Below are 115,343 nucleotides of genomic sequence, written 5' to 3'. Positions count from 1 at the left end.
TATCTTTTGTGTCTTAAAATATAAAGATTAGCGGAAATTCTGCTTTAGGAAGAATTGTCTGGTGCTAAATAAATTCGCCCCCCGTCTGCCACTGGTTTATCATCTGCTGATAAAAAATGAACATAACGTGCGCGAGCCGTGGCAGGTGGCGTTCTTCCCGGTTTCAGGCGGTGTTTCTTCAGGGCAGTTTTTGACTGTCTGGCAATGTACCCAGAGGTTTCTGTGCAGTTAACAAGTTTTACGGATTATGGTTTGCGGGCGCTGATTTATATGGCGTCATTGCCGGATGGCCGCATGACCAGCATCTCAGAAGTGACCGAGGTGTATGGCGTTTCGCGCAATCATATGGTGAAAATTATTAATCAGCTCAGCCGCGCCGGGCTGGTGATGGCCGTGCGCGGCAAAAACGGTGGCATCCGGCTGGGGCGTGACCCGGCGACGATCCGCATCGGTGATGTGGTGCGCGAGCTGGAACCGCTGTCGCTGGTTAACTGTAGCGAGGGATTTTGCCATATCACGCCCGCCTGCCGTCTCAAGCAGGTATTGCAACAAGCCGTGCAGAATTTTTTGCAGGAGCTTGATAAATATACGCTTGCCGACATGGTGAACGAAAACCCGCCGCTCTATAAATTACTTCTGGTTGAATAAGCCTGTTCAGCCGCTTGCTGATGACAACGGAGAAACCGCAATGTCACAAGATCCGTTTCTGGAACGTGAAGCAGAAAAATACGAATTCCCCATTCCCAGCCGTGAGTTTATTTTGGCACACCTTGCCAAACGGGATACCCCCATCAGCCGCGAGGAACTGGCCGCTTCTCTTGAACTGAGCGGAGAGGAACAACTGGAAGGGCTGCGCCGTCGGTTGCGCGCCATGGAACGCGACGGGCAACTGGTGTTTACCCGTCGTCAATGCTACGCCTTGCCGGAAAAACTTGATTTACTGCGCGGTACGGTACTGGGCCATCGTGACGGCTATGGTTTTTTGCGGGTCGAGGGGCGCAAAGACGACCTCTACCTCAGTGCCGAGCAGATGAAGACGGTGATTCATGGTGATGTGGTGCTGGCCCAGCCGCTCGGCGAAGACCGCAAAGGACGGCGCGAAGGGCGCATTGTGCGTATTCTGGAGCCGCGCACCAGCCAAATCGTCGGGCGTTATTTCACCGAAGCAGGCACCGGTTTTGTGGTGCCTGACGACAGTCGCCTGAGCTTTGATATCCTCATCCCGCCTGAGTTTATTGGCGGAGCCCGCATGGGGTCTGTGGTGGTCGTGGACTTGACCCAGCGAGGCACCCGTCGAACCAAGGCTATCGGTAAAATTGTTGAAATCCTGGGCGATAATATGGGTACCGGGCTTGCGGTTGATATCGCTTTGCGTACCCATGAGATTCCCCACAGCTGGCCGCCAAAAGTGGAAGAGCAGGTCAGTTCGCTCACCGATAAAGTGCCCGAAAGCGCCAAAGCAGGCCGCGTCGATCTGCGCACATTACCGCTGGTGACGATTGACGGTGAAGATGCGCGCGATTTTGACGATGCGGTTTACTGTGAGAAGAAACGCGGCGGCGGCTGGCGGCTGTGGGTGGCGATTGCCGATGTCAGTTACTATGTTCGCCCTGGTACGCCGCTGGATCACGAAGCGCGCGCGCGCGGCACCTCGGTGTATTTTCCGTCACAGGTTGTGCCGATGCTGCCGGAAGTGCTCTCCAATGGCCTGTGTTCACTCAACCCCCAGGTTGACCGTTTATGCATGGTCTGTGAGATGACGGTTTCCGCGCAGGGTAAACTGTCCAGCTATAAATTTTATGAAGCGGTGATGAGCTCACATGCCCGTCTGACCTACACCAAAGTGTGGAGCATTCTGCAAGGTGACTTGGAATTGCGCGAGCATTACGCCTCGCTGGTGGCACCACTGGAAGAACTGCACCGCATGTACAAGGTGCTGGAAAAAGCCCGCGAAGAGCGTGGTGGTATCGCTTTTGAAACAGAAGAAGCCAAGTTCATTTTTAACGCCGAGCGCCGTATCGAGCGAGTGGAAGCGGTGGTGCGCAACGATGCGCATAAACTGATTGAAGAGTGCATGATTCTGGCGAATATTTCAGCGGCGAAATTCGTTGAGAAGAGTGAAGAACCGGCACTGTTCCGTGTGCATGATCAACCGAGTGAAGATCACGTTCTGGCATTGCGCAGCGTGTTGGGTGAACTGGGGCTGTCGCTCGGCGGCGGCATGAAACCGCAGCCAAAAGATTATGCCGAGCTGATGGTGGCGATTGCTGACCGCCCGGATCGTGAGATGCTGCAAACCATGCTGTTGCGCTCCATGAAACAGGCCATCTATGACCCGGAAAACCGGGGGCATTTTGGTCTGGCGCTGACCTCGTATGCCCACTTTACGTCACCGATTCGCCGCTATCCTGATTTGTCGCTGCATCGCGCCATCAAATATATCCTGAGCGATCGTAAAGCGCGCTGGACGGCAACCGGTGGCTGGCATTGCGATTTCAATGAGATGCTGCAACTGGGTCAACACTGCTCAATGACCGAGCGCCGGGCAGATGAAGCCACCCGCGATGTGGCTGACTGGCTGAAGTGTGATTTTATGCAAGACCATGTCGGTGAAGCGTTTACCGGCATTATCGCCAGTGTCACCGGCTTTGGCTTTTTTGTGCGTCTCAACGATCTGTTCATCGATGGTTTGGTGCATGTTTCTACCCTGGATAATGACTACTACCGTTATGACAATGTTGGTCAGCGGCTGATTGGCGAGTCCCGCGGTCAGACGTATCGCCTCGGCGATGAAGTGCGTATTCGTGTTGAAGCGGTGCACATGGATGAGCGTAAAATCGATTTTGCGCTGGTTTCGTCATCACGTAAGGTGCGCGGTGAAGGTAAAACCGCGCGTGACCGGGCAAAGAAAAACGCCGGGGATGAGGCAAAAACACCGCGTCGTCGTCGCACCGGGCCACGGACTAATTTTGAGCCAGACAGCGCCTTTCGTGCGGACAGTGACGGCAAGCGTAAACCGGCTGCCAAAGCGAAAACTGACAAGTCAAAAACCGACAAGCCAAAAACCGACAAGGCAAAAACGGGCGTGAAGGCGTCGGCAAAGGCGAAAAAAAACGCGGAGAAAACGCGTAAAATTGCCGAGGCAACGCGGGCAAAACGGGCCAGTAAAAAGGCCAAACCGGCGCAGCCATAGCGGCTGCGTGTTATCACGGCCAGCTCAGGTGCGGCATGGTGCGTTTTTCGCACCATGCCGTTTTCATGCCAGAGCGCTGTGTGGCAGTGTTTTCGTTTTAGATATCATGGTATTAAAAGATTTTTACTAACGTGATTAATTATGGCAAGGGCCGTTTGCAGCGGCTCTGTAACCTGTTTGAAGAGCATTCATGAGTGAAATTATTTATGGCATCCATGCGGTGAAAGCCCTGCTGGAGCGCGATCCACAACGTTTTCTGGACGTGTTTACCCTCAAAGGGCGCGAAGATCGCCGCCTGATGCCGTTGATTGCGGAACTGGAAGCGAACGGTATCGCGGTACAGCTCGCCAATCGCCAATGGCTGGATGAAAAGGTAGAAGGGGCGGTACATCAGGGGATTGTCGCGCGTGTCAGAGAAGGGCGGCAATATCAGGAAAATGATTTACCGGGGCTTTTGGCATCGCTGGAGACGCCTTTTTTATTGGTGCTCGACGGAGTGACTGACCCGCATAATCTGGGGGCGTGCCTGCGCAATGCGGATGCCGCTGGTGTGCATGCGGTGATCGTGCCGCGCGACCGGTCAGCGCAACTGAATGCAACGGCGAAAAAAGTGGCGTGTGGTGCGGCGGAAACCGTACCGCTGATCCGTGTGACCAACCTGGCACGCACGTTGCGTTTGTTACAGGAACAGAATATTTGGGTGGTGGGCACCGCCGGGGAAGCCGATCACTCGGTATACCAAAGCAAGTTAACTGGCCCGCTGGCGCTGGTGATGGGCGCAGAAGGTGAAGGTATGCGACGTTTGACGCGTGAACACTGCGATGAGCTTATCCGTATTCCGATGGCGGGCAGCGTGTCGTCACTGAATGTTTCGGTGGCAACCGGCGTGTGCCTGTTTGAAGCGGTACGCCAGCGGCTGGCCTGAGAGAGAAGCCTGAACCCGCTCCGGGCTCAGGCTTTTTTTCGTTCGCGCTAATCAGGCGTTTTGCATGCTAAGGCGCGGCAGCGGGGCGGAGGCCGAACCGTTGCTGGCGTGGCGGCCTGCATTGGTGGTTAGACGGAAGACTGATACCGCATGAGAGAGCCGCTCTGCCTGCTGCTCCAGTGATACCGCGGCCGCAGAAGACTGCTCGACCAGCACCGCGTTCTGCTGTGTGGTCTGATCCATTTCTACAATCGCGGAACCGACCTGAGAAATCCCCCGGTGCTGCTCGTCGGAAGCAACAGCAATTTCCCCCATGATATCGTGCACTTGCGTGACGGCCTGCACAATGTCTGCCATGGTTTTACCTGCGTTTTCTACCAGCGATGCACCATTGTTAATTTGCGATACTGATGTGGCAATCAGGTTTTCAATTTCGGTGGCCGCCTGGGCGCTGCGCTGCGCGAGGTTGCGCACTTCACCGGCGACGACCGCAAAGCCGCGACCCTGCTCACCGGCACGAGCAGCTTCAACCGCGGCATTGAGCGCCAGAATGTTAGTCTGAAATGCAATGCTGTTGATAACCGACGTGATTTCCGCGATACGGCGGGAGCCCTGAGCGATGTCGCCCATGGTTTGCACGGCGCTACTGACCTGTTCTCCGCCCTGACGAGCCGTTGATGAGGCGCTCATCACCAGTGAATTGGCATGGTGGGCGTTGTCGGTGTTCTGTTTCACCGTCGAGGTTAATTGCTCCATGCTGGCTGCGGTCTGTTCAATGGCTGCGGCCTGTTCTTCGGTACGCGCGGATAAATCGGTATTCCCGGCAACAATCTCACTGGCTGCGTGGGAGATTTGGTCTGCACTGAAGCGGATATTGTCTATCATGCCGTGCAGGTTGTCGTTCATTTTGGCCATCGCGCTAATCAACTGGCCCAGCTCATCGCGGCGTTCGCTGCTGAGGCGCACCGTCAAGTCACCTTCGGAGATGGCGCGGGTTGCCTGTAATGCCAGCTGTAATGGACGTACTATCTGGCGGGAGATGACAATGGCTGCCGTCAGGCCAAGGATCACCGCCACCAGTGTAATAATGGCAAGCCGGATATCACTGCTGGTGACGTTGTGAGCCGCCCGGCTCTCCTCGGTAAAGTAAAGCTGGTTGATGCTGTCTTGCAGTGTTGCCATCTGGGTGTTGAGTGCGCTCAGTTCCTGCTGGCTGACATCACTTTTCATCACTTGCTGACGCTGGCGGATGTAATCGCCCAGTACGGAATGCACCTGCGTGATGGCATTTTCATCCTCCTGCGGCCAGTTTCCGCCTCGGATCTCTTCCAGCAGGCTGGTTAACTCCTGGCTGATGGTGTTGATGGCCGTATCGTGTTGTTCCAGGTATTGCGCTTTGCGCTCCAGTGCATAGCTGAAATTGCCTTCGCGTGCCACAACGGTCTTGTCATACAGGGCTCCGAGGCGGCTGATGCGTTTTAAAGATTGATCGCTGTTGTGTAAACCATCAAAACCTACCAAAGACAGCATGATGCCCATAAGAAGTAATAAACCAAATCCCAGCAACAGCTTGCGCGTAACGGGCAGGTTTTTAAGTGAGAGTCGCTGTAGCATAAATCGGCTTCCTTTTTCGTTTCTGTCGTTGTCCCAATGTCGTGTGATTACGGCATCGTGCGGCGATGGGTTGCTCGCAGAGCCGCTCCATATTGCTAACGGGCCTCTTTCCGGGGCATGAGGTCACGTGATGGCAGCAGACCATCGGCCACGTAACAGAAGCTCGGAAGGTGCAGGCGCGCATGCCTGGCGTCGGCATTTTATCGGCTTAAACAAAAGAACGTTTATATCTGTGTAAAAAAAACGTGGCAAAAAATGCGGATGAAGCGGGGAAGGGCAGGCTATTTACGGTTTATCTCCGCATCGCACAGAGCGATGCGGAGAACGTGGCCGAATTATTTTTTTATGCTGGCGATTTTTTGTTCAACGGTGGCGCACCACAACACCGAGTTGCGTGATGGCCAGGACGAGGCGGGTAAACGGCTTTCCACCGCCTGTTGCCAAATCGGTGAGCCAATCTCAAGATTACTGTATTGGTCACGGGTATTGACGAGGGATTCTATCCACAGGTTCCATTCCGGGCTGCGGCACGGATAGTTTGATGCAGCGGCGGTACCGCTCATACTGGCCGCCAGGGTGAGCAGCGCGACGGCAACATATTTTTTTCTCATCTTTGTCCTCTTTCTCGGGAACTGACAACGGCCGGGTGCGCTTGAGACGTGGGACGTGGCTGGTAAAAGATGGCGTAGCCATGCCAGGTATCACGTCGAAAACGTTCAGCTTGCATCAAACTGACAACGCGGTAGTAAGCAACGCCGCGCGCGTTCGCCTGACGGGCAATGTCCTCCAGCGCATCATCCAGCGTGCAGCAGATATCAACCGACAGGCTAGCCACTTTCTCCAGTAGATAGCTCTGCTCGGTGGTGATTTCAACGGCGTGTTTTCCCGGTGGTGGTGGCGCAACAGGTTTGCCGGCCAGCAGCGAGCACCCGGCGGATAACATCACTATCGCGGCACTCACGAGCGGTAAAAAACCTCTCAGCACAGCAGCCTCCGGCTCTGGTTTTATACAGGTGAAGTGTAACGCCTTGATGAGAAGAGAGATAGCCCTGGCATGTAACCGGGTATAACCTGTTGCTGCCTATGAAAAAAGGCAGCAACAGGGCCTGTTACACCGTGACGGCTTAAGGATGGATGCGGAACACGCTGACTACCTCGCTCAGGTGATGGCCTTTTTCACGCAGCCCCTGCGCGGTATCCTGCGAGTTTTGCACCAGCGAAGCATTTTGATGAATCGCTTGCCCTATCTGGTTTATCGCCACATTGACCTGATCGATGCCGAGGGATTGCTCACGCGAAGCGATATCGATGTCATTAACAATGGTGCTGACTTGCTCAATACGGTGCAACAAGTCATCCATTGCCTGCCGGGTTCTTTCCGAGCTGCGATAACCCGCTTCAATTTGACGCAACGATTCGCTAATCAGCGCTTCAATTTCTTTTACCGCAGACGAACTCCGCTGGGCTAAAGAGCGCACTTCTGCGGCCACGACCGCAAAGCCACGGCCATTTTCACCCGCGCGCGATGCCTCCACGGCGGCATTGAGGGCCAGAATATTGGTCTGGAAGGCGATAGACTCAATGGTGGTAGTGATATCGGCTATTTTTTGCGACGAGCGCTGGATATCGCTCATGGTTGCCACAGAGTCCAGCACCGTTTTGCTGCCATGCTGTGCGGCACCGGCGCTTTGTGAAGCCAGGTGTTTGGCGCTGGAGACGTTATCGGCGTTTTGTTTTACCGTCGCGGCCAATTGTTCCATGGTGGCAGAGGTTTGCTCCACGCTACTGGCCTGACGGGAAATCTGCTCGGTAATATTGCCGCTGTCTTCTGCCAGCGCATCCGTTCCCTCCGCAATTTCCCGGGCGGCATCGCGCACCTGAGCAACCAACTGCGTCAGGCCATTGCCCATGCCGTTGATGGTATCGACCAGACGCCCGACTTCGTCCTGACTGTCAGTAGTCAGCGAGGCATGCAGATTGCCTGCTGCGAACTGCTCTGCCACTTTTATCACCGCTTCCAGCGGACGGCTTAACCAGCGGCGAGTCAGGTAGACGAAAAACAGGGCGAACAGCGCCACCAGTACGATGCCGCCTGCGAGGAACAGGTTACGGATAGTGTTTACCTCCGCCAGCAAACTGGCCTTGCTGACGGTGCCTGCCACCACCCATTTCCATTGGGGGATGCTGCGATAGACCAGCACCTGGGTGCGTTCATCGCCATTCAGCGTGCTGTCTTGATACTCCAGGGTGCCGCTGTCATTGTTCATAACCTGTTGCAGGGTATCGGCAGACCAGTCTGGCTTTTTGCCTGCCAGCGTTGGATGCACCAGATAGTTGCCAGCTGTCGGGCCTGCTTTACTGAGCGCAATAAAGTGGCCATTTTCGCCCAGTCGTTTTTCCAGAATCCGTTTTTGCATCTGGGCAAATTCTTTACTGATATCAATACCGACGAACAAGATAGCAATGACGTTGCCACTGGCGTCTGTTACCGGTTTGTACTGGGTGATGTACTGCTTGCCAAACAGTACGGCCAGACCGCTAAAGACCTTATTGGCAGAGACGCTGGCGAAAGCCGGGCTGGTTCTGTCAAGCTTGGTGCCAATCGCGCGGGAACCATCTTCTTTCTTGAGTGAGGTGGTAATACGCACGAAATCATCACCATCACGCACGAAAATGGTGGAGATGGCCGCCGTTCGGCTGAGGAAGTCATCGGTAACGGCGGTGTTCATATTGAGCACCGTCTCCCCGGATTTCAGCGTGGGCGCGCTGGTTTCGCCAAGCGGTAAACGTGCCTGATTATCGATGGTAAACCGTGCGGGCAGGAAGCTGGCAAACAGCGTGGTATAACTGTCAACGCCTGCCTGCAAGCTGGCATCGTACATTGCTACCATGTCGGTAATCCCCGTAACCTGACTTTCCATGTCATGCAGGGTCAGGGCCTCCAGTTTATTCCCGGCCGATCGTGTCAGGCTTAGGCTGAAGGCGATAAACAGCACCGCCACGCTCAGGGAGGCAATCACTGAAAGTTTGACACCGAGGCTCCAGCGCCTAAAAGCAAGCTGCATGATAATTCTCTTTATGTATGGTGTGAGTTGTAATGAGTCGTTTGTGTTAAGCCGTTAACGGCAAAAAAGTGCGAAATTTTACATTTACGATTGGTTTTGTAAGTAAATTTGATGTGCGTCATTGCTGTAAGTTGCGCGATGTGCTTGACCATTTAATCACGGGCAGAGGCTGTACGATATAATTGTAGGTGGTCTATCGCGTTTTACCTGCCGCGTCATGATGAAAATAAACAAGGAGTGATAATGGTTGAGATGGGATCTGAGGTGATTTCTGGCGTTGAAGTGCTGCATGCTTTTCCTGCTGGTGACAGGGCGCGACCGCGCCCCACGGTGTTCTTTTTTCATGGCTACACCTCGTCAAAAGAGGTCTATTCCTACTTTGCGTATGCGCTGGCGAAGGTGGGGTTCCGGGTGATTGCGCCAGATGCCCTGATGCATGGCGCACGCTTTGATGGGGATGAGGCGCTACGCAGGCGCAGCTTTTGGGACATTTTGCTCAATAACGTCAAAGAATTACCCGTTTATCTGCAAGAGTGTCATCAGCAGGGGTGGATTGAGGGCGACCGCGTTGGCATTTGTGGCGCGTCAATGGGGGGGATGACGGCGCTGGCAGCCATGACGCAATATCCCTGGTTACGCGCTTCGGCCTGCTTTATGGGCTCAGGGTATTTCTCTTCATTGTCGCAAACCCTGTTCCCGCCCGTGAGGCCTGATGAAGCGGGCGCGTCTGCGCAGCTTCAATTGCTCGCTGAACGCGTGGCACCGTTTGATGTTTCACACCAGCTAGATACGCTGGCGAGCCGGCCGCTGTTGCTCTGGCATGGGCTGGCGGATGAACTGGTACCGGCCGAGGAGAGCGAGCGACTTTATCAGGCAATGCTTGGCCAGGGCGCGACCCGGCAATTAACCTACCTGACTGAGGCCGGTATCGGCCATAAAATCACCCCTTCAGCATTACAGGCCGCGGCGGACTTCTTTTTGCGCACGCTGTGATGCCGTTATTGCCAGGTGATTGTTCCCGAATTCCTCATCCCTGTGTGACGTAGGGCTTTTTCACGTCACACAAGAATATGGCTTGTGTTCATTTCTCATGGCCAGTATGATTACGCGTCATTTTTTTCAGCCGTACACACAATACGTTCCTTGCTTCCATGGGCCACGGCTGACCCTGACAGGAGGCTGAATAATCCGTAAGGAGCAATTCGATGCGTCATTACGAAATCGTTTTTATGGTTCATCCTGACCAGAGCGAACAGGTTCCGGGCATGATCGAGCGTTATACCGGTGCTATCACAGCAGCGGAAGGCAAGATCCACCGTCTGGAAGACTGGGGCCGCCGTCAGCTGGCTTACCCGATCAACAAACTGCACAAAGCTCACTACGTTCTGCTGAACGTCGAAGCCCCGCAGGAAGTGATCGATGAGCTGGAAACTAACTTCCGCTTCAACGACGCCGTTATCCGCAGCATGGTTATGCGCGTTAAGCACGCGGTAACTGAAGCATCTCCGATGGTGAAAGCGAAAGACGAACGCCGTGAGCGTCGTGACGAATACGCTGAAGCTGATGATGATGCTGAAGTTGGGGATTCTGAAGAGTAATTGTTGTGGTGGCGACCAATCGGCTGGAGCTGTCTGGCACCGTGTGCAAGACGCCGGTTCGAAAGGTGAGTCCGTCAGGTATTCCACACTGCCAGTTTGTGCTTGAGCACCGCTCAGTGCAGGAGGAAGCCGGACTACGCCGACAAGCCTGGTGCAGAATGCCCGTGATTGTCAGCGGACACTCGTCACAAGCAGTTACCCACAGTATAACGGTCGGTATGCAACTCAGGGTTCAGGGGTTCATCAGTTGCCACCAAGGGCGCAATGGCCTCAGTAAATTGGTGCTGCATGCCGAGCAGATTGAATTGATTGATTCTGGAGACTAGCCAAATGGCACGTTATTTCCGTCGTCGCAAGTTCTGCCGTTTCACCGCGGAAGGCGTTCAAGAGATTGACTATAAAGACATCGCAACGCTGAAAAACTACATCACTGAAAGTGGTAAAATTGTACCGAGCCGCATCACTGGCACCCGTGCAAAATACCAGCGTCAACTGGCCCGCGCTATCAAGCGTGCGCGCTACCTGTCTTTGTTGCCGTACACTGATCGTCATCAGTAATCGGCCACTGTCCATTAACGAGACTTTGAGAGGATAAGGTAATGCAAGTTATTCTGCTGGATAAAGTAGCAAATCTGGGCAGCCTGGGTGATCAGGTTAACGTTAAAGCGGGCTACGCTCGTAACTTCCTGGTTCCGCAGGGCAAAGCTGTGCCGGCAACCAAGAAAAACGTTGAGTTCTTCGAAGCCCGTCGCGCTGAACTGGAAGCTAAACTGGCTGACGTTCTGGTTGCTGCTGAAGCTCGCGCTGAGAAAATTAACGCGCTGGCTTCCGTGACCATCGCTTCTAAAGCGGGTGACGAAGGTAAACTGTTCGGTTCTATCGGTACTCGTGACATCGCTGATGCGGTGACTGCGGCCGGTGTTGAAGTAGCAAAAAGTGAAGTTCGCCTGCCGAACGGCGTTCTGCGCACGCTGGGTGAGCACGAAGTGAGCTTCCAGGTGCACAGCGATGTATTCGCTAAGCTGAATGTTGTTGTTGTTGCTGAGTAATTTTTACTTCGCTTCATGACAATACCTAAAACGCTGGCTTCGGCCAGCGTTTTGCATTTCACGGCAGCGACCGGACTGCACCCTGTTTTATGGCTTTATTTCTCTCAGAGAATACGCCAGCGTTATGTCCTGAAACTCATCCGATGCATGTGGTTGTGCAATGGCTGGTTTATGAGCCTACCGTTCCTTTTCCCCATTCCACTTTCCTTATGGTTTCATGCCAATTCCGCGTAATCAGCGTACTAACGTCGCCGGCTTGTGCCTGTGTGCGAAAAAATCATTGATGACAAAAAACGGGATATCTGAATTTTCAGCATAAACAATGGATTAGTGTACGCGAATAAAGGAGCCATCTTGCTGGCGGGCGAAGAGCACTGGCTTGCCATCCGGGGTGTCGGTTGCCAGTTGAGTGACTATTCCCTGCGCGTTGCGCTGGAGCCGGATGCTTTGCCCGGTGCGTAAATTACTGAGTGGTTTACCTTGCCCTTCGACCTGTGCCATGGCAAACACATCGTTGACCGGAAGATTGTTATCACGAAAGAGCTGTGCCAGCGTTTGCCCTGAGGCAATTTGATAGGTATGCCAGTTAGCCTCAGGTGCCGGGGGCGGCGGTTGAGTGGGGGTGTCCACAGGGGACACCAGTTGCGCTTGTATCGGCGCGTGTTGTGACAAAGGCACATCCACCAGACGGGGAATGGCCGGTGCGGGAGCCGGGCCTGGCCAGAGTAGCACCAGCAGCAACAAACCCAACACAATGAAAATACAACGGCGGTGGAAATAAGGCAGTGGATCCATCCAACTGAAATTATCTGGCATATGCCACAGTGTGTTCAGCCAGGATGGCAATGGGCGAACGCGGCGGCGTGGTGGCGGGGATGCTGTTGTCAGCGTATCTTGCGCACCGCTGATGCCATCATCGAGACTGTCATCCTCTGTATTGCCTTGCGATTCAACGGGAATCACGGTGTTTCCGCGCCATTGATGCCACCAGTTCTGGCACGATTGCCACAGCATGTGATGATTCCAGGTGGATTGCTTTCTCCTGGGCGCGATTCTGCCCATGGTGACCTCTCTTAGAACCGTATCAATGTAAAAACAGTCTGATTATATCGGCAATTGAGGACAGATAACCAGTTTGCCGCACAGCCATTGCTCTATACGAGGCCGCAAGCGCCTGTCTCTGGGGGAACAGGCGGTTCAACCTCACTGATAACAGAACGTTTTACCCTCAACCCGCTCGCTGTTATGCTGCCTGCTCGAATTCGACAGATTAAAGGATCACTCATGACAACCCCTTCTTATGACAGCATCGAAGCACAGGCAAGCTACGGCATTGGGCTGCAAATAGGCCAGCAATTGCAGGAATCCGGTTTACAGGGATTACTGCCTGATGCGCTGGTTGCCGGGCTGACGGATGCGCTCAGCGGCAGTGCACCTGCGGTGCCAGTTGATGTGGTGCACCGTGCACTGCGTGAAGTGCATGAGCGGGCGGATGCCGTGCGTCGTGAGCGCCAGCGTGAACAGGCGCAAGAGGGGCTGCGCTTTCTTGAAGCGAATGTGGGCAAAGAAGGCGTCAACAGCACTGAATCCGGTTTACAGTTCAAAGTGTTGACTCAGGGTGACGGGGCTATCCCGGCGCGTCAGGACCGGGTTCGTGTGCACTATACCGGCCGCCTGATTGACGGCAGCGTATTCGACAGCTCCGTCGAGCGTGGTCAGCCTGCGGAATTCCCGGTCAGCGGTGTTATTCCTGGCTGGATTGAAGCGCTGACGCTCATGCCGGTTGGTTCTAAGTGGGAGCTGTATATTCCGCACAATCTGGCTTACGGTGAGCGTGGCGCTGGTGCATCCATTCCACCGTTCAGTACCCTGATTTTTGAAGTGGAATTACTGGAAATTCTGTAATCATAGCGGTGCAGCGCCAGAGGATGCGACACGGTAGAAGCAGCGATTGCTGTGACCATATAATTGTCGTATCAGGGCGATGGCTACATGACAGGTGACTGCGCGTTGATAGCAGGCCGGGCAACCATGCCCGGCCTGTTTTTTTGCTACGATCTCTTTGCCTGTGATAGGACGTCGCGTAGCTGGAGCATCGTCAGCCAATGGCAATGGGCGTTACAAAATTTAGCCATTTTCTGATGGCAGATAAGATAGGCGCGCCGTATAAATGAGCCATCAGCCGCATCGCGGTTAAGTCGAGGTTAATACTATGATTAAGCCACTTTTATTGGGTGCCATTATGACGGGGATGTTGCTCTCAGCCATGCCTGCGGCACAGGCGAATAGCCTGAGTCTGGCCCTGCCGGGGGTGTATTTGCACATCGGCGATCGCGATGAGCGTGGCTATGTTTGGGATGGCAATCGCTGGTGTGACCCAGAGAGCTGGTACGGTCGTCGGCACCATGCCCGCCCGGTGTATTACTACTCACCGCCGCCGCCTCGCGTTGTGGTTGTTGAGCCACCACCGCCGGTATATATCGTGCCTGGTGGCCCTCGTGGCCCTCGTGGCCCAGGGCCTGGCTGGGGTCATCATCACGGTGGCCCGCGTTGGTAACGCATTCTGCTTGTATTCAATGAGAAAAACCGCACAGATGCTGTGCGGTTTTTTGCTTTCTTATCACCCGGATTGATTTCATCCGCGTTGCCCGCGCCCTTCGCCGGCGTAATAAGCCCGGGGGTGAACAGGTGTGCGCATCGGCAACACTACTCGCCCCGCAGCGCACGAGGAAACAGCTGGTTATTTTCCAGATGAATGTGCTCCATCAGATCATCAATGAATTCATTAATACCAGCATACAGTGCGCGCCAGGTGGTGCAGGCTTTCTCCGGTGGCGTGACGTTATTGGTCAGTTCTTTAACCCTTTCCAGTTGCTGGCCGGCATCATCATGCTCATGCTCCATCACCGAGATAGGCCCGCCTGCCTGAGCCCCCATGCCGGATTTGATCATCGGAAACAGGATGCGCTCTTCTTTCATCATATGCTGAGTCAGCTCATCATGGATAAGCATCAGCTGTGATGCCAGACCTCGCGGGCAACCGGGCTTATCATGATGAACCCGCTCGACTTTTTCGGCCATTTGGATAAGTTCCGGCAATTGTGTGCGGTGGCGGTCATGAAAGCGGCTGATGATATGCGAAATCATGTCGCTTAATGGAGACTGTTGCCAGTTCCGGGCGGTTGACGGCTCACCGGCGAGCTCTGCCAGGCGAGCTTCCAGCATCTCGATATCCAGTGACTGCTTGTTAGCGGCGTATTGCAGCGTCTGTTTGCCTGCGCAACAGAAATCAAGATTAAACTCACGGAACAGCGCGGTAGCGCGCGGAAGGGTAATAGCCAGTTCGCCTAGCGATTGGTCACGGTATTGCATGATGGGCGTCCTCTGAACGGTATCGTTTATAAAATGCATTTTAAATGCATCTTTAAAGATTAGCCATCCCCCGAAAGGATTAAAAGAGTGACGTCTGTTATGAAGAGAGGAGAAAAACCGCGCCGGTTAAGCGCGGTTTGGTGAACTTAGTGCTGCTGCAAATCCAGTCGGTAGACGGCAAAACCGATGTCGTCATTACCCACTAACGTGAGTGGGTATTGCGCTTTTTCTTTGATAAACGCAGCCGCTTTGAGCGATGGCGAGGTTTCTACCCGGATGTCCAGCGGGGTGTCGCTGGTGATAGCCGCGAGCCGCCAGTTGTTATCCGCAGACGGTTTAACCGCGCCGGTCTTTTTCGTCTCAGCACTGATGTAAGCCGCCAGTACAGAGCGGTTTTCATCCGGTGAGGCGAATGCTATGTGCTTTTCACCGGTGCCGGCAAATTTTTCGCCGTAGGCGCGGTAATTATTGGTGGCAATCAGGAATGTGGCGTTGGGGTCAATCGGTTTACCGTTAAACGTCAACGCCTTAATGCGGTGTGCATCACGGTTAATTAACTGGCATTCGCCGTCATAACGCGCTGGTTGCGTCACATCAATTTGGTAATTAACGCCATCAATCACGTCAAAGTTATAGGTACGAAAGCCGTCCCAGTTGATCAGGGATTGTGCTTCACGTTTGTGCGGGTCTATCTGGTTGAACTGCCCGGCAGAACATTCCAGCCACTCTTGCACCTGTTCGCCTTTCACCTTCACCACCACCAACGTATTCGGGTAGAGATAGAGGTCGGCGGCGTGACGAAACGTCAGTTGGCCTTTTTCGACTTCCACATAGCTGGCCGGGTCGTTTTTACGGCCACCGGCTTTAAACGGCGCGGCGGCTGAAAGCACCGGCAGGTTGGCCAAATCCGGGTCGCCCTGAATGAAATGTTCAACGTAGGCTTTCTGCGCGTTGTTGACGATTTGTACCGTCGGGTCATCCTGAATCAACGACAGGTAGCTGTACATGTTATCCGTTGCCTGGCCGATCGGTTTGCTGACAAACTCACGGGTTTTCTGATGCGCATCAGACAATACATGGGTTAATTGCGCGTCTTCTGCCGCCAGCGATGTTTTTTGTGCCTTGTCGTAGATAGGGCGGGCTTGCGCGCTGCCGTGCGTCACTTGCCACGAGCCGCTGGCGTTATCCACCACCAGATCGACCACGCCAAGGTGATCGCCCCATTGGCCGGGCATCACTGCCGCAATACCGTTAAGCGTCCCCTGAGCAATATCAGCGCCTTTGATGGCGGCGAAATCTTTGCTGGGGAAAACGGCGTGAGCATGGCCGAACATGATGGCGTCAATACCGGGAACCTGGCTTAAGTAATACACCGAGTTTTCTGCCATCGCTTTATAAGGCTCGGCAGAAAGCCCCGAGTGCGCGATGGCTATCACCACATCCGCGCCCTGTTTTCGCAGCTCAGGCACCCATTTTTTCGCCGTTTCAGTGATATCTGTGACGGTGACTTTACCGCTCAGGTTGGCTTTGTCCCACACCATGATTTGTGGCGGCACAAAGCCGATATAGCCAATGCGCAGCGTGTGAGACTTGCCATCCCGGTCTTTGACGGTTTTGTTTTCAATCAGATAGGGTTTGAATAGCGGTTTGCCGGTTTTTACATCCAGCACGTTGGCATTGATATACGGGAAGTGGGCTCCAGCCAGTGCGTTATGCAGATAATCCAGCCCATAGTTGAATTCATGGTTGCCGATATTGCCGACGGCATAATCCAGCGTGTTCATCGCCAGATAGACCGGGTGAATTTCCCCTTTCTGTAAACCCTTCGCGGCGACATAATCACCCAGTGGGCTGCCCTGAATAATGTCACCGTTATCGACCAGTACACTGTTAATCACCTGCTGGCGGGCGGCCTGAATCAGGCTGGCGGTGCGAACCAGTCCGAATTTGTCGGTTGGACTGTCTTTATAGTAGTCATAGTCCATCATGTTACTGTGCAGGTCAGTGGTTTCCAGCACCCGTAAATCAACGGTGGCTGCCTGAACGGCGCTAGCGGTGGCTATCGCCAGCAGGCTTAACGCCAGCTTGTGCTTCATAAAAGTCGCTCCTGTGACGAGGTATTCTGTAACGAAGTGTCGCTTCAACGTGCCGATGCCTCTCTGAGAGCGGTGGGACATGTCGGCAGCGTAATCTGAATGTGTATCGCAGATTTTGATGAATATGGTGTTAAATATCAGCAAAAAATGTGAGATACAGCATGAAATTCCATCAGTAAACACACGTATAGCCCGGTATAACAGCTGAAATCGGGCTTGCAGGTATAACCGAGGTGAAATGATGTTAGAACAGATCTGTCAGTTGGCGCGTGAAGCCGGTGACGCCATTATGCACGTTTATAACGGTCAGCAGCCGCTGGAGCTGGAGCATAAAAAAGATGCTTCGCCCGTGACTGCCGCTGACCTTGCTGCCCATCGGGTAATCGCACGCGGCCTGGCTGCGCATTTTCCTGATGTGCCGATGTTGTCAGAAGAAGATCCGCAAGACTGGGCTGAACGTCAGCACTGGCAGCGTTACTGGCTGGTTGACCCGCTGGATGGCACCAAGGAGTTTCTGAGCCGCAACGGTGAGTTCACTGTCAATATCGCGTTGATTGAGGATGGCAAGCCGGTACTCGGCGTGGTGTATGTGCCTGTGACCGGGGTGTTATATGCCGCCGCGCAAGGGCAGGCCTGGAAAGAAGATCGCGGCCAGCGCCAGCCGATTCGGGTACGGGATGCCAGGCCACCGCTGGTGGTAGTGAGCCGCTCGCATTCGGATAAGGAGCTGGAGGATTACCTGCGCCAGTTAGGTGAACATCAAACGGTGTCGGTGGGTTCGTCACTGAAATTTTGTCTGGTAGCGGAAGGTAACGCGCAGCTCTATCCGCGCTTTGGGCCGACCAATGTGTGGGATACCGCTGCGGGTCATGCCGTTGCGCTGGCTGCCGGAGCCCAGGTGCACGACTGGCAAGGCAATACGCTGTCTTATCTGCCGCGTGAGTCCTTCCTGAACCCCGGCTTTCGCGTGTCGTTATTCTGAGTCTTGCCCCGCATATCGGCTGGTGCCCAGCCGCCAGCCGATATGCGCTCCGCCATCCTGACCCTTTCTTTTGCTCTGCTTGCGAAGGCTTTCTTTGCGATGCTCCAGCCAGTCAGGCTGGGTTGTCGTTTTTTGGTCATATTTGCACGCTAGATTAGCCGCCGTTGAGAGAGAAGCCCGCAGCACCCTGTTCTCGGGGGGAATGCATGTCATTACAATAAGCTGGTTATTTATACTGATTTAATTTGTGTGGCATTAATCTATTCCGTAAAAATGTGTAAAAACCATAAAAAACTCTGCTGATGTGGGAACCTATTCCCGGCTTGGTGGACTAATCTGATAGTCGCTACACACCTGATAGAGGATTTTTCTTTCGGGTCTATGTGGTGAAAATAACGGGAGGAGAGAAAGAGGATGAGGATCTTCGAACGCTATAATCCCCTGAAGGTTGCCAAATACGTGAAGATTTTGTTTCGTGGCAGACTCTATATTAAAGGGGTTGGCGCTTTTGAGTTCGATCAGGGGCGAATCCTGCTGCCGAAGACGCAGGATAAACAGCATCTGGTGGTGATGTCCGAGATTAACCGTCAGGTGTTGAAATTACAGGCAGACTGGGGCTGAGGCGCTCAATCGGTTGCCTGTATCCCCATAACGGCCCGCTTGCGGGCCGTTATGATTTATGGCGGGTTAGGGAGTGTCGGGATGAGGCTCGTTGCTGGTCGCCGTTTTTTCTTCCAGCCGGGTGACCAGTAACTGGTCTATTTTATAGCTGTCGATATCCACCACTTCGAACTTATATCCGGCATAGCGCACAAAATCGGTACGTTTAGGAATTTTGCGCAGCGTATACATCATAAAGCCGCCGATGGTTTCGTAATTATCGGAATGCGGAAACGCATCGATACCCAGTGCGCGCATAACATCGTCGATTGGCGTGCCGCCTTCAATCAGCCACGAGCTTTCATCACGGGCCACAATTTGCTCTTCCAGCCCCTGGCCGACCAGGTCACCCATCAGCGTGGTCATCACATCATTTAGCGTGATTATCCCGACTATCAATGCATACTCGTTTAGGATGACCGCAAAGTCTTCACCTGCGGCTTTGAAGCTCTCCAGCGCTTCGGAAAGCGTCAGGGTATCAGGCACTATCAACGCCGGGCGAATTTGCACCCCGCTGGTTAACTCAAGGCTCTGGTTGCCCAATACCCGATTGAGCAAGTCTTTGGAATCGACATAACCGACAATCTGATCGATGGTACCATTGCAGACCAGAAATTTGGAATGCGGCTGGTGCGCGATTTTTTCCTTAATGCTGCTCTCACTCTCCTTGAGATCAAAGTAAACCACACTTTCACGCGATGTCATGGACGATGGCACGGTACGTGATTCGAGCTCAAACACGTTTTCAATCAATTCATGCTCCTGCTTACGCAAGACACCGGCCAGTGCTCCGGCTTCCACCACGGCGTAAATGTCATCTGAGGTGATGTCATCTTTACGTACCATTGGCAGCTTAAACAGGCGGAAAATCAGGTTTGCCATGCCATTGAACAGCCACACCAGCGGGCGAAACACCAGCAGGCAGAAGCGCATGGGGTTGATAATCCGAATGGCTATTGCTTCTGGAGCAATCATACCCATGCGCTTGGGCGTCAGGTCGCCAAACAGAATAAACAGGCTGGTCACGAGCACGAAAGAACTGACAAAACTGGCTCTGGCCAGCATATCTTCGGGCAGAAAACGGGAGAACATCACCTCGAAATACGGAGAAAAAGCTGCATCACCAATGATACCGGCCAAAATGGCCACCGCGTTGAGGCCAATCTGGATAACGGTGAAGAAAATGCCGGGGGTTTCCTGAAATTTCAACACCAGCGCAGCATTCAGGTCACCCTCATCGGCCATCAGCTTGAGTTTTATCTTGCGTGATGCGGCCAGCGAAATTTCAGATAAGGAGAAGAACGCACTGATGGCGATAAGGCATAAAATAATTAACAGACTGTTTAGCATAATTTTTTCGCACAGTCGTCACGGACCGCGAACCTCTGAAAGGAAATAACATTAGCGTGCATGATGCAGCGACGGGGCTTCCCCTGCGAGCAGCAGTGCTGCACACAAAAAAAGGGCCGTTATACGGCCCGTCGCGCACTCCAGTATAACAGGCATTAGATAATAGACACGGTAAACCCGCACGGTTAAATGCCCGTCAGAATTCCCCCTGTGGTGGCAGGCAAACACCAATTCCACCAAGACCACAGTAGCCATGTGGGTTCTTATGCAGGTATTGCTGGTGTTCATCTTCGGCGTAGTAAAACGGCCCGGCCGGGGCGATTTCGGTGGTAATGGCCCGTGCATCACCGGCTGCACGCATCGCTTGCTGAAAGCGCTGGTAACTCTCTTTGGCCGCGGCGTCTTGCTGCGCATCGACGACATAAATCGCTGAACGATATTGGGTGCCGATATCATTGCCCTGACGCATCCCCTGCGCCGGGTCATGGTGCTCCCAGAAGAGCTGTAACAGCTGTGAATAGCCGATAACCGCAGGGTCAAATACCACCCGCACGGCTTCGGCATGGCCGGTTTTACCGCTGCATACCTCTCGATAGGTGGGGTTTGGCGTATAACCTCCGCAGTATCCGCTGGCAGTGCTATAGATGCCGGGCTGTTGCCAGAACAAACGCTCCACCCCCCAAAAACAGCCCATGGCAAAGAAAGCAACGTCCATATGCTGGGGGACATGGGTCATTGAATGTTGACTGACCGCGTGTAGCCGTGCGACCGGCATCGGTGTGGTACGGCCGGGTAGGGCATCGGCCTGGCTTATCTGCTGTGTTTTATCGACATTGGTTATCACGTTTGGCTCCTGAATTTCACCCTGAACTGACGTTTTCAGAGCATAACCGAGTTAATGTGAACGGTCTTTGTGGTGCAATAGCACAGCAGCATGGTGCAATAACACGGCAACATAGTGCAAGAGCACGGCTATAGAGTGCAATAACACGGCAATATGACCGGTGTATGGCAGCGACGGCGTTGTCTGTATGAGGATGGCTATCTATAGTTAACAAAGTAACAGAGAGACTTGTCTGTTGTTGACACGAAATCACGTCAATTCTGCTGACACTACCAGGAAGTTAAGTGAGCGTTTTCATCAGAATAAAAAACCACGTCTTTGGCAACGTATCTCACGGCACGTATCACCTGATGCGAGAGTTACGGCATCACAAGGTGTACTGGCGAGCGTCGTTTGTACTGCTATGGCTGTTGTTGTCTCCCGCGGTGGGGGCGGCAACGGTACGTTTACAGCTCATGGGGCTTGAGGGCGAGCTGCAAAAAAATGTGCGGGCCCGGCTCTCAACCATCACACCGGATGAAGTTAACGCCGATAACCGCTTTCGCGCCCGCGTCGATGAGTCGATTCGTCAGGGGCTTCGCGCGCTGGGCTACTATGACCCGTCCATCGATTTTGAGTTTATTCCCGCAGAGGGGCGTGGTCGCCCGGTGCTGAAAGTCACGGTTAGCCCCGGCGAGCCGGTAAAAATAGCCGGTGCCCGCATCGCGTTACGTGGGCAGGCTCAGCAGGATGATGACTACCAGCGGCTGCTGAGAATGCATCGTCCGGTGGTGGGTGGCGTGTTGAACCACGGCAATTACGAGGATTTCAAAACCGAACTCAATACGCTGTCTATGCGTAAAGGGTATTTTGATGGCCGCTTCAATCAGCACCGTTTAACCGTCATGCAGTCCACCCGGCAGGCCTGGTGGGATATCGATTACGACAGCGGTGAGCGTTACCATTTCGGTAACGTGGTGTTTCAGGGTAGCCAAATTCGCCCCGACTATTTGCAAAATCTGGTGCCATTTAAGGAGGGCGACGCCTATTCTTCGGAGCGCCTGGGGGAGCTTAACCGGCGTTTGTCTGCCACTGGCTGGTTTAATTCGGTGGTGGTTGCGCCAGATTTGGCCGCCGGGCGTCAGAGCCATCGGCTGGCGTTGGATGCGGTGTTAACGCCGCGAACCCGTAACAGTGTCGAAACCGGTGTGGGGTACGCGACCGATGTCGGGCCTCGCCTGAAAACCACCTGGAACAAGCCTTGGGTGAACAGCTATGGCCACAGCCTGAGCAGCAGTCTGAGCCTGTCGGCACCGGAGCAACAGCTCGACTGGAGTTACAAGATCCCGCTGCTGAAAAACCCGCTGGAGCACTACTATCTGGTGCAGGGCGGATTCAAGCGTGAAGATCTCAACGACACCCAATCCGATTCCACCTCCTTAAATCTTGCCCGCTACTGGGAGCTTTCCAGTGGGTGGCAGCGGGCGCTGAAGCTGCGCTGGACGTTGGATCACTTTACTCAGGCCAATGTCACCCATACCACGATGCTGCTTTATCCCGGTGTGAGCCTCAACCGTACCCGCCAGCGTGGCGGGTTGATGCCGGAGTGGGGCGATACCCAGCGTTATTCGGTCGATGTATCGAATACGCTGTGGGGCTCGGATATCGATTTTGCGGTATTTCAGGCGCAACACGCCTGGGTGCGTACCGTGGCGGAAAAACACCGCGTTGTGGCGCGTGCCAATCTGGGCTGGATTGAAACCAGCCGTTTCTCCCGCGTGCCGCCGTCATTGCGCTTTTTTGCCGGGGGCGATCGCAGCATTCGCGGCTATAAATACAAATCCATCTCCCCGCGTGACAGTGACGGCAAACTGACCGGGGCGACGAAGCTTGCCACCGGATCGCTCGAATATCAGTACAACCTGAGCGGCAAATGGTGGGGCGCGGTCTTTGTTGACAGCGGTGAAGCCATTAATGATCTGACGCAAACCCATGTTAAAACAGGCGCGGGTATCGGCGTGCGCTGGGCCTCGCCGGTTGGCCCGGTAAAATTCGATATCGCCCGGCCTGTTGGCGATAGCGACAGACACGGCGTGCAATTTTATATCGGGCTGGGGCCGGAGCTATGAGCAAAATAAAACAAGCCGGTATTGGCCTGACGCTGTTATTACTGACGGTGTTGCTCTTGCTGGCGTGGCTGATAAGCACGGCGACGGGGCTGCATCTGCTGCTCACGACGGCCACACGCTGGGTGCCGGGGTTAACCATTGAACAGGTAGAGGGGGACTTAACTGCGCTGACGTTACAAGACATCCGTTATCAGACAACCGGCGTCAGCGTAGAGGTGCAGGCGCTGCATCTGGCAGTGCAACCGTCCTGTCTGTGGCACAGCCAGGTGTGTCTGGATGAGGTGTCATTACAACGCCTGCGTGTGCGGGTGGACAGCAGCCAACAGACGCCTGCGGCTGCCGAAGCCGCCTCCTCGCCAACCGAGAGTGACGGCCGTGCACCGGTTGCGATAGCACTGCGCCATCTTCGCCTGAGCGACAGCCAGATAGTGATTGATGGCACCGCAATCACCCTTGGCACGCTGCAAACCGGGGTGAACTGGCAGGGGAGAGCATTGACGTTACTGCCCACGCAATTGACCGGGCTTGAGCTCACTGTGCCGCCCGCATCGTCTGCGCCTGCGCGTCCCCCTGCTGAGGCGGCCGTTGCCTTGGGCGAGCGGTTACGCGCCCTGTTTGCCACTCCGTTGCTACCGGCCATGCCTGCGTTTTCACTGCCTTTGGATCTCACCATTGATGATTTTCGCGGTGAAGACTGGCGAATTCAGGGCGAACAACCGCTGCGGATATCGAACGTTCAGCTACAGGCTCAGACGCGAAAACAGGCGCTGGTATTACAGCAATTAAGGGTGGTGTTGCCACAAGGCACACTCTCTGCGCAGGGCGAGATGAGCTTTACCGATGACTGGCCGCTCACGTTAACGGCCAATGTCATCGTCAGTGATGAGGTACTCAGCGGTGAACGGATTCGGCTGACGGCCGCAGGCAGCCTGCGTCAGCAATTGCAGGTCATGATGAATTTATCCGGCCCGCAGTCAGCGCAACTGAGCATTGAAACCTCACTGGCCGAGGCCGGGTTGCCATTGGCTATCAACCTGAGTAGCCCACAGTTGCGCTGGCCGCTCACCGGTGAGGCGTTATATCAGTTCAAACAACTGCAACTCACGTTGGGTGGCCGGGCGACCGACTATGCGCTCTCGTTACGCACCGACATCGCCGGACAAGCATTGCCCCCGGCAACGCTGACGCTAGATGGCAACGGCAGCGAACAACAATTTACCTTCAGGCAACTGCAACTGGCGGCGCTGCAAGGCACGGCAAACATCAGCGGAGAACTGGCCTGGCCTGATGCGCTGCACTGGCGTACCGAATTGGCGCTTAGCGGTATTAACAGCGCGCAACAATGGCCGCAATGGCCAGTACGGCTGGACGGTTCATTGAGTACACGCGGTAGCCTGTCGGCCACCCACTGGCAACTGGATATCCCGCAGTTAAATCTGGATGGACAGGTGCGGCAGAACCGGGTGGCGGTGAAAGGGACTCTTAGCGGAGATGACAGTGGCCAGTGGTCGATACCGGGCGTTGTGGTGGCTCTAGGGCGCAATCAACTCTCGCTACAAGGCCGTGTGGGCGAACAGTGGCAGCTGGATGGGCAGCTCAATGCCCCGTCACTCAATGGCCTGCTGCCAGAGCTTGCCGGGAAGATAACCGGTAACGTGCGTATTTCAGGCTCGCGCGAGCAACCCCATTTGCAAACCAGCCTGGATGCCAGCGGTTTACGCTGGCAGCAACTGCGCATTGGGCAGCTAACGCTTACTGGCGATGTACAGACAGGCCAGCAGGTACGTGGTTCGCTGGCCTTGCAGGTGCAGCAACTGACGCAGGATGAATGGCGGCTGGCCTCTGTGAGCCTGCGGGCCACGGGAGATGAGAATCAGCATCAGCTACGGGTGATGATAAAAGGTGAGCCATTGAGCGGGCAGTGGTTATTGAACGGCCATGTTGACCGGGCCAGACAACGCTGGCAAGGCGAGCTCACCGATACCCGTTTTAATACGCCGGTTGGTGAGTGGCGGCTGGTGCCTTCTCTGGCACTGGCCTATCAGGCGACCACTCAGGTGTTGACGCTGGGGGCGCATTGCTGGCGTCATCCTGAGGCTGAACTGTGTGTGCCGCAGCCGATAGCAGCCGGAGCCAGCGGCAAGGCCACGTTGGCGCTTAACCGCTTTAACCTGTCGATACTCAAGCCGTTTATCAGCCCACAGACGGCGGTGAGCGGCAACATTACCGGCAACGCACAGGTGAGCTGGCAGCCCGGCGACGGCCTGCCGGATGCCCGGTTGAAGCTTAATGGCAGCGGCGTGAGTGTGCGTCAGGCGCTACAAGGTGGCGCAGCGCTGCCGGTAACATTCAACACCCTGACGCTGGATGCCGCGTTGCAACGTGGGCAGGCGCGGCTGGCATGGCTGGCGGGCATTGAAGGGAATGGCCGTATCCGGGGCGATATTCAGATAACCGACCCACAGCAACGGCGGGCGCTTGGCGGCACCCTGTCGATTAACGACGTGTCGCTGGCGTTGCTAAAACCGATGCTGCGCCAGAATGAAAATGCCAATGGCATGATGAATGCTGACCTGCGCTTTGGTGGCAGTGTGGCGCATCCGCAGGTATTTGGCCAACTGGCGCTGACGGGGCTGTCAGCGCAGAGCAATGTCATTCCGGTCGATTTAAACCAGGGACAACTGACGTTTATCTTCAACGGCATGTCCTCTTCACTGCAAGGTGTACTGGCGAGCGCACAGGGGCAAATCAATCTGGCGGGCAATGCCGACTGGTCGCAGCCGCAGGCGTGGCGGGCGCGTCTGGCGGTGAAGGGGGAGCGGATGCGCGTGACGGTGCCGCCGATGGCAAGACTGGATGTGTCTCCAGACATTGTGTTTGACGCCTCCCCACAGTTATTGGCGCTCAATGGAACCGTGACTATCCCCTGGGCACGCATCGTGGTGCATGAGATGCCGCAGAGCACCGTGGCGGTATCGGATGATGAGGTGATGCTGGATGCACAACATCGGCCTGCCACAACGGCGGGGGCATCAATCCCGATTGTCAGCAATCTGATTGTGCGGGTGGGAGAGGATGTCTGGCTGGATGCGTATGGCCTGCGGGCGCGGTTACGAGGCGACCTGAACGTCACGCAGGATACTCAGGGGCTTGGCCTGAATGGGCAAATTGTTATGCCTGAAGGACGTTTTAAAGCCTATGGGCAAGATTTACAGGTGCGCAAAGGCCAACTGCTGTTTGCCGGGCCACCCACTCAGCCGGTGCTCAATATTGAAGCCATCCGTAACCCGGATAACACCGCCGATAGTGTCACGGTTGGCGTCAGAATTACCGGCCCGGCGGCCACGCCGAAACTGGAGGTCTTCTCCGAGCCCACATTGTCGCAGCAAGAAGCGTTATCGTATCTGTTACGCGGGCAAGGGTTGAACAGCACGGGGACGGACAGTGCGATGATGACATCAGCGCTGATTGGTTTGGGGGTTGCACAAAGTGGTCAAGTTGTGGGTAAAATCGGCGAGGCCTTTGGCGTAAGCAATTTAGCTCTGGATACACAGGGTGTTGGCGATAAATCACAGGTTGTCGTCAGCGGCTACGTTCTACCGGGCCTACAGGTCAAATACGGGGTTGGCCTGTTTGATTCACTGGCAACGCTAACCTTACGTTACCGTTTAATGCCGAAACTATACCTGGAAGCGGTGTCTGGCGTGAGCCAGGCGCTCGATGTGCTCTATCAGTTCGAGTTTTAGCCATGCGAGTTATTGTCTACGGCAGTTTACGGCGCAAACAGGGAAACAGTCATTGGATGACCAATGCCCAGTGGTTAGGGGACCATCAGCTTGAAGGCTATGAGCTGTATGATTTGGGCCACTACCCTGCGGCAGTAGCAGGCGAAGGAGAGATTCACTGCGAGATCTATCGGATCAGTTCATCGATTCTGGCGGAATTGGATGAATTGAAGCGAGAAGGCAGTGTAGGGGCTTATAAGCGTGAGCTGATTGCAACACCTTATGGCAGTGCCTGGATTTACCTGTACCAACGCCCGGTCACTGGCCTGCGTCGCATTACCAGCGGAGACTGGTTAAAGCGTCACGAAGAGCCATAGCCTCACATTACGCCACACCCTAAATAATCCCGGTTGCTGATAGCAGTAACCGGGATTAATTTTTTAACTAAATAGTCACTGGCTGTTTTACTATTGCCTATTTCCATAGGTTTATTTCTTTATTATTCTTTTTCGTGTAAAGAAATGTTGTTGATATTTTTTAATTCTATCTTTTGTTCTTGAAGAAATTTTTTGTTGTTAATTTTTATGTGTGTTTTGTTTTTTATGATACTTGACAGTGTGGTAATTTTGATTCAATAATGAAAATTATTAACAGTCATGCTGTGTCTTTTTATTTTTTCATTCTGGCTTGGGTTTGTCTGCCAGTTTTTTGATAACACCATTTATGGTCAGGGAAGAATGCAGGCCTGTTACCTGGATTTATGCTTTTCTGCTTTTCATATTAAATACTTTTCCTTGTTGGCTGCCACTACTTATGGTAGCAGGAAATAAGTTTAATATTAAAATGCAATAAGTGTAAAAAGAAAGCATGATAGGCCATTTTATGCTCTGTTTGCACAAGGATGAAAATGAAAAAATTATTAATCAGGGATGTAGTCAATAATATGACGCCCGCCTTCAGTTTTTCCTCCCGCTCGGAGGAACGAGGGATGATTAACCTCCGCGATAACGAAAATCCCTTTGGCGGCCAGCAAAATCGTTACCCTCCGAATGTCTATCCATCGCTTGCGGGGTGTTATCTTAACGCCCTGAATGAGATAGAGGGCCATGATGATAGCCGGGAGTGGCATCAGGATATGGTGCTCATGACACGCGGAGCTTCAGATGGGCTGGATTTAATTTTTCGCGCCTTCTTTGAACCGGCTAAAGACAGTGTTATTGTCACGCCACCTAATTTTCGCTTATTTGATGAGCTCGCTACGGTTTATTCTGTTCGACTGGAGCCGATCCCTCTTTTAGGCAGTAATTTTAACCACCTGAATGTCGAAAAAATAAAGGCAAGCCAGGCAAAAGGCCTATTCCTCTGCGACCCGAATAACCCGATTGGCAGTAGCCTGAAGGTTGATGAGGTGATGGATATTCTGGAAAATTTCTCCGGGCTGGTCGTGGTGGATGAAGCCTATGTTGAATATGCCTCCCGGCGCTCATTTCGTCATCTTATTCATGATTATCCACAATTAATCGTCGTGCGTTCTTTGTCGAAAGGTATGGCGCTTGCGGGCTTGCGTCTAGGTGCCGTGCTGGCCCAGCCGGAGCTTATTCGCGCGATGATGAAGGTGAGGCTCCCGTTTGCGCTGCCACAGCCGGTTATCGAGCAGGCGCAAGCGGCGCTGTCAAATACCACACAATTAAAGCAACAGATTTCGCTCTTCATTCAGGAGCGTGAACGCGTAGCGCAACTGCTGCGACATATTCCCGAAATAGAAAAAGTGTTTTCCAATGCCGGGTTTATCACGATCAAAGCCCCTGAGTCTTTTGCCACCCGTTTACTCAATGCCGGATTTGATGTTTTGCCAAATCCAATGGGGCTTGTGGGATATATTCGTATTTCACTGGCAGCCGCTAATGTGATGGATGATCTCATCGGCGTGTTGCGTAATAAATAGGGTGTTAAAAATACGGAGATGAAATTATTATAGTGAGTGTGTCGATTCAAAATAATGTTTGAGCATCTTCGGAAAGCTTTTAGGTTTTCTTATAAAGTTATGCGAATGGTTTTTATGGGCCTGGTCGGCCTCGTCAATAGCGTTAAATATAATAGATGTGAATTACAAGGAGTCGTTGGAAATGAATAAGGAACAGCAAGCGGTTGTGAATGTGATTGCGCGTGAACAAATTCGTGCGATTACCCATGTCGAAGTGAATGGTGAAACCCATTTGCTGGGGCAGCATCGAGATTTTCGTCGGGATGAAAACCTGGCGCGTTTTATTCCAGAGAATGGTCGGCTGTCATTTGCCTGGGTGCGTTTAAGAGAGGGTGAAACACTGGATGTGCACCAGCATCCGACAAAGTCGATGATTATTGTTACGAGTGGTTCAGTACAATTAACCGGTGACAGCCCGCGTCAGTTATATGAAGGAGATATTGTCTGTGTCGAGCCATTTCAAAATCACGGTTTTACCACACGAGAAGGTGAAACCTTTCATGGCTTGTCCATTCAGTTTGAAGGTAAAGGATTATATGAAGATGAAACTCAGGCAAGAGTCACCTTCAGTGATGCATTAAATAGCCTGCATCAGGTGAATGAAACCCTGTTAGGGCGTCACCAGCAAAATGCACTGTTTAAATTATTCTCTTCCGGTCGGTTGCAAAAAGATGCGAAATTACGCCAGCGTTTTGTTTCTGCCTTATATGTATGGTCATGCTATTTCCAGAAAATGGTGTTAGCGCGTCAGGCGCTGTGTGTGACGCCGGCATTGCAGGAGGAGTATCAGCGTCATTTCATGGAAGAAGTGGGGCATGATGAGTTATTGCGGGTACGTTATCAGATTAACGAGACGGTGTACGATCCGATTCTGGAAGCGGCAGGCAACTGGTTTGTTTCTCAGATGTACCAGCAAGATGAAGCCGGAAAACTGGTGATTGTGCATCTGGTGGTGGAGTCGAGCGGTCATGTGTTTGGCCTGGCAACCTCAGAGATCTTCCACAAGCCAGAAGTCGAAGGTGACTATTTTGATGTTCACGCGGAGGCCGATGATGACCACCGTGCCATCGGCCAGGGGTATTTGCATAGCCTGCCGGCTGAAAAAATACAGTCTCTGCTGCCACTGTGCCGTCAGGCATGGGACATGATGGATCTGGTACATGAGCGTATTGCCGCCTGGACATTACAAGGTGCTTCATCATGACATCCTGTTGCCAGCCTGCGCTCGGTTCATTGCATCCGCTGACGCTGCTCAGGCAACACATCGCCGGGTTTTTTCAGGCGCGTGGCTATACCCCGATGGAAGGGCCAGAAATTGAAGCTGAATGGTTCAATTTTGATGTGCTGAATATGGCGGATGACCATTTTGCCCGTGCCCCGGACAATACTTTTTATCTGGCTCAGGTTGGCGCGAAACGGCCTGATTCGTTAACGCCGCCCGACTCGCCCGGGCCGCGCTCCGGGCTGGTGCTGCGGGCTCATACCTCACCGGTACAGGCGCGCACCTTGCTCACGCAAGCACCGCCGTTATACCGCTTTCATATCGGGCGAACCTATCGCCCTGATGCGCTGGATGCCACGCATAGCCCGGTTTTCAATCAACTGGAAGGGCTGGCGGTAGACCGCCATCTGACGATGGATAATCTCAAGCAACTGCTGGATGAACTGGCGCATGCGTTGTTTGGGCAAGATCTGGTGACGCGATTGCGGCCTTACGAGTTTGCTTATGCCCAGCCAGCGGCAGAGATCGACATTCAGTGTAACCAGTGCCACGGGCAATCAACAACGTGCCCGACCTGTCAGGGAGAAGGCTGGATTGAATGGGGCGGTTGCGGCATGGTTCACCCGAATGTACTTATCAACTGTGGGGTGAACCCGGATGAGTTTCGCGCCTTCTCATTTGGTATCGGTGTGGAGCGTACATTGATGCTGCGAGACGGCTTGCAGGATTTACAACCGATCGTAAATGGTGATGTGACTTATGCCCACAGCCACGCGGCGGCACTGAGTCATGCCGGGGTGGAAACCGCGTTTGCAAGCCGCGGTGATAGCCTGACGGAGTGGACATTGGCCTCGCAGGGGCTGGTGCAGGTTTCTACTTTTCCTTTTACATCCGTTCAGGAACTGGCTCCTCTGCTACCTGCGTCATCGCAAAGCAACGCACCAAATTACTGGCAGCTACGCAACCCGATAGCGGGCATGGCACCGGTGCTGCGTCCGTTGCTGTTGCCGGGGCTATTGAACCTCTGGCAGCAACAGAGCGCGGCCTTACCCGCTCACAGTAACGGTATTTTTGAACGTGCGCGGGTGTTCTTGCCGGGCCTGTTGTCTGCGGCACCGGCCATCGCCACGGGCTCTGCGCCGTCTGACGAACAACTGGCACAACTGTATTCGGCGATTCCCCGCCAGCCGTTTCATCTGGCAGCCTTGGGCCGGGACGGCGGGCAGTTGCTGACAGCGGTGCAGGCAGCACTGGCTGCACAAGGTGTGACGGTGCATTGCCGGGAAGATGAGCCGCTTCCCTGGGCCACATCAGGCGTCACTGCGCTGGTCACTGACGCGGGCGATATTATTGGCCACGCCGGGCAACTGGCCCCCCATGTTTTGTCTGCATGGCAGCTATCCGAGCCGCTGGCAGCCTGTGAAATTACAATGGATATCACGCTTCAGGAGGAAAAATAATGACACCGGATCAAATTGCTAAAACTTACCTTGAATCACTGGAGAAGAGCGATCTTCGCGCCATTCTCGATCTCTATACGCCCGATGGCGTGGTGTTCTCACCGCTGTATGGCCCGAGAAAAGCGGTTGATTTTTATACTGCGTTATTTAAAGACACCGGGCGCGCGAAAATTAACCTGAAAGGTGTGACTAAAGGTTCACAGGTTGATGGCCGACCGCTGATAACCATCTGGTTTAAATTCAAGTGGACGTTGCCGTCGGGTGAGCCTGCGCATTTTGAGTGTGTCGATGTGCTGGAAATGAATAGCGCCGGGTTGATTGAAAAATTGCACATCATTTACGACACGGTAACGGCACGACCGGCTTATGAAGCGGAGTTTGGTGTTGGCAGTTCGTGGCGACCTGCGTTTGAAGAGGAGTGAAACACGGGCAGGTTAGCCTAACATCCCTGAAAACAACAACACCGCCTGTGGCGGTGTTGTTGTTTGTATCGCGGCCACCGTCACAGTGAAGGCGATACGTCCGCTGTCGTGGCGGCTTTATTTTTTGGCGCGCTCGAAAGAGGCCAGAATTTCCGCTTTTGCGGCGTCGGCATCCGCCCAGCCTTCCACTTTTACCCACTTGCCTTTTTCCAGATCTTTGTAGTGCTCAAAGAAATGGCCTATCTGCGCTCGCAGCAGTTCCGGCAGATCGTTAACGTCTTTGATGTGGTCGTATTCTTTGCTCAGTTTGGTGTGCGGCACGGCAACCACTTTCGCATCTTCGCCAGACTCATCAGTCATTTTCAGCACGCCAACCGGACGGCAGCGGATCACAGAACCCGGCTGCAACGGATACGGCGTCGGCACCAGCACGTCAACCGGATCACCATCCAGTGACAAGGTGTTATTGATATAGCCGTAGTTGCACGGATAGAACATCGCGGTAGACATGAAACGGTCTACAAACAGCGCGCCGGTTTCTTTGTCCACTTCATATTTGATGGGATCAGAATTAGCCGGGATTTCGATAACTACATAAATGTCTTCCGGGAGGTCTTTGCCCGCCGGTACGGTATTCAAACTCATGTCGGTTTCCTTCTTCTTCAAACCAGAATGGAGTGGCGGTCATTATAGCCAACTGATGGCGAAAGTCGTGAGTTTTTAGGCTACTCGTGCCTCCCGGCAGGCAGAAGGGTGAAAAATGAACACCTTGCTAATTAGTAATATGTAAATAATTAATTAAGCTAAAGAAATGCTGCCAGCATTCCGATAATCTCTGATTCCGAATCGTCTCATCTGGCAAAATCCGGTTGTGGGGGAATGGCTTTAGCCGGATGAGTGGCACAGGAAATTATTTTTATTTTTTATGATTTTGTATCACAAAGGGAGAGTACGGATGCTAAAGCGTATTACGGTCAAGCAAGGGTTGTTGGCATTGCTTGCAATGATGCTGGTGTTGTTGGCAGTGGTGGCTGGAATAGGGACAAGTGCGATTAGTCAGGGAAATCGCTCATTACAGTCGGTAGACAAAATTCAGGGCAAGGAACTTAGTGCGCTGTCGGCGAGCTATACCGCCACGCTGCGGGCCAGAATAGCGGCGGCACAGGCGGTTCGCTTGCATGAGGTAGGCCTGATTGACAAGGCACGCGAGAGCACCGGGCAGGTCGCGCAATATACCGAGGCTTCTCGCCGCGAGATGACGCGGTTTTTGGCCTATGGCACGGTAACGCAACGCGGAGCAGAGCTGGCTGAACATATTAAGGTTGCCTACGAGGCTTACGATCGCCAGGGGGTACAGCCTCTGTTAACGGCATTACGCAATGATGATCTCGATGATTACTACACGTTAATGCAAGATACCCTGCCGGCGTTGACACTGGCGATGGATACCGCCATTAACGATTTTCGTGACTATGCGCTGCAAGTCGGGGAAAACCTGTTGCAACAGGCTGATACGCTGGCATCCAGCCGGTTATTGGGCATCGGAAGTGCGTTGTGTATCTCGATATTGCTGGCGGTATTAGCCTGGTGGGCGATTCGCCAGTGGGTATTACGGCCGCTGGATGGTGCAGTGCAGCATCTTGAAATCATTGCTCAGGGTGACTTGTCCGGCCAAATCGAGGAGGGACGTCACAATGAAATTGGTCGTCTGATTCAGGCCATGAGGCTGATGCAAGCATCATTATCGGTTGCGGTCGGGCGAGTGCGGGATGCCGGCGGGCAGATTGATGTGGGTACTCGTGAGCTGGCGTCTGGCAACAGCCATTTGGCCGAGCGTACTGAGGAGTCGGCAGCCTCGCTGGAGCAAACGGCGTCCAGCATGGAGCAACTGGCTTCGACGGTAAAATTAAATGCGGATAATGCCGATCAGGCTTATCTGCTGGCCAAACAGGTATCGGACATTGCCGATAAAGGCAGCGAGGCATCAAATCAGATGCTGGAAAAAATGCAGATGATCTCGGCTACGGCCGCGCGGGTCGCTGACATTCTGACCATGATTGACGGGATTGCTTTTCAGACCAATATTCTGGCACTCAATGCGGCAGTGGAAGCGGCTCGCGCCGGGGAGCAAGGGCGTGGTTTTGCCGTTGTCGCCGGAGAGGTGCGTAATCTGGCGCAGCGTAGCGCCGAGTCGGCTAAAGAGATCAAAGCGTTGATGCAAGACTCGCAAACACAGGTGAATGAAGGGGCGGAAATTGCCCGTGTGGCGGGAGAAACCATGAACGATGTCTCCTCGGCCGTGGCGCGGGTGACGACGCTGATGCGCGAAATCTCAGGGGCGACCCGTGAACAGAGTAACGGGATTGAGCAGGTGAATCAGGCGGTTTCGCAAATGGACGCCGTTGCTCAGCAAAATGCCTCACTGGTGGAACAATCCGCCGCTGCCACCCGCTCACTGGAGGAACAGGCTCATGAACTGGCGGCCAGCATGGCGCAATTCCGACTGTCCCCGCAGACGGCAAACTTCGCTCAGGCGCTATTAAAGTGATGATAATGCACTGGTATTAAAATGCAGTGGTATTAATACAAGGGTGATGGCGGTGGTCTGAACGTCACCCGGCTTTAGCGCCCGATGACGCGGCGCTAAAGCGACGCAACATCGCAGTGCTGGGCTCAGGATTCAGTGATTGTCCTGATGGGGCGCGTCATCCGGTGAGGAGGATGAGCGGCGTAATTTCTTCCACACCTTGCTTTCCTGACCGCGCCAGAGGCGCTGGATATTATCGTGGTGGCGCATCAGAATCAGGCACGAGAGCATGGCGACGGGAAAGGTGAACTGGGGTTTGAACCACCAGACATAAAATGGCGCAATCAGTGCGCTGATAATGGCCCCGAGCGACGAATAACCGCTAAGCAGCACGGTTAACAACCAGGTGCCGGTCATCAGCCCGGTCAAGTCCCAGCCGATAGGTGCGATGGCTCCAAATGCTGTTGCCACCCCTTTACCACCGCGGAACTGGAAAAATACCGGATAAATGTGCCCAAGACAGGCGGCAATCGCCGTCAGCCCCAAATAGAGCGGTGAACTGCCCAGTGCGTATGCCCCCCAGACCGGCAACATGCCTTTGAGGACATCAAAAACAAGCACCGCCGCTGCCGCGATTTTACCACCAACGCGTAAGACATTCGTGGCCCCCGGATTTCCCGAGCCTTGAGTACGAGGATCGGGCAGGCCGGCAATACGGCAGATCAGAATCGCACTGGAGATGGAGCCACACAGATACGCGACGATAATCATTCCGGGCGCGATAACACTCATAAACGGCTTCCGTCCAATAAGGGTCGTTTTAGGTTCAGCATCTGTGGATAATACGCACTTTCTGCCGGAAGTGGTATCCGGCGGCGGTAAAAACAGGGGATGACGTGATGGATATCGTGTTTATTGAAGAGCTGAGTGTCATTACCACTATCGGTGTTTATGACTGGGAACAGAGCATCAGGCAAAAGCTGGTGTTCGATATCGAAATGGCCTGGGATAATCAGGCCGCCGCAGCCAGCGATGATGTTGCCCACTGCCTGAGCTATGCCGATGTCAGTGACGCGGTTATCGCGCTGGTCGAGGGCGGGCGTTTTGCACTGGTAGAGCGAGTAGCGCACGAGGTTGCCTCGATGCTGATGCAGCGCTTTGCGATAGCGTGGCTGCGGATAAAAGTCAGTAAACCCGGTGCGGTGGCGCAGGCACGTAGCGTTGGGGTGATTATTGAGCGTGGCGTGCGCAAACCGGCCTGAGTCGGTAGTCGTATGACGCTAACTCAGCGTTTATTTAGGTAGGGAAAACGTCAGGTCATCAAAAGATAACCGGTTTATTTTAACGTCAGGAAAGCCTGCTTGCGTGTAGAACGCAGGCGTAGCGCCAGTGAACGCCGGTGAAATAACCGGTGATAGCCGGGAAACCGGCATCGAAGGGCGAATATGTTGCGGCTTGCCATTGGCAAGGCCGCTTTTTTATGTGGCAGGAAGGGAGTGTACGGGTGATGGCGGATCTGCATTCGTTGTGGGTAGCGTTGATATTGGGTGTGGTGGAAGGGCTGACGGAGTTTCTGCCGGTTTCTTCCACCGGGCACATGATTATTGTGGCGCACTGGCTGGGGTTTGAGGGGATAACCGCAAAAACCTTTGAGGTGATTATTCAGTTAGGGTCGATTTTGGCGGTCGTGGTGGTGTTCTGGCGGCGGATGTTCGGCCTTGTCGGCCTGCATTTTGGTCGGCCGCCGCAGCGTAATCTGTTCAGTCGTGGCCGATTGACGCTGCTGCACATTGTGCTGGCGATGCTGCCTGCGGTGGTGCTGGGGCTGGTGCTGCATGATGCCATCAAAGCGCTGTTTAACCCGGTGACGGTAAGCTACGCGCTGGTAGCCGGCGGGGTGTTACTGCTGCTGGCAGAGTGGCTGAAACCCAAAAGGCCAAAAGCGCGCGAGCTTGATGATATCAGCTACACACAGGCGTTTCTTATCGGCTGCTTCCAGTGTCTGGCGCTGTGGCCGGGTTTTTCCCGCGCCGGGGCGACGATTTCGGGGGGGATGCTGCTAGGGGTTGATCGTTATGCCGCGTCGGAGTTTTCGTTCATTCTGGCAGTGCCCATCATGCTTGGGGCCAGCGTGCTGGATCTCTACAAAAGCTGGCATTTCCTGTCGCTGGCGGATTTACCCATGTTCGCCACCGGGTTTGTTACCGCGTTTGTTGTCGCGATGATAGCGATTCAAACCTTTCTTCAGGTTATCAAGCGCGTCTCGTTCATACCGTTTGCGCTTTACCGCTTTGTTGTCGCCGCCATCGTCTGGAGCGTGCTGGCGTAATCGGATGCAGGCCGCCGCATGATGGGCGACTATGGCGGCCTGCCCGTTTTGATATGCGTTATTTACCGTCATGCGGCTGACGGGCTTTCCACTCTTCCAGTCTCTGAAGCCGACGGCGTTGCAGCTCGTCTTTAATCGCGCCATGCTGAAAGCCCGCGGCCACCACCTCGGCACTGCTGACCTCGCTGACGGCCGCGAAGGCATCGCGCAGGTAGTCGCCTTGCGGATAGGGCTGATGTTCAAGCCCGGCTCGCCCGCGCGCGTCCGCCTCGCTTGCGGTAATCAACTGCTCAAGGCGCTGAGGCTTGCGCCAGACATCAAGAGCATCGAATAATTTGAGTAACGTGTGCGGGCGAATTATCTGTACCGTATGGATAAGGTCATGGTATTCGGCCACCAGACAAGCCAGATCGCGCAGGCCGTTCGGTACGCGTAATCGCTGGCACAATGCCTGCACCAGCGGTACACCCGCCGCGCCGTGACCGTGGTGGCGGGGCCAGAGTTCTGCTGGTGTCAGGCCTTTGCCGAGATCATGACACAGGGTGGCGAAACGCACGTCGATAGCATCGGTCAGTCTGGCAGCCATCGCCAGGCTCATCATCGCATGGATGCCGGTGTCAATTTCCGGGTGCCATTGGGCCGGAGCCGGCACGCCATATAGCCTGTCAATTTCGGGAAACAACACGGCCAGCGCACCGCAGTCGCGCAGTACCTGAAAATAGACCTGAGGGTTCTCACTGCCGAGTGTTTTTTCCGTCTCTTTCCAGACCCGTTCAGGTGTCAGAAAATCCAGCTCACCGGCCTGCGTCATGGCCTGCATCAGTTGCAGCGTCTCTTCGGCAATCTGAAAGCCGAGGTGGGCGTAACGGGCGGCAAAGCGCGCCACCCGCAGCACCCGCAGCGGGTCTTCACTAAATGCCTCACTGACGTGGCGCAACAGGCGGTTTTGTAAATCCCGCTGGCCGTTATACGGGTCAAATAACTGGCCGTGCTCATCTTGTGCGATAGCGTTAATTGTCAAATCACGCCGCAGCAGGTCTTCTTCCAGCGTGATGTCCGGGGTAGCCTGACAATGAAAGCCGGTATAACCGTTGCCAGATTTGCGTTCAGTACGTGCCAGCGCATACTCTTCTTTGGTTTCAGGGTGTAAGAACACCGGGAAATCCCGACCTACCTGCTGAAAACCTTGTTGCAGCAGTAGCTCCGGGGTTGCACCTACGACCACCCAGTCGCGCTCTGTGACTGCCCTGCCAAGCAGGTTGTCACGTACAGCTCCTCCCACAAGGTAAATCTTCAAACCCGGCTCCTGTCTCGCTAACAAATAGGTTGCTGTTGTTGATGAGGATACCTGTTATCACCATCAGTTGCCGATAAAAATGGTTACTTATCAGTAGGGAACTGTTGCATAACCGGTATGCGAGCGCGCGCGAGCCGGGCGTTCTAGCCCATCCAGCGGTCACTTTTTTTGCGTCGCGGCAGCCAATACGGTAACAACAGACCCAATAGCAGGCCGCCACCCGCGACACCGCCACCATACATAAACCATTGGATGATAAGCGTGCGTTGCTTCTCATCCAGTTGCACGTTCGCAATATCCAGTTTCTTCTGTGCGACCTCAAGCTGGGTTTTTAGCGCCTGGTTTTCATGTTGCAAAGCCGCCAGCGTGGCATCGTTGCTGGCGACTTTTTCTTGCAGGCTTGCCGTGCGCTGGTTCCACTGCCGATCGAGATTATTCAGCTTCTCCGTTAACGTACTGACCTGATGTTCCAGTTCCGGTACGCAGGTTTTCAGGCTGGGTGTCTGGCTTAACTGCTGTTGTGCCAGCCAACTGGTGCGCCCTTTTTCATCACGAATTTGTGCGTACCCGGCTTCCTTGTTCACGCTCAGTACCGTGACGGCTTCCCCGGCGTTCAGGGTGCCGACAATACGGTATTGCTCCCCCGGGCCGCTGCGGGTGTAAGTGAGCAGGTCATCGGAGATATAACGTGTCTCTTGCGCATGCAGGCTAAACGCTGAAGTCAGCCCCAGCAGAACGCTCAGGAAAATCGATATTTTATTCATCATATTCAATTAATTACATTCATCACTATTCGGGTGTCAGCGCGTTCAGTCTGACGAGGTGGCCTGGAAACCTGAATGGGAACACTCCTACTCTGGCTAATGCCTGGCATGGCAACCCGGCGTTGTGAGAGCGCTCGCAACGCCGTGAGTGGTGGTACTGGAAAAGTGGCAAGCAACGAAAAAATGTTATTTACTGGCGGCATTTCTGTCGTAGTCGGTAATGCAAGAACATGAGTGAAGAGATTGAACTGAAATTTATTGTCCACCCCAATGCAGTGGACGATGTCATGCAAAGCCTGAAAGCCTGGAAAAACGATGCCGGGCATAGCAATGCGTTGCATAACCGGCAACTTGCCAACATCTACTATGAAACGCCTGACGGTTATTTGCGCCAGCATGAGATTGGGTTGCGTATTCGTGGGGAAAACGGCCAGTACGAAATGACGGTAAAAACCGCCGGTAAAGTGGTCGGGGGGTTGCATCAGCACCCGGAATATAACGTAGCGCTTGCCTCACCCCAGCTAGACATTCGGCAACTGCCTGCTGAAATCTGGCCGGAGGGCTGTGATTTGGATGCACTGGCCGGGGCATTACAGCCGTTGTTCAGCACCGATTTTCAGCGTGAAGCCTGGGTGATTTCCTGGCACCAGAGCCTGATTGAAATTGCCTTTGACAACGGAGAGATTCGTGCCGGTGAATGCGCTGAACCGCTGTGCGAGCTGGAGCTGGAGCTGAAGAATGGCCGTACTGAAGACCTGCTGGCATTTGCCCGTGAGCTGGCCGATATCGGTGGGTTGCGCCAGGGGAACCTGAGCAAAGCGGCCCGCGGTTACCATTTGGCAAAAGGGAATCCGCCACGCCAGTGCCGTGAACTTGGCTTTCTGCGGATCGAGCCGAAAATAACGCTGGATCAAGGTATTGCGACGGCACTTGAGTATGCGCTGGGGCATTGGCAATACCATGAAGAGTTGTGGGCCCGCGGCGAGCTGGCTGCGCGCACCCAATTGCTTGAGGCCAGTACCATGATGCGTGAACTGCTGTTATTGGTGGGCGGCATCGTGCCACGAAAAGTGACCGCTGAGTTCCGCGCAGCCTTGACGCATCTTGAAGCGCGCATTGAGCGAACACAACAGGCTGATGCATTGTGCTACGAAGCGGAATTCCTGAAAGGAAAGTTGACGCTGACCTCCTGGCTGGTCGGGCATGGCTGGCGCAGTTATCTGGATAACCGCGAACTGATGCGCCTGCAAAGTGGCTGGAAACGCTTTGCCGATATCATGATGAGCCGCTGTCAGGCAGAGTTGCGGGCGGTATTTAGCCATTCGCTCGATGCGTTGCACTATCTGCAACAGCAGCCGCGTTTGCAGCGCGGTATTTATGCCTTCTTGCTGCTGGGGGCGCTTACCCCCAGCCAGGAGTCCTGTAATTATCTGCAACCCTGGCGCAATTTAATGCAACAGATAGCGTCGCTGTCGGCCGGGCAGTCGGTGCCACAGCAACTGGAGCTATGCCGAAAACACGCGGTGGCGCTCTCGCCATTCTGGTTACACAGTGGCCAGTAAATTGACGTCGTATTGAGGGTTACGCGCGGGCACATGCTGTGCGGGTGGGCATCTGTGCCTGGTGTTAACCCGCCGTTGGCCCCCACTATTGTTCATAAGACTGCCTGGCGGCAGCGTTGCAAGGATATCGCCATGACGAGTCCCCTGTTTCCGTTCTCTGAACCGCTTATCGGCCACTATCATCAAGAGGTGGCGCGTTTGTCGGCTGCCGGTGCATCGATGGCGGAGTTTGATGCGTCTGTGTTGGCTCCTGCGATAGCGGTGCCAACATGCAGTGATTTTGTCAGTGATGCACTGGTACGCCACCCGGACTGGTATCAGGAGATGTGCCAGCATCCGCCTCAGGCCGATGAATGGCAGCAATACGGCGGCTGGCTGGCACAGGCGCTGGCGAATGTGCACGATGAACTCTCGTTGATGCAGGCATTACGCCTGTTTCGCCGTCGCTTGCTGGTGCGTATTGCCTGGGGGCAATGGTTAAACCTCAGTACAACAGAGCAGACGTTGCAGCAACTGAGCATTCTGGCTGAGTCCCTGATTGTGGCCGCTCGCCAGTGGCTTTACGACCAGTGCTGTCGTGAGTGGGGAACGCCTTGCAATGCGGCAGGAGAGCCACAGCCGTTGCTTATTCTTGGCATGGGGAAATTGGGCGGCGGAGAGTTAAATTTTTCCTCCGATATCGACCTGATTTTTGCCTACCCCGAAAATGGTCACACCCACGGCGGGCGGCGTGAGCTGGATAATGCCCAGTTTTTTACCCGCCTGGGTCAACGGCTGATTAAAGTGTTGGATCAGCCCACGGTAGACGGCTTTGTGTATCGGGTGGATATGCGTCTGCGGCCATTTGGTGATAGTGGCCCGCTGGTGATGAGCTTTGCGGCGCTGGAAGACTATTACCAGGAGCAGGGGCGTGACTGGGAACGCTACGCGATGGTCAAAGCGCGGCTGATGGGCGGTGATGATGACCCTTACAGCCAGGAACTGATTCGTATGCTGCGGCCCTTTGTGTTTCGCCGTTATATCGATTTCAGTGTTATTCAGTCGCTGCGCAATATGAAAAGCATGATAGCCCGTGAAGTGCGGCGTCGGGATTTGCGCAATAACATCAAGCTGGGAGCGGGTGGGATTCGTGAAGTGGAATTCATCACCCAGGTATTCCAGTTGATTCGCGGTGGCCGCGAGCCTTTATTGCAGGGACGGGCGCTGTTACCGACGCTGACCCAGGTTGGCGTGCTGGGGCTACTCTCGTCGGCTCAGGTTGAGGCGCTGCGCGAGGCGTATCTGTTTTTGCGGCGGCTGGAAAACCTGCTGCAATCCATCGCGGATGAACAGACGCAAACCCTGCCTGATGATGCGCTCAATCAGGCCCGGCTCGCTTGGGGAATGCGGTGTGATAACGGGTTGCAACTCAGTGATGTCTTACATCATCACATGCAGGCGGTGCGCGATGTGTTCCATGAACTGATTGGCGATGACGCTCCCGATGGCAGTGAAACTCCGGAGCACAGCCATTACAGCAGCCTGTGGCAGGATGGGCTGGAAGAAGCGGATTTGAGTGTGCTTGCGCCACAGCTGGGGGCTGAGGTTGGTGAGCGTTTACTGACTAAAGTGGCTGATTTTCGTGCCGATTTGTCGCGGCGCACCATCGGGCCGCGCGGGCGCGACGTGCTTGATCAACTCATGCCAACGCTACTGGCGCAAGCCTGTAGCCATCCTAATGCCGATGTGATTGTTGCCCGTCTGACACCGCTGTTACTGGGGATTGTGACTCGCACCACCTATCTGGAACTGTTGCTGGAATCCCGCTCGGCGCTGACACAACTCATTCGGCTGTGTGCCGTCTCGCCGATGATAGCCAGCCAACTGGCGCGCTATCCGCTCTTGCTGGATGAATTGCTTGACCCCGCGACGCTCTATCAACCGACGGCGCTGGAGGCGTATCGTGACGAGCTGCGCCAATATCTGATGCGTGTGCCGGAAGATGATGAAGAGCAGCAACTGGAGGCGCTGCGCCAGTTCAAACAGGCCCAGCATCTGCGCATTGCGGCGGCGGATATTGTCGGCGCGCTGCCGGTCATGAAAGTGAGTGACCACTTAACGTATCTGGCTGAGGCGATTATTGCGGCCGTGGTGCAGCAGGCATGGAATCAAATGGTGGTGCGCTATGGTCAGCCGACGCATCTGCATGCAGCGTCGGGGCGCGGTTTTGCCGTGGTGGGGTATGGCAAACTGGGGGGATGGGAGCTTGGGTACAGCTCCGATCTGGACCTGGTCTTTCTGATTGATTGCCCCGATAACGTGATGACTGACGGTGAGCGCAGCATTGATGGCCGACAGTTTTATTTGCGCCTCGCCCAGCGAGTCATGCATCTGTTTAGTACCCGTACCTCATCCGGCATTTTGTACGAGGTCGATGCACGGTTACGCCCCTCGGGCGCGGCCGGTATGTTGGTCAGCACGGTGACGGCTTTTGAGGATTATCAGAGTCACGAAGCCTGGACCTGGGAACATCAGGCGCTGGTGCGAGCCCGTGTGGTGTATGGTGAGCCCGCTATCCAGCAACAGTTCGAGCAGATCCGTGAGCGCATTTTATGCCGTGAACGGCAGGGTGAAACGTTACGTGCCGAAGTGCGTGAAATGCGGGAGAAAATGCGCCAGCACCATGCGGGGAAAGATCTTGCGCTCTTTGATATTAAAGCCGATGCCGGGGGCATTACCGATATTGAATTTATCACGCAATATCTGGTACTGCGTGATGCGGCAAAACAGCCAGGGCTGACGCGCTGGTCAGACAATGTGCGTATTCTGGAGCTGCTTGCCCGCCACGGCGTGATGGAGGAAGACGAGGCGGATGCGCTGCGGCTGGCTTATATCACCCTGCGAGATGAAATTCATCATCTGGCCCTTCAGGAACTGCCCGGCCGGGTCAGCCAGGAGACGTTTGTTGCCGAACGTCGGCAGGTGCAACAAAGCTGGCAGAAATGGCTGGGAATAGAGAACTGAGCTAATGGCCTGGGTGTAAGTGTGGCCGCGGTGAGTGTGATACCATACGCGCGTTAAAAATGAACCTGTTTTTTGGAGCCAGGGAATGAAAGTAACGCTACCTGATTTTCGCCACGCCGACGTGTTGGTTGTGGGCGACGTAATGCTGGACCGCTACTGGTACGGCCCGACCAGCCGAATTTCGCCGGAAGCACCGGTGCCGGTGGTCAAGGTGGATACTATCGAAGAGCGGCCCGGCGGTGCGGCTAACGTCGCCATGAATATTGCGGCGCTGGGCGCAGGCTCGCGTTTAGTGGGGTTAACGGGCATTGATGATGCGGCGCGGGCATTGAGCGCCAAACTCGATGAAGTGAACGTCAAGTGTGATTTCGTCTCTGTGCCAACGCACCCGACCATCACCAAATTGCGGGTGTTGTCGCGCAATCAACAACTGATTCGCCTGGATTTCGAAGAGGGTTTTGACAACATTGACCCGCAACCGATGATTGATCGCATCCAGCAGGCATTGCCGACGACGGGGGCATTGGTACTGTCCGACTATGCCAAAGGCGCACTGGCGCATGTGCAGGCGATGATACAGACCGCCCGCGCTTGCGGTGTGCCGGTGCTGATTGACCCGAAAGGCACCGATTTCTCGCGTTATCGTGGCGCAACCCTTCTGACGCCAAACCTGTCTGAGTTCGAGGCCGTGGTCGGGCGCTGCAAAGATGAAACTGACCTGGTTACGCGTGGTATGACACTGCTGGCTGAGCTGGATTTATCCGCGCTGCTGGTCACGCGTTCAGAGCAGGGTATGACATTGCTGCAACCGGGTAAGGCTCCGGTGCACCTGCCAACACAAGCGCAAGAAGTGTATGACGTAACCGGTGCGGGTGACACGGTGATTGGGGTGCTGGCGGCCGCGCTGGCGGCCGGGAAATCACTCGAAGAAGCCTGCTTTTTAGCTAATGCCGCAGCCGGTGTGGTAGTCGGTAAACTCGGCACGTCAACGGTAACGCCTGTCGAGCTGGAAAATGCGATTCGCGGCCGTGCGGATACCGGTTTTGGTGTAATGAGTGAAGCGCAGCTCAAACAGGCGGTTGCACTGGCGCGCCAGCGTGGCGAAACAGTGGTGATGACCAACGGGTGTTTCGATATTTTGCATGCCGGGCATGTTTCGTATCTGGCGAATGCGCGCCGCCTTGGCGACCGGCTGATTGTTGCAGTGAACAGCGATGATTCAACCCGCCGCCTGAAAGGGCCGAGCCGCCCGGTTAACCCACTGACACAACGCATGATAGTTCTCGGCGCGCTGGAAGCGGTGGACTGGGTGGTTGCCTTTGAAGAGGACACACCACAGCGCCTTATCAGCGAAGTGCTGCCGGATATTCTGGTTAAAGGCGGTGATTACAAACCGGAAGATATCGCAGGTAGTAAGGAAGTCTGGGCCAATGGCGGTGAAGTGAAGGTGCTGAATTTTGAAGATGGTTGCTCGACAACCAATATCATCAACACTATCAAGGCCAGAGACTGACGGAAACACCTATGTCACAACAACAGTCAAAGCCTGCTAACGACATCGAGAATGTGTCGGCACAAACCGTGCCGGCACAGGTGCTGGCGACAATCGCGGCACTGCGCACCCAACTGCGCTATCACGAATATAAATATCACGTCGAAGATGCGCCGGAGATCCCCGACGCAGAATACGACCATCTCATGAATACCCTCAAAGCGCTCGAGCAGGCGCACCCTGAACTGGTGACGCCGGATTCGCCGACGCAACGCGTGGGTGCGACACCGCTGGAGGCATTTGAGCCGGTATTGCATGACGTCCCGATGTTATCGCTGGATAACGCCTTTGATGAAGCCAGCTTTCTGGCCTTTGACAAACGCCTTCATGACCGGCTCAAGAGCGAACACGATTTGGCGTTTTGCTGTGAGCTGAAACTTGACGGGCTGGCGGTGAGTTTGCTGTATGAGGACGGGCAACTGGTTCGTGCGGCAACCCGTGGTGACGGTACGACGGGCGAAAATATCACTGCCAATATTCGCACTATCGGTGCCATTCCCTTGCGTTTACACGGTGATAACCTGCCAGCACGGCTTGAAGTGCGGGGCGAGGTGTTTATGAAGCACAAAGGGTTTGATGCGCTCAATGATGAGGCGCGGCGTACCGGTGGTAAGGTGTTTGCGAACCCGCGTAATGCGGCCGCAGGCTCGCTGCGCCAGCTTGATCCGCGTATTACCGCCAAACGTCCGCTGACGTTTTTGTGTTATGGCCTTGGTGTGGTGGAAGGCGGCACCCTGCCGGATACCCACTGGCAGCGCCTGATGCAACTGCGTGACTGGGGGTTGCCTGTCAGTGAGCGGATACGGCTGTGTACCGGTAGTGATGCCGTGCTCGATTTTTACCGTCAGGTGGAGCGCGAGCGGGAAGCGTTGGGTTTTGATATCGACGGTGTGGTTATCAAAGTCAATGAACTGGCGTTACAGGCGCGTTTAGGTTTTGTGGCGCGCGCCCCGCGCTGGGCGATTGCATTCAAGTTTCCGGCTCAAGAGCAATTAACCTGGTTGCGCGATGTCGAGTTCCAGGTCGGGCGTACCGGGGCCATTACCCCGGTTGCCAGGCTGGAGCCGGTCGCGGTGGCAGGCGTGGTGGTCAGTAATGCGACATTGCATAACGCAGACGAGATAACCCGGCTGGGTATTAAAATCGGCGATCGGGTTGCCGTGCGTCGGGCGGGGGATGTGATCCCGCAAATCGTCAGCGTGGTTTTGTCTGAGCGCCCGTCAGATGCCCGTGAGATAGATTTTCCGACCCGCTGCCCGGAGTGTGACTCCGAGATTGAACGGGTTGAGGGTGAGGCAGTGGCGCGCTGTACCGGCGGGCTGTACTGCCGGGCTCAGCGCAAAGAGGCGCTGAAGCATTTCGTTTCCCGTCGGGCGCTCGATGTAGAAGGCATGGGTGACAAAATCATCGATCAACTGGTGGAAAAAGAGTACGTCAAGACGCCAGCCGATCTGTTTCGACTCACTGCCGTCATCCTTACCGGGTTAGAGCGCATGGGGCCGAAGTCGGCGCAGAATCTGGTCAATGCCCTGCTGAAAGCGAAATCCACTACTTTTGCCCGCTTTCTCTATGCACTCGGTATTCGGGATGTGGGAGAAGCGACGGCGGCAAGTTTGGCCGCGCATTTTGGCTCGCTACAGGCATTGATGAGTGCCGATCTGGATACATTGCAGCAGGTGCCGGATGTCGGCATTGTGGTGGCAACGCATCTGCGCCACTTTCTTGATGAAGTGCATAACCAGCAGGTGATTGAGGAACTGCTCAGTGCTGATATCGGTATTCACTGGCCTGATCCGGTGGTGGTTGATGTGGCTGCATCTGACAGCCCATTTGCCGGAAAAACCGTAGTGCTGACCGGCTCACTCAGCGTGCTGTCGCGTGATGAGGCAAAAGACCGTCTGGTCGCGCTGGGGGCAAAAGTCAGCGGTAGTGTGTCAAAGAAAACCGATTGGGTGATAGCCGGTGAAGCGGCAGGCTCCAAACTTGCCAAGGCCCAGGAACTGGGGATTGCGGTTATTGATGAGGCCGAAATGCTGCGTTTGCTGGGCGATGTATAGAATGGCATACATGCATTGTGGGTCACGGGTATAACGCGCATAACGGGAACAGGCGGATGGAAAAAGCGGATTTGCTGGCAATCGCCAATACCCCCATGCCGTTTGGCAAATATAAAGGCCGGATGTTGATAGAGTTGCCTGAAGAGTATCTGCTGTGGTTTGCCCGTAAAGAGGCATTTCCAGCCGGAAGGCTGGGCGTGTTGATGCAGATGACGCTGGCGATTAAAATAGAGGGGCTGCAAGGTCTGATTCATCCGCTGCGCCGCCCCTCTGGCGACTGACGGGTAATACAGGCATGGAGGAAGTAGTGCTCCCATGCCTTTCCACCCTTTCTACCCAGATATCCGTTATACGAACACATCCACACCTGCGCTTCCCGAGGCGCTGTTACCGGTGTTGGCCTCAATCGTCGGTTTAATGGCATCGAGTTGCTGGGCCAAATCATTGCTTGCGCCCGAGGGCTGCCCGCTTTCCCCTTGCGCCGTCTGCTCACGCATTTGTCGCAATTGCTGAAGCTGTGCCTGCACCTGCTTTATCTGCATTGTCAGCATATTGAGTTGCTGCTGTAATTTTTCTTGTTCAGATGAGTCAGCGGTTTCTTTTATCTGATCTTGCAATGTACTGCTTTGTTTAAACAGACTTTGTAGCTGAGTATTTAGCATTTTTATCTGTTCATCAATCATTCGCACCGCGCTGTTGCCTGATGGGCTACTGCTGTTAAAACTGACGCTGATGCCACCAATGCTGCCTGCCATAAATATTACCTGCCATAGTTTGACGATTATCCAGAGGTGACAACGCAGGGATCGCCTCTCCCGAGGCGTTGCCATAATGAGAAAACAGCTTATTTCTGGTTATCGGCAGCGTAGGGGGAGAGTTGAGTGTGTTGATAAACCGACAGGGAAAGGACGAGTCAACGCGCTGGCGCGCAAGAAAAAGCACAGCCATGATGGTTCCCGGCAGTGCTTTGGATGTTGGTGCAGTGTGGTTATCTATAAATTATCGGTGTGAACGATTAGATATAGATATTTTAGATATAGATATTAATGCTGTTTTCATTCGTGGGCGCATTAACACCTTCCTGCGGTTTAACAGACTGAGCCTGAGAGGTTTCAGCCTGCTGCGCCTGCTGGCTTTGTGCTTTTTGCTGCTGTAACTGCTGAATTTGCGCCTGTAACTGTTGAATTTGCGCCTGAATCATTTTTTGCTGCTGCTCAAGCAACTGGCGTTCTTCATCGGTTTTGGCTTCAGTCATTTGCTGAGTCAGCTTGGTGGCTTGCTTGGTCAGCGTTTGAATCTGCTTGTTTAGCTGTGCGATTTGCTGATCAACGCTGGCACTGCTGCTGGCGGATGATGTGGAGACGGCCGATGTTGCTGAGCCGATAGAGCTTGCCATAAATTCCTCCTTGTAATAACGAATAGTGGCGATACCGTTATCGGCGATACTCTGCTGTGGTTTTACGGTTTTTTCGCTTTCCTGACAAAGAAAAGCCCACAACAGTGATGGGCTTTAAACTGAGGCTGTTAATTTTGCGGGTAAGTCTCAGATATAGATATCAATTGCGTGCTCAGCAGAGGGACGATTGACCCCCTCTACGGGTTTTACCAGCGGTTTGCTTTCTTGCGTTGGCGGCACCTGCTGATTTTGCATCTGTGCTATCTGGCCCTGCATAACAACAATCTGTGCCTGCATAGACTGTTGCTGACCATTAACCGTGGTTTCCTGCTGCTTTTTGGTACTTTCGCCTGATGTTTCAGCGGCTTTCAGGTTTTGCAAATTACGTTCTGAAACCTTTTGCTCCGTGTTGGTTTCGACACTGGTGGATGCTGGCACTGGCATCACCGCAAAGCTGGAGGTGGCAATTGGACTCAGCATACATCCTCCTGATTATGTCGTTAGCGCAGGGAGCACCCCTGCTATCTCTGTTATCGGCATACTGTGTCGTATCATGAGTAATTATTAACCAAAAAGGGCGTTCTATCTATCTCTTGTCCGTATTGAGATGTAAAGAATCGTGTTTTGTGGCTGACAATCACTTTCCATAGACATTGATGGCGTCGGTTAAACGCACAGCCTGCCTGCCGAGATCGGCTGCGAACTCCGAAGATTGCTCTACCATATCGGTGTTACCCGAAGTCATGGTTTCAATCTGTGCAATAGAGTCATTAATCAAGGAGAGTGCGGCTGTCTGTTCGCGGGTGGCGTTGCTGATTTCACTTATCATCGTTGCGACCTGCTGCACTTCATTGACGATGTCCTGAATATGCTGGCCAGCCTTGTCTACCAGAGCGCTGCCGTTCTCCACACTGCTCATGTTCGCGTCAATCAACGCTTTGATTTCCTGCGCAGCCGATGCCGAATGCTGTGCCAGGCTTCGCACTTCGGCGGCGACGACGGCGAAACCACGCCCCTGAGTACCGGCTCTGGCAGCTTCAACCGCCGCATTCAGGGCCAGTATGTTGGTTTGAAAGGCGATACTGTCGATAACGCCGATAATATCGACCATTTTCCGGCTGGCCTGCGAGATAGCCTCCATCATGCCAACGGCATCTGCCATGATGTTTCCACCCTGCGTCGCCGAGTTGCTGGCGCTTTGTGCCATCTGCGTTGCCTGGGTGGCTGTTTCTGCACTTTGCTGCACCGCAACGGTGATTTGTTCAATCGCAGCGGCCGTTTGTTGCAGGTTGGCGGAGGTTTCTTCCGTGCGAGCGCTCAGGTCGTTGTTGCTATCGGCCAGTTGCTGGCTGACCTGATTAATTCCGGCAACCTGGGCTCCGACGTCATCAACCAGCGAGTGAAGGTTAAGGCCAAACTGGTTAATCACCCGAAGTAACAGCCCGATTTCATCAACCCGGTTGAGGCGATGATTATCGACACGACGACCAGAGACGACCTGCTGAGCCTGACGCAGCGTGAATCGCAGCGGACGGGCAATCTGCTGCTGTAAGTAGGTATCCAATACCACCATCAACAACAGCGAGGCCATCGTGGCGGTTATCAGATTGGCTCCCAGCAGGCTTAATACCAGCGGAATAAGGCCACCTGCGAGGACAGCCAGTCTTAAGCGCCAGCGCACGGACATTTTTTGAAATACAGATAAAATGGCAAACGCGCCGGTACGTACCACCAGGCCTTTATAAAACCGCAGATGGCGAGCCTGCTTGCTCTGAACGGCTTCATACAAGGGTTCTGCGGCTTTGATTTCTTCAGCACCTGGGGTATTGCGTACAGAAATATAACCGGTGAGTTGATTATGGTGATAAACCGGCGTCACGTTAGCCCGCACCCAATAATGATCGCCATTTTTGCGCCGGTTTTTTACCAGCCCGGTCCAGCTGTCGCCTTGTTGTAGTGTGTACCACATGTCGGCAAACGCTTCGACGGGCATATCCGGGTGGCGAACAATATTATGCGGCGTGCCGACCAGCTCATGTTCATCAAAACCACTAACACGAATAAATGCCGAGTTGGCGTAGGTAATGTGACTGTGAATGTCGGTGGTAGACATTAATATAGTATTGCTATCTAGCCGATGTTCTTGCTGTGTAATAGGTGTATTCACCCTCATAGGGAACCCCAAATGTTGTGTGTCAGCGATACCTGTTATCTTGCAGGTTGCAGAAATGTTGGTGTTATTTACCGTCATGTTGACAGGTTTTATCCGCAAGCTGCGCTCAATCTGGCTTATGCCAGGGTGTTATCAGCGCTTCGCTTGAGTGTTTCTGCACCCCGAATGATTTAGGTTATTGTTGTAGTTTCGTTTTTTATTTTTCAGGCGGGCATTCATGCTGAATACAACCCTTGCCAATTGTCAGATATGCAAAACAGGATGCTCTATTTTTAAAGCATCCATGAATAAGTTCACCCTTTTTTTTGTTACCGGGAATTTATGCTTTGCCTCTTTACGTTGTCAACAGAATCATTTTCATGGCTTGCATTTTCGCTTTGTTTTATTACTTCATTAAATATTGATCGAATTTTTATTAATTGGTGCATCACAATAAAAACGTTTTATTAACAGTAATGGCGAAAGTGATGTTTTTATGACAATCGGCTGGGGGAAAGGAAACCTGATAAATAATGGTATTAATCGATAGCGGTGTAAATGCTATAAGCACAGAGATAAGCAGCAAAATGTACAGTGTGATCGGCATGATGATAGATAATAAGATAATTATGCCGGGTTTTTCAGACGAAATGAGGGGCCATAAAAAGACAGACGACAGCCCTTCAGTGCAGGGCTGCCGTGTGGGTTAAGGTGCGTGCGTGGCGCAATCTATTCAGGTCACGGGAGCCGGGTTGAAGACCGACAGCGCATTATGCAAGCCCCATTGATCTGACCAGGTGGTCTTTCTGCCGCTGGCGATGTCGAGAATAAACTCGAACAACTGCCAGCCAACGGCTTCAATGGTGGCATCACCGGTTGCAATGGTGCCTGCGTTTATGTCCATCAGGTCGTGCCAGCGTTGTGCCAGATCGGTACGGGTGGCCATTTTGATGACAGGCACCGCTTTAAGCCCGTAAGGGGTGCCTCGACCGGTTGTAAACACCTGAACGGTGATGCCGGAGGCCAGTTGCTGGGTACCGCAAACAAAATCGCTGGCCGGGGTTGCGGCATAAATCAAACCGCGTTTGGTCGGGCGCTGACCGGGTGACAGCACTTCGACAATGGCGCTGGTGCCTGATTTGGCAATGGAGCCCAACGCTTTTTCCACCACATTCGCCAGCCCGCCTTTCTTGTTGCCGGGAGAGGGGTTTGCGCTGCGATCAGTCTTGCCGCTATCCAGATAGTCATCATACCAGGCCATCTCTTCGAGCAGCCGTTTGCCCACCTCTTCGGTGATGGCGCGCGGGGTGAGCAGATGAATGGCATCGCGGACTTCGGTGACTTCCGAAAACATGACGGTGGCACCACAGCGCACCAGCAGATCAGACGCGAACCCGACCGCCGGGTTGGCGGTTACGCCGGAGAAAGCATCGCTGCCGCCACACTGCATCCCCACCACCAGTTCGCTGGCAGGAACGGTTTCCCGCTGGCGCGCATTCAGCCGTTGCAGGTGTTTATCCGCCATCGCCAGAATGTCATCCACCATTGATCTAAAGCCAACGTGATGTTCATCTTGCAAACGCACAATGCTGGTGTCATCCAGTGAGATAGCCTGTACATCCGGTGTGCCTTGTAGCAGGCGTTCGGGCTGAAGTTTTTCACACCCGAGGCCGACGACCAGCACTTCACCACCAAAATTCGGGTTAAGCGCCAGGTTGTGAATGGTACGAATCGGGACAACGGCGGCCGGTGCGTTGATAGCGACCCCGCAGCCATAGAGATGATTGAGAGCAACCACGCCATCGACGTTCGGATAACGCGGCAGTAAATCCCGCTCGATAAGGTTCACCACGTAATCGACGACACCCGCCACACAATGCACGCTGGTGGTAATGCCCAGCAGGTTTTTCGTACCGACGCTGCCATCTGGATTACGGTAGCCTGCAAAGGTGTAGCCCTCAAGCGGCGGCAGAGCGGCGGGCACTTTGGTTGCCAGGGGCAGGCTCTCCAGCGCGGGTGCCTCAGGCAGCGCCACCAGCGATTCATCTATCCAGCAGCCACGCCCAATATCGCGCAATGCGTAACCGATAACCTCACCATAGCGAATGATGGGCGCGGCATTGGCAATATCCACCAGAGCAACTTTATGCCCCTGTGGCACATGTTCTTGCAATTCCAGCCCACAGGGAAATCGTGTACCGGCTTTCAGTCCATGATTGTTCACGACAATAGCGACATTGTCAGAGTCATGAACCTTAATATAAAGCGGCCGTTCGTTAGCCACTTCATGTGATGAATGTGCTGACATGGTACTGACCTTCATGAATGAGATAACAATGATGGGACGGATAACCTGCGGTTTATTTTCACTGTTGCTGTAACCGTGACATTGCTCGGGATCAGTATAGGTGAGCTGCCCCCCGGCTGACATTATGCAATTGACCGACATCTTCGGATATGGCGTGTCATTTCTGTGGCGAAGAAACAAGGTGCAGTGAATCCTGTCACATTATTGCGTGGCGATGATTGCGTGGCGATGCCCTCGCAGCAATCCATGGTGCGCCGGGGCAGGTAGCGCGGTATTTCGTGGTTATCCGTTGTTGCTGACCGGCCTGTTTATACCCTGCCTGCGGTGTTGGTTTGGTTTGGGGGGATGACACGTTGAGGCTAAAACCCCGGTTTTCGTGAAATGACGCGCAGTGATTTGGGCGATTGCCATAATTTTATTCTTTAATGGTGTTTATTGTTGGGAGCTTGTCCAGTGAGCCGCCCGGTGACGCCCCGTATAATCCTTCCCAGAAGTCGAAGAGGTGTTGTGGTTTCTTTTCGCTGTTCTGTTCGTGACCTTGCTCGGTCTTACACGTTTTGAACCATTACCGACTCTTGATTTCATTCTGATAACCCAACCCTACACTGTTTTGTTATTCGGAATGAATGAGCTAACTGTTATCCAGGCTCTCCTGCGCTGTTTGGCGGGAAACGCTTAAAATAGGAGTTCATCATATGAATACTGTCAGCACGGCGGCAGGCGTATTACAAAAGAAAACCAACGCCCGTTACTGGATTGTCGTGATGCTGTTTATTGTCACGTCATTCAATTATGGCGATCGTGCCACCATCTCTATTGCCGGCTCGGCGATGTCCAAAGAAATCGGACTCGATGCGGTCGGCATGGGGTATATCTTCTCCGCATTCTCCTGGGCCTATGTTATCGGCCAAATTCCCGGCGGCTGGCTGCTTGACCGCTTTGGTTCTAAACGCGTTTATTTCTGGAGCATTTTTAGCTGGTCGCTGTTTACCCTGTTGCAAGGGTTTGTGGATCTTTTCCACGGTTCAGCGATTGTCGTTTCCTTGTTTATGCTGCGTTTTATGGTGGGGCTGTGCGAATCCCCGTCATTCCCTGGCAACAGTCGCATTGTGGCGGCCTGGTTCCCGGCTCAGGAGCGTGGAACCGCAGTGGCTATCTTCAATTCCGCACAATATTTTGCGACGGTTATCTTCGCGCCCATCATGGGCTGGCTGACGCACGAAGTGGGCTGGGCGCATGTGTTCTGGTTCATGGGCGGCCTTGGCATCATCATCAGCTTCTTGTGGCTTAAGATGATTCACGACCCGAAAGACCATCCTGGCGTCAATAAAGCCGAGCTGGAGTACATCGAAGCGGGTGGTGCGCTGGTCAACATGGATGCTGGTGCGGCCAAGAAAGAGGTCGCTCGCGGTGAAAAATGGCATCAAATTAAGCAATTACTGACCTCCCGCATGATGGTTGGGGTCTATCTCGGCCAATACTGCATCAATGCGCTGACCTACTTCTTCATTACCTGGTTCCCGGTGTATCTGGTGCAGGCACGCGGCATGTCGATTCTCAAAGCCGGTTTCGTGGCTTCCATTCCGGCGATTTGCGGATTTGTCGGCGGGGTGCTCGGTGGGGTGATTTCCGATTATCTGATGCGTCGCACCCAGTCACTCACACTGGCCCGCAAAACGCCGATTGTGCTGGGTATGTTGCTCTCGATGTCGATGGTGATTTGTAACTACGTCTCAACCGAGTGGGTCGTCATTGCGGTGATGGCTGCCGCCTTCTTCGGCAAAGGCATTGGCGCGCTGGGCTGGGCGGTGATGGCAGATACAGCACCGAAAGAAATCAGCGGCTTGAGCGGTGGCCTGTTCAACATGTTCGGCAATATTTCCGGCATCGTCACACCGATTGCGATTGGCTATATCGTTGGCGCAACCGGCTCTTTCAACGGTGGCCTGGTGTATGTCGGCATCCATGCATTTGTCGCGATTCTGAGCTTCCTGTTTATCGTTCAAGATATCAAGCGTATCGAACTGCAACCGTATAAGCCCCAGTGATCCGGGTGAGGATGAAAAAATGAATACTCAAGACACGCCAATTATTACCGAGATGCAGGTTATTCCGGTCGCCGGGTATGACAGCATGTTGCTCAATATTGGTGGTGCACATAATGCGTTTTTTACCCGCAATATCGTGATTCTGAAAGATAACGCCGGGCATACCGGCGTTGGTGAAGCCCCAGGCGGCGAAGTTATCTACCAAACCCTGACGGCGGCTATCCCGCAGGTTATTGGCGCACAGGTGGCGCGCATGAACCATCTGGTGCATCAGATCCACAAAGGCAACCAGTCATCCGATTTTGACTCCTTCGGTAAAGGGGCCTGGACGTTTGAGCTGCGCGTCAATGCTGTGGCGGCGCTGGAAGCGGCGCTGCTGGACTTGCTCGGCCAGCATCTGAACGTGCCGGTCGCCGAATTACTGGGGCCGGGCAAACAGCGCGATGAAGTCACGGTGCTGGGGTATCTGTTCTACATCGGCGATCGCACCAGAACGGAGTTGCCATATCAGGCCGGTGAGACGGGCAAACATGAGTGGTATCACTTACGTCACCAGAAGGCGATGAGCAGTGACGCGGTGGTGAACCTGGCGCAGGCCGCCGCCGATCGTTACGGGTTTAAAGACTTCAAACTCAAAGGTGGCGTGCTGCCGGGAGAGATGGAAATCGACACCGCTAAAGCACTGAAAGCACGTTTCCCAGACGCGCGTATCACGGTGGACCCGAATGGAGCCTGGCTGCTTGATGAAGCCATCCGGTTATGCAAGGGCCTCAATGGCGTGCTGACCTACGCGGAAGACCCGTGCGGTGCTGAACAGGGGTTCTCCGGGCGAGAAGTGATGGCGGAATTCCGCCGCGCCACCGGGCTGCCGGTCGCCACCAACATGATTGCCACCAACTGGCGTGAGCTGAATCACTCGGTGATGCTGCAATCGGTGGATATCCCGCTGGCAGACCCGCATTTCTGGACGATGCATGGCGCGGTACGCGTGGCGCAGTTGTGCGATGAGTGGGGCCTGACCTGGGGTTGTCACTCCAATAACCATTTTGATATTTCACTGGCGATGTTCACCCACGTCGGCGCAGCCGTGCCGGGCAACCCGACCGCCATTGATACTCACTGGATCTGGCAGGAAGGTCAGCACCTGACGCGCGATCCGCTGCAAATTGTCAACGGCAAAATCAAAGTGCCAGAAAAACCGGGACTGGGCGTCGAGCTGGACATGGAGCAAGTGATGAAAGCCCATGCGCTCTACAAAGCATTGCCTGCTGGTGCGCGCAATGACGCAACGGCAATGCAGTACCTGATCCCCGGCTGGACATTTGATCGTAAGCGCCCGGTATTCGGACGTGAATTACCCAGGCATTCAACGTTTTAATAGAAGGAAATCCTCATGACGTCGCAAAGTTCCACTCCGGTTATTACTCAGATGCAGGTTATTCCTGTCGCCGGGCACGACAGCATGTTGCTCAACCTCAGCGGGGCGCACGCGCCTTATTTCACCCGTAATATCGTTATCCTCAAAGATAATGCCGGGCACACCGGCGTGGGCGAAATTCCCGGTGGTGAAGCGATTCGCCAGACACTGGAAGATGCGGCGCAACTGGTGGTTGGCAAGACGCTCGGCGAATACAAAAATGTCATGAATCAGGTTCGCAACCAGTTTGCCGAGCGTGATGCCGCAGGCCGTGGCCTGCAAACCTTCGATTTGCGCACCACTATTCATGTGGTTACCGGTATTGAAGCCGCGATGCTCGATTTGCTCGGGCAGTTCCTGAACGTGCCGGTTGCCGCCTTGCTGGGCGATGGTCAGCAGCGCGATGCGGTAGAAATGCTGGGGTATCTGTTCTATATCGGCGATCGCAACAAAACCGACCTGCCGTACCAGAGCCAGCCAAATGACAAATGCGACTGGTATCGCCTGCGTCACGAAGAAGCGCTGACGCCGGAAACGGTGGTGCGTCTGGCGGAAGCCGCGTACGAGAAATACGGCTTCAACGATTTCAAACTCAAAGGCGGCGTGTTGGCGGGCAGCGAAGAAGCCGAAGCGGTAACGGCGCTGGCAAAACGCTTCTCGCAGGCGCGCATTACGCTTGACCCGAACGGTGCCTGGTCACTGGAGGAGGCGATTCGCCTCGGTAAACAACTGCGCGGAGTGCTGGCCTACGCGGAAGACCCGTGCGGTGCCGAGCAGGGCTTCTCCGGGCGTGAAGTGATGGCGGAATTCCGCCGCGCCACCGGGCTGCCTACCGCCACCAACATGATTGCCACTGACTGGCGGCAGATGGGCCACACCCTTTCCCTGCAATCTGTCGATATCCCATTGGCTGACCCGCATTTCTGGACGATGCAAGGTTCCGTGCGCGTCGCTCAGATGTGCCACGAATGGGGTCTGACCTGGGGTTCACACTCTAACAACCATTTTGATATTTCACTGGCGATGTTCACCCATGTGGCCGCTGCTGCGCCAGGGCAGATAACCGCCATTGACACCCACTGGATCTGGCAAGAAGGCAATCAGCGCCTGACCAAAGAGCCGCTGCAAATTGTGGGCGGTAAAGTCGACGTACCGAAGCGCCCGGGGCTTGGCATCGAGCTGGATATGGAGCAGGTGATGCAGGCGCACGAGCGCTATAAAAACATGGGGTTAGGTGCACGTAACGATGCCGTTGGTATGCAATACCTGATCCCCGGCTGGGCGTTTGATAACAAGCGCCCGTGTCTGGTTCGTTAATCAACCCGGTTCATTCATGACAGCGCCGCTTATCTGAGCGGCGCAGTAAGCGAGTAAGGACAAAAAATGAAAACGCCACTGTTACCAAATCTGTTTCGCCAGGACTTGCGTCAGGGAAAAACCCTGATTGGCTGCTGGTGTGCGCTGGCTAATCCGATTTCCACCGAGGTATTGGGGCTGGCAGGGTTTGACTGGCTGGTACTGGATGGCGAACACGCGCCCAATGACATCACCACCTTCATTCCACAATTGATGGCGTTAAAAGGCAGCCATAGTGCGCCAGTGGTGCGCCCGCCGTGTAATGAGCCGGTGGTGATTAAGCGCCTGCTGGATATCGGTTTCTACAATCTGCTGATTCCGTTTGTGGAAACCGAGGAAGAGGCGGTGCGTGCGGTCGCCTCGACCCGCTATCCGCCGGCGGGTATCCGTGGTGTTTCCGTCGGGCATCGCAGCAACGCCTACGGCACGGAACCGAACTATTTTGCCACCATCAACGACAACATTACGGTGCTGGTGCAAATCGAAACCCAGGAAGGCGTGGACAACCTGGATGCGATTGCGGCGGTGGACGGTGTGGACGGCATTTTTGTCGGCCCCGGCGATTTGTCTGCGGCACTGGGGTATTTGGGCCAGCCCAATCACCCGGAAGTGCAAAAAGTGATCCGCCATATTTTCGAGCGTGCGGCGGCGCACGGTAAGCCGAGCGGCATTCTGGCACCGGCTGAAGCCGATGCGCGCCGCTATCTCGAGTGGGGTGCGCGTTTTGTTGCTGTGGGCAGTGACCTGGGCGTATTTCGCGCCGCGACACAGGCGCTGTGCGACAAATTTAAATCGTGATGAGTCTGTCAGGGCCGCAGCGGCCGACGGCTTACGTTGAATAGACAATGAGGTTATCGCAATGAAAATTGGTTTTATTGGGCTGGGTATTATGGGTAAACCAATGAGTAAAAACCTGATTAAAGCAGGTTACTCATTGGTGGTGCTGGACAGAAATAGCGAAGCCGTGGCTGAGGTCGTTGCCGCCGGGGCTACGTCGGCCACAACGCCGAAAGCTGTTGCTGAACAGAGTGATATCGTTATCACCATGCTGCCAAATTCACCGCACGTAAAAGAGGTGGTACTGGGTGAGAACGGCGTGATTGACGGTGCGCGTAAAGGCACGGTCGTGATTGACATGAGTTCTATTGCGCCGCTGGCCAGCCGGGAAATTGCGACGGCACTGGCCGAAAAAGGCGTTGAGATGCTCGATGCGCCGGTCAGTGGCGGTGAGCCGAAAGCCATCGACGGTACGCTGTCGGTGATGGTGGGCGGTGACAAAGCGGTGTTCGAGCGCAGTTATGACGTGCTGAAAGCGATGGCCGGTTCCGTGGTACATACCGGTGATATCGGCGCGGGTAACGTCACCAAGCTGGCGAATCAGGTGATTGTGGCGCTGAATATTGCGGCGATGTCTGAAGCATTGGTGCTGGCGACGAAGGCGGGCGTGAATCCTGATCTGGTGTACCAGGCGATTCGCGGCGGTTTGGCCGGCAGTACCGTACTGGATGCCAAAGCACCGATGGTGATGGATCGCAACTTTAAGCCGGGTTTCCGTATCGATCTGCATATTAAAGATCTGGCAAATGCGCTGGATACCTCGCACGGCGTCGGTGCGCAACTGCCGCTGACCGCGGCGGTGATGGAAATGATGCAGGCGCTCAAGGCTGATGACCTGGGCGGCGCAGACCATAGCGCGCTGGCTCGTTACTACGAGAAACTGGCGAAAGTGGAAGTGACCCGCTAAGCGGGCGTTAGCCGGTCAACCCAGGTTAACCGGCCAATGAATGAACGTCACCCGGCAAGTGAACGCCACCCGGTCGTTGACAGGGCGGCGTGGCCGCCCGATTGACACCATATTTTGACCCGTGCCGGTTTCAGGCGGTGTCACGGCCTGTGCACGGGGAGTTGATGACGCGAGTCGTTTATGAAAATAGTGATCGCACCGGATTCTTACAAAGAGAGCCTATCCGCTCAGGAAGTTGCCACACAGATTGAAGCTGGTTTTCGGGAAGTATTTCCTGATGCTTGCTATGTAAAGCTGCCTGTCGCCGATGGCGGAGAAGGAACTGTGGAAGCCATGGTCGCGGCCACCCACGGTAAAATCGTTAAGGTTAATGTCACCGGCCCGCTGGGGGAGAACGTCGAGGCGTTTTTCGGGCTGTCGGGGGATGAAAAAACCGCTTTTATCGAAATGGCGGCGGCCAGCGGGCTGGAGCGTGTGCCCTCACACCAGCGTAATCCGCTGTTGACCACCAGTTATGGCACCGGTGAGTTGATTCGCTGTGCCCTGGATCATGGCGTGCGCCACTGTATTATCGGCATTGGCGGTAGCGCCACCAATGATGGTGGCGCGGGCATGATGCAGGCGCTGGGTGTGCGGCTGCTGGACGCACAGCAGCAGCCACTGGCGTTTGGCGGCGCGGAGCTGTCGAGACTGGAACATATCGATATCCAGTCGCTTGACCCGCGTATTCACCAGTGTCGTTTTGAGGTGGCCTGTGATGTCACCAACCCACTGACCGGGCCGCAGGGCGCATCAGCCGTATTCGGGCCGCAGAAGGGGGCGACGGGGCCGATGGTTGAACAACTGGATCAGGCACTGCAACACTATGCCGCAGTGATCCGCCAGTGTCTGGATATTGATGTAGAGCAGGTATCCGGTGCCGGGGCCGCCGGAGGGATGGGCGCGGCGTTGCTGGCATTTTGCGGGGCCGAGTTGCGTCGGGGCATTGAGATAGTCACCGAAGCGCTCGGGCTTGATGCGCTGGTGCGCGATGCCTCGCTGGTGATTACCGGCGAAGGGCGTATCGATAGCCAGACCATTCATGGCAAAGTCCCGATTGGGGTGGCCCGTATCGCCAAGCGTTATCAAAAACCGGTGATAGGCATTGCCGGTAGCCTGACTTCGGATGTTGGCGTGGTGCACGACCACGGCCTGGATGCGGTATTCAGCGTGCTTTACACGATTTGTTCGCTGGAAGACGCGCTGGATAATGCCGCTGACAATGTGCGCATGACGGCGCGTAATATTGCCGCGACCCTCAAACTGGCCCGCACCCTCACCTGGTGATGCCGTTTCCGGTGGCAGGACAGATTCGCGTGGCTGCGATGCGGCTGTAACGGCAACGAATCGTTTGGCAGGCGTTGCACAGACTGGCGCGCCTGCCCGTGGCGCGCGTAACTTAGCCTGATACCGCCAGACGTTTTCGGGCGGCCTTCTCTACATTGCTCATTTCATCCATCAGTTCCAGCCACTCCGGTTCGAGGTCGTGAATGCCGACACCTTTACGCAGCGCCTGTTCCAGGCAATAACAAATCTGTTTTAAGCGCGGTACGCCGCTGTAGCTGCAACTGCCGTGTAATTTATGAATGATATCCAGCAGATTTTCGGGTGGTGAGCCGGTCAGCACCGCTTCTACCTGTACCCGGATATCGGGCAGCGAGTCGAGCAACATTCCCAGCAAATCGCGCGCCAGATCCGGCTTACTGGCCGCCTGACGCAGCGCCAAATCCCAATCCAGCGACAGTGGTGAAGGTGAAACCGGTGGCGGCGCGGGTAGCGTGACCGCACCACGCTGCGGATAATGGGCATGGCGCAATAACGTCTGGCGCAGCATCTGTTCATCAATCGGTTTAGACAGATAATCATCCATGCCGGCTTGCAACAGCAGTTCGCGCTCACCGCTCATGGTGTGCGCCGTGACCGCCACGATGGGGGTTTGGGCATGATGTGGCAAACGGCGAATACGCTCGCTGGTTTGTAACCCATCCATGCCCGGCATCTGAATGTCCATCAGGATAATATCCAGCGCCTGATGCTGTGCCTGAGCAATCGCATCCGCACCATTTTCACACAGGGTGATGCGCTCGACCTGTTCTTCCAGCAGTGCACCGATAAGCTTCAGATTAGCCGGGTTGTCATCCACCGCCATAACACTCAGCGGCAGGCGGTTTGGCATCATCAGCGGTGTAACAGCAGAGGCGGTGCGGTTGTCCTGGCTGAATAGCGGGTTGTCTTGCAGCAAGGGAAGCAGGCGAGGCGCACTAACCGGTTTACTCAGGCAGGCATGAACACCAAACGATTTTAACTGTTCGGCCTCCATTTCAGCCATGCTGGGCAGCGCCAGAATCACACAAGGCGACAGGCGGCAAAAGTCCCGAATTGAGGGGGTAAAATCCAGCAAGGTATTGCGATAGTGGATAGGCACACCAATGAGCAGAATATCAAAGGTGCGCTCCGGCAGTTGCTCCAGCGTCGGGCTATAGCTGACGGTCAGCGGGGTGTGCACCAGAATATCTAACGTTGCCTGTGCCGCTGCCGGATTGGACTCCACATACGCCAGATGCTTGCCTTGCAAGTTGTCAAAATGGTAGCCGGAGCCTGGCATGTGCGGATTTAATTGCAGGGTGATGGTGCACCAGAACGTGGTGCCGTGGTTGAGTTTACTGTGAAAACTGATGTCTCCGCCCATTTCCCGCACCAGCCGCTGCGTAATCACCAGCCCCAACCCGGTGCCGCCATGCTGGCGGGAAATACTGGTATCCGCCTGACGGAAGGCCTGAAACAGCTGCGCCTGTTGTGCTTCGGCAATGCCAATGCCGGTATCTTTAATTTGCACTTCCAGCAGCACTTGCTGATTTTCCTGACGGCGCTTTTCGATGCGGATGTCGATATTGCCCTGTTCGGTAAATTTAATCGCATTGCCCAGCAGGTTGGTAATGATCTGCTGTAAACGCAGCGGGTCGCCGACGAACTGCTCGGGCACGTCATGCTGAATATTCAGCGTCAGCTCCAGCCCTTTCTCGTGTGCCGTATGGGCCAGCAGAATAATCACCTCATCAAGGGTGTTATGCAGCGAGAAGGGAATATTCTCCAGCACCAGTTTACCGGCCTCCAGTTTCGAGAAGTCCAGCACATCATTGATGATATTCAGCAGGTTGTTAGCCGAGCGCTCAATGGTTTGCAGATAATCTTTCTGCGTGGCGGTGAGCTGGGTTTTCAGTGTCTGGCGGGTAAAGCCGATAACGCCATTAAGCGGCGTGCGTAATTCATGCGACATGTTGGCGAGAAATTCGGATTTAATGCGCGCCGCTTCCTGAGCCCGTTTTTTCGCCAGATCCAGTTCCACGTTCTGGATCTCCATTTGTTCGAGCGTTTCACGCAGATCATAGGTTGCCTGATCGATATTCTGCTGCATCTCTTCGTGGTAAGCAGTGAGCGACATAGCCATTGAGTTGATGCCGTTTTTCAGCATATCCAGCTCGCCCAGCATGTGCCCTTCCACCCGGCTGTCCAACTGGCCACGGCGAATACGATCGACGGTTTCAACCATATTGCGGATAGGGATAGTCACATCGCGCATCAGGCGATACGCCAGCAGCATGGCAATACCCATGCAAAACAGCAGCAGCATCGAGGCCATGAACATCTCGCGATATTGCTGGAGCCGAATGGAATTCAGATCCAGCTCCACCGCTATATACCCCATCGGAGCCTGACGACTGACCGGCGTATTGCTGGCGACACTGTTGTCACTCTCTACCGGCATTTGCAGGATAAGGCAGCCTTCTTCATTCTGCATCCGCATGCTGGTGGGTAAGGGATTACCCGCAGGCACCTGCAACCAACTGCTGTGCGGATTACTGGGGTTACTGGCAACGATTAACTGGTTACGCGCATCGAATACGCTAATCGCCCGCACCATATCCGAGTGATGGCGGTGCAATATGTTGACCAGTTCACGCAGCGATTCCGGCTGACGCTGGGTTAATGCATACGCACTGTTAACGGCCAGCGGCTTGATGATGCTGGCTCCGGCGTCGGCCAGTTGATCCTGTAACTGGTTATAACGATGAATAACAAAAAAGCTACTGAGCAACAGCCCGATGAGCATCGTCGGTGCCAGTATCAGGATCATCATGCGTGCGCGAAGACTGTATTTGGTCATGGGGTTCCAATGTGGGACAATTAAAGGCGACTATTCCATTCAATCGACAATTTCATTACATCACTGACAGCACACTTATGGCGCAATTCTACTCTCCAAACCGGCGCGTGACGACCCGGCAAACTCTTACCGTGACGGTGAACGATCTGGACTCTTTCGGACAGGGGGTAGCTCGCCATCAGGGAAAAACCCTCTTTATCCCGGGCGTCTTACCGGGCGAGCAGGCAGAAATCCAGTTAACGCAAGATAAGCGTCACTATGCCCATGCCCGGTTGTGCCGGTTGCTGACAACCAGTGACGAGCGTGTTGCGCCGCGCTGCACTCACGCGGCGGTTTGCGGCGGATGCCAGCAGCAACATGCCAGCCCGGCGTTACAGCAGCGCAGTAAAGCGGCGGCGCTGCACCATCTGATGGTGCGCGAAACGGCAGGGGACGTGCCTGAGCCGGAAATCATCGCCGCCGCGCCTTACGCTTACCGCCGTCGCGCACGCCTTGCGATACACTATCACGCCAAAAGCCAGCGGCTGTTGTTGGGCTATCGGCAGGCGGGATCGCATGAGTTGGTGGATATTGCCGCCTGTCCGATACTGCGCCCGGAACTGGACGCACTGCTGGCTCCGTTGCGTGATTGCCTGTCGCAATTAAAGGCAGTACGCCGGTTGGGGCATGTGGAACTGGTGCTGGCAGAGCAGGGGCCGTTGGTGATTTTGCGCCACCTTGACCCGTTATGCGAAGCGGATAGGCTGGCGCTGACGGCATTTGCCCGGCAACACCGGGCGGGGATGTTCAGCGCCGCCGAAGCCGATACACTGGTTTGTCTGCACGGTGAGCTACCCTCTTACCGTATCGGTGAGTTGTCGCTGGCATTTAGCCCGCGTGATTTTATTCAGGTTAACGATGAGATTAATCAGCGCATGGTTGAGCAGGCGCTGGCCTGGCTTGACCCTCAGGCCCAGGATCAGGTGCTGGATCTGTTCTGTGGAATGGGTAACTTTACCCTGCCACTGGCACAGCGTGCAGGCCGGGTGGTCGGTGTTGAAGGCGTTGCCGCGCTGGTGGAAAAAGGGCGTGAGAATGCCTGTCGTAACGGGCTTTCGCCACACACCACGTTTTATTTGCATAATCTGGAAGAGGATGTGACGCGTCAACCCTGGGCATCGATGGGATTTGATAAAATATTGCTTGACCCTGCCCGGGCGGGCGCGCCAGCGGTGATGCCGCAGATTGTGAAACTCGCGCCACGCCGGGTAGTGTATATATCCTGTAACCCCACCACGCTCGCGCGGGACAGCAAGGTGCTCATGGCCGCAGGTTATCGTCTGGCCCGACTGGCCATGTTGGATATGTTTCCACATACCGGGCATCTTGAGTCTATGGCATTGTTTTTGCTTGGCTCCGATGGCTCGGTAAAGTAGGGAGAAATTATGGTTGCGGTAAGAAGTGCGCATTTAAATACCGAAGGCAAGTTCGTACCGGACGCGTGGATTGCCTCGCTGGGCATCGCCAGTAAGCTGGCGTGTGAGCGTCTGGCGGAAACCTGGCGCTATTGTGAAGAAAAAACAGAAAGCCACCCGGATGCCATGCTGCTGCTGTGGCGCGGTATTGAGATGGTGGAAATCCTCTCAACGCTGAGTATGGATAACGACAGCATGCGTGCTGCGATGCTGTTTCCGCTGGCGGATGCCAATGTGGTGGATGAAGAGACACTGCGGGAAACCTTTGGCAAGAATATTGTCAATCTGGTGCACGGCGTGCGCGATATGGATGCGATCCGCCAGCTCAAAGCCACCCAGCATGACTCAATGGCCTCCGAACAGGTGGATAACATTCGCCGCATGTTGCTGGCGATGGTGGAAGATTTCCGCTGCGTAGTGATAAAACTGGCCGAGCGGATTGCCCACCTGCGCGAAGTGAAGGATGCGCCGGAAGAAGAGCGCGTGCTGGCGGCCAAAGAGTGTACCAATATTTACGCCCCGCTGGCGAACCGGCTGGGTATTGGCCAGCTCAAATGGGAGCTGGAAGATTTCTGTTTCCGCTATCTGCACCCGGATGAATACAAGCGCATCGCCAAACTGCTGCATGAACGGCGTATCGACCGTGAGCAATATATTGATGATTTCGTCAAAAATCTGCGTACGTCGATGGTGCAGGAAGGGGTGAAGGCAGACATCTATGGCCGTCCCAAACACATCTACAGCATTTGGCGCAAAATGCAGAAAAAAGCGCTGTCGTTTGATGAGTTATTCGATGTACGTGCGGTACGTATTGTGGTGGAACGTCTGCAAGACTGCTACGCCGCGCTGGGGATTGTGCACACCCACTATCGCCATCTGCCCGATGAGTTTGATGATTATGTCGCCAACCCCAAACCGAACGGCTACCAGTCGATTCATACCGTGGTGTTAGGGCCGGGCGGCAAAACGCTGGAAATTCAAATCCGCACCCGGCAGATGCACGAAGATGCCGAACTCGGTGTCGCGGCGCACTGGAAGTACAAAGAAGGCACCGCTACTGGCGTGCGTTCCGGTTATGAAGAGCGCATTGCCTGGCTGCGTAAACTGCTGGCCTGGCAGGAAGAGATGGCGGATTCCGACGAAATGCTCGACGAAGTGCGCAGCCAGGTGTTTGATGACCGCGTCTACGTGTTTACGCCCAAAGGCGATGTGGTGGACTTGCCGACCGGCTCTACCCCGCTCGATTTTGCCTACCACATTCACAGTGACATCGGCCATCGCTGCATTGGTGCCAAAGTCGGCGGGCGTATCGTGCCGTTTACTTACCAGTTGCAGATGGGCGACCAGATTGAAGTTATCACGCAAAAACAGCCTAACCCGAGCCGTGACTGGCTGAACCCGAATCTTGGCTATATCACCACCAGTCGCGGGCGCTCCAAAATCCATAACTGGTTCCGCAAGCAAGACCGGGACAAAAACATTCTGGCGGGCAAACAGATTCTGGACGATGAGCTCGAACATCTGGGTATCAGCCTGAAAATGGCAGAAAAACTGCTATTGCCACGCTATAACATGAACTCGATGGATGAGTTGCTGGCGGGCATCGGCGGTGGGGATATTCGCCTGAATCAGATGGTGAATTTCCTGCAATCGAAGGTAAACCAACCGAGTGCCGAGGAACAAGATCGTGAAGCGCTGCGCCAGCTAACCCAGAAATCCCAGCAACCGGCGGCGCGTGCCAGTGCCAAAGACAATGGCCGGGTGGTGGTGGAAGGGGTGGGGAATCTGATGCACCACATTGCCCGTTGCTGCCAGCCGATTCCCGGCGATGACATCATCGGCTTTATTACCCGCGGGCGGGGGATTTCCATCCACCGTGCCGACTGCGAACAGCTTGACGACCTGCGCGGTCATGCGCCAGAGCGCATTGTCGAGGCGGTATGGGGAGAGAGCTACTCCAGCGGGTATTCGCTGGTGGTACGCGTGACCGCCAACGATCGCAGCGGCCTGCTGCGTGATATCACCACTATTTTGGCCAACGAGAAGGTCAACGTGCTGGGCGTATCGAGCCGTAGCGATGTGAAACAGCAACTGGCAACCATTGATATGGATATCGAGATTTACAATTTGCAGGTGCTGGGCCGGGTGCTGGCCAAGCTCAATCAACTGCCGGATGTTATCGACGCCCGGCGGTTGCAGGGCAGCTAACGGCTTCGGTTAATCCGCGGCATACCACGCTAAATGATCGCAAGGCGGGCCAGTCCCGCCTTTGTTTTGACTGAATGGAGCTAGCATGAATTCATCGGCTATTACGCGTTTAATCGAGATAATGCAGCGCTTGCGCGACCCGGAAAACGGTTGCCCGTGGGATTGCGAGCAAACCTTTGACACCATCGCGCCCTACACGCTGGAAGAAACCTATGAGGTGCTCGATGCCATTAGCCGCAAGGATTTCGACGACCTGCGCAGCGAACTGGGCGACCTGCTGTTTCAGGTGGTGTTCTATGCGCGCATGGCGCAGGAGCAGGGGTTATTTGATTTTTCTGATGTGTGTAACGCTATCAGCGACAAACTGGAGCGGCGTCATCCGCACATTTTTGGCGATGCTGAACTGGCAGACAGCGCCGCCGTGCTGGCTAACTGGGAGCAAACCAAAGCGCAAGAGCGGGCGGAAAAGTCACGTCATTCGCAGCTTGATGATATTCCGCAAGCGCTGCCCGCGCTGATGCAGGCGCACAAAATTCAGCAGCGTTGTGCGGCGATCGGTTTTGACTGGGACACGCTCGGGCCGGTTGTCGATAAGCTGTATGAAGAAATCGACGAAGTGATGTTTGAGGCGAAACAGGCGGTCATCGACCAGGAAAAACTGGCCGAAGAACTCGGCGATATGCTGTTTGCTGCGGTGAATCTCTCGCGTCATCTTGGGCATAAGGCAGAAAGTGTGTTGCAACAGGCAAATCGTAAATTCACACGCCGTTTTCAGGAAGTGGAACAACGCATTAGCGCCAAAGGGAAAAATCTGTCTGAGGCGACGCTTGACGAAATGGAGGCGGCCTGGCAGCAGGTAAAAGCCACAGAAAAAAAAGCTTAACGCTATTTCTTGTGTAAAGGCCGGGTTTTATATTGTTTTCGATACTATCCGGCTGATTATAAACGTACTGCTACTCATTCCTTTTCACAGTTAACACCGCATCCGCCGGAGCCTGTCAAGGCCACAGCACTGAAAACGATCATTTGTGACGCCTCACAGGTTCGGGTATACTACTTTCCCGTCTTGGTCTTTCCATCGTCCTTAAACCTAAACACTCAGGTTCAGCATGACAACTAATTATATTTTTGTGACCGGCGGGGTCGTATCCTCTCTGGGTAAAGGCATTGCCGCAGCCTCCCTCGCGGCTATTCTTGAAGCCCGTGGCCTCAACGTGACCATCATGAAACTGGACCCGTATATCAATGTGGATCCGGGCACGATGAGCCCGACGCAACACGGTGAAGTGTTTGTCACCGAAGACGGTGCCGAAACCGATCTTGACCTGGGTCACTATGAGCGTTTTATTCGCACAAAGATGACGCGCCGCAATAACTTCACCACCGGACGCATTTATTCTGACGTCCTGCGTAAAGAGCGCCGTGGTGACTATCTGGGCGCGACCATTCAGGTCATCCCGCATATCACCAACGCGATTAAAGAACGCATCATCGAAGGCGGTGAAGGCCACGATGTCGTCCTGGTGGAAATCGGCGGCACGGTGGGCGATATTGAATCTCTGCCGTTCCTTGAAGCGATTCGCCAGATGGCAGTTGAAGTTGGCCGTGAACACACGTTGTTTATGCACCTGACGCTGGTGCCGTACATGGCGGCGGCGGGTGAAGTGAAAACCAAGCCGACTCAGCATTCGGTAAAAGAATTGCTGTCGATTGGTATTCAGCCTGATGTGTTGATCTGCCGTTCCGATCGCACCGTACCGGCTAATGAACGCGCAAAAATTGCGCTGTTCTGTAATGTGCCGGAGAAAGCGGTCATCTCGCTGAAGGATATTGATTCTATTTATAAAATTCCAGCGCTATTGAAATCTCAGGGCCTGGACGATTATATTTGTAAACGATTCAGCTTGAACTGTGCACCGGCCGATCTGTCAGAATGGGAACAGGTCGTTTATGCAGAGGCCAATCCGGGTGGCGAAGTGACCATCGGCATGGTCGGTAAGTATATTGAATTGCCGGATGCCTATAAGTCGGTTATTGAGGCACTTAAGCACGGCGGGCTGAAAAACCGTTTGACGGTGAACATCAAGCTGATTGATTCGCAGGATGTCGAAACCCGTGGTGTGGATGTGCTCAAAGGTCTGGATGCGATTCTGGTACCTGGCGGTTTTGGCTACCGCGGGGTTGAAGGTAAAATCATGGCCGTCCGTTATGCCCGTGAGAACAAGATCCCCTATCTGGGTATCTGTCTGGGTATGCAGGTGGCGCTGATGGAGTTCGCCCGTAATGTCGCGGGTATGGAAGGCGCGAATTCCACCGAGTTTATGCCGGAGTGTAAATACCCGGTGGTGGCGCTGATTACCGAATGGCGCGATGCCGATGGCAACATCGAAGTGCGCAGCGAAGAGAGCGATCTCGGCGGCACCATGCGTGTCGGTGGGCAAGAGTGCCACCTGACCGAAGGCAGCCTGGTGCGCCAGATGTACGGCGAGCAGACGATTATTGAACGCCATCGCCATCGCTATGAAGTCAACAACATGTTGTTGAAACAGATTGAGGCGGCGGGGCTGCGTGTTGCGGGTGTTTCCGCTGACCGTAAACTGGTAGAAATTATTGAGCTCCCTGAGCATCCGTGGTTTGTGGCTTGTCAGTTCCACCCGGAATTCACCTCCACACCGCGTGACGGGCACCCGCTGTTTGCCGGCTTTGTGAAAGCCGCTGGCGCGTACCAGAAGAGTCAGGTGAAGTAAGGTTTTGCCGGTACAGGAGTTTTGCAGCAGCGCGGTCTTTTGGGTGTGCGTTGCTGTCTGAGGTTTTAGTTAAACTTGTGACTAGAGGAAAATCTGATGTCCAAAATCGTTAAAGTCATTGGCCGTGAAATCATCGACTCTCGCGGAAACCCGACTGTTGAAGCGGAAGTGCATTTGGAAGGGGGTTTCGTTGGTCTGGCTGCGGCACCGTCAGGCGCATCTACCGGTTCTCGTGAAGCGCTGGAACTGCGTGACGGCGATAAATCCCGTTTCCTGGGCAAAGGCGTTACCAAAGCGGTTGGCGCAGTAAATGGCCCGATTGCTCAGGCTATTCTGGGTAAAGATGCGAAAGATCAGGCGGCTATCGACAAGATCATGATCGATCTGGACGGTACTGAGAACAAGTCCAACTTCGGTGCTAACGCCATTCTGGCTGTTTCTCTGGCGAACGCCAAAGCGGCTGCGGCTTCCAAAGGCCAGCCGCTGTACGAGCACATCTCTGAGCTGAACGGCACCCCGGGTAAATACTCTATGCCGCTGCCGATGATGAACATCATCAACGGTGGTGAGCACGCTGACAACAACGTTGATATCCAGGAATTCATGATTCAGCCTGTTGGTGCGAAAACCGTGAAAGAAGCCATCCGTATGGGTTCTGAAGTGTTCCACAACCTGGCGAAAGTGCTGAAATCCAAAGGTATGAACACGGCTGTGGGTGACGAAGGTGGCTACGCGCCGAACCTGGGTTCCAACGCTGAAGCACTGGCTGTTATCGCAGAAGCGGTAAAAGCGGCAGGTTATGAGCTTGGCAAAGACATCACGCTGGCGATGGACTGTGCAGCCTCTGAATTCTACAAAGACGGCAAATACGTGCTGGCTGGTGAAGGCAACAAGGCGTTCACTTCTGAAGAGTTCACTCACTTCCTGGAAGAGCTGACCAAACAGTACCCGATCGTCTCTATCGAAGACGGTCTGGACGAGTCTGACTGGGATGGTTTTGCTTACCAGACCAAAGTGCTGGGCGACAAAATCCAGCTGGTCGGTGACGACCTGTTCGTGACTAACACCAAGATCCTGAAAGAAGGTATCGAGAAAGGCATCGCCAACTCTATCCTTATCAAGTTCAACCAGATCGGTTCTCTGACCGAAACGCTGGCGGCTATCAAAATGGCGAAAGATGCGGGCTACACGGCCGTTATCTCTCACCGTTCTGGTGAAACCGAAGACGCCACTATCGCTGACCTGGCGGTAGGGACTGCGGCAGGCCAGATCAAAACCGGTTCTATGAGCCGTTCTGACCGCGTTGCTAAGTACAACCAGCTGATTCGTATCGAAGAAGCGCTGGGCAGCCGTGCACCGTTCAACGGTCTGAAAGAAGTGAAAGGCCAGGCGTGATCGCCAGCCCTGGCCGGTAAATATATTTACCGGCCTTCACGATGTTTATCTGGAAGCTTTCGGGCTTCCAGATTTTTTTTGTCGATTTGCCGACAAATAATGCGCCTGCTCCCAAATCTTTCTCTTCCCGCATGCACTCTGCTTTTTCAGTCGTTACAGTAACTTCGGACTACGGGTTCTGCTGATTTAAAATGGCGTTTTGACCGTAAAAATGACTTTCGGGCAGAAATTTGAAGCCGATCGGTTGGTTCTTCCCGCAGATGCCAGTAGCGACGATGGGGTGGCAAACGCACAAAGGTTTTTACCTTGCTGCCCCGTTACCTTAACGCTACGGCGGCAGCGATTTTTTTGTCCGCCGCAACACCTTCATAAATACAATCACGAGGAAGGATGGCGATGAAAACACGTAAGATTGGGCTGGCTAACTATCTGGCCTACGGTTCTGGCGATTTTCTTGGCGCGGGGACCACGGCGCTCACCGCTGGCTGGTTGCTGTATTTTTACACCACGTTTTGCGGTCTGACGCCTATCGAGGCGACCTTTATTTTTGCTATGGCCAGGGTGCTGGATGCGGTGGTTAGCCCATTGATGGGCTTCCTGACGGACAATTTTGGTTCAACCTGGCTTGGAAAACGCTTTGGACGTCGTAAGTTCTTTATTCTGCTCGGTATTCCCTGCGTCTTTAGCTATAGCCTGATGTGGGTCGGCCACATGAGTTACTGGTATTACCTGGTGACTTACCTGATTTTTGATGTCATCTATACCATGGTGCTGGTGCCGTATGAAACGCTGGTGCCGGAAATGACCGATGACTTTAAACAGAAAACCAAATTCTCTGGTGCCCGTATTGCGCTGGCGCAGTTATCCGCGATTCTGGCAGCCTTTTTACCCGGTATCTTGCTGGGGCATTTCGGCAAAGATAATGCGGTATCTTTCTTCTATGCGAGCCTGGTGTTTTCGGTGATTTGTGCCTGTGTGTTAACACTGGTGTACCTCTTCACCTGGGAGCGCCCGCGTGACCAGATGTCTGAAGCCTCATTGAGGGCTGAAAAAGAACGTCAGTCACTGACGCTGGGACAGAGCCTCAAACGCCTGAATGTGGAACTGCTCTCTACGTTGCGTATCCGTATTTTCCGCCAACACCTGGGAATGTATCTGGGCGGTTATATCGCACAGGATGTGTTTAACGCAGTATTTACTTATTACGTCGTCTTTGTGTTGATGCAAAGCCCGACGGTGGCCTCCAACCTGATGGGCACCATGGCCATCCTTCAGTTTATTGCTGTGATTGCGATGATCCCGCTGTGTATCAAGTTTGGCCCGGCTCCTTCTTACCGTATGGTGGTCAGCCTGTTTGCTATCAGTGCGCTTTCTTATGGCTTCCTGTATTACAGCGGCATGCATTCTGTGTTCTCCCTGTTGTTGCTGGTGTCCGGTCTGGCGGGGTTAGGCCGTGGTGGTATCAACTATGTGCCCTGGAATATCTATACCTACATTGCGGATGTGGATGAGGTGATTACCGCCCAGCGCCGCGAAGGGATTTTCGCCGGCATCATGACGCTGACGCGAAAAGCATCGCAGGCCGGTGCCGTCATGCTGGTGGGTGTGGTGTTGCAACTGTCTGGCTTTGTTTCTGGTCAGAGTGTGCAGGCCCCTGGGGTGAGTCATACCATTCTTACCGTGTTGTGTTTCGGTACGGTTGGCGTGCTGGTGCTGGGTTTCCTGGTGTCTCTGCGCTTTAAACTGAACCTGCAAACCCATGAGGTGCTGCGTGAGGAAACGGCGAAAATGCGTGAAGCAGGCCGTATCGTGCCGGAAAAAATCACGCCGCAAGCGCGTGCCACGGTGGAGATGCTGGCGGGTATGCCTTATGAGTCCCTGTGGGGGAACAACAATATCGGCTACCTCAATCGCCACAAAGCACCGCCTAAAGCGGTACACGGTACTACGCCTCACCACGGCGTGCATTAAACCTTACTGGCTGGTTGTCATGGCGTTTGCGATGCCACTGATTGATGTGTAATAAAACTGAAACCGGATATCTGTTATGACCATTTTTCCTGTAAAACATAGCGCGCTGCTGCGTCAGCCCGAATACTTCATCTCCCGCGATGAACTGAAAGCGTTGATCTGCCGGGTGACTGATAATCTTGTCAACATTGAGGATAAAACCGGTGAGTTCCTGCTGCGGCTGGATGATGGCAGGGTCATCGATACCAAAGGCTGGGCTGGCTGGGAATGGACGCACGGTATCGGCCTTTACGGTATCTACCAGTACTATCGCCAGACCGGTGATGAGCAAATGCGCGCCATTATCGACGACTGGTTTACCGCTCGCCTCGCCGAAGGCACGCCGACGAAAAACGTCAACACGGTGTGTCCGTTCCTGACGCTGGCCTACCGTTACGAGGAAACCGGCGACAGCCGCTGGGTGCCGTATCTGGAGCGCTGGGCCGAATGGGTGATGTACGACATGCCGCGTACCCATAAAAACGGGTTGCAGCACATCGTTTACAACAGCGAAAACACCGATCAACTGTGGGATGACACACTGATGATGAGTGTGTTACCGCTGGCGAAAATTGGCAAACTGCTCAATCGTCCTGAATTTGTTGAGGAAGCGACATATCAGTTCCTGCTGCATGTGCAGTATCTGATGGATCGCCAAAGCGGGCTGTGGTTTCACGGCTGGACGTTTGACGGCAACCATAGCTTTGCCGAGGCGCGCTGGGCGCGTGGCAACAGCTGGCTGACGATAGTGATCCCTGAGTTTATCGAACTGCTGGACTTGCCTGAACAGAACGCCACCCGCCGTTTCCTGATTCAGGTGCTGGAAAGCCAGGTGGAAGCGCTGGCGAAATATCAGGATGACAGCGGCTTATGGCATACGCTGCTGGATGACCCGAACTCTTATCTGGAAAGTTCAGCCACCGCCGGTTTTGCTTACGGTATTTTGAAAGCCGTTCGTAAACGTTATATTGACCGCCGTTATGCCGAGGTGGCGGAAAAAGCGATGCGCGGTGTCATCGCTAACATCAATGAGCAAGGGGAATTGCTGAATGTTTCCTTTGGTACGGCGATGGGCAAAGATCTGGATTATTATCGCCAGATCCCGCTGACCTCGATGCCATATGGTCAGGCGATGGCGATTCTGTGTTTGTCTGAATACTTGCGCGTTTATCTGTAATACCCCCACTCCTGTGTCAGAGTGGTAAATCGGGCCTTTGCGGGCCCGATTTGCTATGTAACGGGACCCCCGCTTCGCGTTTTTTCACCCTCTCTCCTTGTGTTGAAGGCTTCTCATCAGGCCATACGTCTCGTGCGAAAGAGAAAACCGGATGACCGTTTGGCACGGCATGGGCTATCGGCGATAATGGCGGTTTAGTCCGAAGGGATCCGTAAACACGATGCTTTACCCGATAAACGAAATGTTCCAGACCTTGCAAGGCGAAGGTTTTTTCACCGGCGTGCCCGCAGTGTTTATCCGTCTGCAAGGCTGCCCGGTGGGATGTAGCTGGTGCGATACCAAACATACCTGGGAGAAACTCCCGGCGCGGCAGATCTCGCTGGATGAGGTGCTGGCAAAACGCGGGGAGAGTGATGCCTGGTGCGCCTCTGATGTGGACACGCTATTGCAGCAGATAGCGCAACAAGGTTATCGGGCCAGGCATGTGGTGATAACGGGCGGTGAACCCTGCTTGTATGATTTGACGCCGCTGACGCAGGCGCTGGCCGAACAGGGATTCAGCACCCAAATTGAAACCAGCGGCACACATGAAGTGCGTTGCTCGCCGGATTGCTGGGTGACGGTTTCCCCTAAGGTGAACATGCGCGGTGGCCTGACGGTACTCGATCAAGCCCTACAGCGTGCCGATGAAATTAAACATCCGGTGGCACGCGAGCGCGATATCGACGCGCTGGACACTTTACTGGCGCGGCTGACGGATGATAAAGCCCGCGTGGTGGCACTACAGCCGGTGAGCCAGAAAGACGAGGCGACCCGGCTCTGTATCGAAACCTGTATTGCCCGTAACTGGCGCTTGTCAATGCAGACACATAAGTACCTTAACATTGCCTAGCTGCGTCAGTGCCGGATGGATATCTGGCCCTGTCAGCCTGACGTGCGAATGGAGAAAGGGCGATTACGCCTCTTCTCCACGGTAGACACAACCGGCCGTACAGGTTTCCTTGACGGTCACGGCGCTTAACAGCGGCAGCGTGGGCTTTAGCTGTTGCCAGATCCAGCGGGCAAGCACTTCACTGGTCGGGTTTTCCAGTCCGGGGATGTCATTGAGGTAGTGGTGATCCAGCCGCTCCCAGGTCGGTTTGAACGCGGCTTTCAGTTCGGCGAAATCCATCACCCAGCCGGTATAGGGACTGACCTCACCGGTGATCTCCAGACGCACCATAAAAGAGTGACCGTGCAGGCGGCCGCACTTATGACCGGCTGGCACATGTGGCAGCCGGTGTGCGGCTTCGAACTGGAAATCTTTAAACAGTGTGGTTGGCATGGCGACGCTCTCGTATGATTCAAAAACCGTCGCATACTACCGGAAAGTGCCTTATGACGCACGTTTCCTGACAGCCTCCAGCCTGCCTTCTCTGGGATGCGCGGGTGATAGCTGTCAGTCTTGCCGGACAATCGCCTCAGGGTTCCAGCCTGCCGGTAGCGGTGCCGGGCGTTGTATGGCGATATCACGCAGCGTCAGCTCACGGACCCCTTGGGCAAACAACGCCGGTAAGCCACCGGGGTAGGCCTCTACGCCATAAGCGCGCCCGGTAACGGGGTTCATCAAATAGGCGTTATCCAGTCCCATGCCTGTCGGCCGCTGTGGGTTACAAGGCGGGCGGATGTCATACACACCTTGTTCGGGTGAATCACTTTGGCGCTGTTTCAGCGTGAGCTGGTCAACATCAACACGGCGGATATATCCAGGCGGTGTGCTGTGCAAATTAACCGCCCCTTCACTCACGCCGGACAGACGGATGAACTGCACATCTTCAATCACGCCGGGGAGAATATCCGGGTTGCGGTAGCGTACCGAAACAAAAACCGGATCGGCTTTCCCCCAGTGGCAGGGCGGGGCGGCGACACACTCAAACGTGATATCGCTAAAACGAAGACGCCGAAACGCGCCACCATCGCGTGAAATCAGCCCGATTGCGCGGTTAGAGTCATAAATAGCGCAGTGGCTGACCTGCACATCTTCCACATCGGCAAAGGTTTCCGTGCCAATTTTCAGCGCACAACTGCGCGAACGTAATGTGCAGTGGCTGATGGTGATACGTTGCACCGGGTATTGTATTGCAGCGGGTTTTGCCGTGGTTTTAATGCAAAGGGCGTCATCGGCGGCACTCAGATGGCAGTCAGAAACCCTGACATCCTGACAGCTGTCGAGATTCAGGCCATCGGTGTTGGCCATCGTCATGTCATTGTCTACCGTCAGACGTTCAACGCAAACCTGCCGGCAACTGACCAGATGAACCGTCCACATCGGTGCCTGTTCAATGGTGATGTCTTGCAGGCAGATTTGTTCACAGTCCTCCAGTACCACAATACGCGGTCGATGCTGTGCAGGCAGGCGATATCCCTGTTCGTCGGGTTTTGCACAAAAATAGGCATCGGCGTTGCCGGTAATTTTCCCTTTGCCACACAGTGTGATGTTGCGCTGCCCGCGCGCGTACAGAAATGCTCTGTCAGACAGTTCCGCCTGGCTGAGGGTGGTGGCCTGCGCGAAATCGTTATAGCGCGGGCTGGCAATCAGTTCGGCTCCGGCGTCCAGTTGCAGGCAGAAATGGGAAGGCAGCATTAAGCCGCCCAGCAGATAACGCCCGGCCTGTACAACCAGCGTGCCGCCGCCTTGCGCAGCGATATCATCAATCGCCTGCTGAAACACGGTGGTATCGGGCGTGATGCCATCTGCGGCAGGGCCGTAAGAGTGAATAGCGCATTGCATGATGTGTTCCCGTCAGTTCGGTATGGCGCTATTCCAGCACGCTTTTTTGCCGCAGGCAGCCATGATGCCTGGAAAAACGCGCAGGGTTTAGAGCCTCTTCACAGCCTGAGTGTCGGGCCGGAATGCAATGTGACTTATCTCTCATCCGTTTTATAAGGGAAATTTTCAACTGTGATGACCGTCATGTTTATTGGCGTGATGGCAGTTTCCTGATGCGGGTTAGCCCTGTGGTAGCGGTTTTCTGGCGATTAAATGTGATTAAAGTCACTGGATGGGCTTTTTGCCGACGGCGGGTTGTGAGACAAGCGCAGAAGAAGGGCTGCCATGGTGCCCACACCGCGACAAAACCGGGCATCCCCGCTCAGCGAACCGCTATTTTTCCAGCCTGCACCGCATAATGCGCAACCTGCGGTACTGCCACTCTGGTGAAGCGAAATGTAATCAGTCTATTTTGTCATGGCGGAGAGTGTGATTTATCTGAATATATTCGTACCTGCCTTAACCGCTTTCCGCTGGAAATAAACCTGAAATAACAACATTAAGAGGATCGGGGAATGATGAAAGGACTGGTTGGAGGCGTGTTGTTGGCAGCGACACTTGTCGGTCAGGCTCAGGCCGCAGAACAGGTGACTTTGCGGATGTCCTGGTGGGGTGGCAATAGCCGTCATCAGGCGACACTTGCAGCAATTGATGCATTTCAGAAAAAATACCCAGAGGTGACAGTTAAAGCGGAATATACCGGTTGGGAAGGGTATCTTTCGCGCCTGACGACCCAGATGGCCAGTGGCGAAGAGCCGGATGTCATGCAGCTAAACTGGAACTGGATCCCGATTTTCTCCCGCGAGGGGACAGGCTTCTATGATCTGAACAATCAAAAAGAGGTACTGAAATTACAGGATTTCCCGATAGATGCACTGACAACCGTCAATGGCAAAGTGAATGCGATTTCAGCCTCGCTCAATGGTCTGGTGATGTACTACAACGCCGATACCTGGAAAAAAGCCGGGGTGGCGTACCCCAAAACCTGGGATGAACTGTTCCTGGCAGGCAAGGTGTTTAAAGAGAAACTCGGTGACAATTATTTCCCTCTCGCCTCACCGGCTCAGGATAACGGCGAAGGGGTGCTGGAGCTTATCAATACGTACATGACCCAGAAATTTAAAGTGGGCATGATTAACGAGCAGACCAAGAGCTTTAATTACACCGATGAGCAATGGCTGGAGGCGTTCCGGTTCTACAAACGGTTAGTGGATGAGCATGTCATGCCATCAGCCAGGTATTACAACGCGTTTGGCAAATCCGGGGTATTTGAAACCCGCCCGTGGATAACCGGCGAGTATGGTGGGGCGATGCTGTGGGCATCCATTGTGAAAAAATACGCCGACCCGCTGGCTCCGCCTGCCAAACTGGAGCTGGGGCCTTATATCATGACGCCCGGTTCAGACAACCCAGGGCAGTTTTTCAAACCGTCAATGCTGATTGCCGTCAGCAAAAACAGCAAACACCCGAAAGAAGCGGCGATGTTACTCAACTTCCTGATGAATGACCCGCAAGGCAGCGTGCTGATGGGAACGGAGCGAGGTGTGCCGCTGAGTCGCGTGGCGCGTCAGGCATTGCAGGATAATCAGAAACTTGATGAGAAAGACCTGTCGGTAAAAGGCCTGATGCTGGCGCTGCAATATCCGATGCAAACACCGGTGTCTACCTATATTGAAGACCCGCAGCTCGCCAGCCTGATGCTGCAAACCATAGAACAACTGGACTACGGCAACAAGACGGTGGAAATGTCAGCAAAAGGCTTTAGTGATATGGGAAACCGTATCCTGAAACGGGTAATTCGCTAATCCCCTCTGCCTTCGCGCTACACATCGTCTGCTCACTGTGCAGATACTCAATATAAAGCACCGGTTATGCCGGTGCTTTATCGCGTAAATCCTGGTGGTGGCGGGCACCGCTAGGCGGTGTGCTGGCTTAACAGGTTTAGCTGTTGTTGCAGGCTGGTGGCAAATACACTCGGGCGTTCGGCATCAAACATGGTATGCATACTGACCGGGTAATCACGGTGTTGCAGGCAAAAATCATCCATTTCACGAGCCATCCCCTGTAGTGCCTGAATATTGGTTTTGGCAATCTCCCGCAGCGTCCAGTTATTTTCTACCTGCTGGCAATAATGCAGGGTGAAAAAGGCTTTTTGGGCATGAACAAATGTCCGGCAATAGAGCGTTAACCCACGCCATTCCTGTTGCCAGCGTTGACGCAAAGGCTCGGGCAGTGAGTGGTCGCGCACAAACTGGCTGGCTGCCTGTTGGCTCTGCTCGGCCAGTTGCCAGGCGGCGTCTTTTTCCCGCACCAGTTGGTAAAGGTTCTGGGAGGAAAGCGCGGTGTTATCGCGTGAAAACGTGATATCACGCCCGGAGCCGGGTAGCCAATGGTTACGATTAAGCTGTCCGTAGAGGCTCCAGACGGCCTGCGCATAGCTTGCCGGTAGCAGGCTGTGGCGGTGAAAAACATGCTGGCGTGCATACAGCGACAGCGAAAGCGCCTGCTGTGCCTGCTCCAGCAACGTGCGCATCTGCGTGCAAACCGACTCATCCGGTTGCCACTGCCAGCGTTCGGCAAGCCATTGACGAAATAACGCATTTTCAGTGGCGGCGGGGGCGCGGGTGTTTAACAGTTGTCCACAGGCGAACAGGGTAAACTCACTCAGTGACCCCAAAACCGTGTGATTGTCGAGGCCGTCCCAGCTTAGCCGGCAAATCGTATGCACGATGCGTGGGTTCTTCTCCCGGCACCACAGTAGCCGCCCTTGTACTTCGGTATAGCGCAGGAAAGGCAAATTCCCCCAGCCGACTTCTTCACCGGCTAAATCCAGCTCTACCCAGATATCCCGGTCGAGAAGCTCCAGTAGCGCCGGATTATTGGGAAACTCGGGCCAGAAACGCTCTGGCGTGATTTTTATGGCGGCGGCAACCGTGCCAGGCAGCGAACGGATGGCATCGAGGACGTGTGCGATATCATGCTGGTTTGCGGGAAAGACACGCAGCACCAACTGGCGCTGATGAGCCTGCATGACGTGCGCGATAGCCGCAAACAGCTGGCGATACATCGGTGTGCTATCGGGGGTTTTGCTCAAATCTTTACCGAAATGCTCTTCGCCGGGCGATGGGGCAAAACGCACCAGGCTGTCACTGTTGGATATCGCCAGCATTAAGCCGCCAAGACGGGGAATTTGTTGTAACAGCCGTTCAACTTTGGCGGCCAGATAATCACGCCAGAAGGCGATATCAATGTGGCACTGGCGGGCATCTTCCAGCAACTGCGGGTGCGCAAGCAGTAACTCGGTGGGAAAGGAGAGCACCTTGCATTGCAGATACAGCGTGAGGCCGCGCTCACGACAATAGCTGGCAACTTGGTTGATATACATACAGCGAGAGCGTTTCTGATTACTGATGAGGTCATCAAAATGTGTCGTCTGGTAGGCCGGTGGCGTCACCAGGCTATCCAGAAGGTCAGCCTGCCCCAGTACCAGCGAATCAAAACCGTGACGACGGGCATAGTCCACCAGTACGGTAATTTGCGGCCAGTGCCAGATATCTTGTGTGTTTAGCTCCAGAGCGCGATGTTGCCACATACTGATGAACTCTCCCGAGAATAGGAATGGCGAGTATACCGTCAGCATGAAAGTGGCATGGCATCATTAAAGTCATCCGGTCGGTGAAGTGTGATCAATAACACTTAAAGCAATAGGTATTATCAAAAAAACCATTTAGTCGTTTTGGTTATTAAATATTTCCATCATGTCTTTAATTGTTAAGATGAGGATGAGTACCTTATGTCTCATCTGACTTTTTATTTCATAAATTTGGCTATTGCATGCAACCGGCATTAGCGCCCGCGACCAGAACAAGGATACAGACACCATAATGACAACTTCGGTTTCTCCGACTCCGCTGCTTCCGTTGAGCGCGGAGCAACTTTCGCGTCTTCAGGCCGCGACCGGTGATCTTTCACCGACGCAACTTGCCTGGTTGTCCGGCTATTTTTGGGGCGTGATTCAGCAGCAACCTGCTGGTGTCGCATCGCCCGTTGCAGCAGACCTGTCGCCCGCCGCTGAGGTGATACCACCGGCATCGATTACCCTGATTAGCGCTTCGCAGACGGGCAATGCCCGCCGCGTGGCAGAACAGGCCCGTGACGATTTGCTGGCGGCTGGCCTGCCGGTCACGCTGATTAATGCCGGTGATTACAAATTCAAACAGATAGCTCAAGAAAAGCTGTTGCTGATTGTCACCTCGACGCAGGGCGAAGGTGAGCCGCCGGAAGAGGCGGTAGCGCTGCACAAATTCCTGTTTTCGAAGAAAGCGCCAGCGCTTAACGACACGGCGTTTGCGGTGTTTGGTCTTGGCGACACCTCGTATGAGTTCTTTAGCAAGGCAGGCAAAGATTTTGACAGCCGCCTGGCTGCACTGGGCGCACAACGCCTGCTTGAGCGTGTGGATGCCGATGTCAACTTCCAGCCGCTGGCCGAACAGTGGCGTAGCGAGGTGGTGGCGGCCTTGACAGCGCGTGTGACCAGCCAGCGCACCGCGGCACTGCCTTCTGCGGCGGGAGCCCAGGCGAGTACCACGGTCGCATCGCCATACCATAAAGATACGCCCTACAGTGCGGCGCTGTCGGTTAATCAAAAAATCACTGGTCGTGATTCAGAAAAAGATGTGCGCCATATCGAAATCGATTTGGGGGACTCCGGTTTGCAGTATCAGCCGGGGGATGCACTCGGCGTGTGGTATGAGAACGATCCGGCGCTGGTGCAGGAGTTGCTGTCATTACTGTGGCTGAAAGGCGATGAACCGGTGACAGTTGTCGGAAAACCCCTCCTGCTGGCGGATGCGCTGCAACGCCATTTTGAACTGACACAGAACACGGCACCGATTGTTGAACACTATGCCGGGGTGTCGCGCCACGAGTCGTTACTGGCGCTGTTGTCCGACAAGCCTGCGTTGCAGCAGTATGCCCAGCGTACCCCGCTGGTGGACATGGTGCGTGAAGCGCCGGTGGAGTTAACGCCAGAACAGTTACTTGGCTTGTTGCGCCCGCTCACGCCGCGCCTGTACTCCATTGCCTCTTCACAAGAGGAGGTGGGCCCGGAAGTGCACATTACAGTCGGCGTGGTGCGTTATGACTACGATGGCCGTGCCCGCAGCGGTGGGGCATCGGGCTATCTGGCCGACAGGCTGCAAGAAGAGGGCGCAGTGCGGGTGTTCATCGAACATAATGAGAATTTCCGCCTGCCCGCCAACCCGCAGACGCCGGTCATCATGATTGGCCCCGGCACCGGCATTGCGCCGTTCCGTGCGTTCATGCAACAGCGTGAAGCGCAGAGTGCGGAAGGGAAAAACTGGCTGTTTTTCGGCAACCCGCATTTTACCGAAGATTTCCTCTATCAGGTGGAATGGCAGCGTTATGTCAAAGACGGGGTGCTGACCCGGATAGATCTCGCCTGGTCGCGCGATCAGGCGCACAAAGTCTATGTGCAAGACAAAATCCGTGAAAACGGCGCAGAGGTATGGCGCTGGATTCAGGAAGGTGCACACATTTATGTCTGTGGTGATGCCAACCGTATGGCGAAGGATGTTGAGAAAGCCTTGATTGAGGTTGTGGCGCAGTACGGCGGCATGGATGGCGAGCAGGCTGATGAGTTTTTAAGCGAGCTGCGTCTTGAGCGGCGTTATCAGAGAGATGTGTACTAATGAGCGAAAGATATTCTGGCCCGCTGGTGGTTGAAGGCAAGCTTGCCGATGCTGAACGCCTGAAGCTTGAGAGCAACTACCTGCGCGGTACGATTACGGAAGATTTGAGCGACGGCCTGACCGGCGGATTTAACGGTGACAACTTTCTGCTGATCCGCTTTCACGGCATGTACCAGCAGGATGATCGCGATATTCGCGCCGAACGCGCGGAACAAAAGCTGGAGCCGCGCCATGCCATGATGTTGCGCTGCCGCCTGCCCGGTGGGGTGATGACGCCACAGCAATGGCTGGCTATCGATAAGTTTGCTGAGGAGAAAACGCTTTATGGCAGCATTCGTATCACCAACCGGCAGACGTTCCAGTTTCACGGTATTTTGAAGTCGGATTTGAAATCGGCCCATCAGTTACTGCATGAGGTGGGGCTGGATGCGCTGGCGACCGCCAACGACGTTAACCGTAACGTGTTGTGTACCTCAAACCCGGTGGAGTCGGTGTTACATCAGCAGGCATATGAGTGGGCGAAGAAAATCTCCGAACACTTGCTGCCGCGTACCCGTGCTTACGCCGAGGTATGGCTGGATAAAGAGAAGGTGGCGACCACGGACGAAGAGCCGATCCTTGGGCCGACGTATCTGCCGCGTAAATTCAAGACGACGGTGGTGATTCCACCGCAAAATGATGTTGATTTGCACGCCAACGATCTGAATTTTGTCGCCATCGCCGAAGACGGCCAACTGGTCGGCTTTAACGTGCTGGTCGGCGGCGGGCTGTCTATCGCCCACGGTGATAAGACGACCTATCCACGTACCGCCAGCGAGCTGGGTTTTGTTCCGCTGTCACATACGCTGGCGGTGGCCGAGGCGGTTGTCACCACACAGCGCGACTGGGGCAACCGTACCAACCGTAAAAACGCCAAAACCAAATATACGCTGGAGCGGGTTGGCGTTGAGCGCTTTAAGCAGGAAGTGGAAAACCGTGCCGGTATCGCCTTTGAGGCGGTGCGCCCATACGCCTTTACCAGCCGGGGCGATCGTATCGGCTGGGTGAAAGGGGTGGACAACAAATGGCACCTGACGCTGTTTATTGAAAATGGCCGCCTGCTGGATTATCCGGGGAAACCGTTAAAAACCGGCATGGCGGAAATTGCCAAAATCCACAAAGGTGACTTCCGGCTGACCGCGAATCAAAACCTGATTGTGGCCGGTGTCTCAAGCCGGGACAAAGCCAAAATTGAAGCGCTGGCACGCCAGCATGGCCTGATAGATGACAGCGTGACCGAGCAGCGCCATAACTCCATGGCGTGCGTGTCGCTGCCGACCTGCCCGCTGGCGATGGCGGAAGCCGAGCGTTTTCTGCCGGCGTTTGTCACTCAGGTCGAAGGCGTGATGCAAAAGCATGGCGTCGGGCAAGAGCACATTGTGTTGCGCGTCACCGGTTGTCCCAATGGTTGCGGTCGCGCCATGCTGGCGGAAATCGGGCTGGTTGGTAAAGCGATTGGGCGTTACAACCTGCACCTGGGCGGTAATCGTGAGGGAACGCGCATTCCGCGTATGTACCGGGAAAATATTACCGAAAAAGAGATTCTCGCCGAGATAGATAATCTGGTGGCGCGCTGGGCCACAGAACGCCAGCAGGGTGAAGGCTTTGGTGATTTCACCGTTCGTGCCGGTATTATCAAACCGGTTCTGGACCCGGCGATTGATTTTTATGACTAACAGGAGAGCCTGATGTCTACGCTGAATCTGGAGGCGCTGCGCGCCTTATCGAAACCGGAGCAGAGCGCTGCGCTGGCCGAGGTGAATGTTCATCTGGAAGGGCTGAGTGCGCAGGCGCGCGTTGCCTGGGCGCTGGAAAACCTGCCGGGTGAATTTGTGTTGTCCTCCAGTTTCGGTATTCAGGCCGCCGTCTGTCTGCACCTGGTGACGCAACAGTGCCCGGCCATCCCGGTAGTGCTCACGGATACCGGGTACCTGTTTGCGCAAACCTATCAATTCATCGACCAGTTAACCGAACAGCTGTCGCTTAATTTGCAGGTATACCGCAGCGCGCTGTCGCCTGCCTGGCAGGAAGCGCGTTACGGTAAGCTGTGGGAGCAAGGGATTGAGGGGATTGAGCAGTACAATCAGCTCAATAAAGTCGAGCCGATGAACCGGGCGCTGGACGAGCTTGGTGCAGGCACCTGGTTTGCCGGCCTGCGCCGCGAACAATCTGACAGCCGGGAGCATTTACCGGTGCTGGCGATTCAGCGTGGTGTGTTTAAATTTTTGCCGATTATCGACTGGGATAACCGCACCGTATACCAGTACCTGAAAGCCCACGGCCTGAGCTATCACCCGTTATGGGAACAGGGTTATTTATCTGTCGGCGATACCCACACGACCCGTAAGTGGGAGCCGGGCATGAGTGAAGAAGAAACCCGTTTCTTTGGCCTAAAGCGTGAATGCGGATTGCATGAAGAGTAAGCCCGCAGGCTGGCATCCTTGATGTCTGCCTCGTATCATGGGCCGCCTCCTGTTGCAGGACGGGAGGTGGCCTTTTTTATCCACCCCAGCGTGTGCGACTGTGCCTTTATGATGCCGTGCACCATGAGGCCACACGATGAACGTTGAGGTGATTTCCGTCGTTCAATGAGGTTAACGTGAGGCAGCGGGCGCGAGATGCGTTACTGAAAAAGATAAAGACGCTTATTAAACGTTTTTATTCTTTAACGAAGAGTTTGTTATTCCATTACGGAACTAATCATACTAATTCGGCATTTCATAACCTTTCTGTTCACGTTTTATAGTCGCTTATCCATTTATTCGCTTAGTAAAGGCATCCGTGAACTATCTCCCTATATTTGCCGATCTCCGGCAGCGCACGGTGTTGGTGGTCGGTGGCGGTGAGGTGGCAAGCCGCAAGATTGCGCTATTGCAACGGGCCGGTGCCAGCGTGCGCGTGGCCGCGCACACGCTGAGTGATGTGCTGGCAATCCAGTATCAGGCGAAAGCGCTTGAGTGGGTGGCGCATGAATTTACCCCGGAACTGCTTGATGACGTTTTTTTGGTGATTGCCGCGACGGATGATGCTGCGTTAAATACGCAGGTTTTTACCGAGGCAAACCGCCGCCAGCGGCTGGTGAATGTGGTGGATGACCAGCCGCTGTGCTCTTTTATTTTCCCTTCGCTTATCGATCGCTCTCCGCTGGTTGTGGCGGTGTCGTCCGGTGGGCAGGCTCCGGTATTAGCCCGCCTGTTACGCGAAAAACTGGAAGCCTTGTTACCGGCTCGGTTGGGCATGATGGCCGAAATAGCCGGACAGTGGCGTGCTCGTATCAAACAGCGGTTGACGTCGGTCACGGAACGCCGTCGCTTCTGGGAGCGTGCTTTTGGCGGGCGTTTCGCCAGTCTGGTTGCCGCAGGCCAACTGACGCAAGCCGAACAGGCGCTGGCCGCGCAATTGGCGCAGCCTGATACCGCACAAGGGGAAGTCGCGCTGGTTGGTGCCGGGCCGGGTGATGCGGGCCTGCTGACGTTGCGCGGTTTACAGGTTATCCAGCAGGCGGATGTGGTGCTGTATGACCATCTGGTCAGCGCTGAGGTGCTGGAGCTGGTGCGCCGTGATGCCGAGCGTATCTGCGTGGGTAAACGCGCCAGCGCGCATCTTTTGCCGCAAGACGAAATCAACGCGTTGCTGGTGAAGCTGGCGCAGGAAGGAAAAAAAGTGGTGCGCCTTAAAGGTGGCGACCCGTTTATGTTTGGCCGTGGCGGCGAGGAGTTACAACAACTGGCGCAGGCTGGTATTCCGTTTCAGGTGGTGCCGGGGATTACCGCCGCCGCCGGGGCGACCGCTTATGCCGGTATCCCGCTGACTCACCGTGACTATGCCCAGAGTGTGACGTTTATTACCGGGCACTGTCGGGCACAAGGCGATGAGCTGGAGTGGTCAACGCTGGCGCGTGGCCGGCAGACGCTGGCGATTTACATGGGGTCTGTCAAAGCCGCACAGATAAGCCAGCAGTTAATTGCGCATGGGCGTGCGCCCGAAACGCCGGTCGCGGTGATAGGCCGAGGAACGCGTCAGGATCAATCTGTGCTGACCGGGACGCTGGCCGAGCTCGAACAACTGGCACAACACGCGCCTTCACCAGCCCTGCTGGTCATTGGCGAAGTGGTGAATTTACACCAGCATCTTGCCTGGTTTGGCGAACAAGCGCGGATGACGCCGACTGACGGGCGTCCGGCCGTGGTAAATCTGGCTTAAGGTTAAAGGTATGGACGAGAAAAGACTCACGCATTTAAAACAGCTTGAAGCGGAAAGTATTCATATCATTCGTGAGGTGGCAGCTGAATTTGGCAACCCGGTGATGCTGTACTCGATTGGTAAAGACTCTTCGGTGATGCTGCATTTGGCTCGTAAAGCGTTCTTTCCCGGCACGCTGCCGTTTCCGTTATTGCATGTGGATACCGGCTGGAAATTCCGTGAAATGTACGAATTTCGTGACCACACGGCTCAGGCTTACGGTTGTGAACTGCTGGTGCACCGCAACCCGGAAGGCGTGGCGATGGGCATTAACCCCTTCGTGCATGGCAGCGCCAAGCATACTGACATCATGAAAACCGAAGGGCTCAAGCAAGCGCTGGATAAATACGGTTTTGATGCTGCGTTTGGTGGCGCGCGTCGTGATGAAGAAAAATCGCGTGCGAAAGAGCGTATCTACTCGTTTCGGGATCGCGCCCATCGCTGGGACCCGAAAAATCAGCGTCCTGAATTGTGGAATAACTACAACGGCCAGATTAACAAAGGCGAAAGTATCCGCGTGTTCCCGCTCTCTAACTGGACTGAGCTGGATATCTGGCAATACATCTATCTGGAAAATATCGATATCGTGCCGCTCTATCTGGCGGCTGAACGTCCGGTGTTAGAGCGTGATGGCATGCTGCTGATGGTGGATGACGATCGTATTGATTTGCAGCCCGGCGAAGTTATCACCCAGCGGATGGTGCGTTTTCGTACCCTTGGCTGCTGGCCGCTGACCGGTGCGGTCGAGTCTCAGGCCAGGACCTTGCCAGAAATCATCGAAGAGATGTTGGTTTCGACAACCAGCGAGCGTCAGGGACGGGTGATTGACCGCGATCAGGCCGGCTCCATGGAGCTGAAAAAGCGTCAAGGGTATTTCTGAGGAATCGTCAAATGAATCATAGCATTGCAAAACAGATTGCCGATCAGGGCGGGGTTGAAGCGTATCTCCATGCACAGCAGGATAAAAGCCTGCTGCGTTTTCTCACCTGCGGCAGCGTTGACGACGGGAAAAGCACTCTGATTGGCCGCTTGCTGCACGATACCCGCCAGATTTACGAAGATCAGCTCTCAACACTGCACAATGACAGTAAACGTCTTGGCACTCAGGGTGAGAAACTGGATTTGGCGTTGCTGGTCGATGGCTTGCAGGCTGAACGTGAGCAAGGCATCACCATTGATGTGGCCTACCGCTATTTTTCTACCGAAAAGCGCAAGTTTATTATTGCTGATACGCCGGGGCATGAGCAGTACACCCGCAACATGGCCACCGGCGCATCGACCTGCGAACTGGCTATTTTGTTGATCGATGCGCGTAAAGGCGTGCTTGACCAGACCCGCCGTCACAGTTTTATTACGACGCTGCTTGGCATTCGCCATCTGGTCGTGGCGGTGAATAAAATGGACTTGGTGGAGTACAAGCAGTCGGTATTCGAGCAGTTTAAGCAGGATTACCTGGATTTTGCCCGCCAGTTACCGGCGGATCTCAATATTACTTTTGTACCTATCTCTGCACTTGATGGCGATAACGTCGTGGCTGCTGGTGGCAATATGCCCTGGTATCAGGGGCCTTCGCTTCTGGCGGTGCTTGAGAGCGTGAATGTGGCCTCCCATAACCTCAGGCAACCGATGCGTTTCCCGGTGCAGTACGTCAACCGCCCGAATCTTGATTTTCGCGGCTATGCAGGCACGCTGGCATCCGGTGTGGTGCAGGTTGGCCAGCGGGTGAAAGTGTTACCTTCTGGTGTCACCTCAAGCGTAAGTCGCATAGTCACCTTTGATGGCGATTTGACGCAGGCGCAGGCAGGCGAAGCAGTCACGCTGGTGCTATCAAGTGAAATTGATATCAGCCGGGGCGACTTGCTGGTGGATGGTGATGAAACCCTGACGGCGGTGCGCAGCGCGAAGGTGGATGTGGTCTGGATGGCAGAGCAGCCTTTGCTGGCCGGGCAGAGCTACGACATCAAGGTGGCGGGCAAGAAAACCCGTGCCCGTATAGAGCGCATCCACTATCAGGTGGATGTCAACACGCTGGCGCACCATGAGGCGCAGAGCTTGCCGCTCAATGGCATTGGCCTGGTGGAACTGACATTTGATGAGCCGCTGGTGCTGGAGGCCTACGCACACAATCATGTCACCGGTGGCATGATTTTCATCGATCGCCTGAGTAACGTGACGGTGGGAGCCGGATTGGTAAAAGAGACGCTCGGTTTGTCTGACGCACAACATGCCGCATCCTACAGCGCGTTTGAGCTGGAATTGAATGCCTTGATTCGCCGCCACTTTCCGCACTGGGGTGCGCGAGATTTACTGGGGGGAAATAAGGTGACAGTGCATCAGGCTCACGTAACCGCGCCTGCGGATGAGAATGTGGTATGGCACGACCACGCCATCACGCGTGACGATCGCGAGCGCCAGCATGGGCATCGCGGCGCAGTTATCTGGTTTACCGGTCTGTCCGGCTCCGGCAAGTCAACGCTTGCTGGCGCGCTGGAGCAGGCCCTGGCTGCGCGTGGTATCAGTACCTACCTGCTCGATGGGGATAACGTCCGTCACGGCCTGTGCCGTGACCTTGGGTTTAGCGATGACGACCGGCGTGAGAACATTCGGCGGGTAGGTGAAGTGGCCCGTCTGATGGTAGATGCCGGGCTGGTGGTATTAACGGCTTTTATTTCTCCTCACCGGGCCGAGCGTCAAATGGTGCGCGAGCGTCTTGATAATGGGCAATTTATCGAGGTGTTTGTCGATACGCCTCTGGCGACGTGTGAAGCGCGCGACCCGAAAGGGCTGTATAAAAAAGCGCGTGCAGGACAACTGCCGAACTTCACCGGTATTGATGCGGTTTATGAGGTGCCGGAACAGCCGGAACTGCACCTTGATGGCCAACAATTGGTAACAAATTTAGTCACTGAATTATTAGATATGCTGCATGGTCGCGCTATCATCTAACCCTTAGCCCGTCCCTGATAATGGGGTAAAGCAGGAACCATGATGCAACGTGCGACGTCCTTGCCTGACAGTGAATCATCATGTTCTGATGACGAGGAACCTGCCTCCTCGTCATCAGGGGCACTGAGTGGGGCGCTGGTTGGTTTTTGCTGTTACTGGCTGGCTTTTTCCCTGCCATTCACCTTTTTTGGCTTCAATTCCACGCTGTTGCTGATGTTATACACCTGGCCCTTCTTTTTAGCGCTGATGCCGCTATCGGTGTTAATCGGCATGCTATTTCGCGTTTTCTGCCAGCACAACATCGCCTTGATGATGCTGTGTTGCGCTATCACTATCCCCGGCGTGTTCTGGCTGGTGTTCTTGCTGATTCGTGGTTGGTAAGGCGCAGAGGTGCCCGCCTGTTGCGCTGTTGCGTGAATTCTCGTTGTGCGGTGAAGAGATCGGCCCTGCCGCAGGCGTACTGTTTTTCATCAGCATGAACACAGGCCGCTGGCGAAGGTGGAGTCCTGACAAAAGTTATGGGATGATTAGGCGGCTTTTCAGGGGGCTGGATGGGAAAACTTTCGCTGTTATTGTTGATTCTGCTCGGTTGGCTGCAATATTCGCTCTGGCTGGGTAAAAACGGTATTCATGATTATGTGCGGGTGAAGGATGACGTAGCGGTGCAACAGGCCAATAACGTCAAGCTGAAATCCCGTAACGAACAGCTGTTCGCTGAAATTGACGATCTTAATGGTGGTCAGGAAGCCATTGAAGAGCGGGCGCGTAACGAACTCGGCATGACCAAACCCGGTGAGAGTTTTTATCGTCTGGTGGTGGATCAGTCACAGAACCGCAGTGGCGGGCCGTCATCGGCCAAATCCGGGTCTTCCGCTTTATCATCAACCTCATCCATGTCTCGCTAGGTTATGTCTATCCAACACGCTTCTCTGAGTGATGTGGTCGCTATTTTGCCTGCCGCCGGTAGCGGCAGCCGCATGCAGAGCGACCGCCCTAAGCAGTATCTTTCCATTGGTAATAAAACCATTCTTGAACATACCGCTGCCGGGCTGCTGCGCCATCCGCGTATTCAGCGTCTGGTTATCGCCATCAGCGCGGATGACCCTTACTTTTCAACGCTGCCTTTGGCAAATGATCCGCGCATTGACGTGGTGACTGGCGGCGCACAACGTGCCGATTCTGTGCTGGCCGGGTTGCGCCATATCAAACAGGAGAGCTGGGTGCTGGTGCATGACGCCGCTCGCCCTTGTCTGCACCCGGATGATTTGTCTCGTTTACTGGCGCTGACCGGTGAGAGTGACGTAGGGGGCATTCTGGCGACCCCGGTGCGTGACACCATGAAGCGCGGGCGTGAAGGGCGGATTGACCACACGGTAGAGCGCGAGGCGCTATGGCATGCCTTAACACCGCAACTGTTTCCGCTATCACTGTTACGTGCGAGTCTGGAACGCGCGCTGAGAGAGGGTGCCATCATCACCGATGAAGCCTCGGCGCTGGAATATGCGGGCTATCAGCCGCGGCTTGTGCCGGGCCGGGCAGATAACATCAAAGTGACCCGCCCTGAAGATTTGGCTTTGGCCGAATTTTACCTGACGCGACTGTCTGAACATTCATCAACACAAGAATAAAAGGAGCCTTACCAATGCGTATCGGCCACGGTTTTGATGTGCACAAATTTGGCGGAGAAGGCCCGCTGGTGATTGGCGGGGTACGAATTCCTTATGAGCGTGGATTGCTGGCTCATTCCGATGGTGACGTGGTGTTGCATGCCGTGACGGATGCCCTGCTGGGCGCGGCTGCAATGGGCGATATTGGTAAATTGTTTCCCGATACCGACCCGGCATATCGCGGGATTGATAGCCGTGAGTTACTGCGCGAAGCCTGGCGACGCATCAGTGCCAAAGGCTATCAGCTCGGTAATTTGGATGTCACCATCATTGCCCAGGCTCCCAAAATGGCTCCCCATATCCCGCAAATGCGCGTCAATATTGCCGAAGACTTGCTATCACACATGGATGAGGTGAATGTAAAAGCGACCACGACAGAACAACTGGGGTTTACTGGCCGGGGAGAAGGCATTGCCTGTGAAGCGGTTGTCTTGCTGGTAAAAGGCGAGATGACCGAAGTGGTGGCATGGTGATGACGACTGATTCGCTGTTGTGGTTATACGGTAAACCGCAGGCAACTGGCGTGTTGCGCGCCTCGGACGATGATTTTACGGTTATTGAAGACCTGGGTTTTACGCCAGATGGTGAGGGTGAACATGTGCTTGTCAGGCTGCGTAAGCGCGGCTGTAATACGCTGTTTGTCGCCGAGGCGCTGGCAAAGTTCGCGGGTATTGCGGCGCGTTCCGTCAGCTATGCCGGACTGAAAGACCGCCATGCTGTTACCGAGCAGTGGTTTTGCCTGCATTTGCCGGGTAAAACAGACCCGGAATGGTCAGCGTTTGCGCTGGAGGGATGTGACATTCTTGAGGCCCAGCGCCATCGCCGTAAAGTGCGGATTGGTGCGCTGCGTGGCAATGCATTCCGGCTGGTGTTACGCGATATCAGTGACCGGGCAGAAGTCTCGGCTCGTCTGGAACAGATAGCCAACGGCGGCGTTCCCAATTACTTTGGCAGCCAGCGTTTTGGGCGAGCTGGCAACAATCTCGAACAGGCCAGACGCTGGGCCAATAACGAAATTCGCGTGAAAGAGCGCAGTAAACGCAGTTTTTATTTATCTGCGGTGCGCAGTGAATTGTTTAATCGCATTACCAGTACACGTCTTGAAAACTATGGCTCGACTCAGGTATTAATCGGTGATGCGTTGCAACTGGCAGGGCGGGGGAGCTGGTTTGTTGCCAACGAGGAAGAGTTACCCGAGTTACAGCGGCGAGTCAGTGCGGGTGAACTGCTGATCACCGCCCCCTTGCCTGGTCAGAATGAATCCGGCACACAGGCTGATGCGCTGGCATTTGAGCAGCACTGTCTGGACGATCAGGCGCTGTTGTTATCACTGTTAGCCCGTGAACGCGTGGAGAGCGCACGCCGCGCCATGATGCTTTATCCGCGTGATATTCGCAGTGTATGGCAGGATGATGCCACGCTTGAGCTGCATTTCTGGTTGCCCTCCGGGTGTTTTGCCACCAGCGTGGTGCGGGAATTACTCATCGCCCAAGAGCCGGATGTTGAGGCAATGGTGGCAGAGTGAAGGGGCTGGCAGGGGAGATAAACCTCTGCAATGCGGGCATACCAGGCGACTGTATGCCCCAGGAAGGGTATGTTAACGGCGTTTTCTTTATTCTTAGAGAGCGGAGCGAGTGGATGGGGTTGACGAAGGCCGGGGTTGGCAGGCAATGGTGAACAAACGTGTGCAGACATTGTTGGTATTGCTTCGCCAATTGGGCATTCAGGATGAACGCCTGTTACAGGCGATGGCTGCTGTTCCCCGTGAGCGTTTTGTTGACGAGGCGTTTGAGCATAAAGCTTATGATAATGTGGCGTTACCGATAGGCTCCAGCCAGACCATCTCTCAGCCCTATACCGTTGCCAGGATGACTGAGCTGTTGCGTTTAACGCCGCAATCGCGGGTGCTTGAGATTGGCACTGGGTCTGGTTACCAGACGGCTATTCTGGCGCATCTGGTTCAACATGTTTTTTCGGTCGAGCGTATTAAAGGGTTACAGTGGCAGGCGAAGCGTCGTCTCAAACAGCTGGATCTGCACAACGTTTCCACCCGTCATGGTGATGGCTGGCAAGGATGGGCCTCGAAAGGGCCGTTTGATGCGATTATCGTGACAGCCGCGCCACCGGAAATTCCACCTGCACTGATAGCGCAGCTTGATGAAGGCGGCATCATGGTGCTGCCTGTGGGAGAACAGCAGCAGCTCTTGCAACTGGTGTTGCGTCGTCATGGTGAATTTGTCATTCAGACGGTGGAAACGGTTCGATTCGTTCCGCTGGTCAAAGGTGAATTGGCCTGATACCGTCTCGTCGCCGGTTTATTCAGATTTATCGGTAAACGTCTGCCTTTAAAATTTCAATACAACTGTCTTATGGTGGTAACGGATTGATATTGATAGGCTGTATCCGTCGTTATCCGTGTCGTATACGTATTTGCGAAGCGCTGTCAGCCATCGCTGATGGATAAATATCGCTAAAGACAAATAAATAGCCATTTTATTTCCTCGTTTCGCATCGTTGCCTGTGGTGAATGTGTTTTTTCATGCGGGCTCGGGGCCGGATAGTTTTTCGTCATTTTAGGTTATAGGGGGAGTTTGGCGCATGGGAAGCCAAATCGTGAACTGGCGTCAGATAGCAGTGTGTTCGGTTGTGACCTTAAGTCTGGCCGGTTGTGCAAATGATAACAATGCCCCGATCAGCAATATCGGTGATAATGGCAGTGCCAGCCGCACTGCGAATACCGGTACCTACTCACCACCACCACGTATTTCCAGTGCCAGCAACATGGGCAGTGGGGCCAGCCGTAGTGCGGCGTTACCGATGCCCTCCACGGTAGCAAGCCCGTCCTCGACAGATGCCTCGATAGCCAGTCATGAAGGCAAAATAGTCTATAACCGCAGCTATAACAGCATTCCCAAAGGGAGCTATACCGGTAATAGTTATACCGTGAAGCGCGGTGACACATTGTTCTATATCGCCTGGATCTCGGGTAATGATTACCGTGAGCTGGCCCAGCGCAACAATATTGCCGAGCCGTATAGCCTGAATGTCGGGCAGACACTGGCCATTGGCAATAACATGAATACCAATGGCAATGGGATGACACAAGGTATGGCGGTGGCGTCGGCGTCGGCGTCTCCGGCTCCTGTCATCACACCGTCAACGCCGGTTATTACGCCTTCGCCAGTAGATAACAGTGCTTCATCGGGGCATATGTTGCCGGAAAATGCGGCAAAAGCGTCTGGAAATGGGCGTATGTTGTCGGGTAATACATCTTCGGGTTCTGGTCACATGTTGCCTGCCAACGCGGCGACAGCCGCGGTGGCGGGTTCAACACAAATGCAAACGGCGCAGGTTGATTCTCAACCAACTAATGCGTATTCTGAGGGTTCGGGTAAACAGAATTCGGGCGGCAAAATGCTGCCTGCGGCAGGTGCGGCGACTACAGCGCCTGCTACCGAACCGACGCAGACGAACACGGCAATTGCCGGTTGGCGTTGGCCTACAGACGGGAAAGTCATAGATAGTTTCTCAGCCTCAGAGGGGGAAATAAAGGGATTGATAATCGCCGGCTCACGTGGGCAATCCGTTATTGCTACTGCCTCAGGGCGCGTAGTCTATGCGGGTAACGCGTTACGCGGTTACGGGAATCTGATTATCATCAAGCATAATGATGATTACCTGAGCGCCTATGCCCATAACGAAACCATGCTGGTCCGGGAACAACAAGAGGTAAAGGCGGGTCAACAAATTGCTACCATGGGTAGCACCGGAACCAGTTCAGTACGCTTGCATTTTGAAATTCGTTACAAGGGGAAATCCGTAAACCCGCTGCGTTTTCTTCCGCAGCGATAAATCCGGCAGGGTATTTCGGTATTCTGCCAAGGGATCACGGGTAGGAGCCGCTTATGAGCCAAAATACGCTGAAAGTTAACGAGTTACATGAAGATGCTGAATTCGATGAGAATGGAGTCGAGGTTTTTGACGACAAAGCGCTGGCAGAGGAAGAAACCACCGACAGCGACTCGCTTGATGACGAGTTGCTATCACAAGGATCTGCCCAGCGTGTGCTGGATGCCACTCAGCTCTATCTGGGAGAAATCGGTTATTCGCCTCTGCTGACTGCTGAAGAAGAAGTTTATTTCGCCCGTCGGGCACTGCGCGGCGATGTTTCCTCTCGTCGCCGCATGATCGAGAGTAACCTGCGGCTGGTGGTCAAAATTGCCCGCCGCTATAACAATCGCGGTCTAGCTTTGCTGGACTTGATTGAAGAAGGCAATCTCGGTCTGATCCGTGCTGTTGAGAAATTTGATCCTGAACGTGGGTTCCGTTTCTCAACTTACGCCACCTGGTGGATCCGTCAGACCATTGAACGGGCCATCATGAATCAAACCCGCACCATCCGTTTGCCTATCCATATTGTTAAAGAGCTGAATGTCTATCTGCGTACCGCCCGTGAGTTGTCACACAAGCTTGACCACGAGCCGAGCGCGGAAGAGATTGCTGAAAAGCTGGATAGGCCGGTTGATGATGTGAACCGTATGCTGCGTCTTAATGAGCGCATCACCTCGGTGGATACACCGCTGGGGGGCGATTCAGAAAAGGCATTGCTGGATATTCTGGCCGATGAGAAGGATAACGGCCCGGAAGACACCACGCAGAATAACGATATGAAGCAGAATATCGTGAAATGGCTGTTTGAGTTAAACGCCAAGCAGCGAGAAGTGCTGGCGCGTCGCTTTGGCCTGCTGGGCTATGAAGCGGCAACGCTTGAAGATGTCGGCCGTGAAATTGGTTTAACCCGTGAGCGGGTGCGCCAGATTCAGGTAGAAGGGTTGCGCCGCCTGCGTGAAATATTACAGATGCAGGGCCTGGATATCGAAGAGCTGTTTCGTGAATAAGGCGTGAGTGTAAACTGAATCCTGTTTCCTGAGGCCGAATATTATACGTTCATAAAAAATGGTGAGCTATCCCATAATGCTTGTCATTTAAGCCTTTGAAGGAGGCCGCAACGGATAACGTTGCGGCCTCTTTTTTTACCGCTCTGGGGTAATGATGTGCTCTTCGTTCCGGCAGGGCCAACCCTGGGGTCATTGCCATTATCTCTTTCATTATTCGCGGGATTTTTTCCGGTGTCACACCCGCACCCGGTAACAGGCTTAACGGACTTTTCGCCATCTGTGCCATCATGAACCTCAGAAGATTGTAGGACAGCGCTACTTCCCACAGCGTCTGGCGCACACGCTCCGGTTTTTTGCCGTTGAGCGCTTTGCTGATAAGCCTTGCTGTCAGCAAAGTCCGTTCCAGTCAGACAGGGGCGTTTTCTCAAACATTAACCGGACGACGTCTTCACTGTGTCGCTGGTCAATCAGTTCAGGAGAAAGGCGGTTTGAAAGAGCCGCGAACGCCTGAGGAGTAAACGGGGGGATGGTGCCCAAAACCTGGCTGAGAAGCATAAAAAATCCGTAATCCTTGAGAGATTACGGATTCTTGCAGAACTGCCGGATCGTTCAACCGATCATTTTTGTCTTAACTGATCGGCATTAGGGCTATCCCACCGTTTTTATGTCTAACGCTTTATGCCAGCATGTGTGTTTAGCGAGCACACTGCGATGACAGAAATTCGACAACCTCACTGGCTTTAATCATCTCTTTTTCACCTTTGCGACGATGTTTATATTCAATTTCATCGTTATCAAGGTTTCTGTCGCCAATGACGATGGTGTGCGGAATACCGATAAGCTCCATATCGGCAAACATCACACCCGGTCGCTCTTTACGATCATCAAGCAGTACCTCAATGCCCTTGGCACGCAACTGCTGATAAATATTTTCGGCTGCTTCCTGCACGCGGAATGACTTGTGCATGTTCATCGGCAGAATGGCGACCTGGAAAGGTGCGATGGCATCGGGCCAGATAATGCCGCGATCATCGTGATTTTGCTCAATGGCGGCGGCAATCACACGCGTCACACCAATACCGTAACATCCCATGGTGATCACCTGATTGCGGCCATCTTCACCTTGCACGGTTGCTTTCAGCGCTTCGGAGTATTTCTTACCCAACTGGAATATGTGGCCAACTTCAATGCCGCGTTTAATCAGCAAGGTGCCTTTGCCATCCGGGCTGCGGTCGCCTTCGACCACATTGCGAATATCTGCCACCTGCGGCAGTGCCACATCACGCTCCCAGTTAATGCCGAAGTAATGTTTGCCATCAATATTGGCACCGGCACTGAAATCGCTCATAGCGGCGACAGTCCGGTCAATGATGACCGGTACCGGCAGATTGACCGGCCCCAGCGAGCCCGGCCCGGCTTTCACGACGGCACGGATTTCGTCTTCGCTGGCGAAGGTCAGCGGGCTGGCAACCTGTTCCAGTTTTTCTGCTTTCACTTCGTTCAGTTCATGATCGCCGCGTACCAGCAGTGCCACCAGCGCATGGCCGCTTTCTTCGGTGGCTTTGACCAGTAACGTCTTAACGGTTTTTTCCACTGGCAGGTTGAATTGTTCAACCAGCTCGGCGATGGTTTTGGCATTTGGCGTATCCACCAGCGTCATCGCTTGTGTGGCCGGTGCACGTTCATGGGCAGGGGCTACCGCTTCGGCCAGCTCAATGTTGGCGGCGTAATCCGATTCCGTAGAGAAGACGATGTCATCTTCACCGCTGCTTGCCAGCACCTGGAATTCGTGTGACGCGTTGCCGCCGATAGAGCCGGTATCCGCCTGTACTGGACGGAAGTCGAGATCCATGCGGCTGAAAATTTTGCTGTAAGCGGCATACATGGCCTCGTACGTCACCTGCAACGATTCCTGAGAGGTATGGAATGAATAAGCATCTTTCATCAGGAATTCGCGTGCGCGCATAATGCCGAAACGCGGGCGAACCTCGTCACGGAACTTGGTCTGAATCTGGTAGAAATTCAGCGGCAACTGTTTATAAGAGCTAATTTCATTACGGATAAGGTCGGTGATGACCTCTTCATGTGTTGGGCCGAGCACGAACGGACGTTCGCCACGGTCAACAAAGCGCAGTAATTCGGGGCCATACTGCTCCCAGCGCCCGCTTTCCTGCCACAGGTCAGCAGGCTGGACAACCGGCATCGAAATTTCGATGGCACCGGCGTTATTCATTTCTTCACGCACGATGTTTTCGACTTTCTTCAGTACCCGTAATCCGGTAGGGAGCCAGGTATAAAGGCCGGAGGCCAGTTTACGAATCATCCCGGCGCGTAACATCAGTTGATGACTGATGACTTCGGCATCGGCAGGCGTCTCCTTGAGCGTGGAGAGCATATATTGACTTGTACGCATGGTGATTGAGTTCCGTCAGAACAGAGAAATCGCATTTGCCACGTCAGTGGCTCGGGCAGAAAAAGTGGTTTAGTTTACCAGTGCAGGCCGCTGCCCAAAAGGCGCGGCCACATTTTTTAGCCTGGATCCAGACTAATGACGGTAGTACACCCCTGTATAACCTGCCAGCGCACGTTGAATTCCAGCAGTCGCGCAGCATAGATTTTGCTGTCATCGTCATTCTTGCGATACGCCGGACGCGGGTCTTGTGCCAGCACTTGTGTAATGAAACGCCGCAAATGAGGGGAGATATGCTGGTGTTGCATCAGTTGCTGTTCTGCCAGTGAGGAGAAGGTTACCGGCATATCAGCATCGGGTGCGTGTTGAGCAAAACCCGCACTCGCCTGTGGCTGGCTTTCGGCGAAGGGCAGATAGGGTTTGATATCAATCACCGGTGTGCCATCGACTAAATCCAGGCTACCCAGCTTCAACACGACGCTTTCCCGGGTTATCTCAACGCCATGCAATTCCACCAGCGACATGCCAATAGGATTGGGGCGGAATGTCGAGCGTGTAGCAAACACACCCATACGGGTATTACCGCCTAACCGCGGTGGCCTGACGGTTGGCCGCCAGCCCCCTGCGGCTGTCTGGTGGAAAATAAACAGCAGCCAAAGGTGGCTGAATGCTTCGATACCGCGCAGCGCGTCAGGCTGGTTGTAGGGTGCCAGCAGATGTAATTCACCACCGCCATCCTGAATCAAACCGGGCTGCCGTGGAACCGCAAATTTTTCTTTATAAGGTGAGCGGATAATGCCTATCTGATTAAAACAAAAGGATGTCATTGTGCAGAAACTTTTAGCGCGGTGCCCTGGCAAATGGCCTGGCGATAACATCCCGCCACATTGCTGACAATCTGGCAGTCGTGCAATAACACGGCATTAGCTTTCATGGTGGTGGCGCGGCTTTGCATTTTTCTGCGGGCAGAGGGAATACTGGGTGGCGTATCTTGTGCGCTGGACTGGCAGGATGACCCGGACACTTCCCCTAAATCACGAAACGGCTTGCCTACCAATTCTTCCGCACTTTTATACAGGACGGCAGGCGCTGTATGCGTGACTGGTTTTGCCGGTTTCGGCGCGGGCTCCACGGCTATCGGAGGCTGTGGTTGTGGCGCAGGCTCGGCGGGTTTATGCATCAAAGAACATCCTGTTAATGACACAGCCAATAGCAGAACAGGTACAGCACGCATAAATTTTCCTCTGGCTTGGATAAAGTGCGGTTATTGAATCAAGCAATACAAAAAATAACAAGACGGGCAGATACCCGTCTTGTTGCTGTTTTTGCGAAACCAGCCAGTGTTAATTTACCAGCCTTTTACTGCACCGCCATTAAACACTTTCAGGGCAGCCTGATTCACTTCGTCGGACTGATAAGCCTTGACGAATTTCTTCACATTTTCCGCATCTTTATTGTCTTCGCGGGCAACCAGTAGGTTGACATACGGAGACTCTTTGTTTTCGACAAACAAACCGTCTTTCGCTGGCGTCAGGTTGATCTGGCTGGCATAGGTGGTGTTAATAATTGCCAGCGCAATCTGGTCATCATCCAGTGAGCGTGGCAATTGCGGTGCTTCCAGCTCAACCAGCTTCAGGTTTTTCGGGTTTTCGGTAATATCCAGCGCCGTTGGCAGCAACCCGACATTATCTTTAAGTTTAATCAGCCCGACTTTTTGCAGCAACAACAGCGAGCGGCCCAGGTTAGTTGGGTCATTCGGTAACGCTATCTGTGCGCCGTTTTGCAGTGCATCAAGGGATTTGATTTTTTTAGAATAGCCTGCGATCGGATAGACAAACGTGTTGCCAACAGAAACCAGCTTATAACCACGATCTTTAATTTGCTGATCGAGATAAGGCTTATGCTGGAAGGCGTTCAGGTCGATATCACCTTTGCTCAGCGCCTCGTTTGGCAGAACATAATCATTAAATGTCACCAGCTCGACATCCAGACCATATTTTTCTTTCGCCACTTTCTGAGCGGCTTCAGCCACCTGCTGTTCAGCGCCGACAATCACACCGACTTTGATATGATTCGGGTTTTTCTGCTCTTGACCACAACCAGCCAATGCCAGTGCTCCAATTAGCGCACCCACTGCCGCAAGCGATTTCAGTTTAATTGCCATTTTCCTACCTCTGTTTAAACGTTTTAACCTGCACTGAGAAAATAGATACGACATCACGTCATCATTTATGAGTGACGGCACGTACCGCTTTGTCACCAATCAATTGAATCAGATAAACCAGCACAACCAGTAAAATCAGCACGGTATTCATCACTACCGCGTTGTAGCCAACATATCCGTACTGATAACCAATTTGTCCAAGACCTCCAGCACCGACAGCGCCGCCCATTGCGGAATAACCCACCAGCGTGATCAGCGTAATGGTGGCCGCGTTGATAAGCCCAGGCAGCGCTTCTGGCAACAGGATTTTGCGGATGATTTGCAGTGGCGTTGCACCCATGGCACGGGCGGCCTCAATCAGTCCCGCAGGGATTTCCAGTAAGGCATTTTCCACCATGCGCGCAATAAACGGCGCGGCCCCAACGGTTAAGGGGACAATCGCCGCCTGTAAGCCGATAGCGGTGCCGACAATGATGCGGGTAAATGGGATCATCCACACCAGTAAAATGATGAAAGGAATAGAACGGAAAATATTCACCAGCGCCGAAATACTGCGATAAAGCTTCGGATTGGCAATAATCTGCCCCGGACGGGTGATATAAAGCAGTACACCAATAGGCACGCCCAGCACAAAACCAAAAAAGCCGGAGAGCAGCGTCATGACAACTGTTTCCCAGACGCCACGCGCCATTAACCACATCATGGCCTCAGACATAACCCAGTACCTCTATATTCACATGATGTTGCTGCAAGAATGTAATCGCTGCCTGAATATCAGGCTCCTGGCCGTGCATTTCAGCCAACATGATGCCGAATTTTACGCCACCGGCATAATCCATCTGCGCGCTGATAATGTTGTTATTAACATGAAATTTTCTGGCTACTTCCGACAACAATGGCGCATCAACAGACTGGCCGGTAAATTCCATACGTAGTAGTGGAACGCTATTGTCACGCGGTGTTGTGGACAAGCGTTGCTGGTAGTCATCTGGAATATCCAAATGCAGCGTTGATTGAATAAATTTTTGCGCCAGCGGTGTTTTCGGGTGTGAGAACACTTCACTCACGGTGTCTTGCTCAATCAATTTGCCATTACTAATAACAGCGACCTGATCGCAGATGCGTTTCACCACATCCATCTCGTGGGTAATAAGCAAAATGGTCAGCCCAAGACGGCGATTAATATCTTTTAACAGTTCCAGAATAGAGCGTGTAGTGGCAGGGTCGAGCGCGCTAGTTGCCTCATCACACAACAGCACTTTCGGGTTGCTTGCCAATGCACGCGCGATTGCTACCCGCTGTTTCTGGCCACCAGAAAGGTTGGCCGGGTAGGCATCGTGTTTTTCCGACAGCCCGACCAGTGCTAACAACTCTTGAACCCTTCGGGTGATTTCGGCAGATGGCGTGTTATCGAGCTCTAGCGGTAATGCCACATTACCGAAAACCGTACGTGAAGAAAGCAGGTTGAAGTGCTGAAAAATCATACCAATTTGTCGGCGCGTACGCGTGAGTTGCCTTTCTGACAAGCTCATCAGGTCTTGTCCATCAATCAGCACCTGACCCCGCGTTGGTTTTTCCAGCAGGTTGACACAGCGAATCAATGTACTTTTACCTGCGCCCGATGCGCCAATCACACCATATATCTGGCCTGCGGGAACACGAAGAGTAACCTCATCCAGAGCAGTGACGATGCGCGCTTTTTGTTGAAAAATCTTTGTAACATTAATGAGTTCAATCATAAGTTTTATCAAAAATGGCGATGGCCGCATAAGAAATCATGATAGTTCGGCCTGATATGATGGGATGTTAAGGCGTCTAGACGTCTAAGTCAATCAAGAACCCACCGGGCATGGCATTCTCCCTGATGAGTAAAACATGCGATACTAAGATAAATTCAGGTATCAGGAGTAGACGTTAGTGGCAAGCCGTGTTCCAGCAATCTTTCTTGACCGTGACGGTACGATTAATGTCGACCACGGTTATGTCCATGAAATCGATCAGTTCCAGTTCATTGATGGTGTTATTGATGCACTGCTCGAATTAAAACAAATGGGCTATGCCTTGGTTTTGGTGACGAACCAGTCGGGTATTGCTCGTGGCAAGTTTAGTGAAGCCCAGTTTGAAACCCTGACCGAGTGGATGGACTGGTCACTGGCTGACCGAGGGGTCGATTTAGATGGTATCTACTATTGCCCGCATCACCCTGATGCCGGTGAAGGCGAATACCGTCAACACTGTCATTGTCGTAAACCTCAGCCGGGTATGTTGCTTGATGCTCAACAGCATCTACATATAGATATGACGGCATCTTATATGGTTGGTGATAAAGTTGAAGATATGCTGGCAGCCCAAGCAGCGGGCGTGGGAACGAAAGTGTTGGTCAGAACAGGAAAACCGGTAACAGAAGAAGGCGAAAAATTGGCCGACTGGGTGATTGATAGCCTGTCTGTACTGCCTAGGATGATAAAACAGAGCAAAAAATAGCCGGAAAGATGTAAAAGTGCGCGCCTGGTAATTTTTTTGCAATTAGGGCTTGTCAGCCCGCAGGAAGTCCCTATAATGCGCCTCCACTGACACGGCAACAGCGGTAACGCAACGCGGTGTCAGCGAAGAAGAAACGAAAAAAAAGCGTTGACTCTTCATGAGGAAAGCGTAGTATACGCCACCTCGCGACAGCAGGCTCAGGCCGGTCGCACTGCTCTTTAACAATTAATCAGACAATCTGTGTGGGCACTCGCAGGACACTTCGCAAAAACTTTTGTGAAAGTCTTGAAGAGTGACAACAGTTAATTCATTACGAAATAACAGTAAATTCTTTGAGCACGTTTTCTTCGGAAAACACAATCAAACTTAAATTGAAGAGTTTGATCATGGCTCAGATTGAACGCTGGCGGCAGGCCTAACACATGCAAGTCGAGCGGTAGCACAAGGGAGCCTGCTCCCTGGGTGACGAGCGGCGGACGGGTGAGTAATGTCTGGGAAACTGCCTGATGGAGGGGGATAACTACTGGAAACGGTAGCTAATACCGCATAACGTCTTCGGACCAAAGAGGGGGACCTTCGGGCCTCTTGCCATCGGATGTGCCCAGATGGGATTAGCTAGTAGGTGGGGTAAAGGCTCACCTAGGCGACGATCCCTAGCTGGTCTGAGAGGATGACCAGCCACACTGGAACTGAGACACGGTCCAGACTCCTACGGGAGGCAGCAGTGGGGAATATTGCACAATGGGCGCAAGCCTGATGCAGCCATGCCGCGTGTGTGAAGAAGGCCTTCGGGTTGTAAAGCACTTTCAGCGGGGAGGAAGGGAACAGGCTTAATACGTCTGTTCATTGACGTTACCCGCAGAAGAAGCACCGGCTAACTCCGTGCCAGCAGCCGCGGTAATACGGAGGGTGCAAGCGTTAATCGGAATGACTGGGCGTAAAGCGCACGCAGGCGGTCTGTTAAGTTGGATGTGAAATCCCCGGGCTTAACCTGGGAACTGCATTCAAAACTGACAGGCTAGAGTCTCGTAGAGGGGGGTAGAATTCCAGGTGTAGCGGTGAAATGCGTAGAGATCTGGAGGAATACCGGTGGCGAAGGCGGCCCCCTGGACGAAGACTGACGCTCAGGTGCGAAAGCGTGGGGAGCAAACAGGATTAGATACCCTGGTAGTCCACGCTGTAAACGATGTCGATTTGGAGGTTGTGCCCTTGAGGCGTGGCTTCCGGAGCTAACGCGTTAAATCGACCGCCTGGGGAGTACGGCCGCAAGGTTAAAACTCAAATGAATTGACGGGGGCCCGCACAAGCGGTGGAGCATGTGGTTTAATTCGATGCAACGCGAAGAACCTTACCTACTCTTGACATCCAGCGAACCTTGTAGAGATACGAGGGTGCCTTCGGGAACGCTGAGACAGGTGCTGCATGGCTGTCGTCAGCTCGTGTTGTGAAATGTTGGGTTAAGTCCCGCAACGAGCGCAACCCTTATCCTCTGTTGCCAGCACTTCGGGTGGGAACTCAGGGGAGACTGCCGGTGATAAACCGGAGGAAGGTGGGGATGACGTCAAGTCATCATGGCCCTTACGAGTAGGGCTACACACGTGCTACAATGGCGTATACAAAGAGAAGCGACCTCGCGAGAGCAAGCGGACCTCATAAAGTACGTCGTAGTCCGGATTGGAGTCTGCAACTCGACTCCATGAAGTCGGAATCGCTAGTAATCGTAGATCAGAATGCTACGGTGAATACGTTCCCGGGCCTTGTACACACCGCCCGTCACACCATGGGAGTGGGTTGCAAAAGAAGTAGGTAGCTTAACCTTCGGGAGGGCGCTTACCACTTTGTGATTCATGACTGGGGTGAAGTCGTAACAAGGTAACCGTAGGGGAACCTGCGGTTGGATCACCTCCTTACCGAGTGAAGAGCCTGCGTGGTGTCCACACAGATTGTCTGATGAAGTAAAAGAGTCAAAAGCGTCTTGCGAAGCTGACAAGAGATGTCCCCTTCGTCTAGAGGCCCAGGACACCGCCCTTTCACGGCGGTAACAGGGGTTCGAATCCCCTAGGGGACGCCAATGACAAGACAGGTGAGTGAAAGTCACGGTCAGGGATATCCCGAAGATAACCTAAAGCTGATTAGCAATAGTCAGGTTTACGTTATCTTGCTCTTTAACAATCTGGAACAAGCTGAAAAATTGAAACGACAGCATGTGTATGAGAATGCATGTGTTGTTCGAGTCTCTCAAAAACTTGCATCCCGAAACACCTTCGGGTTGTGAGGTTAAGCGACTAAGCGTACACGGTGGATGCCTAGGCAGTCAGAGGCGATGAAGGGCGTGCTAATCTGCGATAAGCGTCGGCAAGGCGATATGAGCCGTTATACCCGACGATACCCGAATGGGGAAACCCAGTGTGTTTCGACACACTATCACACACTGAATTCATAGGTGTGTGAGGCGAACCGGGGGAACTGAAACATCTCAGTACCCCGAGGAAAAGAAATCAACCGAGATTCCCCCAGTAGCGGCGAGCGAACGGGGAGGAGCCCAGAACCATCATCGGCGTGTGTGTCAGTGGAAGCGTCTGGAAAGGCGCACGGTACAGGGTGACAGTCCCGTACACGAAGATGCACAGGCCGTGAGTTCGACGAGTAGGGCGGGACACGTGGTATCCTGTCTGAACATGGGGGGACCATCCTCCAAGGCTAAATACTCCTGACTGACCGATAGTGAACCAGTACCGTGAGGGAAAGGCGAAAAGAACCCCGGCGAGGGGAGTGAAATAGAACCTGAAACCGTGTACGTACAAGCAGTGGGAGCCTTGATTTATCAGGGTGACTGCGTACCTTTTGTATAATGGGTCAGCGACTTATATTCTGTAGCAAGGTTAACCGAATAGGGGAGCCGCAGGGAAACCGAGTCTTAACTGGGCGTTAAGTTGCAGGGTATAGACCCGAAACCCGGTGATCTAGCCATGGGCAGGTTGAAGGTTGGGTAACACTAACTGGAGGACCGAACCGACTAATGTTGAAAAATTAGCGGATGACTTGTGGCTGGGGGTGAAAGGCCAATCAAACCGGGAGATAGCTGGTTCTCCCCGAAAGCTATTTAGGTAGCGCCTCGTGAATTCATCTTCGGGGGTAGAGCACTGTTTCGGCTAGGGGGCCATCCCGGCTTACCAACCCGATGCAAACTGCGAATACCGAAGAATGTTATCACGGGAGACACACGGCGGGTGCTAACGTCCGTCGTGAAGAGGGAAACAACCCAGACCGCCAGCTAAGGTCCCAAAGTCATGGTTAAGTGGGAAACGATGTGGGAAGGCCCAGACAGCCAGGATGTTGGCTTAGAAGCAGCCATCATTTAAAGAAAGCGTAATAGCTCACTGGTCGAGTCGGCCTGCGCGGAAGATGTAACGGGGCTAAAACCATGCACCGAAGCTGCGGCAGCGACACTATGTGTTGTTGGGTAGGGGAGCGTTCTGTAAGCCTGTGAAGGTGGCCTGTGAGGGCTGCTGGAGGTATCAGAAGTGCGAATGCTGACATAAGTAACGATAATGCGGGTGAAAAACCCGCACGCCGGAAGACCAAGGGTTCCTGTCCAACGTTAATCGGGGCAGGGTGAGTCGACCCCTAAGGCGAGGCTGAAAAGCGTAGTCGATGGGAAACAGGTTAATATTCCTGTACTTGGTGTTACTGCGAAGGGGGGACGGAGAAGGCTATGTCATCCGGGCGACGGTTGTCCCGGTTTAAGCGTGAAGGTGGGTGGACCAGGCAAATCCGGTCTGCTGTCAACACTGAGGCGTGATGACGAGGCACTACGGTGCTGAAGTGACAGATGCCCTGCTTCCAGGAAAAGCCTCTAAGCATCAGGTAACATTAAATCGTACCCCAAACCGACACAGGTGGTCAGGTAGAGAATACTCAGGCGCTTGAGAGAACTCGGGTGAAGGAACTAGGCAAAATGGTGCCGTAACTTCGGGAGAAGGCACGCTCCTGTGGGTGAAGTCCCTCGCGGACGGAGCTGACGGGAGTCGCAGATACCAGCTGGCTGCAACTGTTTAATAAAAACACAGCACTGTGCAAACACGAAAGTGGACGTATACGGTGTGACGCCTGCCCGGTGCCGGAAGGTTAATTGATGGGGTCAGCCGCAAGGCGAAGCTCTTGATCGAAGCCCCGGTAAACGGCGGCCGTAACTATAACGGTCCTAAGGTAGCGAAATTCCTTGTCGGGTAAGTTCCGACCTGCACGAATGGCGTAATGATGGCCAGGCTGTCTCCACCCGAGACTCAGTGAAATTGAACTCGCTGTGAAGATGCAGTGTACCCGCGGCAAGACGGAAAGACCCCGTGAACCTTTACTATAGCTTGACACTGAACCTTGAGCCTTGATGTGTAGGATAGGTGGGAGGCTTTGAAGTGTGGACGCCAGTCTGCATGGAGCCGACCTTGAAATACCACCCTTTAATGTTTGATGTTCTAACCTGGGTCCGTAATCCGGACTGGGGACAGTGTCTGGTGGGTAGTTTGACTGGGGCGGTCTCCTCCCAAAGAGTAACGGAGGAGCACGAAGGTTAGCTAATCCTGGTCGGACATCAGGAGGTTAGTGCAAAGGCATAAGCTAGCTTGACTGCGAGAGTGACGGCTCGAGCAGGTGCGAAAGCAGGTCTTAGTGATCCGGTGGTTCTGAATGGAAGGGCCATCGCTCAACGGATAAAAGGTACTCCGGGGATAACAGGCTGATACCGCCCAAGAGTTCATATCGACGGCGGTGTTTGGCACCTCGATGTCGGCTCATCACATCCTGGGGCTGAAGTAGGTCCCAAGGGTATGGCTGTTCGCCATTTAAAGTGGTACGCGAGCTGGGTTTAGAACGTCGTGAGACAGTTCGGTCCCTATCTGCCGTGGGCGTTGGAAGATTGAGGGGGGTTGCTCCTAGTACGAGAGGACCGGAGTGAACGCACCACTGGTGTTCGGGTTGTCATGCCAATGGCACTGCCCGGTAGCTACGTGCGGAAGAGATAACCGCTGAAAGCATCTAAGCGGGAAACTTGCCCCGAGATGAGTCTTCCCTGGGAACTTGATTCCCCTGAAGGGACGTTTAAGACGAAGACGTTGATAGGCTGGGTGTGTAAGCGCAGCGATGCGTTGAGCTAACCAGTACTAATGACCCGAGAGGCTTAACCTTACAACACCGAAGGTGTTTTAGAGAGACGGAAAGAAGAGATTCAGCTTGTTCAGAGATTGGTTCGGGTGGTTGTGTGTAAGCGAAAGCGGAGCATGACGGCCGGAATGAAACGAATTTGCCTGGCGGCGACAGCGCGGTGGTCCCACCTGACCCCATGCCGAACTCAGAAGTGAAACGCCGTAGCGCCGATGGTAGTGTGGGGTCTCCCCATGCGAGAGTAGGGAACTGCCAGGCATCAAACAGAGCGAAGGGCCCGGTCGAAAGACCGGGCCTTTTGTTTTTTATGGTTTTTGTGTGGTTTTACACCCGTTGTATGCTTTTTGCGGTAACGGTTTAACTCTGCGGCGGCCACTGCGCTGGTTTTGGCCGCCTTGTTTCGCGTGGTGTTATCTTGGTTGTAAATCGTTTTCCGCCCCCCGCTCTCCTGCCTGTACGTTGTTTATCTATATTGGTATCTGGCTGTAGTTATTGTTATTAATATAATGCTGTCAATATATTGATGTATCGTGTCTGTTGGCTTTTCTCTGCTATAAGTAATTACTGGATAGCAGATGATAAGGATAGGCAGAGATGAATACAATAAAACCTCAGGATAGAAATCTGGCTGCTGGTACCCGTCAGCGCATTTGGGCAATAGTGGGCGCTTCATCAGGTAATTTGGTGGAGTGGTTTGATTTTTATGTTTATTCATTTTGTTCGCTTTATTTTGCGCATGTCTTTTTCCCTACAGGCAATAGCACTACACAACTGTTGCAGACTGCGGGTGTTTTTGCCGCAGGCTTTTTGATGCGGCCAATCGGTGGGTGGTTATTTGGCTATATCGCCGATAAACATGGTCGTAAAAAGTCTATGTTAATTTCGGTATGTATGATGTGCTTCGGGTCGCTGGTCATAGCCTGCCTTCCTGGCTATGACAGTATTGGTGTCTGGGCTCCTGCATTGTTGCTAATTGCTCGTTTATTTCAGGGCCTGTCCGTCGGTGGTGAATATGGTACCAGCGCTACCTATATGAGCGAAGTGGCAGTAGCCGGGCGTAAAGGTTTTTATGCTTCTTTTCAGTATGTCACGTTAATTGGTGGCCAATTATTGGCGTTACTGGTTGTCGTTATTTTACAGCAGGTACTCTCTGATGTGGAATTACGCTCATGGGGATGGCGTATTCCATTTGCTTTAGGTGCTGCGTTGGCGGTAGTCGCATTATTTTTACGACGTTCGCTTAATGAAACGTCTGATGATAATACGCGTTCACGTAAAGATGCCGGATCATTACGTGCATTGTGGCAAAACCGTCGGGCATTTATTATGGTTTTAGGGTTCACTGCCGGTGGTTCACTCAGTTTTTATACCTATACCACGTATATGCAAAAGTATCTGGTAAACACGGTAGGCATGGGTACTAAATCAGCCAGTAATTTAATGACGCTGGCGTTGTTTGTTTTTATGTTGCTCCAGCCTTTATTTGGTGCATTATCGGACAAAATAGGCCGTCGCCGCTCTATGTTGTGTTTCGGTGCTCTCTCTGCATTGCTGACCGTGCCGATTCTCTCAACGCTACATAGTGTTACTGATCCGTTATTGGCATTTTCGCTGATTATGCTCGCACTGGTTATTGTAAGCTTTTATACCTCAATCAGCGGTATTCTTAAGGCAGAAATGTTCCCTCCTGAGGTTCGCGCATTAGGTGTTGGCTTATCATATGCTGTAGCGAATGCTTTATTCGGTGGCTCAGCGGAATACGTTGCGTTGTTATTAAAATCGTGGGGAACAGAGTCCAGCTTTTTCTGGTACGTCTCTATGATGGGCGCATTGGCATTTTTGGTTTCACTGGGGCTGCATCATAAAGGTAAAGGTGAAACGCTATAATTTGCCAATGATTATGTGTAGATCTCACGTTTCAGAACGTTAGCCTTTCAGAAAAATGTAGCCGATGTGGTACACCGGCTATATTTCTAATGACTTATCACAATATGCGACTGATTAGGCGATCTATACGGATACGGCGCAAGCGGCGGATAAGTTTCCTGACTTTTACCGGATATTGCGCGATGCTTTGCAATTGCTCATAGTGTGATATCACCTGAGTATGTGTGCGGATGCAATCAAGCTCTTGTTGCCGCTGGAGTTGGAGTTTTTGCTCAGGGTCGTGAATAAGAATGGCATTTTCGAGATCCAGACGCCAGGCGCGCGGATTTAAATTATTGCCGGTGAGCAATTGCCATTCTTCATCAATCCACATCCCTTTTAGATGAAAACTGTTATCGCCATTTTTCCACAGTCGTATAATCAACTGGTTGTTATCAATATATTTTTGTAACCGACTCATGAAACGCCGTAAATTGGTTTCATACAGATAAGGCAGGATACCAATAATTCTGAACGGTTGATCTTCTGGGATAAAAAAATCATTCGCTGTCTTATCGCCAATAATAATTTCAATTTGCTTGCCATTGCGTAGCAGGCGAATGACGTTGCGTACCAGTAGCGCGGGCAGATTGAAATAAGGCGTACACATAATAAGGCGCTGCTCGGTACAGTACATCAAATGATGAATGGTTTGATTCAGCGGACTCTGTTTACCCAACCCAACCAGTGGGGTGACGGTCAGTTGATGGTTGTTATCACCAACATTGGGTATTGAATACGTTGTGGAACGCAGCGCATGGCGAAACTGGCGGATATCATTTTTAATCTCTACTGTTTTAGGGCGAACAGTGCTGTCGAGCCGCTGCACGGCAGAGGCAGTCAATAACTCTTGTACATACCGGGCCATGACATCTGCCAGCGTGGCATTATTAATCAGTTGATAGCGGTCATAACGGTATTTTTCATGCTGATGGAGATAAACATCATTCAGGCTGGCACCGCTATAGAGTACGGTATCATCAATAATGAACCCTTTCAGGTGCAGGACGCCGAGCGCTTCGCGGGTGTTGACCGGAACACCATAGACAGGTAGCGGCGCGTCGCTATGCTGTTGCGCCATTTCAGCGTACCAGTCGGCATTGGTACTGGCGGCGGCGGCACCAATACGCCCGCGCTGCGCACGGTGCCAGTCAACCAGCACAGCAATTTCCAGCGATGGACACTGGCGTTTAGCCTGATAGATAGCGGATAAAATCGCCTCGCCGCCATCATCGTGTTCTAAATACAACGCCACCACATAGATACGTTTTTTGGCCTGGAGAATCCGTTCTGTCAGCGTGGTACGGAAAAGTGCCGGGCTGTACAACGTCTGAACGTCGTCGGCAGACTGAGGGATCTTAGGCAGTTGTGCAAGGTGTTGTTGATATTTGATTCGCTTGAGTTTTGACAACATCACAGTGCGATTCTTCTCTCATCGTAGGATGACCGGGGGGTCATAATAAACGTTAAGGCATAGCCGAATCGGGCGATAATACCACTACTTGGCGGGCGTTGTGAGCAGGTTTTGCTGCTTGTGGCGAGATCTTGCGCGCATCTGGGCGCTTTTATCTGACACATTATGGCGTGGTCAGCGGCAATTCCAGCGTGACAATCCCGTCTTCCAGTTGTACGTCCACACTGAACCCCAGTTTTCTTGCCAGCGTAATCATCCCCTGATTATGCGGCATGGTAATACCATTGAGCCGGTTAAGGCCGTGTGTCCGTGCATAATCAATCAGCTTTGCCAGTAGTTTTCTGCCAAGCCCCAGGCCTTTTAAATCAGAGCGTACCAATACGGCAAATTCTGCACTGATGTTATCCGGGTCAGCAATGGCGCGTGTCACACCGATGATTTCATTGTTGCCATTAACATCAGGCCGCAGGGCGATAAACGCCATTTCTCGGTCATAATCAATCTGCGTCATGTTTGCCAAATCATCATGGGTAAATTCATTGATCTCACTAAAATACCGGTAGTAGAGATCTTCACGGGTGACTTTACTGATAAAACGCTCCAGCAGCGGTTCGTCTTCGGGCAGAATGGGGCGAAACAAACAGGTTGTTTCGTCTTTTAACTGCACATTCTCTTCCAGCTCTTGTGGGTAAGGGCGAATGGAAAGGCGAGATTGTGGGTCGCCACGAAAGGCAGCCAAATGCAGCGTGACATCCAGCAACGTGAACTCTGCGCCATTCGCCAGCAGCGGATGAATATCCAGCCGCGTAATTTCCGGGCAATCCAGAATCAGGTTGGAAACCTGCACCAGCAAGCGGCTAAATGCTGAAATATCAAGGGGTTTTAGCGCATTGCGGCTACGTATCTTGCCGCTTTTTAGTGCCTGGACAATCAGGTAACGTGCCAGTGCCATATTGAGCGGCGGGAGCGCCACGGCGGCCTGTGTTTCCCGGTGCCATTGTGTTCCCCCTTCTCCCAGCAAGATGACCGGGCCGAAAATGGCATCCTGCTCGACGGCAATGCGCAGCTCCAGAGCGCCGGTTCGGTTAGCCATGCCTTGTACTACCAGTCCGTCAATGCGTGCCTGAGGGGTGCTCTGGCGTGCTCTCTCCAGCATGGCTTCTGCGGCCAGTTGCACCTCTCTGGCGTTTTGCAGGTAAAGCATTACCCCCTGAATTTCCGATTTATGGGGAATATCGGGTGAGCGCAGTTTCAGCGCGACGGGATAGCCAATTTTTTCAGCAATATACACCGCTTCTGTGCTGTCACTGGCAATCCAGGTTGGCAGGGTATTCAGGCCATAGGCTTGCAGGATCGGCTGCACTTCGTGAGTATCAAGCTGGGTTGCGCCTTCCTGCAAGGCCTGATTGATTAACTGATGTGCTTGCGCCGTATTGGCGCTGAGATCAGGCGGCAGCGAGGGGGTTTCCTTGAGCTGTTTCTGATTACGGCGATACTCGACGATATGCATAAATGCAGTAACCGCCCCTTCCGGTGTGCGGTAGGTAGGGATGCCAGCTTCGTTAAACAGTCGCCTTGCTTCCTGCGAGGAAAATTCGCCACACCAGTTGGTTAACAACGTAATACGCTTGCCGCGCGGGTGCTGCTGTAACAGTTGAATGATGTGCTGCGCACTCTCGGTGCCAGGGGCGGCGGCACTGGGGGCATGAATCAGCAGCAGGGCATCATAGTCATCGCTGTCAAGGAGTGTGGCGACGGTGGCCTGATAGCGTGCTGGCGTCGCATCATCGCGCAAATCCAGCGGATTACTGATGGTGACGGTATCGGGTAATACCGCGCGAAGTGCCTGCCGGGTTTCCTCGCTCAGGGGCGCGAGCTTGCCTTGTCTGGCAATCAACTGGTCGAGTGATTGTGCCGCCGGAGACGCGCCGTTGCTGACTATCAGCAGCCGTTCTCCGCGTAGCGGGCGCAAGTGGCTCAGGGTTTCTACCGCAGAGAACAGCTCGTGGGTATCCTGCACTCGCAGTAACCCCGCACGCTGAATGGCGGCATCGTAGGCGGCATCCATTCCATGCTCAGCGCCGTGCAGCAGTTGTTGCGCCTGCTGGCTGCGGCCGCTTTTGATAACCAGAATCGGTTTATTGCGTGATGCGCTGCGTGCGGAAGACAAAAAGCGCCGGGCATCGCTGATGTGTTCAAGATGCAGCAGAATAGCGCTGGTTTTGCCGTCTCGAGCCAGAAAATCGAGCAGGTCATCCACATCGATATCTATGCTGTCGCCAAGGGCAATAAAGTAGGAAAAACCGATGCCTCGCTGTTGTGCCCAGTCAAGTACGGTATTCGACACCGCCGCCGATTGAGAGATAAACGCCAGCTTGCCTTTGAGAATCGGCACGGGGGAAAAACTGGCGTTAAGCCCTTGCCAGGGAGCCAGCAAGCCGAGGCTGTTCGGGCCAAGCAGCCGCATGGCATAACGGGCGGCGCAGGTTTTTAATGCCGGAAATTGTGCGGGAGGAGCGGAGAGGATAATCACGGTCTTACACCCCCGCTCTCCCAACGCTTCAAGCAGCGACAGGTTGCGCTCCGCCCGGGTACAGATAACCGCAAGGTCCGGTGTCATCGGCAGGCTGGCGACATTCGCATAGGCCAGCACACCACACACCGCGCGGTATTTGGGCGTGACAGGCAGCACCGGGCCGTTGAAACCGCCATCAAGCAGGTTACGCATCATCAGGAATCCGGCACGCCCCGGCTTTTCTGAGGCACCGATGACGGCAATAGTACGGGGGCGTAATAATGCTTCTAATCCACGCTGACTCATCCGCAACTCCTGTTAGACGATACCAGATACCCTGTTGTTATCGGATATCGGAGAAAGACACCCGATGGATGTTAGACGTCTGTTGGCGTTTGCGCTGTGACCGTCGGTAAAATTTTCTTTTTTGCGTGATGAGCTTTGCCTGCCAGGTAATGCTGGCGAAAGCGGTCAAAATGGCTGGCCAGTGCGTGGGCTGCCCCGGTATCACCGGCTTGTTGCAGCAGTGCAATGGCGATTTCGGCCGTGCAATGCTGGCCTGCCATACTCGCTTCACGCAAC

General features: G+C 53.9%; 93 protein-coding genes, 1 tRNA gene, 3 rRNA genes and 1 pseudogene (1 of these 98 running past the window's edge). 64 read left to right on the top strand and 34 right to left on the bottom strand.

The features are described 5' to 3' along the window. Positions 1 to 222: 222 nt before the first annotated feature. The 3 genes from nsrR to rlmB all read left to right on the top strand — a co-directional run bounded on the left by nsrR (position 223) and on the right by rlmB (position 4,118). A complete protein-coding gene (gene nsrR / locus DAQ1742_RS16420; protein WP_035346302.1) occupies positions 223 to 648 on the top strand; it encodes a nitric oxide-sensing transcriptional repressor NsrR in 426 nt (141 codons plus the stop codon). A 40-nt stretch (positions 649 to 688) separates the two neighbouring features. After that, positions 689 to 3,193: a ribonuclease R gene (rnr, locus tag DAQ1742_RS16415; protein ID WP_035343978.1), complete on the top strand. Its 2,505-nt coding sequence runs from the start codon at positions 689 to 691 to the stop codon at positions 3,191 to 3,193. A 190-nt stretch (positions 3,194 to 3,383) separates the two neighbouring features. Continuing rightward, positions 3,384 to 4,118: a 23S rRNA (guanosine(2251)-2'-O)-methyltransferase RlmB gene (gene rlmB / locus DAQ1742_RS16410; protein ID WP_035343976.1), complete on the top strand. Its 735-nt coding sequence runs from the start codon at positions 3,384 to 3,386 to the stop codon at positions 4,116 to 4,118. A gap of 51 nt (positions 4,119 to 4,169) precedes the next feature. Here rlmB and DAQ1742_RS16405 read toward each other — a convergent pair whose 3' ends face one another. From DAQ1742_RS16405 to DAQ1742_RS16390, 4 genes are all read right to left on the bottom strand, one after another. Then, positions 4,170 to 5,732 (bottom strand): methyl-accepting chemotaxis protein, encoded by a 1,563-nt coding sequence (locus tag DAQ1742_RS16405; protein WP_035343974.1) that lies wholly within the window; start codon positions 5,730 to 5,732, stop codon positions 4,170 to 4,172. 335 nt (positions 5,733 to 6,067) lie between these two features. After that, positions 6,068 to 6,343: a hypothetical protein gene (locus DAQ1742_RS16400; RefSeq protein WP_035343972.1), complete on the bottom strand. Its 276-nt coding sequence runs from the start codon at positions 6,341 to 6,343 to the stop codon at positions 6,068 to 6,070. Beyond that, positions 6,340 to 6,717: a biofilm peroxide resistance protein BsmA gene (gene bsmA, locus DAQ1742_RS16395; RefSeq protein ID WP_232046537.1), complete on the bottom strand. Its 378-nt coding sequence runs from the start codon at positions 6,715 to 6,717 to the stop codon at positions 6,340 to 6,342. The genes DAQ1742_RS16400 and bsmA overlap by 4 nt, the downstream gene beginning before the upstream one ends. A 139-nt stretch (positions 6,718 to 6,856) precedes the next feature. Continuing rightward, complete coding sequence (locus DAQ1742_RS16390; RefSeq protein WP_035343970.1) at positions 6,857 to 8,797, bottom strand: methyl-accepting chemotaxis protein; 1,941 nt, start codon at positions 8,795 to 8,797, stop codon at positions 6,857 to 6,859. A 243-nt stretch (positions 8,798 to 9,040) separates the two neighbouring features. Here DAQ1742_RS16390 and yjfP point away from each other — a divergent pair, with 243 nt between their 5' ends. The 5 genes from yjfP to rplI all read left to right on the top strand — a co-directional run bounded on the left by yjfP (position 9,041) and on the right by rplI (position 11,444). Next, positions 9,041 to 9,790, top strand: coding sequence for an esterase (gene yjfP / locus DAQ1742_RS16385; protein ID WP_035343968.1), 750 nt, complete (start codon positions 9,041 to 9,043; stop codon positions 9,788 to 9,790). Positions 9,791 to 10,002: 212 nt separating this feature from the next. After that, entirely contained in the window at positions 10,003 to 10,395 is a 393-nt protein-coding gene (gene rpsF / locus DAQ1742_RS16380; protein WP_012768533.1) for a 30S ribosomal protein S6, read from the top strand. A 5-nt stretch (positions 10,396 to 10,400) separates the two neighbouring features. After that, on the top strand, positions 10,401 to 10,721 hold the full coding sequence (gene priB, locus DAQ1742_RS16375; protein ID WP_035343966.1) for a primosomal replication protein N: 321 nt from the start codon (positions 10,401 to 10,403) through the stop codon (positions 10,719 to 10,721). A 4-nt stretch (positions 10,722 to 10,725) separates the two neighbouring features. Then, positions 10,726 to 10,953: a 30S ribosomal protein S18 gene (rpsR, locus tag DAQ1742_RS16370; protein ID WP_000135199.1), complete on the top strand. Its 228-nt coding sequence runs from the start codon at positions 10,726 to 10,728 to the stop codon at positions 10,951 to 10,953. 41 nt (positions 10,954 to 10,994) lie between these two features. Next, positions 10,995 to 11,444 (top strand): 50S ribosomal protein L9, encoded by a 450-nt coding sequence (gene rplI / locus DAQ1742_RS16365; protein WP_035343964.1) that lies wholly within the window; start codon positions 10,995 to 10,997, stop codon positions 11,442 to 11,444. Between the two features lie 327 nt (positions 11,445 to 11,771). On the opposite strand, the gene DAQ1742_RS16360 is transcribed toward rplI, so the two are convergent. Next, the gene (locus DAQ1742_RS16360; protein ID WP_035343962.1) at positions 11,772 to 12,506 is read right to left on the bottom strand and encodes a LysM-like peptidoglycan-binding domain-containing protein; all 735 of its coding nucleotides are present in this window, start codon (positions 12,504 to 12,506) and stop codon (positions 11,772 to 11,774) included. Between the two features lie 222 nt (positions 12,507 to 12,728). Between DAQ1742_RS16360 and fklB the strand changes: the two genes are divergently transcribed. From fklB to DAQ1742_RS16345, 3 genes are all read left to right on the top strand, one after another. Next, positions 12,729 to 13,349, top strand: coding sequence for an FKBP-type peptidyl-prolyl cis-trans isomerase (fklB, locus tag DAQ1742_RS16355; protein WP_035343960.1), 621 nt, complete (start codon positions 12,729 to 12,731; stop codon positions 13,347 to 13,349). A gap of 87 nt (positions 13,350 to 13,436) precedes the next feature. Further along, positions 13,437 to 13,586, top strand: coding sequence for a hypothetical protein (locus DAQ1742_RS16350; protein WP_158513820.1), 150 nt, complete (start codon positions 13,437 to 13,439; stop codon positions 13,584 to 13,586). 70 nt (positions 13,587 to 13,656) lie between these two features. Further along, complete coding sequence (locus DAQ1742_RS16345; protein ID WP_035343958.1) at positions 13,657 to 14,001, top strand: DUF2502 domain-containing protein; 345 nt, start codon at positions 13,657 to 13,659, stop codon at positions 13,999 to 14,001. Between the two features lie 149 nt (positions 14,002 to 14,150). On the opposite strand, the gene ytfE is transcribed toward DAQ1742_RS16345, so the two are convergent. Continuing rightward, positions 14,151 to 14,816: an iron-sulfur cluster repair protein YtfE gene (gene ytfE, locus DAQ1742_RS16340; RefSeq protein ID WP_035343956.1), complete on the bottom strand. Its 666-nt coding sequence runs from the start codon at positions 14,814 to 14,816 to the stop codon at positions 14,151 to 14,153. Between the two features lie 146 nt (positions 14,817 to 14,962). Further along, positions 14,963 to 16,912: a bifunctional 2',3'-cyclic-nucleotide 2'-phosphodiesterase/3'-nucleotidase gene (locus DAQ1742_RS16335; RefSeq protein WP_035343954.1), complete on the bottom strand. Its 1,950-nt coding sequence runs from the start codon at positions 16,910 to 16,912 to the stop codon at positions 14,963 to 14,965. 241 nt (positions 16,913 to 17,153) lie between these two features. Between DAQ1742_RS16335 and cysQ the strand changes: the two genes are divergently transcribed. Continuing rightward, positions 17,154 to 17,894 carry a 3'(2'),5'-bisphosphate nucleotidase CysQ gene (cysQ, locus tag DAQ1742_RS16330; protein ID WP_035343952.1) on the top strand — a complete coding sequence of 247 codons (741 nt, stop codon included), beginning with the start codon at positions 17,154 to 17,156 and terminating at the stop codon, positions 17,892 to 17,894. Positions 17,895 to 18,308: 414 nt separating this feature from the next. Further along, complete coding sequence (locus DAQ1742_RS16325) at positions 18,309 to 18,515, top strand: DUF1107 domain-containing protein (RefSeq protein ID WP_035343950.1); 207 nt, start codon at positions 18,309 to 18,311, stop codon at positions 18,513 to 18,515. A gap of 66 nt (positions 18,516 to 18,581) precedes the next feature. Here DAQ1742_RS16325 and DAQ1742_RS16320 read toward each other — a convergent pair whose 3' ends face one another. Continuing rightward, positions 18,582 to 19,904 carry a hemolysin family protein gene (locus DAQ1742_RS16320; RefSeq protein WP_035343948.1) on the bottom strand — a complete coding sequence of 441 codons (1,323 nt, stop codon included), beginning with the start codon at positions 19,902 to 19,904 and terminating at the stop codon, positions 18,582 to 18,584. 196 nt (positions 19,905 to 20,100) lie between these two features. Further along, on the bottom strand, positions 20,101 to 20,745 hold the full coding sequence (msrA, locus tag DAQ1742_RS16315) for a peptide-methionine (S)-S-oxide reductase MsrA (RefSeq protein ID WP_035346298.1): 645 nt from the start codon (positions 20,743 to 20,745) through the stop codon (positions 20,101 to 20,103). A 353-nt stretch (positions 20,746 to 21,098) separates the two neighbouring features. Between msrA and tamA the strand changes: the two genes are divergently transcribed. The 7 genes from tamA (at position 21,099) to DAQ1742_RS16280 (ending at position 31,669) form a co-directional block, all read left to right on the top strand. Further along, positions 21,099 to 22,856: an autotransporter assembly complex protein TamA gene (tamA, locus tag DAQ1742_RS16310; RefSeq protein WP_051124245.1), complete on the top strand. Its 1,758-nt coding sequence runs from the start codon at positions 21,099 to 21,101 to the stop codon at positions 22,854 to 22,856. Continuing rightward, on the top strand, positions 22,853 to 26,602 hold the full coding sequence (gene tamB, locus DAQ1742_RS16305; protein WP_035343946.1) for an autotransporter assembly complex protein TamB: 3,750 nt from the start codon (positions 22,853 to 22,855) through the stop codon (positions 26,600 to 26,602). The genes tamA and tamB overlap by 4 nt, the downstream gene beginning before the upstream one ends. Positions 26,603 to 26,604: 2 nt before the next feature. Next, complete coding sequence (locus DAQ1742_RS16300; protein ID WP_035343944.1) at positions 26,605 to 26,958, top strand: gamma-glutamylcyclotransferase family protein; 354 nt, start codon at positions 26,605 to 26,607, stop codon at positions 26,956 to 26,958. A 611-nt stretch (positions 26,959 to 27,569) separates the two neighbouring features. Then, positions 27,570 to 28,526 carry an aminotransferase class I/II-fold pyridoxal phosphate-dependent enzyme gene (locus DAQ1742_RS16295; protein WP_232046535.1) on the top strand — a complete coding sequence of 319 codons (957 nt, stop codon included), beginning with the start codon at positions 27,570 to 27,572 and terminating at the stop codon, positions 28,524 to 28,526. Positions 28,527 to 28,707: 181 nt separating this feature from the next. After that, the gene (locus tag DAQ1742_RS16290) at positions 28,708 to 29,769 is read left to right on the top strand and encodes a cupin domain-containing protein (RefSeq protein ID WP_035343940.1); all 1,062 of its coding nucleotides are present in this window, start codon (positions 28,708 to 28,710) and stop codon (positions 29,767 to 29,769) included. After that, positions 29,766 to 31,247 (top strand): tRNA ligase subunit PheS family protein, encoded by a 1,482-nt coding sequence (locus tag DAQ1742_RS16285; protein ID WP_035343938.1) that lies wholly within the window; start codon positions 29,766 to 29,768, stop codon positions 31,245 to 31,247. Before DAQ1742_RS16290 ends, DAQ1742_RS16285 begins: the two co-directional genes overlap by 4 nt. Further along, positions 31,247 to 31,669 carry a nuclear transport factor 2 family protein gene (locus tag DAQ1742_RS16280; protein WP_035343936.1) on the top strand — a complete coding sequence of 141 codons (423 nt, stop codon included), beginning with the start codon at positions 31,247 to 31,249 and terminating at the stop codon, positions 31,667 to 31,669. Before DAQ1742_RS16285 ends, DAQ1742_RS16280 begins: the two co-directional genes overlap by 1 nt. Before the next feature lie 117 nt (positions 31,670 to 31,786). Here DAQ1742_RS16280 and ppa read toward each other — a convergent pair whose 3' ends face one another. After that, positions 31,787 to 32,314: an inorganic diphosphatase gene (ppa, locus tag DAQ1742_RS16275; RefSeq protein WP_035343934.1), complete on the bottom strand. Its 528-nt coding sequence runs from the start codon at positions 32,312 to 32,314 to the stop codon at positions 31,787 to 31,789. Between the two features lie 310 nt (positions 32,315 to 32,624). Here ppa and DAQ1742_RS16270 point away from each other — a divergent pair, with 310 nt between their 5' ends. Next, the gene (locus tag DAQ1742_RS16270) at positions 32,625 to 34,217 is read left to right on the top strand and encodes a methyl-accepting chemotaxis protein (protein WP_035343932.1); all 1,593 of its coding nucleotides are present in this window, start codon (positions 32,625 to 32,627) and stop codon (positions 34,215 to 34,217) included. A gap of 132 nt (positions 34,218 to 34,349) precedes the next feature. Here DAQ1742_RS16270 and plsY read toward each other — a convergent pair whose 3' ends face one another. Beyond that, positions 34,350 to 34,988 (bottom strand): glycerol-3-phosphate 1-O-acyltransferase PlsY, encoded by a 639-nt coding sequence (plsY, locus tag DAQ1742_RS16265; RefSeq protein WP_035343930.1) that lies wholly within the window; start codon positions 34,986 to 34,988, stop codon positions 34,350 to 34,352. 107 nt (positions 34,989 to 35,095) lie between these two features. Between plsY and folB the strand changes: the two genes are divergently transcribed. After that, positions 35,096 to 35,458, top strand: coding sequence for a bifunctional dihydroneopterin aldolase/7,8-dihydroneopterin epimerase (gene folB, locus DAQ1742_RS16260; protein WP_035343928.1), 363 nt, complete (start codon positions 35,096 to 35,098; stop codon positions 35,456 to 35,458). 245 nt (positions 35,459 to 35,703) lie between these two features. Further along, entirely contained in the window at positions 35,704 to 36,525 is an 822-nt protein-coding gene (gene bacA, locus DAQ1742_RS16255) for an undecaprenyl-diphosphate phosphatase (protein ID WP_180706341.1), read from the top strand. Between the two features lie 58 nt (positions 36,526 to 36,583). Here bacA and DAQ1742_RS16250 read toward each other — a convergent pair whose 3' ends face one another. Then, on the bottom strand, positions 36,584 to 37,822 hold the full coding sequence (locus DAQ1742_RS16250; protein ID WP_035343924.1) for a multifunctional CCA addition/repair protein: 1,239 nt from the start codon (positions 37,820 to 37,822) through the stop codon (positions 36,584 to 36,586). Positions 37,823 to 37,965: 143 nt separating this feature from the next. Then, positions 37,966 to 38,586 (bottom strand): TIGR04211 family SH3 domain-containing protein, encoded by a 621-nt coding sequence (locus DAQ1742_RS16245; RefSeq protein ID WP_035346294.1) that lies wholly within the window; start codon positions 38,584 to 38,586, stop codon positions 37,966 to 37,968. 230 nt (positions 38,587 to 38,816) lie between these two features. On the opposite strand from DAQ1742_RS16245, the gene DAQ1742_RS16240 reads away from it, so the two are divergent. The 5 genes from DAQ1742_RS16240 (at position 38,817) to DAQ1742_RS16220 (ending at position 47,041) form a co-directional block, all read left to right on the top strand. Beyond that, positions 38,817 to 40,148 (top strand): CYTH domain-containing protein, encoded by a 1,332-nt coding sequence (locus DAQ1742_RS16240; protein ID WP_180706177.1) that lies wholly within the window; start codon positions 38,817 to 38,819, stop codon positions 40,146 to 40,148. Between the two features lie 219 nt (positions 40,149 to 40,367). After that, a complete protein-coding gene (gene glnE, locus DAQ1742_RS16235; protein ID WP_371327848.1) occupies positions 40,368 to 43,151 on the top strand; it encodes a bifunctional [glutamate--ammonia ligase]-adenylyl-L-tyrosine phosphorylase/[glutamate--ammonia-ligase] adenylyltransferase in 2,784 nt (927 codons plus the stop codon). Between the two features lie 85 nt (positions 43,152 to 43,236). Further along, the gene (gene hldE, locus DAQ1742_RS16230; protein WP_035343919.1) at positions 43,237 to 44,664 is read left to right on the top strand and encodes a bifunctional D-glycero-beta-D-manno-heptose-7-phosphate kinase/D-glycero-beta-D-manno-heptose 1-phosphate adenylyltransferase HldE; all 1,428 of its coding nucleotides are present in this window, start codon (positions 43,237 to 43,239) and stop codon (positions 44,662 to 44,664) included. Between the two features lie 11 nt (positions 44,665 to 44,675). Further along, positions 44,676 to 46,760, top strand: coding sequence for an NAD-dependent DNA ligase LigA (ligA, locus tag DAQ1742_RS16225; protein ID WP_051124117.1), 2,085 nt, complete (start codon positions 44,676 to 44,678; stop codon positions 46,758 to 46,760). Between the two features lie 56 nt (positions 46,761 to 46,816). Continuing rightward, positions 46,817 to 47,041, top strand: a complete 225-nt coding sequence (locus DAQ1742_RS16220) for a DUF3820 family protein (protein WP_035343917.1) — start codon at positions 46,817 to 46,819, stop codon at positions 47,039 to 47,041. Between the two features lie 66 nt (positions 47,042 to 47,107). Here DAQ1742_RS16220 and DAQ1742_RS16215 read toward each other — a convergent pair whose 3' ends face one another. The 6 genes from DAQ1742_RS16215 to garD all read right to left on the bottom strand — a co-directional run bounded on the left by DAQ1742_RS16215 (position 47,108) and on the right by garD (position 52,616). Beyond that, positions 47,108 to 47,515: a FlxA-like family protein gene (locus DAQ1742_RS16215; RefSeq protein WP_051124116.1), complete on the bottom strand. Its 408-nt coding sequence runs from the start codon at positions 47,513 to 47,515 to the stop codon at positions 47,108 to 47,110. Beyond that, positions 47,478 to 47,708 carry a hypothetical protein gene (locus tag DAQ1742_RS16210; RefSeq protein ID WP_158513819.1) on the bottom strand — a complete coding sequence of 77 codons (231 nt, stop codon included), beginning with the start codon at positions 47,706 to 47,708 and terminating at the stop codon, positions 47,478 to 47,480. Before DAQ1742_RS16210 ends, DAQ1742_RS16215 begins: the two co-directional genes overlap by 38 nt. Before the next feature lie 82 nt (positions 47,709 to 47,790). Next, a complete protein-coding gene (locus DAQ1742_RS16205; RefSeq protein WP_035343915.1) occupies positions 47,791 to 48,156 on the bottom strand; it encodes a FlxA-like family protein in 366 nt (121 codons plus the stop codon). 147 nt (positions 48,157 to 48,303) lie between these two features. Further along, positions 48,304 to 48,636, bottom strand: a complete 333-nt coding sequence (locus DAQ1742_RS16200; RefSeq protein WP_035343913.1) for a hypothetical protein — start codon at positions 48,634 to 48,636, stop codon at positions 48,304 to 48,306. 157 nt (positions 48,637 to 48,793) lie between these two features. Continuing rightward, on the bottom strand, positions 48,794 to 50,329 hold the full coding sequence (locus DAQ1742_RS16195) for a methyl-accepting chemotaxis protein (RefSeq protein ID WP_035343911.1): 1,536 nt from the start codon (positions 50,327 to 50,329) through the stop codon (positions 48,794 to 48,796). Positions 50,330 to 51,041: 712 nt separating this feature from the next. Further along, positions 51,042 to 52,616 carry a galactarate dehydratase gene (gene garD, locus DAQ1742_RS16190; RefSeq protein ID WP_035346287.1) on the bottom strand — a complete coding sequence of 525 codons (1,575 nt, stop codon included), beginning with the start codon at positions 52,614 to 52,616 and terminating at the stop codon, positions 51,042 to 51,044. Positions 52,617 to 53,311: 695 nt separating this feature from the next. Between garD and DAQ1742_RS16185 the strand changes: the two genes are divergently transcribed. From DAQ1742_RS16185 to DAQ1742_RS16160, 6 genes are all read left to right on the top strand, one after another. After that, a complete protein-coding gene (locus tag DAQ1742_RS16185; protein ID WP_035343909.1) occupies positions 53,312 to 54,664 on the top strand; it encodes an MFS transporter in 1,353 nt (450 codons plus the stop codon). 19 nt (positions 54,665 to 54,683) lie between these two features. Then, positions 54,684 to 56,042 carry an enolase C-terminal domain-like protein gene (locus DAQ1742_RS16180; RefSeq protein WP_035343907.1) on the top strand — a complete coding sequence of 453 codons (1,359 nt, stop codon included), beginning with the start codon at positions 54,684 to 54,686 and terminating at the stop codon, positions 56,040 to 56,042. A 15-nt stretch (positions 56,043 to 56,057) separates the two neighbouring features. Continuing rightward, on the top strand, positions 56,058 to 57,398 hold the full coding sequence (gene gudD / locus DAQ1742_RS16175; RefSeq protein ID WP_035343905.1) for a glucarate dehydratase: 1,341 nt from the start codon (positions 56,058 to 56,060) through the stop codon (positions 57,396 to 57,398). Between the two features lie 66 nt (positions 57,399 to 57,464). Beyond that, entirely contained in the window at positions 57,465 to 58,235 is a 771-nt protein-coding gene (gene garL / locus DAQ1742_RS16170) for a 2-dehydro-3-deoxyglucarate aldolase (RefSeq protein WP_035343903.1), read from the top strand. Positions 58,236 to 58,290: 55 nt separating this feature from the next. Further along, on the top strand, positions 58,291 to 59,181 hold the full coding sequence (gene garR / locus DAQ1742_RS16165; protein ID WP_035343901.1) for a 2-hydroxy-3-oxopropionate reductase: 891 nt from the start codon (positions 58,291 to 58,293) through the stop codon (positions 59,179 to 59,181). Positions 59,182 to 59,361: 180 nt separating this feature from the next. Then, positions 59,362 to 60,507: a glycerate kinase gene (locus tag DAQ1742_RS16160; protein WP_035343899.1), complete on the top strand. Its 1,146-nt coding sequence runs from the start codon at positions 59,362 to 59,364 to the stop codon at positions 60,505 to 60,507. Between the two features lie 112 nt (positions 60,508 to 60,619). Here DAQ1742_RS16160 and barA read toward each other — a convergent pair whose 3' ends face one another. Then, positions 60,620 to 63,385, bottom strand: coding sequence for a two-component sensor histidine kinase BarA (gene barA / locus DAQ1742_RS16155; RefSeq protein ID WP_035343897.1), 2,766 nt, complete (start codon positions 63,383 to 63,385; stop codon positions 60,620 to 60,622). 77 nt (positions 63,386 to 63,462) lie between these two features. On the opposite strand from barA, the gene rlmD reads away from it, so the two are divergent. The 5 genes from rlmD (at position 63,463) to eno (ending at position 71,189) form a co-directional block, all read left to right on the top strand. Next, positions 63,463 to 64,800 carry a 23S rRNA (uracil(1939)-C(5))-methyltransferase RlmD gene (rlmD, locus tag DAQ1742_RS16150; RefSeq protein ID WP_035343895.1) on the top strand — a complete coding sequence of 446 codons (1,338 nt, stop codon included), beginning with the start codon at positions 63,463 to 63,465 and terminating at the stop codon, positions 64,798 to 64,800. Between the two features lie 9 nt (positions 64,801 to 64,809). Then, the gene (relA, locus tag DAQ1742_RS16145; protein ID WP_035343893.1) at positions 64,810 to 67,047 is read left to right on the top strand and encodes a GTP diphosphokinase; all 2,238 of its coding nucleotides are present in this window, start codon (positions 64,810 to 64,812) and stop codon (positions 67,045 to 67,047) included. Between the two features lie 85 nt (positions 67,048 to 67,132). Next, positions 67,133 to 67,930 (top strand): nucleoside triphosphate pyrophosphohydrolase, encoded by a 798-nt coding sequence (mazG, locus tag DAQ1742_RS16140; RefSeq protein ID WP_035343891.1) that lies wholly within the window; start codon positions 67,133 to 67,135, stop codon positions 67,928 to 67,930. A 226-nt stretch (positions 67,931 to 68,156) separates the two neighbouring features. Beyond that, complete coding sequence (pyrG, locus tag DAQ1742_RS16135; protein ID WP_035343889.1) at positions 68,157 to 69,794, top strand: glutamine hydrolyzing CTP synthase; 1,638 nt, start codon at positions 68,157 to 68,159, stop codon at positions 69,792 to 69,794. A gap of 96 nt (positions 69,795 to 69,890) precedes the next feature. Then, positions 69,891 to 71,189, top strand: coding sequence for a phosphopyruvate hydratase (gene eno / locus DAQ1742_RS16130; RefSeq protein ID WP_035343888.1), 1,299 nt, complete (start codon positions 69,891 to 69,893; stop codon positions 71,187 to 71,189). Here the strand turns inward: eno and DAQ1742_RS16125 are convergent. Then, positions 71,155 to 71,322 (bottom strand): hypothetical protein, encoded by a 168-nt coding sequence (locus tag DAQ1742_RS16125; protein WP_180706176.1) that lies wholly within the window; start codon positions 71,320 to 71,322, stop codon positions 71,155 to 71,157. The two genes, eno and DAQ1742_RS16125, sit on opposite strands and share 35 nt — an antisense overlap. Positions 71,323 to 71,585: 263 nt before the next feature. Between DAQ1742_RS16125 and DAQ1742_RS16120 the strand changes: the two genes are divergently transcribed. From DAQ1742_RS16120 to queE, 3 genes are all read left to right on the top strand, one after another. After that, a complete protein-coding gene (locus DAQ1742_RS16120) occupies positions 71,586 to 73,160 on the top strand; it encodes an MFS transporter (protein WP_035343886.1) in 1,575 nt (524 codons plus the stop codon). 76 nt (positions 73,161 to 73,236) lie between these two features. Continuing rightward, on the top strand, positions 73,237 to 74,376 hold the full coding sequence (gene bglB / locus DAQ1742_RS16115; protein WP_035343884.1) for a beta-galactosidase BglB: 1,140 nt from the start codon (positions 73,237 to 73,239) through the stop codon (positions 74,374 to 74,376). 220 nt (positions 74,377 to 74,596) lie between these two features. Continuing rightward, entirely contained in the window at positions 74,597 to 75,268 is a 672-nt protein-coding gene (gene queE / locus DAQ1742_RS16110) for a 7-carboxy-7-deazaguanine synthase QueE (protein ID WP_035343882.1), read from the top strand. Between the two features lie 63 nt (positions 75,269 to 75,331). On the opposite strand, the gene queD is transcribed toward queE, so the two are convergent. Further along, the gene (queD, locus tag DAQ1742_RS16105; protein WP_035343880.1) at positions 75,332 to 75,700 is read right to left on the bottom strand and encodes a 6-carboxytetrahydropterin synthase QueD; all 369 of its coding nucleotides are present in this window, start codon (positions 75,698 to 75,700) and stop codon (positions 75,332 to 75,334) included. Positions 75,701 to 75,814: 114 nt separating this feature from the next. After that, a complete protein-coding gene (locus DAQ1742_RS16100; protein WP_067487282.1) occupies positions 75,815 to 77,146 on the bottom strand; it encodes a glycoside hydrolase family 28 protein in 1,332 nt (443 codons plus the stop codon). Positions 77,147 to 77,703: 557 nt separating this feature from the next. Between DAQ1742_RS16100 and DAQ1742_RS16095 the strand changes: the two genes are divergently transcribed. Then, positions 77,704 to 78,990 (top strand): ABC transporter substrate-binding protein, encoded by a 1,287-nt coding sequence (locus DAQ1742_RS16095; protein WP_035346284.1) that lies wholly within the window; start codon positions 77,704 to 77,706, stop codon positions 78,988 to 78,990. A gap of 110 nt (positions 78,991 to 79,100) precedes the next feature. Here the strand turns inward: DAQ1742_RS16095 and DAQ1742_RS16090 are convergent, their stop codons facing one another. After that, the gene (locus tag DAQ1742_RS16090) at positions 79,101 to 80,777 is read right to left on the bottom strand and encodes a hypothetical protein (RefSeq protein ID WP_035343875.1); all 1,677 of its coding nucleotides are present in this window, start codon (positions 80,775 to 80,777) and stop codon (positions 79,101 to 79,103) included. Between the two features lie 292 nt (positions 80,778 to 81,069). Here DAQ1742_RS16090 and cysJ point away from each other — a divergent pair, with 292 nt between their 5' ends. From cysJ to rpoS, 15 genes and pseudogenes are all read left to right on the top strand, one after another. After that, on the top strand, positions 81,070 to 82,896 hold the full coding sequence (cysJ, locus tag DAQ1742_RS16085; protein ID WP_035343873.1) for an NADPH-dependent assimilatory sulfite reductase flavoprotein subunit: 1,827 nt from the start codon (positions 81,070 to 81,072) through the stop codon (positions 82,894 to 82,896). After that, on the top strand, positions 82,896 to 84,611 hold the full coding sequence (cysI, locus tag DAQ1742_RS16080; RefSeq protein WP_035343871.1) for an assimilatory sulfite reductase (NADPH) hemoprotein subunit: 1,716 nt from the start codon (positions 82,896 to 82,898) through the stop codon (positions 84,609 to 84,611). The genes cysJ and cysI overlap by 1 nt, the downstream gene beginning before the upstream one ends. A 12-nt stretch (positions 84,612 to 84,623) precedes the next feature. Beyond that, entirely contained in the window at positions 84,624 to 85,358 is a 735-nt protein-coding gene (locus DAQ1742_RS16075) for a phosphoadenylyl-sulfate reductase (protein ID WP_035343869.1), read from the top strand. 358 nt (positions 85,359 to 85,716) lie between these two features. After that, positions 85,717 to 87,138 carry a siroheme synthase CysG gene (gene cysG, locus DAQ1742_RS16070; protein ID WP_035343867.1) on the top strand — a complete coding sequence of 474 codons (1,422 nt, stop codon included), beginning with the start codon at positions 85,717 to 85,719 and terminating at the stop codon, positions 87,136 to 87,138. 10 nt (positions 87,139 to 87,148) lie between these two features. Continuing rightward, positions 87,149 to 88,057, top strand: coding sequence for a sulfate adenylyltransferase subunit CysD (cysD, locus tag DAQ1742_RS16065; protein WP_035343865.1), 909 nt, complete (start codon positions 87,149 to 87,151; stop codon positions 88,055 to 88,057). An 11-nt stretch (positions 88,058 to 88,068) separates the two neighbouring features. Next, positions 88,069 to 89,493, top strand: a pseudogene (gene cysN / locus DAQ1742_RS16060) (sulfate adenylyltransferase subunit CysN); the annotation flags it as partial. Between the two features lie 6 nt (positions 89,494 to 89,499). Continuing rightward, positions 89,500 to 90,123, top strand: coding sequence for an adenylyl-sulfate kinase (gene cysC / locus DAQ1742_RS20650; RefSeq protein ID WP_035343861.1), 624 nt, complete (start codon positions 89,500 to 89,502; stop codon positions 90,121 to 90,123). 39 nt (positions 90,124 to 90,162) lie between these two features. Then, entirely contained in the window at positions 90,163 to 90,504 is a 342-nt protein-coding gene (locus DAQ1742_RS16055; RefSeq protein WP_035343859.1) for a DUF3561 family protein, read from the top strand. 170 nt (positions 90,505 to 90,674) lie between these two features. Continuing rightward, the gene (gene ftsB / locus DAQ1742_RS16050) at positions 90,675 to 91,028 is read left to right on the top strand and encodes a cell division protein FtsB (protein WP_035343857.1); all 354 of its coding nucleotides are present in this window, start codon (positions 90,675 to 90,677) and stop codon (positions 91,026 to 91,028) included. A 3-nt stretch (positions 91,029 to 91,031) separates the two neighbouring features. Then, positions 91,032 to 91,751: a 2-C-methyl-D-erythritol 4-phosphate cytidylyltransferase gene (gene ispD / locus DAQ1742_RS16045; RefSeq protein ID WP_035343855.1), complete on the top strand. Its 720-nt coding sequence runs from the start codon at positions 91,032 to 91,034 to the stop codon at positions 91,749 to 91,751. Positions 91,752 to 91,765: 14 nt separating this feature from the next. Next, a complete protein-coding gene (gene ispF / locus DAQ1742_RS16040; RefSeq protein WP_035343853.1) occupies positions 91,766 to 92,263 on the top strand; it encodes a 2-C-methyl-D-erythritol 2,4-cyclodiphosphate synthase in 498 nt (165 codons plus the stop codon). Beyond that, positions 92,263 to 93,315, top strand: a complete 1,053-nt coding sequence (gene truD / locus DAQ1742_RS16035) for a tRNA pseudouridine(13) synthase TruD (protein ID WP_035346282.1) — start codon at positions 92,263 to 92,265, stop codon at positions 93,313 to 93,315. Before ispF ends, truD begins: the two co-directional genes overlap by 1 nt. Before the next feature lie 145 nt (positions 93,316 to 93,460). After that, complete coding sequence (locus DAQ1742_RS16030; RefSeq protein ID WP_035343850.1) at positions 93,461 to 94,087, top strand: protein-L-isoaspartate(D-aspartate) O-methyltransferase; 627 nt, start codon at positions 93,461 to 93,463, stop codon at positions 94,085 to 94,087. A gap of 301 nt (positions 94,088 to 94,388) precedes the next feature. Beyond that, entirely contained in the window at positions 94,389 to 95,642 is a 1,254-nt protein-coding gene (gene nlpD, locus DAQ1742_RS16025; protein ID WP_180706175.1) for a murein hydrolase activator NlpD, read from the top strand. 53 nt (positions 95,643 to 95,695) lie between these two features. Beyond that, a complete protein-coding gene (gene rpoS / locus DAQ1742_RS16020; RefSeq protein WP_035343847.1) occupies positions 95,696 to 96,688 on the top strand; it encodes an RNA polymerase sigma factor RpoS in 993 nt (330 codons plus the stop codon). 49 nt (positions 96,689 to 96,737) lie between these two features. Here rpoS and DAQ1742_RS16015 read toward each other — a convergent pair whose 3' ends face one another. The 7 genes from DAQ1742_RS16015 to metN form a co-directional block, all read right to left on the bottom strand. After that, entirely contained in the window at positions 96,738 to 97,082 is a 345-nt protein-coding gene (locus DAQ1742_RS16015) for a hypothetical protein (protein ID WP_051124114.1), read from the bottom strand. Between the two features lie 300 nt (positions 97,083 to 97,382). After that, positions 97,383 to 99,101: a proline--tRNA ligase gene (gene proS / locus DAQ1742_RS16010; protein ID WP_035343844.1), complete on the bottom strand. Its 1,719-nt coding sequence runs from the start codon at positions 99,099 to 99,101 to the stop codon at positions 97,383 to 97,385. 116 nt (positions 99,102 to 99,217) lie between these two features. Next, positions 99,218 to 99,925 carry a tRNA (N6-threonylcarbamoyladenosine(37)-N6)-methyltransferase TrmO gene (gene tsaA, locus DAQ1742_RS16005; RefSeq protein WP_035343842.1) on the bottom strand — a complete coding sequence of 236 codons (708 nt, stop codon included), beginning with the start codon at positions 99,923 to 99,925 and terminating at the stop codon, positions 99,218 to 99,220. Beyond that, positions 99,922 to 100,332, bottom strand: a complete 411-nt coding sequence (rcsF, locus tag DAQ1742_RS16000; RefSeq protein WP_035343840.1) for an Rcs stress response system protein RcsF — start codon at positions 100,330 to 100,332, stop codon at positions 99,922 to 99,924. Before rcsF ends, tsaA begins: the two co-directional genes overlap by 4 nt. Before the next feature lie 114 nt (positions 100,333 to 100,446). Further along, complete coding sequence (locus DAQ1742_RS15995) at positions 100,447 to 101,262, bottom strand: MetQ/NlpA family lipoprotein (RefSeq protein WP_035343838.1); 816 nt, start codon at positions 101,260 to 101,262, stop codon at positions 100,447 to 100,449. Positions 101,263 to 101,323: 61 nt separating this feature from the next. Continuing rightward, complete coding sequence (locus DAQ1742_RS15990; RefSeq protein WP_035343836.1) at positions 101,324 to 101,977, bottom strand: methionine ABC transporter permease MetI; 654 nt, start codon at positions 101,975 to 101,977, stop codon at positions 101,324 to 101,326. Next, a complete protein-coding gene (gene metN, locus DAQ1742_RS15985; RefSeq protein ID WP_035346277.1) occupies positions 101,970 to 103,001 on the bottom strand; it encodes a methionine ABC transporter ATP-binding protein MetN in 1,032 nt (343 codons plus the stop codon). Before metN ends, DAQ1742_RS15990 begins: the two co-directional genes overlap by 8 nt. A gap of 178 nt (positions 103,002 to 103,179) precedes the next feature. On the opposite strand from metN, the gene gmhB reads away from it, so the two are divergent. The 6 genes from gmhB to DAQ1742_RS15955 all read left to right on the top strand — a co-directional run bounded on the left by gmhB (position 103,180) and on the right by DAQ1742_RS15955 (position 110,793). After that, positions 103,180 to 103,746 carry a D-glycero-beta-D-manno-heptose 1,7-bisphosphate 7-phosphatase gene (gene gmhB / locus DAQ1742_RS15980; RefSeq protein ID WP_035343834.1) on the top strand — a complete coding sequence of 189 codons (567 nt, stop codon included), beginning with the start codon at positions 103,180 to 103,182 and terminating at the stop codon, positions 103,744 to 103,746. Positions 103,747 to 104,114: 368 nt separating this feature from the next. Further along, positions 104,115 to 105,656 (top strand): 16S ribosomal RNA (locus DAQ1742_RS15975). A gap of 85 nt (positions 105,657 to 105,741) precedes the next feature. Beyond that, positions 105,742 to 105,817, top strand: a tRNA-Glu gene (locus tag DAQ1742_RS15970). A gap of 204 nt (positions 105,818 to 106,021) precedes the next feature. Continuing rightward, positions 106,022 to 108,930, top strand: a 23S ribosomal RNA gene (locus tag DAQ1742_RS15965). A gap of 118 nt (positions 108,931 to 109,048) precedes the next feature. Then, positions 109,049 to 109,164, top strand: a 5S ribosomal RNA gene (gene rrf / locus DAQ1742_RS15960). The 16S, 23S and 5S rRNA genes sit together here with 1 tRNA gene alongside, the layout of an rRNA operon. A 336-nt stretch (positions 109,165 to 109,500) precedes the next feature. Then, complete coding sequence (locus DAQ1742_RS15955) at positions 109,501 to 110,793, top strand: MFS family transporter (protein ID WP_035343832.1); 1,293 nt, start codon at positions 109,501 to 109,503, stop codon at positions 110,791 to 110,793. A gap of 97 nt (positions 110,794 to 110,890) precedes the next feature. Here DAQ1742_RS15955 and pssA read toward each other — a convergent pair whose 3' ends face one another. The 3 genes from pssA to DAQ1742_RS15940 form a co-directional block, all read right to left on the bottom strand. Then, complete coding sequence (gene pssA / locus DAQ1742_RS15950) at positions 110,891 to 112,246, bottom strand: CDP-diacylglycerol--serine O-phosphatidyltransferase (RefSeq protein WP_035343830.1); 1,356 nt, start codon at positions 112,244 to 112,246, stop codon at positions 110,891 to 110,893. A 163-nt stretch (positions 112,247 to 112,409) separates the two neighbouring features. After that, positions 112,410 to 115,067, bottom strand: a complete 2,658-nt coding sequence (locus DAQ1742_RS15945) for a bifunctional acetate--CoA ligase family protein/GNAT family N-acetyltransferase (RefSeq protein ID WP_035343828.1) — start codon at positions 115,065 to 115,067, stop codon at positions 112,410 to 112,412. Between the two features lie 71 nt (positions 115,068 to 115,138). After that, on the bottom strand, positions 115,139 to 115,343 hold the 3' end of the coding sequence (locus tag DAQ1742_RS15940) for a tRNA-uridine aminocarboxypropyltransferase (RefSeq protein WP_035343826.1). It continues 512 nt past the right edge of the window; the window shows 205 of its 717 coding nt (coding positions 513-717); the start codon falls outside the window, past its right edge; its stop codon occupies positions 115,139 to 115,141.

Origin of the sequence: Dickeya aquatica, from assembly GCF_900095885.1 — a bacterium.
Taxonomy (GTDB): Bacteria; Pseudomonadota; Gammaproteobacteria; order Enterobacterales; family Enterobacteriaceae; genus Dickeya; species Dickeya aquatica.
Note: the sequence above shows the minus strand (reverse complement) of the source record. Positions and strands in the feature narration are given on the sequence as shown.

What these genes read in the sequence shown, in the direction of transcription:
- ftsB (WP_035343857.1), top strand. Translation starts at nt 90,675, where the DNA reads ATGGGAAAACTTTCGCTGTTATTGTTGATTCTGCTCGGTTGGCTGCAA.
- pyrG (WP_035343889.1), top strand. Translation starts at nt 68,157, where the DNA reads ATGACAACTAATTATATTTTTGTGACCGGCGGGGTCGTATCCTCTCTG.
- DAQ1742_RS16180 (WP_035343907.1), top strand. Translation starts at nt 54,684, where the DNA reads ATGAATACTCAAGACACGCCAATTATTACCGAGATGCAGGTTATTCCG.
- eno (WP_035343888.1), top strand. Translation starts at nt 69,891, where the DNA reads ATGTCCAAAATCGTTAAAGTCATTGGCCGTGAAATCATCGACTCTCGC.
- garL (WP_035343903.1), top strand. Translation starts at nt 57,465, where the DNA reads ATGAAAACGCCACTGTTACCAAATCTGTTTCGCCAGGACTTGCGTCAG.
- DAQ1742_RS16195 (WP_035343911.1), bottom strand. Translation starts at nt 50,329, where the DNA reads ATGAGGGTGAATACACCTATTACACAGCAAGAACATCGGCTAGATAGC.
- folB (WP_035343928.1), top strand. Translation starts at nt 35,096, where the DNA reads ATGGATATCGTGTTTATTGAAGAGCTGAGTGTCATTACCACTATCGGT.
- DAQ1742_RS16205 (WP_035343915.1), bottom strand. Translation starts at nt 48,156, where the DNA reads ATGGCAAGCTCTATCGGCTCAGCAACATCGGCCGTCTCCACATCATCC.
- metN (WP_035346277.1), bottom strand. Translation starts at nt 103,001, where the DNA reads ATGATTGAACTCATTAATGTTACAAAGATTTTTCAACAAAAAGCGCGC.
- DAQ1742_RS16300 (WP_035343944.1), top strand. Translation starts at nt 26,605, where the DNA reads ATGCGAGTTATTGTCTACGGCAGTTTACGGCGCAAACAGGGAAACAGT.
- bacA (WP_180706341.1), top strand. Translation starts at nt 35,704, where the DNA reads ATGGCGGATCTGCATTCGTTGTGGGTAGCGTTGATATTGGGTGTGGTG.
- queD (WP_035343880.1), bottom strand. Translation starts at nt 75,700, where the DNA reads ATGCCAACCACACTGTTTAAAGATTTCCAGTTCGAAGCCGCACACCGG.
- DAQ1742_RS16030 (WP_035343850.1), top strand. Translation starts at nt 93,461, where the DNA reads ATGGTGAACAAACGTGTGCAGACATTGTTGGTATTGCTTCGCCAATTG.
- rpsF (WP_012768533.1), top strand. Translation starts at nt 10,003, where the DNA reads ATGCGTCATTACGAAATCGTTTTTATGGTTCATCCTGACCAGAGCGAA.
- DAQ1742_RS16270 (WP_035343932.1), top strand. Translation starts at nt 32,625, where the DNA reads ATGCTAAAGCGTATTACGGTCAAGCAAGGGTTGTTGGCATTGCTTGCA.
- queE (WP_035343882.1), top strand. Translation starts at nt 74,597, where the DNA reads ATGCTTTACCCGATAAACGAAATGTTCCAGACCTTGCAAGGCGAAGGT.
- DAQ1742_RS16220 (WP_035343917.1), top strand. Translation starts at nt 46,817, where the DNA reads ATGGAAAAAGCGGATTTGCTGGCAATCGCCAATACCCCCATGCCGTTT.
- DAQ1742_RS16335 (WP_035343954.1), bottom strand. Translation starts at nt 16,912, where the DNA reads ATGAAGCACAAGCTGGCGTTAAGCCTGCTGGCGATAGCCACCGCTAGC.
- DAQ1742_RS15945 (WP_035343828.1), bottom strand. Translation starts at nt 115,067, where the DNA reads ATGAGTCAGCGTGGATTAGAAGCATTATTACGCCCCCGTACTATTGCC.
- rlmB (WP_035343976.1), top strand. Translation starts at nt 3,384, where the DNA reads ATGAGTGAAATTATTTATGGCATCCATGCGGTGAAAGCCCTGCTGGAG.
- DAQ1742_RS16285 (WP_035343938.1), top strand. Translation starts at nt 29,766, where the DNA reads ATGACATCCTGTTGCCAGCCTGCGCTCGGTTCATTGCATCCGCTGACG.
- cysQ (WP_035343952.1), top strand. Translation starts at nt 17,154, where the DNA reads ATGTTAGAACAGATCTGTCAGTTGGCGCGTGAAGCCGGTGACGCCATT.
- proS (WP_035343844.1), bottom strand. Translation starts at nt 99,101, where the DNA reads ATGCGTACAAGTCAATATATGCTCTCCACGCTCAAGGAGACGCCTGCC.
- DAQ1742_RS16390 (WP_035343970.1), bottom strand. Translation starts at nt 8,797, where the DNA reads ATGCAGCTTGCTTTTAGGCGCTGGAGCCTCGGTGTCAAACTTTCAGTG.
- ispD (WP_035343855.1), top strand. Translation starts at nt 91,032, where the DNA reads ATGTCTATCCAACACGCTTCTCTGAGTGATGTGGTCGCTATTTTGCCT.
- gudD (WP_035343905.1), top strand. Translation starts at nt 56,058, where the DNA reads ATGACGTCGCAAAGTTCCACTCCGGTTATTACTCAGATGCAGGTTATT.
- DAQ1742_RS16100 (WP_067487282.1), bottom strand. Translation starts at nt 77,146, where the DNA reads ATGCAATGCGCTATTCACTCTTACGGCCCTGCCGCAGATGGCATCACG.
- bglB (WP_035343884.1), top strand. Translation starts at nt 73,237, where the DNA reads ATGACCATTTTTCCTGTAAAACATAGCGCGCTGCTGCGTCAGCCCGAA.
- rpoS (WP_035343847.1), top strand. Translation starts at nt 95,696, where the DNA reads ATGAGCCAAAATACGCTGAAAGTTAACGAGTTACATGAAGATGCTGAA.
- DAQ1742_RS16405 (WP_035343974.1), bottom strand. Translation starts at nt 5,732, where the DNA reads ATGCTACAGCGACTCTCACTTAAAAACCTGCCCGTTACGCGCAAGCTG.
- DAQ1742_RS16280 (WP_035343936.1), top strand. Translation starts at nt 31,247, where the DNA reads ATGACACCGGATCAAATTGCTAAAACTTACCTTGAATCACTGGAGAAG.
- cysD (WP_035343865.1), top strand. Translation starts at nt 87,149, where the DNA reads ATGGACGAGAAAAGACTCACGCATTTAAAACAGCTTGAAGCGGAAAGT.
- DAQ1742_RS16245 (WP_035346294.1), bottom strand. Translation starts at nt 38,586, where the DNA reads ATGAATAAAATATCGATTTTCCTGAGCGTTCTGCTGGGGCTGACTTCA.
- DAQ1742_RS15995 (WP_035343838.1), bottom strand. Translation starts at nt 101,262, where the DNA reads ATGGCAATTAAACTGAAATCGCTTGCGGCAGTGGGTGCGCTAATTGGA.
- DAQ1742_RS16095 (WP_035346284.1), top strand. Translation starts at nt 77,704, where the DNA reads ATGAAAGGACTGGTTGGAGGCGTGTTGTTGGCAGCGACACTTGTCGGT.
- barA (WP_035343897.1), bottom strand. Translation starts at nt 63,385, where the DNA reads ATGACCAAATACAGTCTTCGCGCACGCATGATGATCCTGATACTGGCA.
- DAQ1742_RS16215 (WP_051124116.1), bottom strand. Translation starts at nt 47,515, where the DNA reads ATGGCAGGCAGCATTGGTGGCATCAGCGTCAGTTTTAACAGCAGTAGC.
- ispF (WP_035343853.1), top strand. Translation starts at nt 91,766, where the DNA reads ATGCGTATCGGCCACGGTTTTGATGTGCACAAATTTGGCGGAGAAGGC.
- DAQ1742_RS16160 (WP_035343899.1), top strand. Translation starts at nt 59,362, where the DNA reads ATGAAAATAGTGATCGCACCGGATTCTTACAAAGAGAGCCTATCCGCT.
- hldE (WP_035343919.1), top strand. Translation starts at nt 43,237, where the DNA reads ATGAAAGTAACGCTACCTGATTTTCGCCACGCCGACGTGTTGGTTGTG.
- rnr (WP_035343978.1), top strand. Translation starts at nt 689, where the DNA reads ATGTCACAAGATCCGTTTCTGGAACGTGAAGCAGAAAAATACGAATTC.
- DAQ1742_RS16320 (WP_035343948.1), bottom strand. Translation starts at nt 19,904, where the DNA reads ATGCTAAACAGTCTGTTAATTATTTTATGCCTTATCGCCATCAGTGCG.
- truD (WP_035346282.1), top strand. Translation starts at nt 92,263, where the DNA reads ATGACGACTGATTCGCTGTTGTGGTTATACGGTAAACCGCAGGCAACT.
- pssA (WP_035343830.1), bottom strand. Translation starts at nt 112,246, where the DNA reads ATGTTGTCAAAACTCAAGCGAATCAAATATCAACAACACCTTGCACAA.
- relA (WP_035343893.1), top strand. Translation starts at nt 64,810, where the DNA reads ATGGTTGCGGTAAGAAGTGCGCATTTAAATACCGAAGGCAAGTTCGTA.
- fklB (WP_035343960.1), top strand. Translation starts at nt 12,729, where the DNA reads ATGACAACCCCTTCTTATGACAGCATCGAAGCACAGGCAAGCTACGGC.
- DAQ1742_RS16295 (WP_232046535.1), top strand. Translation starts at nt 27,570, where the DNA reads ATGATTAACCTCCGCGATAACGAAAATCCCTTTGGCGGCCAGCAAAAT.
- ligA (WP_051124117.1), top strand. Translation starts at nt 44,676, where the DNA reads ATGTCACAACAACAGTCAAAGCCTGCTAACGACATCGAGAATGTGTCG.
- garD (WP_035346287.1), bottom strand. Translation starts at nt 52,616, where the DNA reads ATGTCAGCACATTCATCACATGAAGTGGCTAACGAACGGCCGCTTTAT.
- rpsR (WP_000135199.1), top strand. Translation starts at nt 10,726, where the DNA reads ATGGCACGTTATTTCCGTCGTCGCAAGTTCTGCCGTTTCACCGCGGAA.
- DAQ1742_RS16210 (WP_158513819.1), bottom strand. Translation starts at nt 47,708, where the DNA reads ATGGCTGTGCTTTTTCTTGCGCGCCAGCGCGTTGACTCGTCCTTTCCC.
- DAQ1742_RS16345 (WP_035343958.1), top strand. Translation starts at nt 13,657, where the DNA reads ATGATTAAGCCACTTTTATTGGGTGCCATTATGACGGGGATGTTGCTC.
- DAQ1742_RS16125 (WP_180706176.1), bottom strand. Translation starts at nt 71,322, where the DNA reads ATGCGGGAAGAGAAAGATTTGGGAGCAGGCGCATTATTTGTCGGCAAA.
- nlpD (WP_180706175.1), top strand. Translation starts at nt 94,389, where the DNA reads ATGGGAAGCCAAATCGTGAACTGGCGTCAGATAGCAGTGTGTTCGGTT.
- rlmD (WP_035343895.1), top strand. Translation starts at nt 63,463, where the DNA reads ATGGCGCAATTCTACTCTCCAAACCGGCGCGTGACGACCCGGCAAACT.
- DAQ1742_RS16055 (WP_035343859.1), top strand. Translation starts at nt 90,163, where the DNA reads ATGATGCAACGTGCGACGTCCTTGCCTGACAGTGAATCATCATGTTCT.
- tsaA (WP_035343842.1), bottom strand. Translation starts at nt 99,925, where the DNA reads ATGACATCCTTTTGTTTTAATCAGATAGGCATTATCCGCTCACCTTAT.
- rplI (WP_035343964.1), top strand. Translation starts at nt 10,995, where the DNA reads ATGCAAGTTATTCTGCTGGATAAAGTAGCAAATCTGGGCAGCCTGGGT.
- DAQ1742_RS16325 (WP_035343950.1), top strand. Translation starts at nt 18,309, where the DNA reads ATGAGGATCTTCGAACGCTATAATCCCCTGAAGGTTGCCAAATACGTG.
- DAQ1742_RS16200 (WP_035343913.1), bottom strand. Translation starts at nt 48,636, where the DNA reads ATGCTGAGTCCAATTGCCACCTCCAGCTTTGCGGTGATGCCAGTGCCA.
- DAQ1742_RS16075 (WP_035343869.1), top strand. Translation starts at nt 84,624, where the DNA reads ATGTCTACGCTGAATCTGGAGGCGCTGCGCGCCTTATCGAAACCGGAG.
- ppa (WP_035343934.1), bottom strand. Translation starts at nt 32,314, where the DNA reads ATGAGTTTGAATACCGTACCGGCGGGCAAAGACCTCCCGGAAGACATT.
- plsY (WP_035343930.1), bottom strand. Translation starts at nt 34,988, where the DNA reads ATGAGTGTTATCGCGCCCGGAATGATTATCGTCGCGTATCTGTGTGGC.
- DAQ1742_RS16185 (WP_035343909.1), top strand. Translation starts at nt 53,312, where the DNA reads ATGAATACTGTCAGCACGGCGGCAGGCGTATTACAAAAGAAAACCAAC.
- ytfE (WP_035343956.1), bottom strand. Translation starts at nt 14,816, where the DNA reads ATGCAATACCGTGACCAATCGCTAGGCGAACTGGCTATTACCCTTCCG.
- DAQ1742_RS16090 (WP_035343875.1), bottom strand. Translation starts at nt 80,777, where the DNA reads ATGTGGCAACATCGCGCTCTGGAGCTAAACACACAAGATATCTGGCAC.
- rcsF (WP_035343840.1), bottom strand. Translation starts at nt 100,332, where the DNA reads ATGCGTGCTGTACCTGTTCTGCTATTGGCTGTGTCATTAACAGGATGT.
- DAQ1742_RS16350 (WP_158513820.1), top strand. Translation starts at nt 13,437, where the DNA reads ATGACAGGTGACTGCGCGTTGATAGCAGGCCGGGCAACCATGCCCGGC.
- DAQ1742_RS16400 (WP_035343972.1), bottom strand. Translation starts at nt 6,343, where the DNA reads ATGAGAAAAAAATATGTTGCCGTCGCGCTGCTCACCCTGGCGGCCAGT.
- DAQ1742_RS16290 (WP_035343940.1), top strand. Translation starts at nt 28,708, where the DNA reads ATGAATAAGGAACAGCAAGCGGTTGTGAATGTGATTGCGCGTGAACAA.
- glnE (WP_371327848.1), top strand. Translation starts at nt 40,368, where the DNA reads ATGGCGGAGTTTGATGCGTCTGTGTTGGCTCCTGCGATAGCGGTGCCA.
- tamB (WP_035343946.1), top strand. Translation starts at nt 22,853, where the DNA reads ATGAGCAAAATAAAACAAGCCGGTATTGGCCTGACGCTGTTATTACTG.
- yjfP (WP_035343968.1), top strand. Translation starts at nt 9,041, where the DNA reads ATGGTTGAGATGGGATCTGAGGTGATTTCTGGCGTTGAAGTGCTGCAT.
- DAQ1742_RS16360 (WP_035343962.1), bottom strand. Translation starts at nt 12,506, where the DNA reads ATGGGCAGAATCGCGCCCAGGAGAAAGCAATCCACCTGGAATCATCAC.
- DAQ1742_RS16240 (WP_180706177.1), top strand. Translation starts at nt 38,817, where the DNA reads ATGAGTGAAGAGATTGAACTGAAATTTATTGTCCACCCCAATGCAGTG.
- DAQ1742_RS16120 (WP_035343886.1), top strand. Translation starts at nt 71,586, where the DNA reads ATGAAAACACGTAAGATTGGGCTGGCTAACTATCTGGCCTACGGTTCT.
- DAQ1742_RS15955 (WP_035343832.1), top strand. Translation starts at nt 109,501, where the DNA reads ATGAATACAATAAAACCTCAGGATAGAAATCTGGCTGCTGGTACCCGT.
- cysI (WP_035343871.1), top strand. Translation starts at nt 82,896, where the DNA reads ATGAGCGAAAGATATTCTGGCCCGCTGGTGGTTGAAGGCAAGCTTGCC.
- cysJ (WP_035343873.1), top strand. Translation starts at nt 81,070, where the DNA reads ATGACAACTTCGGTTTCTCCGACTCCGCTGCTTCCGTTGAGCGCGGAG.
- mazG (WP_035343891.1), top strand. Translation starts at nt 67,133, where the DNA reads ATGAATTCATCGGCTATTACGCGTTTAATCGAGATAATGCAGCGCTTG.
- tamA (WP_051124245.1), top strand. Translation starts at nt 21,099, where the DNA reads ATGCGAGAGTTACGGCATCACAAGGTGTACTGGCGAGCGTCGTTTGTA.
- DAQ1742_RS15990 (WP_035343836.1), bottom strand. Translation starts at nt 101,977, where the DNA reads ATGTCTGAGGCCATGATGTGGTTAATGGCGCGTGGCGTCTGGGAAACA.